Origin of the sequence: Pseudomonas sp. YQ_6, from assembly GCF_043103245.1 — a bacterium.
GTDB lineage: Bacteria > Pseudomonadota > Gammaproteobacteria > Pseudomonadales > Pseudomonadaceae > Aquipseudomonas > Aquipseudomonas alloputida.
On the sequence record NZ_JBICJR010000038.1, the window covers coordinates 173015 to 285583 of the forward strand.

Below are 112569 nucleotides of genomic sequence, written 5' to 3' on the forward strand. Positions count from 1 at the left end.
CCCATGTGGGTAATCTGGATCATGATCTTGGCGCCATGCTTGTGCATGGCGTCGGCAAGGTTCTGGAAGTGCGGGATGATGCGGTCGGTCGACAGGTTGACCGATGCCCACCATTCCTGTGGGCTGTCGATGGCCACCACCGACGAGCCGCCACAGATGGCCAGGCCGATGCCGCCCTTGGCCTTCTCTTCGTAATACTTCACGTAGCGGTCGGTCGTCATGCCGCCGTCAGTGGCGTAGACCTCGGCATGCGCGGTGCTGAGCACACGGTTGCGGATGGTCAGTTTGCCGATCTGGATCGGCTGGAACATTGCTTCGAATGCCATGACGCTATCTCCGGCTTACAACGGCTTTGTAACGAACAGGCCATCTTCGTGGCCTTCTTCCGACCCGCCATAGACCTGCTCGGCCACGGTGCGGATCTTGCTGCCGCGGGCAGCGAGAATCTGGTCCATCGCGCCAGCGAACCAGCCGGTGAACATGTAGTCGACCTTGCGGCCACACTTGCCATAGACGTACACGAACGCAGAGTGCTTGAGCTTGACGCTGCAGGTACCTTTATCCAGGTCGATATCCTGGATCTCGAACAGGCCCCAGCCACGCTGGCTCAGGCGCTTCATGTAGTGCTCGAACACCGCCACGCCTTCCAGGCCATGGCACTCGGCCTCTTTTTCACACCAGTGCCAGGCAGACTTGTAGCCAGCCTTGTAGAGGATCTCGGCATAGGCGTCGGCGCCCAGCACTTCCTCGATGCCCATATGGTTATTGACGAAGAAATGCCGAGGCACATACAGCATCGGCAAGGCGTCGCTGGTCCAGACACCGGTCTCGCTGTCGACTTCGATTGGCAATTGCGGGGCGATTTTGGCCATGGAAACTCAACTCCATAAAATTTTTTGTGGGTGCCCCGGCGTTGCTGGCAGGGGCTATCAGGCTTGGAGAGCGGCTTACTCGCCCCAGACATCCTTGAGGACGTTTACCCAGTTCTCGCCCATGATCTTGCGCACCACGCGCTCGGAATGGCCGCGTTTGAGCAAGGTCTCGGTGAGGTTGGGGAATTCGCCGACAGTGCGAATGCCCAGTGGGTTGATGATCTTGCCGAAGTTGGTCAGGCGGCGGGCGTAGCCCTTGTCATGGGTCAGGTATTCGAAGAAGTCCTGGCCGTGACCCTGGGTGAAGTCGGTACCGATACCGATGGCGTCTTCACCGACGATATTCATGGTGTACTCGATGGCCTCGGCGTAGTCATCGATGGTCGAGTCAATGCCTTTGGCCAGGAACGGCGCGAACATGGTGACGCCAACGAAACCGCCGTGATCGGCGATAAACTTCAGCTCTTCGTCCGACTTGTTGCGCGGGTGCTCCTTCAGGCCCGAAGGCAGGCAGTGCGAGTAGCACACCGGCTTTTTCGATTCGAGGATGACTTCTTCGGAAGTCTTGGAGCCGACGTGGGACAGGTCGCACATGATGCCGACACGGTTCATCTCGGCAACGATCTCGCGACCGAAGCCGGACAGCCCGCCGTCACGCTCGTAGCAGCCGGTGCCCACCAGGTTCTGGGTGTTGTAGCACATCTGCACGATGCCCACGCCCAGCTGCTTGAACACGTCCACATAAGCGATCTGGTCCTCGAACGCATGGGCGTTCTGGAAGCCGAAGAGGATGCCGGTCTTGCCCAGCTCCTTGGCCTTGCGGATGTCGGCGGTGGTGCGCACCGGCATCACCAGGTCGCTGTTGTCGCGGATCAGCTTCTGGCTGGACGCGATGTTATCGACGGTAGCCTTGAACCCTTCCCAGACCGACACCGTGCAGTTGGCCGCCGTGAGGCCGCCTTTGCGCATGTCTTCGAACAGCTCGCGGTTCCATTTGGCGATGATCAGGCCATCGATGACGATGCTGTCGGCGTGTAGTTCGGCTGGGCTCATCAGGCTGTCCCCTTTTATAGAGTTGGGTCGCGCCAAACCTTCTGCCGGCGCTTTGAGGCCAGCATATGCCTGTGCCCCGAGGCGCCCCGGTGCAAAAACGACAGGGGGTTTGCCGAAAGCGTCAATGCGCGACAAGAGCGCGTCTGGCGCGTGTTCCGGGGATGAGAGACAGTCTCGATAACGACATTTGCGGCCGGTACATGAACATTTGGTCAGGGAGCTACCACCTGACCTCTGGCTGAGCGAGAATCCCTGCGATTCGACAGCCTGTTGAGGAGAAAACGGATGAAATCAATGGCATGGCTGGTGCTGCTGGCCATCGTGAGCGGGGCCCAGGCCGGTGAGGAAGAAAGCACACCTTGCGACAATGTGGAGACCGACCAGCAAACCTTCGCCTGTGCAGCATTCAACAAACAGGTCGCCGAGCGTGAGCTGCAGTCGGCCTATGACGACCTGGTTGCGCGCATGCGTGATCAGTTCGGCGACGAGGCAGGCCTGATGTCGCGAATAGAGGCAGCCGAGAAAGTCTGGAGCCAACTGCGCGATGCAGACTGCAAGGTCGAAACCCATGCTGAACAACCCGGCAGCAACGCCTACCAGATCGCCTGGAACAGCTGCATTGCACAGCGCAGCGATGAGCGAGCGGAGTATTTGCGCAGCCTGGGCTCGCAAAACAGTGACGAGCCGGCACCCGAAGATTGATCAGCACGCGCGAGTGAAGGATCAACTCCAGAGGAACAACATGCCGCTGATGCCCCCTGCGTAATTACTCGATAGTGCCCTCAGACCACGTGCTCACCATGTGTGTCTTGGAACTCACAACTATCAAGGAATTACAAAGTGGCTGACATCAAAGTTGAAATGGAAAAAATCCGCAAAGAGGGTCAAGAGCGCGTAGCCGCTACCGGCCAGACCATCTGCATCTTCGCTGACAATGTGCCTGCCAACATTGCAGAAGACATCCTGGCCGGCATGCGCTTGATGACCGAACTGGCCAACAAGAAGTTCGACAAGGAGACCCAGCAGCGCGAGTGGTACAACTTCTACAACGATGGCCTGATCAAGTTTGGCTGGACCATGACGGGCGCAGCACATGCCGAAGATGCCATTGATGAGGACAACCTGACCCTGGCAGAGCTGATTACCAAGTCCGTCACCATCAGCGTCTCCGCGGACCCTCGTCGCGCCGCCTGCGCCCGGCGTGTTCTGCAAATTGTCGTGCAGAAACCGGAAGTCAAGGCGCACCTGGAAAAGCACAGCCATAGCGAAACCGGCAAATCGAGCAACTTCGTGGTCGCCCAGTGCGAAATGACGCCACAAGGCCTGCCTGCGATGCACATGACCAGCTTCCAGGCCAGCTACGACTCGAAAGTCGAGCGTGAAGGCGCCCTGACGCGCAAGGTCGACAAAACCTCTACCCGCGTCTATCGCGCTTCGCAACAAGGCACGTTCAGCGTTCGTCACTTCGACGCTGCACGTGACCTTGTGAATGAGAAGATCAAAGGCGACCTCGGCGCGTTTCTCGCTATCTGATTAGCGAGGCCGGGTACCAGAGCGCGCTGGTACCCGGTTCTGGTCATCTGCATCCATCAAGGAGCAATGCCATATGGGTGATACGAGCCTGGATACCCGAATATTCGAGGAGCGGCTAAGCATCAAGCCTGCGCCCTGGCTGACACTCGATACATGGGAAGATTTGCAGCTATGCCTGCGTTATTCACAAGCAGTGGCCAATGAAAAATACTCGATGGAAACCCAGCCTCAGCAATGGTTCACTGTCGCTCGCGCCACCTTGCAATCATTGAAATTCACCCTGTTCGAACATACTCATAGAACCATCGTGTATGAGCCGAACTTGCTTGCGTTAAGCGATGTTTACAGTGGCTATCTCCCCCCGCCCCGCGAGAAAGGACCTTGGTTCAAGAGCCTCGAAGAGAATGTTCAAGCCGCTCTGCAATCGGCAGGTACGCGTACCTTCACCGTCATGAACGCCTCTTCACATCTAAGTATTGAAATGGACCATGAAGGGGACCATGTCCCGGTTGCGATCCTGTTTTATGCCTACTGCATTACCGACCCGCTCGAGCCCACCAGAAAGTTGAACCTGGTATTTGACCATCTGGGTGCACGCTTCAATGCAGCGGGTTTCGCCCCGCTTCGCGAGGATCTGCAAGCAAGGAATCGTGAAAAGCTAAGGGCCATTCTCGAGCGAGAACTGGATTGAAGCTCACTTTGTACCGCTGGGCCGTCGCTCTTCCCGCGGGCACCGTCCAAACCTCAGCTTGTAGCGCCGCGTGAAATAGGATGGCAGTTCAAACCCGCACGCAAGGCTGACTTCAGTCACCGACATGTCGGTCTGGGCCAACAGCTGGCGCGCCTTGTCCAGCCGTAACCCAAGATAGAAACCGCTCGGTGTTGCATCAAGGTGCATGCGAAACAGACGCTCCAGTTGACGCCGTGTCACCTTGATCGCGGCAGCCAGTTCCAGCGTAGTCAGCGGTGGCTCGATGTGTTTTTCCATTTCTCCAATGGCATGGACCAGCTTCTTGTTGCTGATGCCATAACGCGCACCGATCTGCATGCGCTGGTGGTCCTGGCGCTGACGGATACGACCCAGCACGAACTGCTCGGACACCTTGACCGCCAGTTCGCTGCCGTGAGATTGGGCAATCAGGTGCAGCATCAAATCGATTGAGGCCGTTCCGCCGGCACAGGTGATGCGGCTGCGGTCAATCTCGAACAGCTCCTGGGTAGCTTGAAGGCCTGGGTAGCGCTCCTTGAATGCCTCAAGCGCCTCCCAATGCAATGTCGCCCGGTAGCCCTCGAGCAGCCCTGCCTCGGCCAGCACCATCGCGCCCGTATCGATGCCCCCGAGCATGACAGCTTCGTGGTTGAGCCGGCGCAACGCATGCAGCAGTTTGGGTGCGACATTGGCCAGTGGTTCGAAGCCCGCGACCACCAGCAGGATGTTGGCCGGCTCGCCCTCCCCCAGGGCGGCATCGGCATTGATCGACATGCCATTGCTCGCCAGCACCGCCTCACCGTCCAGGCTAAGCACCTGCCACCGGTACAACTGCCCACCAAAACGATTGGCCACCCGCAGCGGCTCCACCGCCGAAATGAACCCCATGGCAGAAAAGCCGGGCACCAACAGAAAGGCAATCGTCTCCATCATCCTCTCCTCCACAGAAACTGGTCGCCCCGGTGCTAATTCCTGTCGCTAGCGTGCGCTTGGGCAAGGTAGCGCCAGCGTAGCGTATTCACACGGTCCGCAGAGGCCGCCCTCAATAACAATATGCACTGCCGATGGAGAGCCACCATGCACAGCTTGATCCGCCGCAGCCTGTTGCCCCTTGCCCTGAGCAGCATCGTCGCCACCCCGCTTTTCGCCGCCGAGCCCGCCGCCTGCAAAAACGTGCGCCTTGGCGTGGTCAACTGGACCGACGTCATTGCCACCAGCGCCATGGCCCAGGTACTGCTCGACGGCCTGGGGTACCAGACCAAACAGACCAGTGCCTCGCAACAGATCATCTTCGCCGGCATACGCGACAAACGCCTGGACATGTTCCTGGGTTACTGGAACCCGATCATGACCCAGACCATTACCCCGTTCGTCGATGCCAACCAGGTCAAGGTTTTGGACAAGCCAAGCCTGGAGGACGCGCGCGCCACCTTGGCCGTGCCGAAATACCTCTACGACAAGGGCCTGAAGACCTTCGCCGACATCCACAAGTTCGAGAAAGAGCTGGGCGGCAAGATCTATGGCATCGAACCGGGTTCCGGCGCCAATACCCAGATCAAGGCGATGATCACCAAGAACCAGTTCGACCTGGGCAAGTTCCAGCTGGTCGAGTCCAGCGAGGCCGGCATGCTCGCCGCCGTCGACCGCGCAGTGCGGCGCAAGGAGGCCGTGGTGTTCTTTGGTTGGGCGCCGCACCCGATGAACGTGAACATCGACATGGCCTACCTGGGTGACAGCCAGGATGCGCTCGGCCCTGACGAAGGCCGTGCGACGGTGTGGACGGTGACGGCTCCGGACTATGCCGAACGCTGCCCCAATGCCCACCGCCTGCTGGCCAACCTGAAGTTCAGCGCCGAGGACGAGAGCCGCATGATGCAGCCACTGCTTGACCACAAAGACGCGCTGGAATCGGCCCGCCAGTGGCTCAAGGACCACCCCGAGGACAAGGCCCGCTGGCTTGAGGGTGTGACCACCTTCGATGGCAAGCCGGCTGCGGACAACCTCAAGCTTACCGCCAACTGATCCGGCCCTTTCGCGGGTAACCCCCGCGCCTACAGGTAACGCGCTCGCCAGGGCCATCACGGCTCCCTGTAGGAGCGGGCTTGCCCGCGAAGAGGCCAGCATTGACCATACAAGGAACCCGCCATGAACCACGACGTCATCATCACCTGCGCCCTCACCGGCGCCGGCGACACCGCCTCGAAAAGCCACCTGGTCCCGGTCACCCCCAAACAGATCGCCGAATCCGCCGTAGAGGCCGCCAAGGCCGGCGCCACCGTGGTCCACTGCCACGTCCGCGACCCGCAGACCGGCCGTTTCAGCCGAGATGTAAACCTCTACCGCGAAGTCATGGAGCGTATCCGCGAAGCCGACGTGGACATCATCGTCAACCTCACCGCCGGCATGGGCGGCGACCTGGAAATCGGCCCGGGTGAAACGCCGCTGGCGTTCGGCCCGGGCACCGACCTGATCGGCCCGCTGGAGCGCCTGGCCCATGTCGAAGCACTGTTGCCGGAAATCTGCACCCTCGACTGCGGCACCCTCAACTTCGGCGATGGCAACTCGATCTACGTGTCCACCCCGGCCCAACTGCGCGCCGGTGCCAAGCGCATTACCGAACTGGGGGTGAAGGCCGAGCTGGAAATCTTCGACACCGGCCACCTGTGGTTCGCCAAGCAAATGATGAAGGAAGGCCTGCTCGAAGACCCGCTGTTCCAACTGTGCCTGGGCATCCCTTGGGGCGCACCGGCCGACACCACCACCATGAAGGCCATGGTCGACAACCTGCCCGCCAACGTCACCTGGGCAGGCTTCGGCATCGGCCGCATGCAAATGCCGATGGCCGCTCAGGCAGTGCTGCTGGGCGGCAACGTGCGGGTGGGCCTGGAAGACAACCTGTATCTGGACCGTGGGGTGCTGGCCAGCAACGGCCAATTGGTGGAACGCGCGAGCGAGATCATCACCCGCATGGGTGGCCGCGTGCTCAGCCCGGCAGAAGGCCGGGAAAAAATGAACCTCAAGCGCCGCTGATCCTTTCAACGATCGCAAATGCGCCGAAGACCCCGTGGGAGGGGGCGTGAACGCGAAGCAGGCAACGCGATGGATGGCACCGGCCGCGCCGGTGTTCGCGGGCATGCCCGCTCCCACAGGGTTAGCCATTAACCCTGATGACTGTGTTTTACCCTGAGGACTAGCTATGCCCTTTATCACTGAAATCAAAACCTTCGCCGCCCTGGGTAGCGGCGTGATCGGCAGCGGCTGGGTCGCCCGCGCCCTCGCCCACGGCCTGGACGTGGTGGCTTGGGACCCGGCGCCCGGCGCCGAACAGGCACTGCGCAAACGGATCGCCAACGCCTGGCCGGCACTGGAAAAACAAGGCCTGGCCCCTGGCGCATCGCAAGACCGCCTGAAGTTCGTGGCAACCATCGAGGAATGCGTGCACGACGCCGACTTCATCCAGGAAAGCGCGCCAGAGCGCCTGGACCTCAAGCTTGAGTTGCACGCAAAAATCAGCGCCGCAGCCAAGCCTGACGCAATCATCGGTTCCAGTACCTCGGGCCTGCTGCCAAGCGAATTCTACGAGTCGTCCACTCACCCGGAGCGCTGCGTTGTCGGCCACCCGTTCAACCCGGTGTACCTGCTGCCGCTGGTCGAGATTGTCGGCGGCAGCCGCACCTCACCCGAAGCCATTGAAGCCGCCAAAACCATCTACACCGCACTCGGCATGCGCCCACTGCATGTGCGCAAGGAAGTGCCAGGCTTCATCGCCGACCGCCTGCTCGAAGCGCTCTGGCGCGAGGCCCTGCACCTGGTCAACGACGGCGTGGCCACCACCGGCGAAATCGACGACGCGATCCGCTTCGGCGCAGGCTTGCGCTGGTCGTTCATGGGCACGTTCCTTACCTATACTCTGGCCGGTGGCGATGCCGGCATGCGCCATTTCATGTCGCAGTTCGGCCCGGCTCTGAAGCTACCCTGGACGTACCTTCCGGCACCGGAGCTGACCGACAAGCTGATCGACGACGTGGTAGACGGCACTTCCGAGCAACTGGGCGAGCACAGCATCGCCGCACTGGAGCGCTACCGCGACGACACCCTGCTGGCGGTGCTGGAAGCGGTGAAGACCAGCAAGGCCAGCCACGGCATGTCGTTCGGCGATTAAGGAGACCAAGATGCCTGCTCTGATCACCTACCGCACCACGGTCCAAGAGGACTGGGTCGATTACAACGGGCATCTGCGGGATGCCTTCTACCTGCTGATCTTCAGCTACGCGACCGATGCGCTGATGGAGCGCATTGGCCTGGACGCCGACAGCCGAGGGCAAAGCGGTAATTCGCTGTTCACGCTGGAGGCGCATATCAATTATCTGCACGAGGTGAAGCTGGCCACCGAGGTGTGGGTGCAGACGCAGATCATCGGCTTCGATAAAAAGCGACTGCACTTGTATCACAGCTTGCATCGATCAGGTTTTGACGAGGCGTTGGCCGCCAGTGAGCAATTGCTTTTACATGTGGACCTGGCGGGGCCAAAGGCAAAGCCATTTGGAGAATCCAGCACCCATCGACTACAAAGCGTGGTCGATGACCAACGGGATTTACCAACGCCAGCCTTTACAGGCCGTGTGATAAAGATTCCTAGTTGATACCAACGAGAGCAGTCAGACCATGGCTGCTCGCTAGGCCTCGGTTATTGTGGGATATCGAGATTTATCCAGCTTTGGTACCTACCGTTATCACATGTCAATAACTCAGGCCCCGGCTTCAAGCTGGGCTGAGAGCCTAGGCAAAGGTTGCGATTATAACTCTGTATTTTCAAGGTATGATCGGGCTGCGCTGATACCATCCAGAGAAGACCATCTTTGACTGTTGCAGGGCATGACTCAGCCAAAACATAATTATCAGCCCGCGCGACCATACATTTACCGCCCGGAGCCACAATCCTGAACGTACCCGCCTCGCCCCACGGCTCTAACGTCCATTTTTGCTGGGGGCCAGGAGAGCATGCGACGAACTGGATACTTGATCCGGCAAAATCCTGCAGGCAGGGGTGAGTGGAACCTTGATCCAGCCGACCTTTATTTTTAAGCACTCCCGGCATGGGAGGGTAGAAACTCTCTATACTTGCCCTACGCTCGTTGATCGCGCGGGCGACATCATGATGTGCGACAGTTCCCAGAGGTTGTCCTTGATAACTCAGCCGCGGATTGGAGTAAAACGGTACTCTCGGACATGTCGGGCTACAGTTAGCAGACATCTGAGTTCGGAATCTGAGGTTCCCCCCATCCGGAGCGTAGCGATATCCATGGATATAATTATCACTTTGCCCATCCCAGTTATGAGTCATGCCAAAGTTGTGGCCGATCTCGTGGGCTAACGAGGTAATGCAATTAATCGCCGAAAAGCCTTGCGTCTTATTACTCGACGGCTTACCCGCGCCGCAAAACTCACTATTGGCAACGTACATCGAGACTAGATCAGCCCTAAGCTCCACCCTTTTGGCATTGACAGCGGGATTATTATATTGAACCTCATTGAGGAGCGTTCCAAAGTCTTTCCCCACTTCGTCAATAGCAGAATCTATAAACCCCGCAAACTCGTAAGTAATATCCACCTTGCTATTTTTTGCAATTTGATTTACATCCTGCAACCCTAGCATCAAATCAGCACGATAGTTTGGATTTTTCGCGCGAGACTGCACTGTACTTACAAATAGCAGCCTTATTATACTGTAGGCAGACGAGACCTGCTGCGATTCTTCTAGAGCAGGGGATGCCGGAAACCCAACGTCTACGCCCAGTGCATCTTCAGAGGGTAACTTTGACTCATCAACCTTGATCAGCACGTGCGTATCTGAACCGATATAAACCAATCGGTATCGCTGGCCATCCACCAAAAAATTGCCTGCCAACTGATTACCAAGGCGAATGATTGACATATAATACTCAGGATCGAAATCAATTTCTGCTTCCGCCCCTGAGCGGCCTGCCTTCCACTTTGAAGGCTGATAGCCAACCCATCCTTCGTACCCATCAGCCAAGACACTGAAGTTCCGCCGGTTAAACTTCTCAGCCTTTCGATTCGGCAGTGTTATAGCTATATTTTCAGTGTTCCCTCCAATCAATGATGCATCAACATTCACTAGCGTGAATTCTTCATTAGCGGGGTCGGACAACAAAGTTTTTAGATGACCTTTTGCTGTTTTCTGAAGCATCTGGCGGTTTTGAGTAGGCTGCAGTGTAAACAGCTGCGGAACAACACTCGCAACAGTACTCGTTTGCGGGGTAGATGACGAACATGAAGCCATTATCAAGGTCGCGCCCAGGACAATGATCATGCAGATATTCTTTTTCACGTTTTCCGCTCCTGTGGAATCCATCTGCCACAAAAGAGCACAAATTTCTGCAGTCCGTCACCTGACATAAATGCTAGGTGTATGAATGTATAGGGGAGTCTGGCGGAATAAAAATAACCCCGGAAAGCCGTGAGCTACCGGGGCCAAGAGCGAGCAACATCCACTGTGCGTGAGCGAGGGTGACCAAACCCTCTGTACCGTGAATGGCTCCAGTGTGCGTGCTTGCCTGGCAGGGGATTTAGTCGTAAACGACCTGTTCTTAGCCAAAGCAGCCATGGCGACATTCTGTCCTTGCGAGGCTGTCGCGCACGTCACAGAATCGGTCGTAAATCACAGCAGCACTCTCTTAGCGATAAAAGGGACAACAGCCATGATGCATGCGGATTTGATTGATCAGGACGACCTCGCCGGCCACCTGCGCTCGCGCGGTTTCGATATTCCTGCAGGAGCCAGTGCCGAGCAGGCTTGCGAAGCGGTGGTGCGTGGGCTGACCGAGCCCAATGCACGGGCGCTGAAGGGGATGGTGGAGCAGATGTACACCGGTAGTGCGACGATCCTGCCGGCGGTGCGCCAGGCCATCGACAAGCAACTGTTGCCGGCATTGGCGCAGTTCAACAAACGCGCGTAATTCATTTACCCAGGACCGGACCCTTCGCGGGACAAGCCCGCTTCCACAGGATCACCGCTGGCTCAAGCTCAGCGGGTGACCTGCGGGAGCGGGCTTGTCCCGCGAAAAAGTCGACTCGGTGTCAGAGCCTTACACTGGCAAAGGTCGACTCGTTGCGTGCCTGGCTCAGGGCCGCCATCGGCCCGCTGTGCGGCGACAGGGTCATGGCCTGCGGAATCGGCATCATGGCCACCTGCTGCGCGGTGTTGGACCCCACGCGCTCGTCACGCGGCGGAATGCCGAAGTACTCGCGATAGCACTTGGAGAAGTGCGGGGTCGAGACAAAGCCGCACACCGATGCCACTTCGATGATCGACATCGGCGTCTGCTTCAGCAGCTGCCGCGCACGGATCAGGCGCAACTTCAGGTAGTAGCGCGACGGCGAGCAGTGCAGGTACTTCTGGAACAGGCGCTCCAACTGGCGTCGCGAAACCGCCACATACACTGCCAGTTCGTCCAGGTCGATCGGTTCCTCCAGATTGGCCTCCATCAACGCGACGATTTCCTGCAACTTCGGCTGGTTGGTGCCAAGCATGTGCTTGAGCGGCACGCGCTGGTGGTCTTGCTCGTTGCGAATACGCTCGTAGACGAACATCTCGGAAATCGCCGCCGACAGCTCGCGGCCGTGATCACGGCTGATCAGGTGCAGCATCATGTCCAGCGGCGCGGTGCCACCGGAGCTGGTGAAGCGGTTGCGGTCAAGGGTGAACAGGCGGGTGCTCATGTTCACCCGCGGGAAGGCTTCCTGCATCGCGGCCAGGCATTCCCAGTGCACGCTGCAATCGAAGCCGTCGAGCAGGCCGGCGCAGGCCAGTGCCCAACTGCCGGTGCACACGGCACCCAACCTGCGCGACTGACGGGCCTGGGCTTGCAGCCAGGTGACGTGTTCACGGGTGACGGAGCGCTGGATGCCAACACCACCACAGACAATCACGGTGTCGATGGGCGGAGCATTGCTGATTGCGGCATCCGGTGTGATTTGCAGGCCATCGCTGGCCCACACCTGGCCGCCATCGATCGTCAGCGTGTGCCAGCGATACAGCTCACGGCCAGACAGCTGGTTGGCCATGCGCAGCGGCTCGACCGCCGATGCCAGGGAAATCAGGGTGAAATTGTCCAATAGAAGAAACCCGATGGACTGGGGTGTTGTGCGGTTCTGGGTTGGATTCCCGGAGGTGTACGACGTCATCGCGATTTCTCCTCACACAAATGCAGGGTGTGCCTCAGGCGGGCACTTATTTCTTGTTATGACCCCTCGGTCATTTTCCGGGGGTAGGCTTGCCAATCTCAACGCAAACGCCGTGCCTAAAATTGAACGGCTATCCAAAAAAACCTGAAAACGACGCCTTTACTGGGCATTTCAAGTGCTTGCATCGTGTTGGCCAGTCGTCCAGAACAGGCGAGCTAGCGCGTTGCCTGTAACGGTTGAGCAGTTTAGTGACACGCGCCGCGTGGGTTTCCCAGAAGCGACACCTTTAAGTGTCACCGACAACCCTCACACTGATCGCGACATCCGACGATCGGTAGCGTGCCACCGCACCATAAAGAGGCATTGGCGGTTGTGTTGCACCTGCATCAACCTCAAGGGCCTCTTCGCGGGCAAGCCCGCTCCTACAGGGATTTCACCGTTCCTGTAGGAGCGGGCTTGCCCGCGAAGACGCCTTGAAGGTCAGATCAGCAAATCAGCACTCGATAGCGCTGACCGCCAGGCCGCCGCGCGAGGTCTCTTTGTACTTGTCGTGCATATCGGCCCCGGTATCGCGCATGGTGCGGATTACCTGGTCGAGGGAAATGAAGTGCTCACCATCGCCGCGCAACGCCATCTGCACCGCGTTGATGGCCTTCACGGCAGCAATCGCGTTGCGCTCGATGCAGGGCACTTGCACCAACCCGCCCACCGGGTCGCAGGTCAGGCCAAGGTTGTGTTCCAGGGCAATTTCAGCGGCGTTCTCAACCTGTGCCGGGGTGGCGCCGAGTACTTCGGCAAGGCCTGCTGCGGCCATCGCGCAGGCCGAGCCGACTTCCCCCTGGCAACCCACTTCGGCACCAGAGATCGAGGCGTTCTTCTTGCACAGGATGCCCACGGCGGCGGCGGCCAGGAAGTAGTCGACAACGCTGGACTCATCAACCTCATCACTGAAACGCATGTAGTAATGCAGCACTGCCGGGATGATGCCTGCCGCGCCGTTGGTAGGCGCGGTCACCATGCGCCCACCGGCGGCGTTTTCTTCGTTGACTGCCAAGGCGAACAGGTTGACCCACTCCATGGCACTCATGGTCGAGCCGATCACGTTGGGCTTGCCAATTTCCTGCAGGCTGCGGTGCAGCTTGGCGGCGCGCCGGCGCACGTTCAGCCCGCCGGGTAGCGTGCCCTCGTACTTGAGGCCGTTGTTGACGCATTCCTGCATGGCTTCCCAGAGCTTGTACAGGCCAGCGCGGATGTCTTCCTCGCTGCGCCAGACCTTCTCGTTGGCCATCATCAATTGCGACACGCTGAGGTCGTTTTGCTTGCACAGGCGCAGCAGTTCGGCGGCGCTGTTGAAGTCGTACGGCAACACCGTCTGGTCAGCATCCAACACACCGCTGGCGGCTTGGGCTGCATCGACCACAAAGCCGCCGCCCACCGAGTAATAGGTGTCGCGGTGCAACTCGCCCTGCTCGCCTTCGGCAATCAGGGTCATGGCGTTGGGGTGATACGGCAGGTTCTCGTCCAGCAGCAGCATGTCACGGGCCCAGACAAACTCGATGGGCAAGCGGCTATCCAGCTGCAGGGTGTTGGTTTCGCGCAGGTCGGCTATACGCGGCACGATCTGGGTCGGGTCAATGGCGTCAGGCCACTCGCCCATCAGGCCCATGATGGTGGCGTTGTCGGTGCCATGGCCGATACCGGTGGCCGACAGCGAGCCATACAGGCGCACTTCGATCCGTTTTACACGCTCCAGCTCACCGCGTTCTCGCAGGCCCTGAACGAACAGGGCGCCAGCACGCATGGGGCCGACGGTGTGGGAGCTGGAGGGCCCGACACCGATCTTGAACAGGTCGAACACGCTGATGGCCATTGTCGAATCACCTCTTGCTGGGCTTGTCTCTGCGCGCCATGCGCAGGGCGGGGTAGCTGCTAGGCTCAAACAGCGGGCCGCCTTGAATGCCAGCATCATCGGGCTTTTACCGCCCACCTCGCCGTCTGCAACCGACGTACTTTTGTCCAGCAGCGCCGCGCTGTTTTCAACCAGGAACTGCGCTCACCGCGCCGTTTTCCAGCGGCCTGGTGACGCAAAAATGCGTACGAGGGGGTGGAAAAATCCATAAGCGACATCGCCCATACTGGATACGACCCGTTCCGTACTGGATACGACCCCACCAGTAGGCGATTGCCCGGCGCTGGAGGATTATCGAAAGCGACTCGTAAAGCACGGCCACGCATCCTGCCCTCTGCAGGCCTGGTCGACCGGACCCTCAGAAAGCCCGGCGACCCACGCGAACCCGAAGACAATATCTCAGGAGTCCATCCATGAAAGGTTCACCCTCGCTGTTGCTGGTTGCGTTGCTGTCCGCGCCATTGCTGGCCCAAGCAGCCGAACCCGAGCAATGTCAGACTGTACGCTTCTCCGATGTCGGCTGGACCGACATCACAGTCACGACCGCGACCACCAGCGTTGTGCTCGAAGCCCTGGGTTACAAAACCCACACCACCATGATCTCGGTACCGGTGACCTACAAGTCGCTGGCCACCGGCAAGGACCTGGACGTGTTTCTCGGCAACTGGATGCCGACCATGGAGAACGACATCAAGCAGTACCGCGATGCCGGCACGGTAGAAACCGTGCGCGCCAACCTGGAAAACGCCAAGTACACCCTGGCAGTCCCCCAGGCGCTGTACGACAAGGGCCTGAAGGATTTCAGCGACATTCCAAAGTTCAAGAAGGAACTGAACGGCAAGATCTACGGCATCGAACCGGGTAACGACGGTAACCGCACCATCCAGAGCATGATCGACAAGAACGCCTTTGGCTTGAAGGACGCCGGTTTCAAGATCGTGCAGTCCAGCGAGGCGGGCATGCTGTCGCAGGTTGACCGCGCGCAGAAACGCGGCGAGGCATTGGTGTTCCTCGGCTGGGAGCCACACCCGATGAACACCCGCTTCAAGATGCAGTACCTGACCGGCGGGGACGAATTCTTCGGTCCCGACTTCGGTAAGGCGACCGTGCTGACAAACACCCGCAAGGGATATACGCAGGAATGCAGCAACGTTGGCCAATTGCTTAAGAATCTGTCGTTCGAGCTCAAGGATGAAAGCACCATGATGGGCTATGTCCTGGACGACAAGATGAAACCCGAAGCCGCCGCCAAGAAATGGATCAAGGACAACCCAGGCAAGCTGGATGCCTGGCTGGCCGGCGTTACCACCGTGGATGGCAAACCTGGCCTGGAGGCGGTCAAGGCCAAGCTTACGCAATAACGAACTACGCAGTAGCGCTACCTCGGGGCAGGACCGTGCCTGCCCCGGGTTGATTTCAATCTATGCAGGTGGAAGCTCGCTATCATGCTTATCGATCAGAAAATACCCCTGGGCCAGTACATCGCGTCGTTCGTCGAATGGCTGACCCAGAACGGCGCGAATTACTTCGACGCCATCGCGCAAGGCCTGGAGTTCATGATCCACGGCGTTACCAGCGCCCTGACTTTCTTCAACCCGTTCGTGCTTATCGCCCTGTTCGCCGCCCTGGCGCATTTCATCCAGCGCAAGTGGGCACTGACCGCATTTGTCGCCCTGTCGTTCCTGCTGATCCTCAACCTGGGTTACTGGCAGGAAACCATGGAGACCCTGGCGCAGGTCACCTTCGCCACAGTGGTATGTGTGGTGATCGGCGTGCCATTGGGCATCCTCGCCGCGCACAAGCCGATGTTCTATACCGCCATGCGCCCGGTGCTCGACCTGATGCAGACGGTGCCCACCTTCGTCTACCTGATCCCAACCCTGACCCTGTTCGGCCTGGGCGTGGTGCCGGGGCTGATCTCCACCGTAGTGTTCGCCATCGCCGCGCCCATTCGCCTGACCTACCTGGGCATCTGCGACGTGCCGCAAGAGTTGATGGACGCCGGCAAGGCCTTTGGCTGCTCGCGTCGTCAGCTGCTTACCCGTATCGAACTGCCGCACGCGATGCCAAGCATCGCCGCCGGTGTCACTCAATGCATCATGCTGTCGCTGTCGATGGTGGTCATTGCCGCCCTGGTTGGCGCTGATGGCCTGGGCAAACCTGTGGTCAACGCACTGAACACCGCCGATATCTCCCTGGGCTTCGAAGCGGGCCTGGCGATCGTGCTGCTGGCAATCATGCTCGACCGTATCTGCAAGCAACCGGAACTGCCGGTAAGGGGTGAGGCATGAGCATCATTCGTTTCGAAGACGTCGACGTCATCTTCTCCAACAAACCGCGCGAGGCACTGGCGCTACTGGACCAAGGCCAGACCCGCGAGCAGATCCTCAAGCAGACCGGCCTGGTGGTGGGTGTCGAAAAGGCCAACCTCGATATCAACAAAGGCGAGATCTGCGTGCTGATGGGCTTATCCGGCTCGGGCAAGTCGAGCCTGCTGCGCTGCATCAACGGCCTCAACACCGTCAGCCGTGGCAAGTTGTTCGTCGAGCACGAAGGCAAGCACATCGACATTGCCAACTGCTCCGCGGCCGAGCTGAAGATGATGCGCACCAAGCGCATTGCCATGGTGTTCCAGAAGTTTGCCCTGATGCCTTGGCTGACGGTGCGCGAGAACATCAGCTTTGGCCTGGAAATGCAGGGTCGCCCGGAAAAGGAACGGCGCAAGCTGGTCGACGAGAAGCTTGAGCTGGTGGGCCTGACCCAGTGGCGCAACAAGAAGCCAGATGAGCTTTCTGGCGGCATGCAGCAGCGCGTGGGCCTGGCCCGGGCGCTGGCGATGGATGCCGACATATTGCTGATGGACGAACCGTTCTCGGCCCTGGATCCACTGATCCGCCAGGGCTTGCAAGATGAGCTGCTTGGCCTGCAGGCCAAGCTGAGCAAAACCATCGTGTTCGTCAGCCACGACCTGGACGAGGCGCTGAAACTGGGTACCCGCATTGCGATCATGAAAGACGGTCGGATCATCCAGTACAGCAAGCCGGAGGAGATCGTGCTGAACCCGGCTGACGAATACGTGCGCACCTTCGTCGCCCATACCAACCCGCTGAACGTGCTGTGCGGGCGCAGCCTGATGCGCAGCCTGGACAACTGCAAGCGGGTCAATGGCTCGGTGTGCCTGGACCCAGGTATCGATTCGTGGCTGGACCTTGGCGAAGGCGGCGCGCTCAAGCGTGCACGCCAAGGCCAGAACGGGCTGGACATGCAGAAATGGGCACCAGGACAAGATGTGGAACTGCTGGAGCGCAGGCCGACCGTGGTGCACGCCGACATCGGCATGCGTGAGGCACTGCAGATTCGTTATCAAACCGGCAACAAGCTGGTGCTGCAGGATAACGACAGGGTGGTGGGGATACTCGGGGATACCGAGCTTTACCACGCACTGCTCGGCAAGAACCACGGTTGAGGCAATTGGGGCCGCTTCGCGGCCCTTTCGCGGGCACGCCCGCTCCCACAGGTTTGGACTGCCCCCAAGAAGTTGGACACCAATCCAACTCTTGGGGGGCAGTCCAGGTTTGCTGAGATCTCTGTGGGAGCGGGCGTGCCCGCGAAGGGCTGCAAAGCAGCCCCGATCAATGGATCAGCGAACGACGATCCCGCGCGAAGCCATGTAAGCCTTGGCTTCAGGCACTGTGTACTCGCCAAAGTGGAAGATGCTGGCCGCCAACACCGCGCTGGCATGCCCTTCCAGGATGCCGTCTGCCAGGTGCTGCAGGTTACCCACACCCCCCGAGGCAATCACCGGAATCCCCAGCGCATCACTGATAGCGCGGGTAACGCCCAGGTCGAAGCCGTTCTTCATGCCGTCCTGGTCCATGCTGGTCAGCAGGATCTCGCCAGCGCCCAGGCCTTCCATCTTCTTCGCCCACTCGACTGCATCCAGCCCGGTCGGTTTGCGCCCGCCGTGAGTGAAAATCTCCCAGCGCGGCGCTTCACCTGGCCCGGAGACTTTCTTGGCATCGATGGCGACAACGATGCACTGCGAACCGAAACGCTCCGCCGCCTCGCCGACAAACTCTGGGTTGAACACCGCGGCGGTGTTGATCGAGACCTTGTCGGCACCGGCGTTGAGCAGGTTGCGGATGTCCTGCACGGTCCGCACGCCACCACCAACCGTCAGCGGGATGAACACCTGGCTGGCCATGCGCTCGACGGTATGCAGCGTGGTATCGCGCCCATCGACGCTAGCGGTAATGTCGAGAAAGGTGATTTCGTCGGCACCTTGCTCGTCGTAGCGACGGGCGATTTCCACCGGGTCGCCGGCATCACGGATGTTCTCGAACTTGACGCCCTTGACCACCCGGCCGTTGTCCACGTCCAGGCAAGGGATAATGCGCTTGGCCAGTGCCATGGTTCAGTCCTCAGCCTTGGTAATTGTCACAGAAGGCCTGGGCCTCAGCGACATCCAGGGTGCCTTCGTAGATGGCACGGCCGGTGATGGCGCCGATGATGCCCGGGGCCTTGGCGTCCAGCAGGGCCTTGATGTCACCCAGGTTGTGAATGCCACCCGAGGCGATCACCGGGATACGGGTGGCTTCAGCCAGTGCCTTGGTGAAGGGCACGTTGCAGCCCTGCATCATGCCGTCCTTGGCGATGTCGGTGTAGACGATTGCCGAGACGCCATCGGCCTCGAAACGCTTGGCCAGGTCGATGACCTGCACCGAGCTGACTTCAGCCCAACCGTCGGTGGCGACGAAGCCGTCCTTGGCGTCCAGGCCGACGATGACCTTGCCCGGGAAGGCTTTGCACGCTTCAGCGACGAACTCGGGCTGCTTGACGGCCTTGGTGCCGATGATCACGTAGCTGACGCCAGCCTTGACGTAGTGTTCGATGGTTTCCAGCGAACGGATACCGCCGCCGATCTGGATCGGCAGGTTCGGGTAGCGCTTGGCGATGGCGGTAACCACTTCACCATTGACCGGCTGGCCTTCGAAGGCGCCGTTGAGGTCGACCAGGTGCAGGCGGCGGCAGCCACCCTCGACCCACTTGGCGGCCATGCTCACCGGGTCGTCGGAAAATACCGTAGAGTCTTCCATGCGGCCCTGGCGCAGGCGCACGCAAGCACCGTCCTTCAGATCGATAGCGGGGATAATCAGCATCTTGGGAACCTGTCTATTTGTTGGGTTTCAGGGCTTCTCGAGTGCCCACAGGTCGCTTTCGATGCTCTCGAACCGCTCCTTGAGGTGCAGCTGAACATCGGCAATCGCCCTGTTGTAGTAATGGGGTGCAATCTCTTTGCTGAACAGCTCGAGGACCTCGGCCACCTCGAACGACCCCAACTGCAGCTCGAAGCGGTCTTCGAGAAAACGCTTCAAGGTGTCGAGCGCTTCGCGCTCCTGCTCGGGGGCCAGGGTGATGGTCGGGGCCTTGGTCTTCGACCTGCTCATTTACCAGCGCCCGTCCCAGGCGATGAAGTTCTGCAGCAGCTGCAGGCCATGGGTATGGCTCTTCTCCGGGTGGAACTGCACGGCAAAACGCGAACCGTCGGCCAGCGCTGCGGCAAAGTCGACGCCATAGTGACCGCGACCCACCACCTGGCCCGGCTTGCCGGCATTGATGTAGTAGCTGTGCACGAAGTAGAAACGTGCGCGGTCAGGGATGTCGTGCCACAGCGGGTGGTCGATGGTCTGGCTGACTTCGTTCCAGCCCATGTGCGGCACCTTCAGGTGCTCGCCCTCTTCTTGCAGGTCTTTGCCGAAAAAGCGCACCTGGCCAGGGAACAGGCCAATGCAGTCGACGCCGGTGTTTTCCTCACTGTGCTCGAGCAGCGCCTGCATACCGACGCAGATGCCGAGGAACGGGCGGTCCTGGCTGACTTCGCGCACCAGGCTGTCGAAACCCAGGCGGCGGATCTCGGCCATGCAGTCGCGAATCGCGCCCACGCCCGGGAACACCACGCGGTCGGCCTCGCGGATCACTGAGGCATCGCTGGTCACCAGCACTTTACCGGCACCTACGTGCTCAAGCGCCTTGGCCACTGAGTGCAGGTTACCCATGCCATAGTCGATTACGGCTACCGTTTGCATTTACAGGCACCCTTTGGTGGAAGGCATCTGCCCGGCCATACGCTCGTCGAGGGTGATGGCCATGCGCAGGGCGCGGCCGAAAGCCTTGAATACGGTTTCGATCTGGTGGTGGGTGTTGTGGCCACGCAGGTTGTCGATATGCAGGGTTACCAGGGCGTGGTTGACGAAGCCCTGGAAAAACTCCTGGAACAGGTCGACATCGAAGCCGCCAACGCTTGCACGGGTATACGGCACGTGCATCTGCAGGCCTGGGCGGCCAGAGAAGTCGATGACCACGCGTGACAGCGCTTCGTCCAGCGGCACGTAGGCGTGGCCGTAGCGGAAGATACCTTTCTTGTCACCGATGGCTTGGGCGAATGCCATGCCCAGGGTGATGCCGACGTCTTCGACGGTATGGTGATCGTCGATATGCGTGTCACCCTTGCACTCGATATCCAGATCGATCAACCCATGGCGGGCGATCTGGTCCAGCATGTGTTCAAGGAAGGGCACACCGATATCGAATCGGGCCTTGCCACTGCCATCGAGGTTGATCGAGCACTTGACCTGGGTTTCCAGGGTATTGCGCTCGACGGAAGCCTTACGTTCAACCATCACCAGCTCCGCAAAATCATTGGGCGAAAAGGGTTTCATTATAGGCCCAGAACGCGCCAGCTTGAAACGCGGATGACATATGGCAAAGCCAGGTTTTACGCGGGCTGGATGCTGCTACAGGTCTATACAAGCACAGCAGCCCGCTCCTGCAGTGGCGAAAGGGGGGGGCGCAACGCGCCCCCCCCCCTGCTGATCAATGGAACAGCACAGCGGTCTTCTGCAAGGTCACCCAGACACCCCAGGCCAACGGCACAACCACCACCGCCCAAGCCAGCAGCACCAGTGGCAAGCTGCCTGGCGCCGCTTTCCACTCCAGCGACCGCGCCCCGTCGGCGCCCTTGTCATGGCTCAACGCCCGCTCGGCCGCCAGTTCGGCATCACTCATGAAGTGCTTGTCGGCCACCGGGCGCACCAGCATGTTGCAGATAAAGCCCAGCACCAGCAGACCCGCGAGGATGTACAAGGTCATGTCATAAGCCGCCGCCCGCTCCACGCCCGCTGCCAGTTGATACTCGCGCAGGTAGGTGATCAGCACCGGCCCCAGCACCCCCGCTGCCGCCCAGGCGGTCAGCAGGCGGCCATGGATGGCACCCACCATCTGCGTGCCGAACAGGTCGGCCAGGTAGGCCGGCACCGTCGCAAAACCACCGCCATACATCGACAGGATGATGCAGAACGCTGCCACGAAAAGCGCCACGTTGCCCAGGTGCCCCATGTTCGGCACCAGGCTGTACAAGCCCACGCCCAAGGCGAAGAAGGCAAAGTAGGTGTTCTTGCGGCCGATGTAATCGGAGAACGATGCCCAGAAGAACCGGCCGCCAATGTTGAACAGGCTCAGCAGGCCGGTAAAGCCGGCGGCGATCGCGGCAATCTGCGCCAACTGCGCAGTGCTCAGCTGGCTGAAAGTCAGTTCGTTGCCCAGTAATTTACCGGCGAACACTTCCTGCAGCAGCGGTGACGCCATGCCCAAAATGCCGATGCCCGCCGACACGTTCAGGCACAGCACCAGCCAGATCAGCGCGAACTGCGGGGTCTTCCAGGCCACACTGACGTGCACGTGGCGGTCGGTGACCATGGCGTTACTGGCATTCTTCAACGGCGCAGCCCAGCCTTCAGGCTTCCAGCCGGTCGGTGGTACGCGATACGCCAGGGCGCCAGCGGTCATGAACACAAAGTAGATCGCCGCCATGGCGACAAAGCTCTGCCATACGCCAACTTCGTGCTCATTGCCAAAATGCCCCATAAGCGCGGTGGCCAGCGGCGCCCCGACCATGGCCCCGCCGCCGAAGCCCATGATCGCCATACCGGTGGCCATGCCGCGTTTGTCCGGGAACCACTTGATCAAGGTCGACACGGGTGAGATGTAGCCCAGGCCCAGGCCGATACCGCCAATCACGCCGGAACCAAGCCACATCAGCCACAGCTGATGGGTTTTCACACCTATCGCCGAAAGCAGCATGCCACCGCACCAGCACAAGGCCGACACCAGGCCAGCCTTGCGCGGGCCGGCGTGCTCCAGCCAGCCGCCCAACACCGCCGCCGAGCAGCCGAGAAAGACGAAGAACAGGGTGTAGATCCAGCTCAGCATCGAGATTGGCCAGTCGCATTCGGCGCTGAACATCCGGGCCATGAAGCCCATGTCTGCCGCACAGGCGACGGGGGCGGTGATCCCCAGGGCTTGCGACAAAGGCAACCAGAATACCGAGAAGCCGTAGGCCATACCGATGCACAGGTGAATGGCCAGGGCAGCTGGCGGGACCAGCCAGCGGTTGAAGCCCGGGCGGGCGATTATGCGTTCCTTCGACAGGAAGCCTGGCTCACTGGCCAAGGTTCCCGTCGCGACGGTACTGGTCATGAATCTGATCCTTGTTATAGGGAGGGTGCTCGCGAAGCGGCGCAAGGGTAGCAGCATCAAGCAGAATGAAAGCAATCTGCCATCGTCCATTTTTGCCTGACTGAATCGGTCATGTCCCCGGCAAAAGCTCAATATTAAGCTGTCGAAAGCCGTACCCTCTGATACAGGCGTAGGAATTTCCTACATCTCTAGTCGTACAAGCAGGGGTAACCGCTACAGCGTTATACTCTGCCGCCTGAACTCACTAACGGACTAAAAGGACTCGCCCATGAAAGCGTTCGGCAAAATCCTGGGACTGGGGCTTCTCGGGTTACTGCTGATCATCGTGGCGCTGGGCTTCGCCCTGACCCACCTCTTTGATCCCAACGACTACAAAGACGAGATTCGCCAGCTGGCACGCGACAAGGCGCACGTCGAACTGACCCTCAACGGTGACATCGGCTGGAGTCTGTTCCCGTGGCTGGGCCTGGAGCTGCACGAAGCCAGCATCGCTACCTTGAACAAACCCAAGGAACCGTTCGCCGACCTGCAGATGCTTGGCCTTTCAGTCCGTGTGCTGCCGCTGCTACGCCGCGAAGTGCAAATGAGCGACGTACGTGTCGAGGGCCTGAACCTGACCCTGGCGCGTGACGAACAGGGCCATGGCAATTGGGAGGACATCGGCAAGCCGCTGCCCGCGCAGAATGGCGCAAGCACCGATGCATCCGCACAGGCACCTGCCGAGCAGACGCCTGCGACCACCAACAGCAACGACCGCGCCATCAAGCTGGACATCGACAGCCTGACCGTGAACAACGCCCGCGTGCAGTACACCGATGCCAAGACCGGCCACAGCTACAGCGCCGAAAGCATCCAGCTGAGCACCGGCCCGATCCACGAAGGCGCAAACATTGCGCTCAAGGCCAGCGCCTTCATCAGCGCCAGCCAACCGAGCATCAAGGCCCGCACCGAGCTGGCTGGCGAATTGCGTTTCGACCGCAAGCTCAAGCGCTACAACTTCGAAGACATGCGCCTGTCGGGCGAGACCTCGGGTGAGCCTACCGGCGGCAAGACCGTGACCTTCGCCGCACAAGGCCAACTGCTGGTCGACCTGGCCGCCAATGTCGCCTCGTGGAACGGCCTGAAAGTTTCGGCCAACCAACTGCGCGCCCTCGGTGAGCTGAACCTGCGTGATCTGGACAAGGCACCCCAGCTGAGCGGCGGCCTGTCCATCGCCCAGTTCAACCTGCGCACCTTCCTTGAAAGCATCGGCCACCCGCTGCCGGCCACCAATGACCCGGCCGCCTTCGCCAAGCTGGAGCTGGTGACCCGCCTGCAGGGGACGCCCAGCAGCCTGGCCCTCGAAGACCTGGCAGTGAAGCTGGACGACAGCACCTTCAGCGGCCGCGTGGCCGTCGAAGATTTCGCCAAACAAGCCCTGCGCCTGCAGCTTAAGGGCGACACATTCGACGCCGACCGCTACCTGCCGGCCAAAAGCGAAGAAGCCAAGGGCGCCACCGCTGCGCGCCAGGCCGAGGTCAAGCAACAAGAGGCCAGCGCCGTAGCCGGTGCCGGCACCACGCCACTGCCCAACGCCCCAACGCAAGTGGCATGGAGCGACGACAAGCTGCTACCGGTCGACCGCCTGCGCGCCCTCGACCTGCAGGCCGACCTGGCCTTCGGCTCGTTGACCCTGGACAAGCTGCCGATCGAGGGCGCCCAGCTCAAGGCCGTTGGCCAAGGCGGCCTGCTGACCCTGCAAACCCTGCGCGGAGCGCTGTACAACGGCACCTTCGAAGCCAAGGGCTCGGTCGACGTGCGCCCTGCCGTGCCACAGCTGGGTGTGAACACCAATATCCAGCGGGTGCCGGTGGAACACTTCATCAAGGCCGAAGGCAAGGAACAGACGCCGCCGGTCAAGGGCCTGCTGACCCTGACCAGTGATCTGACAGCCACCGGTAACAGCCAGAAAGCACTGGTCGACACCCTGAACGGCAGCGCAAACTTCGCCATCAACGATGGCGTGCTGGTCAATGCCAACCTGGAACAGCAGCTGTGCCAAGCCATCGCCACGCTCAATCGCAAGACGCTGAGCAGCGAACCACGCGGCAAGGACACCCCGTTCCAGGAACTGCGCGGCAGCCTGGTGGTACGCAATGGCGTCGCCAGCAACCCGGACCTCAAGGCGCGCATACCGGGCCTGACTGTCAATGGCCATGGTGACCTCGACCTGCGCGTGCTGGGCATGGACTACAACATCGGCGTAGTCGTCGAAGGCGACCAGCGTGCCATGCCGGACCCGGCCTGCCAGGTCAACGAACGTTATGTGGGTGTTGAAGTCCCCCTGCGCTGCCGTGGTCCGCTGGAACTCGGCGCAAAGGCCTGTCGCCTCGACCAGAACGGCCTGGGCAAGGTTGCCGCCAAGCTGGCCGGTAACCGCCTGAAAGACAAGATCGATGAAAAACTTGACGAAAAACTTGGAGACAAAGTGAGCCCGGAACTGAAAGACGCGCTCAAGGGGCTGTTCAACCGATGAGCCCCGAGCAGTTCTCCAGCGCAGTGCTGGACTGGTATGACGAGCATGGCCGGCACGACCTGCCCTGGCAACAGGGCATCACGCCGTACCGGGTGTGGGTGTCGGAAATCATGTTGCAGCAGACCCAGGTCAGCACCGTGCTCAATTACTTCGACCGCTTCATGCAGGCCCTGCCAACCGTGCAAGCCCTGGCCGAAGCACCGGAGGACGAAGTGCTGCACCTGTGGACGGGCCTGGGCTACTACACCCGCGCACGCAACCTGCAAAAGGCCGCCAAGGTCGTCGTCGAGCAACATGGCGGCGAATTCCCGCGCAGTGTCGAGCAGCTTACCGAGTTGCCCGGCATTGGCCGCTCCACTGCCGGCGCCATCGCCAGCATCAGCATGGGCATCCGCGCGCCGATCCTCGACGGCAACGTCAAGCGCGTGCTGGCACGCTACACCGCCCAGGCGGGCTACCCCGGCGAACCCAAGGTTGCCAACCAGCTATGGGCCACCGCCGAGCGCTTTACCCCGCAACAACGCGCCAACCACTACACCCAGGCGATGATGGACATGGGCGCCACGCTGTGCACGCGCAGCAAGCCCAGTTGCCTGATCTGCCCGTTGCAGCGCGGCTGCGAAGCGCACCTGCACGGCGAAGAAACCCGCTACCCCGAGCCCAAACCGCGCAAGGCGCTGCCGCAACGGCGCACACTGATGCCACTGCTGGCCAACCACGAAGGCGCCATCCTGCTTTACCGCCGCCCTTCCAGCGGCCTGTGGGGTGGTTTGTGGAGCCTCCCGGAGCTGGACGACATCGCCCAGCTCGACGACCTGGCCTACCAGCACGGCCTGCGCCTGGCTGGCCGCCACGCCATGGACGGCCTGACCCATACCTTCAGCCACTTCCAGCTGGCGATCGAGCCCTGGCTCGTGCACGTCGACCCGGTCGGCGAGCACGTGGCCGAGGCCGACTGGCTCTGGTATAACCTCGCCACCCCGCCGCGCCTGGGCCTCGCCGCCCCGGTGAAAAAGCTGCTTGAACGCGCGGCCGACGAACTGATCGCAGGAGACGCCCGATGACCCGCACCGTGATGTGCCGCAAATACCTAGAAGAACTGCCAGGCCTGGAACGCCCGCCCTATCCCGGTGCCAAGGGCCAGTACATCTTCGAACACATCTCGCAGAAAGCCTGGGCCGACTGGCAGAAGCACCAGACCATGCTGATCAACGAGAAGCGCCTGAACATGATGAACGCCGAGGACCGCAAATTCCTCCAGGCTGAGATGGACAAGTTTTTCGCCGGCGAAGAATACGCTCAGGCCGAAGGCTACGTTCCGCCGGCCGAATGACCCCAAAAATCGTAAGCGACGGAATTAATTTAAAATTTTTTCAAAAAGTCGTTGACGAGCGGTCCGGAAATCTATTTAATTCACCTCGTCGCCCAGATAGCTCAGTCGGTAGAGCAGAGGATTGAAAATCCTCGTGTCGGCGGTTCGACTCCGTCTCTGGGCACCACCTTCAAGCTTCTGGTGGTTGCAAAGTTACCCGAAGCGACAACAAGAAACCCGCCTAGTGCGGGTTTTTTGTTGCCTGCGATTTTTAACTTCACGCGGCGTCGAAGAACACGAGACCTCACAACGCAACCTGAAGGCTCGCCATGCAATCGAGAAACCCGCAGCCAGAAGCAGACTGCGGGCCAAACCTTACTCGTCCGACATGGAACGAAGATGCTTGAATGCGTCCTCGGTCATGTGCCCCATGTAGGAGATGCTGTGCAACTGAAGCTGGCCGTGGAGCTTGCCTTTTTCGATAATGGCGGCGATGTCAGCCTTTGTAATCCTTTGCTCGTCGCAACCGGCGAAACCGGTTGGATAGTAAACCCTGCCATCGTCCGTGTAGCCGTACAGGGTGACCAGATAAAAGTGCTTCATGACTCCTCCTTTGTAGCGCAAACGTGCGCATCACTCACAGACGCCGAATTGGCGCAGTGAAAGGCTGCCAGCCAGCATGGCTGGCAGCAGGAGAGAAGCTACGCAGGGCCCACGGTCCGCATAATCTGGATATGTATCCCACAGACATCTCAAGCTGCAGCGCCCAGGCGCGCTGCTTGGGTTTATCGGGCAATTGCGCTTCAATACGCGCACTTTCAGACACACCCAAGGATTTCCCCATGGCCACCCCTACCAAGCAACAGAAACGCGCCAAGCGCGCCGCCAGCAAGGCCAAGCAGAACCGCATGGTTCGCAGCGGCCAAGCGGTCAAGGCCAGTGCCGGCGACAGCGCCAGCGTCGAGCAGGTGTACAACAAGGCCATGGAGTCGGGCAGCTACGACGCGATGTTCAACAAGATGAAGGAAGCCCAGGAAGGCGGCCTGGTGCCAATGATCTCGGTGTTCCTGGTGGATCCGCTGCTCGCCCTGGTGCTCAAGGGGCACAAGGAAGAACACGCCACCGACTACATCGTGCTGGTGTTCAACGCCTACCGCAAATGGCTGGACGGCGCTGACGAAGAGACCACCATGGCCTGGCTGGAGAGTGATGAGTTCCAGGACGCCTATATCGCCGCTTCCGAACTCGTGGCCAAACAGCAGCAACAGCAGAAGCAGTTTGGCTGACAGGGCCATATAACCTGTTGCGGCCCCTGTAGGAGCGGGTTTACCCGCGAATACAATGGCGGCTGCGACGGTGATTAGCCAGGGAAATCGGCCAGCAGCCCCGGCCCTTTCGCGGGCAAACCCGCTCCTACGGGCCTGTGGTGAACCTGCGAGCTTGCCCGCGAAAGGGTCATCACAGGCCACAAAAAAAGGCCGCACCCTTCACAGGGCGCGGCCTTTTCATTTCAGTCAGCGCGGATCAGCTGTCCAGCGCCGCCCGCCCGGCAGCCTCGCGCTTGCGGTGCACCAGCAAGCCAGCCGCCACCACACCAATACTCAGCAACGCAGTCGCAATGATCTCCGCACGGTGATCCTCACGCAGCGCCATGACCACCAGAATGGCAACGATGAAGGCAATGGTCGCCCAGGTCAGGCCCGGGAACAGCCACATCTTGAAGGTGATCTTCTCGCCGCGGGCTTCACGCTGGGCGCGCATGCGCAGCTGCGACACGGCAATCACTAGGTACACCAGCAGCGCGATGGCGCCAGAGCTGGCCAGCAGGAACTCGAACACCTGGGCCGGTGCCACGAAGTTGGCGAACACGCAGAGAAACGCAGCCGCGGTGGACAGCAGTACCGCCACGTGCGGGGTCGCCGCCTTGGTGGTGCGTTGGGCGATGGCCGGGGCGTCGCCACGCTTGCTCAGCGAGAACAACATGCGCGAAGAAGTGTACAGCGCCGAGTTCAGGCAGCTGGTCACGGCTATCAGCACAACAATGTCGACGATCAGCTTGGCATTCGGCACACCAATGCGGCTCAGCACGGTCTGGTAGGAGCCCGTCTCGGCCAAGGCCGGGTCGTTCCACGGCACCAGGGCCACGACCAGGAAGATCGATACCAGGTAGAACAGGCAGATACGCCAGATTACCGAGTTGGTGGCACGGCTGATCTGCTTGCCCGGGTCCTTCGACTCGGCAGCGGCGATGGTGACGATTTCGGTACCCATGAACGAGAACATGGTGGTCAGCATCGCTGCCAGCACCGCGCCCAGGCCGTTGGGCATGAAGCCTTGGGTATCGAACAGGTGGCTGGCACCGCTCACCTGGCTGCTCGGTACAAAGCCGAACAAGGCAGCACAGCCCACGGCGATGAAGCCGATGATCGCCAGCACTTTGAGCAGGGCAAACCAGAACTCGAACTCACCGTAGTTCTTCACACTGCACAGGTTGGTAAGTGTCAGTGCCAAGGTAATGATGAGGGAGAACGCCCACAGGTCAACCGCCGGGAACCAGGCATGCAGAATGGCTGCGGCGGCGTTGGCCTCCAGCGGAATCACCAACACCCAGAACCACCAGTACAGCCAGCCAATGGTGAAACCGGCCCAGCGCCCGATGGCGCGGTCGGCATACGTAGAGAACGAACCGGTGTCAGGCGAGGCGACTGCCATTTCACCCAACATACGCATCACCAGCACGACCAGCGTACCGGCGGCAGCGTAAGCCAGCAGTACGGCAGGGCCGGCAGCTGCGATGGCGTGGCCGGAGCCTACGAACAGGCCGGCACCGATGACGCCAGCGATGGACAGCATGGTCACATGCCGTTGTTTGAGCCCCTGAGCGAGGTCATTGGAATTGTTACCGCTCATTGAAACTACCTTTGTAAGGAGTGGACCACGCCGACTGCGGGTACAGAGCGCGCCAGGGGATGACCTAGGCGTCGCTGCAATCGGCGGTTTCCAACTGGCAATAAGCGCGCCATATGACGAATGCACTCGTCAGAAAATTCTGCAGGCCTTTGATGATGCGGCCTGGAGGGCTTTCGGCCATTGCATGACCGAAAGGACCTCAAATCAGCGGATTACTGAAATACCCACTTACAAATGCACCAAAGGTGCTCCTCGGTAACACCTATGCACCACTGCAATGCCAAAAAGTGCAACCCATGGGTACAACCTTGTGACATCAACATGGCATTCGTGGGTGAACCCGCTTGCACTGGCAAAAGGTCGGGTTTACCCCTCCAATGGGTCAAAACAGCTTCCATGAGCCGGCCAAAGCTGGCACCATCGCGCCTTTTTTCATCAAGGCTCTGGTGCTGGGCGACACCTTCGCGGACATCTGCGCGACGTTACGCTGTAGCGATGCGACAAACTGCCCCACCAGCGCCCACAGTCCCCGGCGACCCTGTTGGCCGTCATAATGCCGCTATGCTAGCTTGGCGCACGCCAGGAAGGCCGCCAACAGCTGGGAACGCACCCGAACACATGAGGACCGCACATGGCTCAGGCCACGCCCGCGCTGGAAATCCGCAATTTGCACAAACGCTACGGCGAGCAGGAAATTCTCAAGGGCATTTCGCTGACCGCTCGCGACGGTGACGTGATCTCCATCCTGGGGTCGTCCGGCTCCGGCAAGTCCACCCTGCTGCGCTGCATCAACCTGCTCGAGAACCCGCACCAGGGCGAAATCCTGGTCGCCGGCGAAGCCCTCAAGCTCAAGGCCGCCAAGAATGGCGACCTGATCGCAGCCGACAACCGCCAGATCAATCGCCTGCGCAGCGAAATCGGCTTTGTCTTCCAGAATTTCAACCTGTGGCCGCACATGTCGATCCTCGACAACATCATCGAGGCGCCACGCCGCGTGCTCGGCCAAAGCAAGGCCGAGGCCATCGAAGCCGCCGAAGCGCTGCTGAACAAGGTGGGCATCTACGACAAACGCCACAGCTACCCCGCCCAGCTTTCCGGTGGCCAGCAACAGCGCGCCGCCATTGCCCGTACCCTGGCCATGAAGCCCAAGGTCATCCTGTTCGATGAGCCCACTTCGGCGCTCGATCCGGAAATGGTCCAGGAAGTGCTTAACGTTATCCGCGCATTGGCCGAAGAAGGCCGTACCATGCTGCTGGTGACGCACGAGATGAGCTTTGCCCGCCATGTGTCCAGTGAAGTCGTCTTCCTGCACCAGGGCCTGGTCGAAGAGCAGGGATCGCCGCAGCAGGTCTTCGAAAACCCGACCTCGGCGCGTTGCAAGCAATTCATGTCCAGCCACCGCTAACGGAGCAATACATGCACACCTACAAGAAGTTTCTCCTGGCAGCTGCTGCCACGCTGGTGATGTCGGCAAACGCCATGGCCGCAGAAAAACTGCGCATGGGCATCGAAGCCGCCTACCCACCGTTCAACAACAAGGATGCCAGCGGTAACGTGGTTGGCTTCGACAAAGACATCGGCGACGCCCTGTGCGCCAAGATGAAAGTCGAGTGCTCGGTCGTTACCTCCGACTGGGACGGCATCATCCCGGCCCTGAACGCCAAGAAGTTCGACTTCCTGGTGTCGTCGCTGTCGATCACCGACGAACGCAAGCAGGCTGTGGACTTCACCGAGCCGTACTACTCCAACAAGCTGCAGTTCATCGCACCGAAAAACGTCGACTTCAAGACCGACAAAGCGTCGCTCAAGGGCAAGGTCATCGGCACCCAGCGCGCCACCTTGGCCGGCACCTACCTTGAAGACAACTACCCGGATGTCGATGTCAAACTCTACGACACCCAGGAAAACGCCTACCTCGACCTGGTCTCCGGTCGTATCGACGGCATCCTGGCCGACAAGTACGTGCAGTACGAGTGGCTGAAAAGCAAAGACGGCTCGAACTTCGAGTTCAAGGGCGAGCCGGTGATGGACAGCGACAAGATCGGCATTGCCGTGCGCAAAGGTGACACCAAGCTGCGCGACGACCTGAACAAAGCCCTGGCAGAAATCAAAGCCGACGGTACGTACAAGAAAATCAACGACAAGTACTTCCCGTTCAGCATCGAATGATCCGCCCTGACCGGCGCGCCCTTGCGGCGCGCCAGTCCCTAAAATGACCTGCCCATGAATATCGACCTGCACGGATTCGGTCCGGCCATGATGGCCGGCACCCTGATGACCGTAAAACTGGCGCTTTGCGCCTTGCTGCTGGGGCTGGTCCTGGGCCTGCTCGGCGCCCTGGCCAAGACCTCCCCGCTCAAGCCCCTGCAATGGCTTGGCGGCTTCTACTCGACCCTGGTTCGCGGCGTGCCCGAACTGCTGTGGGTGCTGCTTATCTATTTCGGCACCGTCGGGCTCATGAACAGCCTCGGCGAAGCCCTGAACATGCCGGGCCTTGAGCTAAGCGCCTTCGCCGCGGGCGTGATCGCCCTGGGCCTGTGCTTTGGCGCCTACGCCACCGAAGTGTTCCGTGGCGCCATCCTCGCAATCCCCAAAGGCCACCGCGAAGCTGGCCTGGCGCTGGGCCTGTCCAAGGGCCGCATCCTCTCGCGGATCATCCTGCCGCAGATGTGGCGCATAGCCCTGCCCGGCCTTGGCAACCTGTTCATGATCCTGATGAAGGACACCGCCCTGGTATCGGTAATCGGCCTTGAAGAAATCATGCGTCATTCGCAGATCGGCGTGACCGTGACCAAAGAGCCGTTCACCTTCTACATGGTCGCGGCCTGCATCTACCTGGGCCTGACCGTGCTTGCCATGACCGGTATGCATTTCATGGAAAAACGCGCCGCTCGCGGCTTTGCGAGGGCTGAATAATGAATTGGGAAGTCATCTTCAAATGGCTGCCACGCCTGGCCGAGGGTGCGGTCCTGACCCTGGAGCTGGTGGCCATTGCCGTGGTTGCCGGGTTGATCCTGGCCATCCCGCTGGGCATCGCCCGTTCCTCGCGCCACTGGTACGTGCGCGCGGTGCCGTTCAGCTACATTTTCTTCTTCCGTGGCACGCCGCTGCTGGTGCAGTTGTTCCTGGTCTATTACGGCCTGGCGCAGTTCGATGCGGTGCGCTCCAGTTCGCTGTGGCCGTACCTGCGCGATCCGTTCTGGTGCACGGTGCTGACCATGACCCTGCACACCGCCGCGTACATTGCCGAGATTCTACGCGGCGCACTGCAGTCGATCCCCAAAGGTGAGATCGAAGCGGCCCGGGCGCTGGGCATGTCGCGTGGCAAGGCGCTGTTCTACATCATGCTGCCACGCGCTGCGCGCATCGGCCTGCCGGCGTACAGCAACGAAGTGATCCTGATGCTCAAGGCCAGTGCCCTGGCCAGTACCGTGACCCTGCTGGAGCTGACCGGCATGGCCCGTACCATCATCGCCCGCACCTACCTGCCGGTGGAAATCTTCTTCGCCGCAGGCGTGTTCTACCTGGTGATCTCGTTCATGCTGGTGCAAGGCTTCAAGCTGCTGGAGCGCTGGTTGCGCGTGGATGCCTGCCAAGGCCGCTGACATCTCCTGGCCTTCTTCGCGGGCACGCCCGCTCCTACAACAGGCCTATGCTGAACCTTCGTAGGAGCGGGTTTACCCGCGAACAGGCCCTCAACCCCAACACACATCCCCATGCCCAGCCCCCTCCACAGCCACCACCTAAGCGCCCGCTTCCAGGCCCTCGACCAGTTCCTGATCGAGCACCAACAGCTGTGGAAACCCCGCCCCTTCACCACCCTGCAACTGCCTTGGGAAACCACCCAGCCAGAACTTGCCGCCCACCTGCGCCAATGTTCCCTGGCAGACGCCGAAGCCGACAGCGCCGCTGACCGCTTGCCTGCCCCATTCCCGCAACTGGCCGAACAAGCCCGACAGCTCGCCACGCTGGGCAGCCTTGCGCAAACCAATCTACCGCCTGCCGCCCACCGCCTGGACGTCGCCGTCCCCGGCCGCAAATGGCAGCAGATCGAAGCCTTCGCCAGCCACCTGGCCTTCCGCGAGCAGCCCCGGCACTGGCTGGACTGGTGTTCTGGCAAAGGCCACCTCGGCCGTCGCCTGCTGCAACCTGGGCAACACCTGACCTGCCTGGAGTACGACGCCGACCTGGTCGCTGCCGGTCAGGCTCTGAGTGCACACCACCACTTGCAAGCACAGCACGTACATCAGGATGTGATGGCCAGCGACAGCGCTCGCCACCTGGCTAACGATAAAAGTGTTGTTGCCCTGCATGCCTGTGGCGATCTGCATGTACGCCTGATGCAACTGGCCAGCCAGCAAGGTTGCCGGCAACTGGCCATAGCCCCCTGCTGCTACAACCGCATCGCCACGCAGCAATACCAGGCGTTATCCACAGCCGCGCAGGCGTCGAGCCTGCAGCTGTCGCTGGACGACCTGGGCCTGCCCTTGAGCGAAACCGTCACTGCCGGCGCCCGCGTGCGGCGCCAGCGCGACACCTCGATGGCCCGGCGCCTGGGCTTCGACCTGCTGCAACGCCAGCAGCGCCAGAGCGATGAGTACCTGCCGACGCCTTCCCTGCCGGTGGCCTGGCTGGAGAAGCCCTTCGAGCAATACTGCCGTGACTTGGCTGAACTGAAGCAATTGCCAGTGAGCGGCGACCCGGACTGGGCAATGCTGGAAGCTGCGGGCTGGCAACGCCTGGCCGAGGTTCGGAACCTGGAGCGCGTACGCAACCTGTTCCGTCGGCCACTGGAGCTGTGGCTGGTACTCGATCGCGCCCTGTTCCTCGAAGAACAAGGCTATGACGTGCGCCTGGGCCTGTTCTGCGATTACCCACTGACCCCGCGCAACCTGCTCATTCTTGCGGAACGCGACGGTTAGCCGCAGGACAGCCTGTGGATAAGTCTGTGAACAAGCTTGTGATTACCTGTTGGATCCAAGCGTTATTTCAAGCGCTTGGCTTATTCCTGCTTGGGGCTACAGCCCAGTAAAAACAGGCGTTTGCGCAAAGACCAGCGGCGTAGCGATCCGGCATGCCTTTCGCTCAGGTCCCAAATGCCACTTGTGCATAAACATTTCTTGTGGTTAGCGCAAGCGGCTTTTGTGGGAGCGGCCTTGCGTCGCGAAAGGGCCGCAAAGCGGCCCCCGCACTCTCACATTTTCAATGCGCCTTGCCCTTGGCGATCTCGATATCGTTCATCAGCGCCTTGGCCATGTCGCACAGGTAATCGGCTGCCCCCAGGAATTTATGGTCGTCCTCCATATCGCCCTCGCGCACCAGGTGCTTGATGTAGCCCATCAGGATCGAGACATGCTCGTAGGCAGCATCGATGGGGACGCCGGGCTCTACGCGTAGCAGATTGAGGGACGGGTTACCGGCTGCGAGGAAGGTTTCCACGCCTGCGGTTGTGATTGGTTTGGGGGTGCTATCTGGTGGAAGGCTTTTCAATTTTTCGAACTCCTATATTCCTCAAGGAGTTGCAGCATTCATTCTTTCTCACCGGAACAAATGGCGGCAACCGTGCACGGGGTGAGAAACCGAGTGAATATAGGAAGCCTCGGCCAGACCGAAGTCTGCCCGCGCACGGTAGCCATTACGCAGCCGCTAAATTCGTGGTCGGGTTCTCACACCCGGTCGCCAGAGCGACCCGCAAACGGTATCTGTGAGCCATTTCCCCAACAACAGCGCTACTTCGACAGCGCGCGTAGGATACGTCCGAAGCATCCAAATGCTGAAGCTTTTAACCCCATGTTTCAGAATTGCCTTACAAAGATAACCCGGCTTACCCGCCCCCGTCGTAGGAGCGGGTTCACCCGCGAAGAGGCCAGACCAGACAACACAAGGCTAATGCTCCACCGCCGCAACGGTGTATCATCCGCCCCCCAAATCATTAAAAAGTGACGTCGCGCGCTGCCCGCCAGCCCCGCGACCTTCTGGCGTTGCGCCAGAACCGACAATGGACCACCGGACCTGAGCATCGTGACCCGAGCCAACCCCCTCGCCCTGTTGACCTTCGCCCTGGCCCTGACCGGCTGCGCCGGCGGCACCTCACCCCACCCCAACAGCAACCTGGGCTGGAACCACCCCGGCATGCAGCTGGGCGGCGACAGAGGCCTGCCCCTGCGCACAGAAGCCCCGTGCCGCAAGCGCGGCTGCGACAACGACAAGCTGTTTTTCAACCCGGGTAAAAGCGAGCCTAGCGTCACCACCATGCCCCGCGGCTGGTAGGAAAATTCTTCTTTTAGGCCGGTGACTTAGGTCTTTTGCGAACATTCGCAAGGAAGTGGTTTACAGGCGCCAAACGATCGCTATAATGACGCCCCATTGCCGGTATAGCTCAGATGGTAGAGCAACTGACTTGTAATCAGTAGGTCCCGGGTTCGATTCCTGGTGCCGGCACCATACGCAGTATCAAAAAAGGCTCACCGAAAGGTGGGCCTTTTTTGTTTTCAGTGTCGTTATGCCCCCTCGCCCTTACCCCTCTCAAACCCTCCGCAACCCCCGCCGCACCTCTTTATCGGCATACATCAACTGATCCGCCGCTTTAAGCGCAGCCTGCAGCGAAGTCGCAGCGGGATCAACACTCGTAATACCAAAACTCGCACCCGCGTAATCGAACCGGCAGTCGTCAAATTCGTAGCTACCAATCAGCAGCGGCACCAGCCGTCTGCGCATCGCTGCGGCAGTTTTGGCCATTTCGTCCGGGTGGACAGAAGCGGTCAAGCCGATCACAACGAACTCGTCGCCGCCCCAGCGCCCAAGTTCATCCGACGCCCGCAATCCAACCTGCAGGCGCCGGCTGCTTTCGATCAGGAACTTGTCCCCCACCTCGTGCCCGTACGTGTCGTTGATCGCCTTGAATTCATCGAGGTCGATAAACGCCACCAGCACCCCCTGCCCCGTTCGCTTCGCCAACGCGAAATGCCGATGCAAGGCAGCCAGGATTGCACGCCGATTCTTCAACCCGGTCAGCGCGTCATAGTTTGCCGCATAGCGTTCTTCCTGGCGGCGCAACAGCATCTGCCCGGCCACACGGCTGGAGAGCAAGATCAAGATCAACCCGAGCGCTGCTACAGAGGCACCGGTCCAGTAATACTGCTGACGCATCGGCTGCAGGTGATCAAGCTTTGCCAGCGTCAGCAGCTGATATTGCGCGTCGTTCAGAGGCTGGCGATGCACCAGATAAGGGTGCCCGTCAATGAGCCATTGATTGGCCTGACCCGCGTCTGCCACAGCGCGGATATCCATGGGCTCGCCCGGCTCTTCGTCGCCATCCAGAGGCCTGCGAATATCGGCCGGGAGCAGTGTCACCACGTTACGCAGCATGAAAAGTTCGCTGGACGCGGTGGTCACACGGCCCTGACGGTTCACTATCAAGGCAATGTGACGCCCTGTCAGGTAGAGGGCTATGTCCGGGGCATCGAACTTGACCGTGACAGAGCCAAGTGGCTTGCCGTCAGCATCGTCGATGCGGCTGGCGACGAAATAGGAGGGGGTTTTGTTCAAGCGGGCGATGCCGAACATCTCACCACTGCCGGTGCGCAATGCGTCGATGAGGTAGGCCCTGCCCGTATAGATCTGGCCAACGATGCTGAATGACTCCGCCCAGTTGCTGGCCGTCACCGTATCGTCTGAGAGATTGTTCATGTAGATACGGCCATAGTGGAGATCGCTGGCCAATCTATCCATGAAATCACCCACGCTTCGCACCAGCGGGTCACGGGTGAACTTCAAAGCGCGCTCCTCACGCGTGAGTGCGGCGAAGCCGGGCGGATCATGGCGATATCGGGCAGCGAGTTGGATCACTTCGCTTTGACGGGCCACCATGTTGGCCACGCTGGCCATTTCGGTGAACAGGCGGTCTACGATTCGCCCCGTAATCTGGGCTTCGTATTCGGCGCCTGCCGCCAGGTTGTCGAGTTCTTCTGCCGTAAGGCGCTGTGTTATCCAGCCGCCCAGGCTTGCCACAAGTGCCAACCAGACGACCACAACGCCCATCGTCACCCGGCGCACGATGGAAGGGATGTCCCTGCGTTGCCGCCGTTGCGGCGGATCGTAACTCACGCCGCGCTTGCCGGTTGAATGGTGCTCCAAAGCAACTCCTTTTGCGATAAAGCAAAGTGCATCATCGACCCTGCGATCCCCCACCACCGCGGGGCTCGCAAGATTGTAAAACACTCACCTCAGTGTATTGACAGAACGACTACACCAATACAGCCACCATGGCTATGGCTGGTCCGGCAACCCTGCACAAATTGAGAGGTTTTTTATGCCTGGTCGCTTCATATGGAGCATTCGGTCACGCAAAGGCTTTGATTTCAAACCACCCCATGCATGAAGAACTCAACCGGTACACTGAAAAACTCAGCAAAGCCCTTTATCTGGGCAACCGTCATCTTCCGCTTGTTGTTCAGAATCTCGGATACCGCGCTCTGGGTCGCTATCGCCGACAGGTCCTTCTGCTTCACGCCCCTGTCCGACAGCAGAAAGGCCAACGCTTCGGCCTGGCTCGCGAACGGCACCAATACAGACTCACTCTCATACTCGTAGACGCGGTCCGCTACCATCTCGGCAAAGCGTGCCGCAGCGTGGCCTTCGCTGTCCGCATGGGAGTAGAGCTCGTCGATCAATGCCATGCGTGCCTCAAGCTCGGCATCGTCCTTGATGGGGTCATGGCAGGCGGCTAAAAGCTGGGCCATGGTTGCCATCTGAGTGTTCAGGCCATCGAGCATGGGTGAAATATTAGCGATGAAGGCATCTAGTCCATTGGCTTCGATTTTATCCCGCTTCATGTTGTCACCTGTCGAATTGAAATATCGCGCGGCCCAGGTTGCTACCTGATATCGCTTCTGCACCATTTGTCGTACTCGGCGTGCGACAGAATGGCCTTGATGTAGAGAGTGCCCGTTCGCGCATTGAGCCACGCGATCAGGCGGCATTCGTTTTTCTTGATATCGAACACGTAGATATCAAGCGGCCCTTTGCGGCTGGCGGGCCTGAGTTTTGAGTGGGGGATGCGATCAACATTCCAGCCAGACACAGTGGCCCACGTCTGCCTCAACTGTTCAAAAGATTCAAACCGCAGCGTCGCCCTGTCGAAGGTCGTCAGCCACAGGCTTAGGGGCGCTTTCCACTGGCCGTGGGCTTCAATCGCCTTGGTTACCGCCGCTTTGGTTATGACCCGCATTGTGTTGTCCCGGCGCACCAACATAGGGTGGAAAATATCTCTGATCCAGATATCTGTCAACCAGATATCTGGATGCGCGATGTACGGTGACCTGGCGATCGCCAATGGATTGATGCCCGTCAAACGAAGGGCTGGGCGAGGGGTTTACCTTCGGATCAGGCAGCCCTGAGGGAGGATGAGCATGGCCAAGAGATTCCCCACAAACCCTCGCCACCCCGAGCGTATCTGCTGGGGTTGCGACCTGTACTGCCCTGCCAAGGCGCTAGCCTGTGGCAATGGCGCAGACCGGACCATGCATCCGGTGGAGCTGTTTGGCGAGGATTGGGATAGCTTCGAGGGCCAGTTGGAGAAGCCGGTTGATCCAGGGCAAGCGGTAGAGCCCAGGTAAGAAAGTGCCGCTTGGCGGCCCAGCGCAGGCCTTGAACCCAGCGCTGGTTCTGTGGGAGCGGGCGATGCGCGTGCAGGCACCGGCTTCGCCGGTGTTCGCGGGTGAACCCGCTCCTACAGGTACAGCGCCAGGCCTTGTGGAAGGGCTTGATCAGAACGCGGTGCTTACCGTCAACGACAGGTTACGCGGGTCGCCATAAATCGCCCCGGCATAGAACCCGTACTGGCTGTAGTAGTGCTTGTCGAACAGGTTGTTGGCGTTGAGGCTGACGCTGGTCTCATCGGTGAGCTGGTACTTGGCCATGGCATTCCAGATGGCATAACCGGACCAATTCACGTCAGTGGCGCCATTGCTCACACCGTTGGTGGGCTGGCCAGCCGGGCTGGAAATGGCGCGGATGTTGGTCTGCGCAGTCACGCCGGCACCCAGGGTCAGGCGGTCGAGCGGGCCGCTCAGGCGGTAGGTGGTGGAGGCCTTGAACAGGTGCGACGGATCGCTGCGGCCGTCGCTGTCCACGCGACGGAAATGCAAGTAGGTGTAGCCGGCGTACACGTTCCAGTTGGGTGTCAGGGCGCCTGCGACTTCCAGGTCGATGCCGTCGGTTTCCTGCCCGGAACCGGCCTTGTATGCGTTGCCACCGGTCGGGGTGGTCAGGTCGCCGTCCAGCACGGCCTTGTTTTCCTGCTTGGTGCGGAAGTACGCCGCCGAGGCGTTCAGGCGGCCATCGAACCACTCACCCTTGATACCTGTCTCGTAGCTTTGCCCACGAATCGGCTCGACCTTGCTGCCGCTGCTGGTTTCAGAGGTTTGCGGCGTGAAGATATCGGTGTAGCTGGCATACACCGAGTAGTTGTCGTTGAGGTCATACACCGCGCCCAGGTAGGGGGTGACGATGCCGTTTTCTTCCTGGCTGCTGCGCTCGCCGGCCACGCTGCGGGTGACCGAGGAATAGTTGCTGGTGCGCACGCCAACGATCACCGACAACGGGTCGGTGATGCTCAGGCGGGTGGCGGCGTACATGCCCTGCAGACGGGTGGTGGTCTTGCTGTGAAGGCCGGTGCGCGAGGCGATGAGGTCGTAGTCGTCATCCACGCCATTGTGCCAGTCGGTCACCGGGAAGCCGTTGTTGGCGCGGAACTGGCAACCCAGTGCAGGCGCGCTGGTCATACCGTCGCCGACCATGGTGCAGGTGTACTGGGGCGACCAGCCAACGGTGCGGCTGTCGTTGTAGCCGACCATCGCCTGGTGGGTGCGGCCGAACAGCTGGAACGGGCCAGACAGGTCGATCTGCGCGGACTGCTGGGTGGTGTCGCTGGAGCTGTGCAAACCGTTCAGCACGGCGCCGCTACCGTCCTGGTCCCAATAGCCACCATAGCTGCCGCGCCCGGCCGAGTTCACCTTGGCAAGGCCCCGGTGGTTCAGGGCTTCGGTGGTGGCCTGGGCGGCTTTCAGGTCCAGGGTCCAGTCGTTGTCGAAGCGGTGCTCGAGCGAACCGAACGCAGTGCGGGTGGTGTACTCGCCAAAGCTCCAGCTGGGCACCACGTTGGTGCTGCGCGGCAAGTCGGTCTTGCTGCCGTCGCGGTACCAGATCGGGATGTTCGCGCCCCAGCCGCCACCCACAACCTTGTTGTACTCATACTGGTAACCGGCGCCCAGGGTGGTGGCGTCATCCAGGTCGAACGCGAAATTGGCCAACGCGGCGCGGGAGCGCTCGGACTGGTTGTCGCGGAACGAGTTGGCATCCTGCTGGGTCATCACGAAGCGCGAGCGCAGGCGGCCATCTTCGGATAGCGGCAGGTTCAAGTCCGCCCCCAGACGACGCTTGTCCCAGCTGCCGTAAGTGGCATAGGCGCTGCCGCCGAAGGTTTTGGTCGGCGCCTTGCGGATCAGGTTGACGGTGGCCGAGGGGTCGCCGGTGCCGCCCAGCAGGCCGTTGGCGCCGCGCACGATGTCGATGCGTTCGTACAGGTCCATGTTCAGCGCATTGCCGCTGCCACTGAAATCGGAGCCGCCCTGGGTCTGCAGGCCATCGACCTTCCAGTTGCTGATCGAGTAACCACGGGCACGGTAGTCGGTGCGCCCACCCACCTCGGACTTGTTGGCCGTTACGCCTGGGGCGGTTTCCAATGCCTGCTCGATGGTATGGATGTCGCGGTCATCCATCTGCTGGCGGGTGATGGTGGTTACCGATTGCGGTGTCTGCCGTGGCGTCAGTGCCAGGCCAGTGGAGCTGCGGGTGCTCTCGACCGTGTAGCCCAACTGGCCGGCATCGTCGGCAGGCAGTAATGCACTGTCTTCGATCTGTGTAGCGTCGAGTTCAAGGGGTTTGCCGTTGGCAGCCACTGCACCACCGCTGATGGCGACGGCGACGCAGAAGGCCAGCGGCTTGAGGCAATTGCCGCTTTGACTGAAGGGGGTGAACACTGTCGTGATGCTTTGGGGATTCATTTGGGAAGGCTTCGTATTTGCAGATGATTTTTTGTTAGGATTCTAGGGATCAGCCCTCCGGGCTCCAGACCCGACATGTACGGGGATGTAATTGAACGTAACGAGCGCCACCGGCCCTCACCTAACAGGTGTTTTTCTGCATGAGCACGACCCTGCTGGTTGTCGATGATGACGACGAGATCCGCGAACTTCTTTGTGATTACCTGACCGATGCCGGCTACAACGTACTGGCGGCAGCCGACGGTCAACAGATGCGCGACCAGCTGGCCCGGCACAAAGTGGAGCTGGTGGTGCTCGACCTGATGCTGCCGGGTGAAGACGGCCTTAGCCTGTGCAGGCAGTTGCAGGCCACACCAGGGTTGGCAGTGATCATGCTTTCAGCCAAGGGCAGCACGCTGGACCGCATCATCGGCCTGGAAGTAGGCGCCGACGACTATCTGGCCAAGCCCTTCGAACCACGCGAACTGATCGCCCGGATCAAAGCCGTACTGCGTCGTCCGCAACGCCTGGGCATCTCTGCCGAAGAACCCGTGGTGGACGCCCAGCTGTTCGCAGGCTTTCGCCTGGAACACGTCAAGCGCCTGCTCACCCGCCCGGATGGCGAGACCCTGACCCTGCCGCGCTCCGACTACCGCGTGCTGCGCGAACTGCTGGAAGCCAACAACCGAGTGGTCTCCCGTGACCAACTGACCCGCAGCGCGTTCGGCCGCGACCACCTGCCCGACGACCGATCGGTGGACATGTGCGTCAGCCGCCTGCGCCAGCAGCTGCGCCGGGCGCCGGCGGGGGCCGCGCAAATCCTGACCATCCGCAACGAAGGCTACCTGCTGAGTATCGCCCCCCTCGCGGCCGGTGCCTGACATGCGCTGGTTTCACCGGCTATGGCCCCGCACCTTGTTTGGTCAACTGCTGCTGATCATGGTCAGTGGCACGCTGGTGATCCAGTTGATGTCGAGCAGCATCTGGTTCGATGTGCGTTTCGCTCAGGCGCTAGAGGTGCCCGTGCGACTGGTTGCTGCACGCAGCGCACCCCTGATTGCCCAGGCCGCCTGCCACGGCGGTACGCTGCAGGCGCCAGCCCACTACCAGCTTTACTGCGTCGAAAGCCCACCTGCGCAAGAGCATGACGAGCGCCGCGGGCACAGGCGGGTGGAGCTGTTGTTGCAGCAGGCCCTGAAGTACGAGCTGGGGCGTGCCCAGGACGTGCGCCTGATGAACGTGCAACTCACCGACGAACTGGGCCAGCCGATCGTCTGGCGCAGCCTGTTCGGCCTGCGCACGGCCCAGGCGCATATCCAGTTTGCGGTGCCGTTACCCGGTGGCCAGTGGCTGACCGTTGCAGGCCAGGAACTACAGGGCTGGAGTGGCGAGTCGGCCTGGGTGCTGATCAGCGATTACCTGCTGCGGGTGTATGCGCTGCGCATCGTCGCGGTGTTGCTGGTATGCCTGGTTGCCGTGCGCCTGTGCCTGCGACCGTTGCGGCGCCTGGCCGATGCCGCACGCGGCCTGGGCAGTAACCTCGAGCAGCCTCCCCTGGCGCTGGATGGCCCGGAGGAAGTGCGCCAGGCGGCGCAGGCGTTCAACGCGATGCAGCAGCGGCTGATTGCCATGGTCAACGACAAGGCCTACTTCCTGGCCGCCGTGTCTCACGACCTGCGCACCCCACTGACCCGCATGCGCCTGCGCCTGGAGCGATTACACGATGACGAACACCGCCAGCGCCTGCGGCAGAACATCACGCAGATGGACGATATGATCGGTCAGGTTCTGGATTACCTGCGTGCCGGAGAGCAGCAGAACTTGCAGCAGGTGGACCTCGACCGATTGGTTGCGCGCCAGTGTGCGGACCTGGCCACTGCCGAAGAACCACTTACGGTGCACGGCAAGGCGGGCAGCTTGCGGGTAGATGCCTTGCTGTTGCAGCGCTGCCTGCAAAACTTGTTGGTCAATGCGTTGCGCTACGCCAAGAACATTTCGGTCACGTTGGAACGGGCCACCACAGGTGTGTTCATCCATATCGACGACTGCGGGCCAGGGATTGCCCCGGGCCTGCTGGCGACCATTACCGACCCCTTCGTGCGCGGTGACGGGTCGCGTAATCAGGCGTCCGGCGGATATGGGTTGGGGTTGAGCATTGCCCAGCGGATCGCCGCCAGCCATGGGGGTGAGCTGATGCTGTCGAACCGTGAGAGCGGTGGGTTGCGGGTCAGCATACTGCTGCCTGGCTAACGCGATTTTCTGTAGGAGCGGCCTTGTGTCGCGATGGGCTGCGCAGCAGCCCCAGATAGTGGTGTCACGGCACAAACCGCCGGGGCTGCTGCGCAGGCCTAGGAATTCGCATTCAGGTAACAGTCTTTTACCGATTACCCAGGTTTTCCCTCCCCTGCGTTTGCCTATCCTATGCCCGGTCATCCTGCCTGCGATGGACCCATGAAACACTCTCTTCCCAGCCGCTACGCCTGCCTCGTACTCTGCCTTGTCTTCACTTTCGCCAGCCTGCCCCTGCTGGCCCAACATGCCTGGCTGTGGCCGGTAACGCTGATCACCGCGCTGCTCAGCCTGGTCGGTCTGAATGACCTGCGCCAAAGCCACCATGCGGTGCGACGCAACTACCCGATCCTGGGCAATATCCGTTACCTGATCGAAACCATCCGCCCGGAAATCCGCCAGTACCTGATCGAAGGTGACGACGACAAGCTGCCGTTCTCCCGCTCGCAACGCTCGCTGGTCTACGCCCGCGCCAAGAACGAAAGCGCCGAGAAAGCGTTCGGCACGCTCAACGACGCCTACAAACCTGGTTTCGAATTCATCAGCCATTCCATGCTACCGGTGGCCACGCCAGACCCTGCGTCGTTCCGCATTGCCATCGGCGGGCCGCAATGCCGAATGCCCTACTCGGCCTCGATCTTCAACATCTCGGCGATGAGTTTCGGCGCCCTCAGCGCCAACGCCATTGCTGCGCTCAACCGCGGCGCGCGCATGGGCCGGTTTGCCCATGACACTGGCGAAGGCAGCATCAGCCCGTACCACCGTGAACACGGCGGCGACCTGATCTGGGAAATCGGCAGCGGCTACTTCGGCTGCCGCACCGAGGACGGTCGTTTCGACCCACAGCGCTTCGCCGAACAAGCCCGCTCGGCACAGGTGAAGATGATCGAGATCAAGCTCAGCCAGGGCGCCAAGCCTGGCCACGGCGGCATTTTACCGGGGCACAAGGTCAGCCCCGAAATTGCCGAGACCCGTGGCGTACGCGCAGGCGAGGACTGCATCTCGCCGGCGGCGCACAGCGCCTTCCGCACACCAGTCGAGCTGCTGCGGTTCGTAGCCGGCCTGCGCGAGCTTTCGGGTGGCAAGCCCGTGGGCTTCAAGTTCTGCCTGGGCCACCCTTGGGAGTTCATGGGCATTGCCAAGGCCATGCTCGCCACCGGCATCACCCCTGACTTCATCGTTGTCGATGGCAAGGAAGGTGGCACCGGCGCGGCACCTCGCGAGTTCAGCGACAACATGGGCGTACCAATGCGCGAAGGCCTGATGTTCGTGCACAACACGTTGGTCGGCCTGAACCTGCGCTCCAGCATCCGCATTGGCGCGGCGGGCAAGATCGTCAGCGCCTTCGACATTGCCAGCGTATTGGCCATCGGCGCTGACTGGGTCAATTCGGCACGCGGCTTCATGTTTGCCATTGGCTGCATTCAGTCGCAGAGCTGCCACACCAACAAGTGCCCGACCGGCGTGGCGACCCAAGACCCTCTGCGCCAGCGCGCCCTGGTGGTGCCAGACAAGGCCGAGCGGGTAGCCAGCTTCCACCGCAACACACTGCATGCACTGGCCGAGATGCTGGCTGCCGCAGGCCTGGAGCACCCTTCGGAGCTCAAGCCCAAGCACCTGGCGCGGCGCATAAGCCCCAGCGAAATCGGGTTGTTTTCGGACTTGCACACATTCCTCAAGCCGGGCGAATTACTCAGTGGCTCGATCGAAAGCGAGTTTTATGCGCGGATGTGGCGGATGGCGCGTAGCGACAGTTTTGCGCCAGAGACGGGGGACACTGCAACACGAACTGTGGCATCAAGACTGCGCCACGAAGAGACTGAACCTGCATGACAAACATGACTGGGGCTGCACTGCAGCCCTTCGCGGGCGTGCCCGCTCCCACAATTGCAGCGCCAGCGCAGGCAACGCTGTACCTGTGGGAGCGGGCAAGCCCGCGAAGGGCCGCAGCGCGGCCCCAGCATTCATGCAAGCAACCGCAGATCAGAAGATGCTGATCGGGTACTCGACGAATACGCGGACTTCGTTGCCGTCGTCGTTGTAACCGTTCTGCTGCACAGCGTTGTTGGTACGCAAGAACGAGCTACGCAGCTTGATCGACAGGTCCTTGGCCGGGCCGTCCTGCACCACGTAACGGATCTGGTTGAAGATCTCGCGCTCTTTACCTTCGCCGAAGCCTTGCGGGTTGGCGACGTTACGGGTGTTGATGTTGTCACCCACCACGTAAGCCAGCTTGTAGGTCAGGCCCGGAATGCCGTAGGCACCGAAGTCCAGGCCGTAGCCCAACTGCCAGGAGCGCTCGTCTTCGGCGTTGAAGTCGGACCAGTACGAGTTGGCCAGGTAGATGGTGGAACCACCGTCACCCACGCCGCCGGCGTTCTGGTAGAAGCCGTAGTTGTAGCCAGTGCTGCCGGTGCTGCGCTGATGAGCGAGGGTGAACGAGTGCGCACCGTACGCGTAGGTGGCAGCAAGGCTCCAGATGGTGTTGGAGTCGCCGTTCAGGCCTGCGGCTTTTACGTACTTGTTGTTGATGTCCGACTTGTAGCCGTTGAAGTCCAGGGTCAGGGACTGGTCGCTGGCGATCGGGAAGACGTAGTTCAAGCCCAGGTAGTGCTTCTTCATCACATCTTCGTTGTCGGCGGTGTACAGCGAAGCGGTGAAGTTGTCGGTGAACTTGTAGCTGCCACCTAAGACGTTGATCGACTTCAGGCCCCCACCATCACGGCGCTCGGCGCTCTTGCGCGCTTCCTGGGTGAAGCGGCCGGCGTTCAGTTCCAGGCCCTGGATCTCTTTGGAGGTGATCAGGGTGCCGGTGAAGCTTTCTGGGAGCAGTCGTGCATCGTCGTACTGCAGCACTGGCAGTGCTGGCATCTGGTCACCGTACTTCAGCACGGTGTTGGAAATGCGGAATTTCACAGCAGCACCACCACGCGCCAGGTTGTGCGGCGAGCTGGCGTTGCCTTCGGCATTGGTGGTTTCGTGCGGTTTGAAGAAGTCTACGCCGCCACCACCGTTGTGGCCTTTGCCGCCATCCAGGCGCACGGCGTACAGGCCGAATGCGTCAACACCGACGCCAACGGTGCCTTGGGTGAAACCGGAGGAGAAGTTGGCGATGAACGCCTGGCCCCATTCGATCTGGTCGTCGGTGCCATGCTTCTTGTCACGGTTGATGTAGGCGTTGCGCAGAAGGACGTTGGCGTGACTGTCCTCGATGAAGCCCTTGCTGTCAGCCTGGTCATTGGCCTGAGCCTGGGTCGCGGCGATCATCGCCAGGGCGACCAGGCTGATCCTGGTTTTCAACATGTTGTTTTCCTTATTTCTTAATCAAAAACGCGCTGCAAAATGACGCCAGGAACCAACGCCCCTTCGTAGGTTCGACGCTATGCGGATCCAGCCGGGTGGGCCGACCGGTAATTTCACGGCGGCCCTTGGCAGCAGCTTGGCCAATACCATGGCCAGCAGGCGTTGGCCGAATCCTAGCCGTGTGCGATTACAAATGTCAAAAAGTCGTGAAATTCAGGTTGATATAACCAAAATTACCGGCCTGTCTGGTGCATTTCCATGCAGGTTTGCGCTATCAGCGGGCAATTTATCTTGTGTAGGAAATTGCCTTTTGATCGAACGGACAATTTCCTGGGAGCAGGCAGAGCGTGGCCGCAGAGGCTGTTACAAACGGACACATATGTAAAGACAAGCCTTTACAAATACCCAAGCAAGAGCAAATAGCAAGCATTACCATTCGCACTTAATTTTCAACTGTCCGGTTTGAATGTGCCCATGCTTGTACCCTGCCGTCTTTCACCCCTGACGCTTGGCCTGTCGCTGCTTTTCAGCGCCAGCCTGGCCAGTGCCGCCACCACCACACTGCCGGAGTCGTCGGTTACCGCCGACAGCGAACGCGAGAAGGACAACCCGCGGGTCAAGGAGGTGAGCACCGCAACCCGCACCTCGACGCCCGTGCGTTATGTGCCGCAGGCCATCGATACGGTGAAAACCGCCAATGTGCTGGATTACGGCAGCAACACGCTGGGCAAGGCGCTGGAGGGTATCCCCAACGTCAGCAGCGGCGCCGACACCCGTTTTGACAGCGTACGCATCCGCGGCTTCGAGGCCAGCAACGACTTCTACCTGGACGGTATCCGCGACGACAGCCAGTACATCCGCGACCTGCACAACATCGAGCGGGTCGAAGTGCTGAAGGGGCCTGCAGCGGTACTGTATGGCCGTGGCAGCCAGGGCGGCATCGTCAACAGGGTCAGCAAGGCACCGGAGCCGGGTCGCCGCTCGACCATCGAAGCGCAGGCCGGCAGCGAAGACCTGCGCAGCCTGTATGCCGACCTCAGCGCCGACCCCAGCGACACGGTCAGCCTGCGCCTGAACATGGGCAACCAGGACAACAACAGCTTCCGCGATGGTATCGACGGCAGCCGCCAACTGTTCGCCCCGTCGATCAGCTGGCAGATCACCCCCGACCTGAACTGGCTGGTGCAGTACGAATACAGCCGCTACAACCGCACACCAGACCGGGGCATCCCGAGTGTCAACGGCCGCCCGGCAGACGTCAGCCGCAGCGCCACCTACGGCGACAATCGCGACTACATTGACGACCGCGCCCAGTCGCTGCGCTCGCGCCTGAACTACCAGCTGAACGAAACCTGGCAGCTGCGCCACACCCTGGGCCTGTTCAAACTCGACAGCGAGTTCGACAACACCTATGTCACGGGCTACAACGCCGGCACCAATACCTTGACCCGCCAACGCTGGCAGCAGGACCTGAACACCCGCAACCTGTTCAACAACCTGGAGGCCGAGGGCGACTTCGACACCCTGGGCCTTGAACACAAGCTGCTGCTGGGCCTGGAGTTCGGCAACCAGCGGCGCGACCCGCTGCTATACAGCGCCGGCAGCCAGAACCTGCCAGGCCTGGGCAAACCCAGCCAGCCGCACAATGGTACGTTGGCGGTATCGAGCAACAACCACACCGTGGTCGACAGCCGCGGGGTTTATCTGCAGGACCAGATTCGCCTGAACGATCAGTGGCAGGTTCTCGCCGGCGTGCGCTTTGACCAGTTCGAAGTGGAAACCACCAACAAGGATGGCGTGCGCGAACCGCAGGACAGCAACAGTACCAGCCCACGCCTGGGCGTGGTCTACACACCATGGCGCGACCATTCGTTCTACGCCTCGTGGAGCAAGACTTTCTCACCGGTGGGTGGCGGCTTGATCGGCATCACCCCGGGGGCGCCGGGCAACACCAATAAAACCGACCCGGAAGAGACCCGGCAGAAGGAAATCGGGGTGAAAAGTGACTGGCTCGACCAGCGCCTGACCACCACCCTGGCCATCTACGAGCTGGAGCTTTACAACCGCCGCACCCGCGACCCGAACGACCCGAACATCATCTTGCTCAGCGGCATGCAGCGTTCGCGCGGCATCGAACTGACGGCCACCGGCAACATCGTCGGCAACTGGTATGTACGCGGCGGCATTGGCCTGCAGGATGCGATCATCGTCAAGGACAATAACGGCCAGGAAGGCAACCGCATCAATGACGTGGCCAAGCGCAATGGCAGCCTGTTCGTGACCTGGAAGCCAGAATTGGGGTGGTACGCCGAAACCGGACTGACACTGGTGGGCGAACGTTATGCGGACAACCAGAACACCACAGTATTGCCAGGGTATGGCCGTTGGGATGCACTGGCGGGGTATCGGACCCATGACTGGGATGTGCGGGCGGCATTGAGCAACATTGCTGACAAGACCTACTACAGCTCGGCGACCAGTGCGGCGCAGATCCAGGTGGGCGATCCACGTAGCCTTGTGGTGACGGGTAGCTACAGTTTCTGATCTTAGTTGCCTGTACCTGCCTCTTCGCGGGCATGCCCGCGAAGAGGCAGGTACAGGTGCAATCGATCAGTGCCACACCGCCATCAGCGCCTGCATCTCTGCTTCGCTGATCAACCCTTGGGGGTATCGCCCGGCAAGCAGACGTCGTGGGTCGGTCGTCCTGACCCTGATGCTTCCATGGTGTTTCAACCGCTTCGCCAAAAGCCTAAGCGATTGGCGATCAACTGCCGATGGGCGCAAAGCCGACTCACTTGCTGCGTTCATGTCCACACGTACTCCCTGGCCCGTGAGCGGCTAATTTACGTAGGTATTGTTACAGATCAGAGGCGCGGCCTGACCGTGCCATCTCGCTATCTGCTTGAAAAACAATACAAAACGTATGCCAGCTCGGCCTCCGGGCGTCGCCCGCGCAAAAAAGAGGCCCGTCACATGACGGGCCTCTCATTCATTACGGGCTCAGCGCTTGACCGGCGCCGGCTGCTGCTGGGTCAGGCAGTGAATGTTGCCGCCACCCAAGAGCAGCTCGCGGCCCGGGATCATCACCACCTCATGGTCGGGGAAGATCCTTGCCAGGATCGCTCTGGCTTCAGCATCTGCCGGGTCGTCGAAGCTTGGGGCAATGATGCCACCGTTGACGATCAGGAAGTTCACGTACGAACCCGCCAGGCGCACCGACGGGTCACGCTCCTGGCTGCCGGCGACCTGGTCGACACCGGCGCACTCTTCGGCAGTGGCGAACAGCGGGCCCGGGATCGGCATCTTGTGCACGATGAATTCGCGGCCCTTGGCGTCGCGGGTGTTCTTCAGCACATCCATGGCCGCGTGGCAGCGCGCATAGTTGGGGTCGTTGGAATCATCGGTCCAGGCCAGTAACACTTCACCCGGGCGCACGTAACAGCAGAAGTTGTCGACGTGACCGTCGGTTTCGTCGTTGTACAGGCCATCGGGCAGCCATACCACGGTGTCGACCGCCAAGTGATCGCGCAGCACCGCTTCGATCTGCTCGCGGCTCAGGTGCGGATTGCGGTTGCGGTTGAGCAGGCATTCCTCAGTGGTGATCACGGTGCCTTCACCGTCTACGTGGATCGAACCACCTTCCAGCACAAAACCTTCGGTCTGGTAGCGCTGGCAGCGCTCCATTTCCAGCACCTTGGCGGCCAGTTCCTCGTCGCGGTTCCAAGGTGCGTACAGGCCGCCATCGAAGCCGCCCCAGGCGTTGAAGCCCCAATCTACACCGCGCACTTCGCCATGGTCGTTGATGACGAAGGTAGGGCCGGTGTCACGCACCCAGGCATCGTCGTTGCTGATTTCAACCACACGAATGTTCGGCTGGTCGAGTTGGCGCCGGGCGTTCTCGTACTGGCCGGCGGAGACCGCGACGGTTACAGGTTCGAAACGGGCAATGGCCTTGGCCAGGGTTACGTGGGCAGCCTGCGCCGGCTTGCCGCCCAGACGCCAGTTGTCCGGGCGCTCCGGCCAGACCATCCATACCTGAGTTTGTGGGGCCCACTCGGCGGGCATGTGGAAACCATCGGCACGGGGCGTGGAGTTGAGGGTTTTCATGGGTGACCTCTGTGATGGCCCTGAGCCGGGTATGCTGGGGCGTTTGTCAATTTATAACCGATATATATCGATATTTGAAGCCTGAAGATCGAAGAATGCCGCGCCATTCGGCGAATTTAAATCGATAACAATCGACACCTGTCAGCGCTGGTCTGGTGAAAGGAACGGCCTGCTGTCTACCATAGCCACACCTTATGCATCCTGTTACAGCTACGCGCGGAAATTTCCGGCAAGGCCGACTAGGGTCAATACTTGAACGACGGGCCAGCGAGCCGCTATGAACATCATCCCTACAGCAATCCCTGAAGTACTGATCATCGAGCCGAAGGTGTTCGCTGACAGCCGTGGTTTTTTCTTCGAGGCATTCAACGCCCGTGAGTTCTCAGAGCAAACCGGCGTGAACGTGGCGTTCGTCCAGGACAACCACTCGCGCTCCATCAAGGGCGTGCTGCGTGGGCTGCACTACCAGGTGGCAAACACCCAGGGCAAGCTGGTGCGCGTGGTGCACGGGGAAATCCGCGATATCGCCGTGGACGTGCGCAAAAGCTCGCCAACATTCGGCAAATGGGTCGCGGTACACCTGTCGGCCGACAACCACCGCCAGCTGTGGATTCCGCCCGGCTTCGCCCACGGTTTTGCGGTGATGAGTGAATCGGCCGAGTTCCTCTACAAGACCACCGACTACTACAACCCGGGCGCCGACCGCTGTATCCGCTGGGACGACCCGCAACTGGACATCGACTGGGGGCTGCAGCAGCCACCGCTGTTGTCGGACAAGGACAAGGTAGGCCTGCTTTTGGCAGAGGCGGAACTGCTGCCTTAAGTAGCGCATAATTGCGTCAGACTTTTCTGGCGCATTTACGTGATGATTGCAAAACCGACGCCCCCACGCCGTCCCCGCTGGCGCAGCCTGGCCCTGCTGGCGCTGAGCCTGGCCCCATTGCTGTGGCCCCTGCATCATTTGGCCGAACGCTATTACCAGGAAGAACTGGCCTCGCAGAACCGCCAGACCCTCGACCTGTATGTGGCCAACCTGCTCGGCACCCTGCACCGTTACGAGACCTTGCCGCAAATTCTCGGCGACTTGCCGGCGCTGCGTGGCGTGCTGGCCGACCCTTTCCGCCTGGAAGCGGTGACCAACGCCAACCGCCTGCTCAAGGATATCGTGCAGCAGACCGGTGCCGAGGTGATGTACCTGATGGACGTCAGCGGCAACACCTTGGCCGCCTCGAACTGGGACAAGCACGACAGTTTTGTCGGCCGAAACTTCGCCTTCCGCCCCTACTTCAACGAAGCCATGGCTGGCCGCCTGGGCCGCTTCTTCGGCCAGGGCACCACCTCGGCCAAGCGGGGCTACTTCTTTGCCGCGGCCGTGCGCGACCGCGAGCGGATCGTCGGCGTGCTGGTAGTCAAAGTCGATCTCGACCACACCGAAACCCTGTGGGGCCGCACGCCCGAGCAGCTGTTGCTGACCGATCACAATGGCGTGGTCATCCTGACTTCGCGTCCCGACTGGCGCTTCCGTGCTACCCGCACGCTGACCGACGCCGAGCGCCAGGCCATCATCGCCATCCAGCCCTATCCGACCCAGGCCCCACAGCCGCTGGTTCTCAACCCGCAGGCCTGGATCACCCAGACCCGCGACATCAAGGAAACTGGTTGGCAAGTCAGCATCCTTGCCCCGCGCACGCTGGTTGATCGCTCGGTGCAGACGGTAATGGCCATCGGTGCCGGTACGCTGCTGGTACTGATGTTGCTGGCAGGCCTGGTGATGCAACGGCGGCGCCATTACATCGACCGCATCGACTTCGAAGCCCGTGGCCGCCAGGAACTGGAAAAGCGCGTGGCCGAACGTACCGCCGACCTTGAAGGCCTGAACACCCGCCTGAAAAATGCCGTGCTGGAGCGCGAAAACGCTCAGCAGGAGGCAGTGCGCGCACAGGACGAACTGGTGCAGGCCGGCAAGCTGTCGGTGCTCGGCACCATGTCGGCCAGTATCAGCCATGAGTTGAACCAGCCCCTGGCCGCCATCCGCAGCTACGCAGAAAACGCCGAGATCCTGCTCGACCACCAACGTACCGAAGACGCCCGCGGCAACCTCAAGCTGATCGGCGAGCTGACCGGGCGCATGGCCTCGATCATTGCCCACCTGCGTGCCTTCGCCCGTCGTGACCGCCATGCCCCGGAGAGCGTGGCCCTGCAGCCGGCCCTGGACGATGCCCTGGCGCTACTGGCCAAGCGCCGCCGGGCGATGGCCGTAGAGCTGATCCGCGACCTGCCGGAAGCCACCTTGTGGGTACAGGCCGGCGAAACCCGCCTGCGCCAAGTGCTAGGCAACCTGCTGGCCAATGCCCTCGACGCCCTGACCGAAAAGGCCAACCCGCGCCGCCTGTGGCTAAGTGCCGAGCAGCGTGATGACTGCGTCTACCTGTACATCCGTGACAACGGCCCCGGTTTCAGCCGCCAGGCCCTGGAGCACGCCAAGGAGCCGTTCTTCACCACCAAGACCCGCACCCAGGGCCTGGGCCTGGGCCTGGCCATCTGTGAAAGCCTGATGCGCGCCCTGGGCGGTGAACTGCTGCTGGCCAACCACCCGGAAGGTGGCGCAATGCTGACCCTCCAGCTGCGTGTGGCCGCATCTGGCGCTACTTTGCCCAATTCGGAGGACCCCTCGGCATGACCACCGAGACACTGATCGACAGCCGAGCCCAGGTCATCCTGGTCGACGATGACCCCCACCTGCGCCAAGCCTTGAGCCAGACCCTGGACCTGGCCGGGCTCAAGGTAGTCGCCCTGGCCGAAGCCCAAGGCCTGGCCGAGCGCATCGAGGCCGACTGGCCCGGCGTGGTGGTCAGCGACATCCGCATGCCGGGCATCGATGGCCTGCAGTTGCTGGAACAACTGCACGGCCGCGACAGCGAACTGCCGGTGCTGCTGATTACCGGCCATGGCGATGTGCCGCTGGCGGTGCAGGCGATGCGCGCCGGGGCTTATGACTTCCTGGAAAAACCCTTTGCCACAGACGCCCTGCTCGACAGCGTGCGCCGCGCCCTGGCTTTGCGCCGGCTGGTGCTGGACAACCGTAGCCTGCGTCTGGCACTGAGCGACCGCCAGCAACTGGCAACCCGCCTGGTCGGCCATTCACCGGCGATGCTGCGCCTGCGCGAACAGATCGGCGCCTTGGCCGGCACCCGCGCCGACGTGTTGATTCTGGGCGAAACCGGCGCTGGCAAAGAGGTGGTGGCCCGCGCGCTGCACGACTTGTCCAGCCGCAGCGAAGGGCCGTTCGTGGCGATCAACGCCGGCGCGCTGGCCGAATCGGTGGTCGAAAGCGAACTGTTCGGCCACGAGCCCGGTGCGTTCACCGGCGCGCAGAAACGCCGTATCGGCAAGTTCGAATTTGCCAACGGCGGTACACTGTTCCTCGACGAAATCGAGAGCATGAGCCTGGATGTACAGGTGAAGTTGCTGCGCATGCTGCAAGAGCGAGTGGTCGAACGCCTGGGCGGCAACCAGTTGATCCCGCTGGACATCCGCATCATAGCCGCCACCAAGGAAGACCTGCGTCAGGCTGCCGACCAAGGGCGTTTCCGCGCGGACTTGTATTACCGCCTGAACGTGGCGCCGCTGCGTATTCCGCCACTGCGTGAACGCGGCGACGACATATTGGTGTTGTTCCAGCATTTCGCCGATGCTGCCAGCCAACGTCATGGCCTGTCGCCGCATGCGCTGCAACCCGCGCAACGCGCCCTGCTGCTGCGTCATGACTGGCCAGGCAACGTCCGCGAGCTACAGAACGCCGCCGAGCGTTTCGCCCTTGGCCTGGAACTGGCACTGGATGGCCAGGCGCCCTCGGCAGCAGCACCGGCAGCGCCCATGCTCGGCGGCAACCTCAGCGAGCAGGTCGAGCAATTCGAACGCTCGCTGATCGCCGCCGAACTGGCCCAGCCACACGGCTCCATGCGAAGCCTGGCCGAAGCACTGGGTATCCCCCGCAAAACCCTGCACGACAAGCTGCGCAAGCATGGCTTGAACTTCGACGGCGGCAGCGGAGGGCATGACGATCAAGAGGACAACCGTTAATGAGCACCGATAGCCAGTACCTGCAGTCTGTACTGCACAGCGACATCCCCCTGACCCGCGAGATGGGCCTGGAAGTGATCGATTGGCAGCAGCACACCCTGCGCCTGCAACTGCCGCTGGCGGCCAACGTCAACCACAAAAGCACCATGTTCGGCGGCAGCCTGTACTGCGCAGCAGTACTGGCGGGCTGGGGCTGGCTGCACCTGCGCCTGCGTGAGCTGGGGATCGATGACGGGCATATCGTCATCCAGGAAGGGCAGATCAGCTACCCGTTGCCAGTGACCGGCACGGCAGTGGCGCGTTGTGCCGCGCCCGACGAAAAGACCTGGGAGCGATTCCTGGCCATGTACCAGCGGCGTGGGCGGGCGCGGTTGACGTTGGAAACCACCGTGAGCAATGCCGGAAGTGACGAGCCTGCAGTGAAATTCAGCGGCCAGTACGTCTTGCACCGCTAGCCCAGCAGCCGCTGAAAGCAACTGCGCTGCACAAAACCCAAAGGCTGGCGCAAAACCTGTGGGAGCGGGCAGGCCCGCGAACACCGGCGAAGCCGGTGCCCCGCACCGCGGTGCCTGCTTCGCGGGCTCGCCCGCTCCCACAGGGTAGGGTGATACTCCGTCAAATCAGGTTCAGGAAGGCCTGGCGCCATGCAGCATTGGCGGGCAATGCCAGGAAATGCGGATTGAGCAGCGACTCACGTGGCGGATACCGGAACGGCAAGCCATCCAGCCCGATCACTTCGCCACCGGCCCCCTCCACCACACCCTGCGCCGCAGCAGTGTCCCACTGCGAAGTCGGCGCCAGGCGCGGATAGCAGTCTGCGCTGCCCTCAGCCAGCAGGCAGAACTTCAATGAACTGCCGATATTGGCCAGCTCCAGATCACCCACCGCAGCCCCAAGGCCGGCCAACAGCGCTTCCTGCTCCGGGCTGGAATGCCGACGGCTGGCCACCACGGTAAAACGCTCGCCCTGCGCGGGTGCGTTGCGTACTTGGATCAGCTGGGGTGCCTCACCGGCATCTGCACGCCAGGCCCCCATCCCGCGCCCACCGAAGTAGCAGCGTCCATTGGTCGGCATCGACACCACGCCAAACACCACGTCGCCGTTCTCGATCAGGGCGATGTTGACCGTGAACTCTTCACTGCCGGCAATGAACTCCTTGGTGCCATCCAGCGGATCGACCAGCCACCAGCGGCTCCAACTTTGCCGCTCGGCCAGCGCAATATTGCAGTCCTCTTCGGACAGCACCGGGATCTGCGGCGCCAGCGCCAGCAGGCCATCGGCAATTACCCGGTGCGCCGCCAGGTCGGCGGCGGTAACCGGCGAATCGTCGGCCTTGTTGGTCACCGCGACATCGGCGCGCCAGAATGGCAGGATCGCCTCGCCTGCCGTCAGCGCCAGCTTGACCACTTCGTGCATCAGTTGCAGGTCGTTCATAGCTCCAACAGCCCCCGCTGAATCAGCAGGTCACGGGCCAGGTACAGCGCCGCCAGGGCGCGGCCCTCGGTGAACTGCGGGTGCATGGCCAAGGCCGACAACTCACGCAGGTTGACCTTGTCGACCCGCATCGGCTCAGGCTCGTCGCCTTCCAGGCGCTCTTCGTACAGGTCGCTGGCCAGCACCACCTGAATCTTCTGGCTCATGTAGCCCGGCGACAGCGACAGTTCCGTCAGGTGCTCCAGCTGGCGTGCGCCAAAACCGGCTTCTTCCTTGAGCTCCCGGTCGGCTGCCGCCAGCACGTCTTCGCCCGGCTCGATCAGACCCTTGGGCAACGACAGCTCGTATTCATCGGTGCCACCGCAGTATTCTTCCACCAGCACGGCGTGCTCGGCATCGAGCATGGCCACGATCATCACCGCGCCGTAGCCGTTACCCCGTCCCACCAGGCGCTCATAGGTGCGCTCGGCGCCATTGCTGAAGCGCAGCTGTACGGCTTCGACGCGGAACAGGCGGCTACTGGCGACAATTTCGCGGCTGAGTACGGTGGGTTTCTGGCGCATGGGGCGGCTCCTTGGCGTGAACGGGTTACTATACCGTGGCTTGCCGACTGATCGAGAGTTTCCCATGCCTGTTCTTCCCTGGTCTGCCATCGATACCGTCCTGCTGGACATGGATGGCACCCTGCTCGACCTGCATTACGACAACCGCTTCTGGCTGGACCACCTGCCCCAGCGCTATGCCGAGCTGCACGGTGTAAGCCGGGCCATGGCGGAAATGGAGCTGCAACCGCTGTTCGAACGCAATGCCGGCACATTGAACTGGTACTGCCTGGACTTCTGGAGCCGCGAGCTACGCCTGCCAATTCGCGAGCTGAAGCGGGAAATTGCCGACCTGATTGCCCTGCGCCCGGATGCCGATACCTTCCTGGCGGCGATTCGCCAGGCCGGCAAGCGTGTCGTGATGATCACCAATGCCCACCGTGACTCGCTGTCGCTGAAGCTGGAACGGGTGGAGCTGGCACCGTACTTTGAGCGGCTGATCAGCTCGCACGACTATGGCTACCCGAAGGAGAGCCCGCAGTTCTGGGATGCCCTGCAGGCGGATATCGGCTTCGAACCGGAACGCAGCCTGTTCATTGATGACACGCTGGCAATTCTGCGCAGTGCACGGCGGTTTGGTGTGGGGCACTTGCTGGCGGTGCGCCAGCCGGATAGCAAAGCAGGGCCGCGGGATACTGAAGAGTTTGCGGCGGTCGAGGATTACCGGGAGTTACTGGTAGGCCTATGAGGCCCTCTTCGCGGGTGAACCCGCTCCTACAGTTACTGCGCCAGCCGTGAGAGGGCGCTCAACCTGTGGGAGCGGGCGCGCCCGCGAAGAGGCCGGTACAGGTTTCAGAGATCATTCAGGAATACGCAGCACCTGCCCCGGATAAATCTTGTCCGGGTGCGACAGCATCGGCTTGTTGGCCTCGAAAATCTTGTTGTACTGGTTGGCGTTGCCATAAACCACGACTGAAATGGCCGATAGCGTGTCGCCCTTTTTCACCGTAACGAACCGGGCCGCCTTGACCACTGGCCCTGTCACAGTGATCTGGTCATCCACGCAGGCCACACCATTGATGTTGCCGGCTGCAAGAATGATCTTCTCCTTCTCTTCCTGGCTGGCCACTTCACCCTTGAGGATGATCTTGTCTCCTTCTACAGTGGCGGTGATGTTGGGGTTGCCCAGGCCAACAGCTTCCACGTGTTTCTTAAGCTGCTCGTCGGCATTGGCGTTGCCAGGGGTCAGCAGGTCGATCAACTTCTCGCCGGCTTCCTTCACGAAACTGAACAGGCTCATTGCGCTCTCCTTGTTGACGAAACCTTGGACACAGGAGTCTAGGTCAGCTTTACCACTTCCGCCCTGCGCGACCAATCGACGCGGTCTATCAAGGCATAGACCCTAGCGATTAGACGCCGCCGGCCCACGCGCCTAGGCTTGTGCTATCAGAAAGCCGCCGGTATTCAGCGCCCCGATGAACAGCAAGCCTCCGGTCTGCGCGGCCTCATCGCCCTTGTCCATGCCCGCCGCCAGCAACACCTACGATTACGTCCAGCTCAGCGACGCCAAACGCGACAGCACCCCGCTGGCCGAGGAAGTGGCCCTGGCCATTGTCTATAACGGCCTCAACCAGGCGGTGATGCTGGTCAGCCCTACCGATCTGGAAGACTTCGCCGTCGGTTTCAGCGTCGGCAGCGGCATTGTCGAAGGCACCGCAGAAATCTACGACCTCAAGCTCTCCGGCAGCGGCTCGGCAATGTACGCCGACCTGGAAATCTCCAGCCGGGCGTTCTGGAACCTGAAAAACCAGCGCCGCCAACTGGCCGGCACCAGTGGTTGCGGCCTGTGTGGGGTCGAGGCCCTGGAGCAGGCACTACCGGATCTGGCCGTGTTGCCGGGTGCGCCCCTACCCCCGGCCCAGTGGCTGGTCGGCCTGCGCGAGCGCATCGACGCCTTCCAGCCACTGGGCCAGCATTGCGGTGCCGTGCATGCAGCACTGTTCATGGACCGCCAAGGCCAATTGCTGCTCGGCCGCGAAGACATCGGCCGGCACAACGCCCTCGACAAACTGATCGGCGCCCTGCTGCGGCAACGCATCGACACCCAGGGTGGCCTGGCCATCGTCACCAGCCGCTGCAGCCTGGAGCTGATCCAGAAAGTACTGCGTGCCGGCATCCAGACCCTGGTCAGCCTGTCGGCGCCCACCGGCCTTGCCCTGCAATGGGCGCGCAAGCACAACCTCAACCTTATCCACTTGCCCAAGCACAGCGCACCGCGGGTCTACAGCCCAGCGGCGGAGTCGTAACAGTCGTGACCTCGTACCAACAATTTCCGGACAACACCCCAGCCTCCCCCCCTCGCTACAAGCCCTACCACGGCCCCGCCGGCGGTTGGGGCGCACTGCGTAGCGTGGCCAAGGCATGGGCCGGCAGCGATAACGCGCTGAAGAACATTCGCGCCCTGCTCAAGACCAACCAGAACGGCGGTTTCGACTGCCCCGGCTGCGCCTGGGGGGATTCGCCGGAAAGCGGCATGGTCAAGTTCTGCGAGAACGGCGCCAAGGCGGTGAACTGGGAAGCCACCAAGCGCCGTGTCGATGCTGCCTTCTTCGCCCGTTACAGCGTCACCTCGCTGCTGCAGCAAAGCGACTACTGGCTGGAGTACCAAGGGCGTCTGACCGAACCGATGGTCTACGACGCACCCAGCGACCGTTACCTGCCGATCAGCTGGGATGCCGCCTTCGCCCTGATCGCTCGCGAACTGAACAAGCTGGCCAACCCTGACCAGGCCGAATTCTATACCTCGGGACGTGCCAGCAACGAAGCGGCGTACCTGTACCAACTGTTCGTGCGCGCCTACGGCACCAACAACTTCCCTGACTGCTCGAACATGTGCCATGAAGCCAGCGGTGTGGCATTGGGGCAAAGCGTCGGGGTCGGCAAAGGTACAGTCACTTTCGACGACTTCGAGCACGCCGACGCCATTTTTGTCTGGGGCCAGAACCCCGGCACCAATCACCCGCGCATGCTCGACCCACTGCGTGATGCGGTAAAGCGTGGCGCCCAGGTGGTGTGCATCAACCCGCTCAAGGAGCGTGGTCTGGAACGCTTCCAGCACCCCCAGAACCCACTGGAAATGCTGACCAACAGTGACCGTCCGACCAACACCGCCTTCTTCCGCCCGGCCCTGGGTGGCGACATGGCGATGCTGCGCGGCATGGCCAAGTTCGTCCTGCAATGGGAACGCGAAGCCCAGGCCAACGGCGAACCGGCCGTGTTCGACCACGCCTTCATCGCCGAACATGGCCATGGCGTCGATGAATACCTGGCCGTGGTGGACGCCACTCCGTGGTCGCACATCCAGGCACAGTCCGGCTTGTCCCTGGCCGATATTGAACTGGCCGCGCGCATGTACTGCCGGGGCAAGCGGGTGATCATGTGCTGGGCGATGGGCATCACCCAACACCGTCATTCGGTGCCGACCATTCAGGAAATCGTCAACCTGCAGATGCTGCGTGGCAACATCGGCGTGCCCGGTGCCGGCCTGTGCCCGGTGCGTGGCCACAGCAACGTGCAGGGTGACCGCACCATGGGCATCAACGAGCGCCCGCCAGAGGCGCTGCTGGATGCCATCGAAAAGCGCTTTGGCTTCCCTGTGCCACGGCGCAATGGCCATAACACCGTCGAAGCCATTCATGCGATGCTCGATGGCCGGGCCAAGGTTTTCATCGGCTTGGGCGGCAACTTCGCCCAAGCCACACCCGACACCGAGCGTACCGCCCAGGCGCTGCGCAACTGCGAACTGACCGTGCACATCAGCACCAAGCTCAACCGTAGCCACTTGGTCCATGGCAAGCAGGCACTGATCCTGCCATGCCTGGGCCGCACCGACATCGACCTGCAGGCCGAAGGGCCGCAGGCAGTCACGGTGGAAGACTCGTTCAGCATGGTCCACGCCTCCAACGGCCAGCTCAAGCCGCTGTCGACGCAAATGCGCTCGGAGCCTGCGGTGATCGCTGGCATCGCCGCCGCCACGCTGGGCAAGCAACCGGTGGACTGGCACTGGCTGGTGGCCGACTACGACCGTATCCGCGACCTGATCGGCGACACCATTGCCGGTTTCAGCGGCTTCAACCAGCGCCTGCGTCACCCGGGTGGCTTCTATCTGGGCAACAGCGCGGCCAGCCGCGAATGGGCGACCAGCACCGGCCGCGCCAACTTCAAAGCCAACCTGCTGCCCGACACGCTGCTTGACGAACGCGTACGCGCCAGCGGCCAGTTGCCAGACTTGATCATGCAATCGATGCGCTCGCACGATCAGTACAACACCACTATCTACGGCCTGGACGACCGCTACCGCGGTGTGCGCGGCCAGCGCGAGGTGCTGTTCGCCAACGAAGCCGACATCATCCGCCTGGGCTTCCAGCCGGGGCAGAAGGTCGACATCGTTTCGCTGTGGGGGGATGAACATGTGCGCCGGGTGCAAGGCTTTACCCTGCTGGCCTTCGACATACCTGCCGGGCAGGCGGCGGCGTATTACCCGGAGGTGAACCCGCTGGTGCCGCTGGAGAGCATTGGCGTTGGTAGCCATACGCCGACATCGAAGTTCATTGCCATCAAGCTGGAGCGTGCGAGCGAGGACAGGCGTATCCTGTAAAAACGAAAAAAGCCCTGTTCCGTGGCGGCTCAGGGCTTTGTCATAAAGGTCTCAGACAGCCTAAAAACGATAAAGTTTCATAGTAAATACAGCAAGTTAGAGAATTGTGTACAACTCGTGTTACTCGTCGGATTTCCGTTGCCAGCCACGCCTCTTAGCCTCAAATTCGCCTCGTCATCCCTATGAGGCTCTCTTGATGAAGAAGTACTCCTCGATTCTGTTGTTGTCTTTCAGCTTGCTCAGCGGCGTTGCCATGGCAGGCGGCACCACCGAAGCCGGCATTGGCGGCGCATTGGGTGGGGTACTGGGCTCAGTCGTGGGCAACTCCATCGGTGGCAGCACCGGCGGCGCCATTGGTGCCGGTCTGGGCGGTGCGGCAGGTGGCGCCTTGGGCGCAGACAAACGCCAGCGTGGTGAGGCCGCAATCGGCGGCGCGCTGGGCGCTGCAGGTGGTAACGTGGTCGGTCGCTCCGTGGGCGGCACCACGGGTAGCTACATTGGCGCGGCAGCCGGCGGTGGTGCCGGTGGTGCGCTGGGTAACTACCTGGGCAAAGAGGCCGACAAAGACGATTACCGCGATGGCCGCCGCTATCGTCGCGGCTACGACGACGACCGTCGTCACTGGGACCGTGGTCACCACTATGGTCACCGCAAGCACAAGCGCCACTGGCGCGACTAACGCCTGAGGGCCCTGCCCCCGGCAACAAAAGCCCCGCCCCTGCCAGCGGGGCTTTTTTATGCCTGCCGCTCCAGCACGAGGCCGGACAGGATAACCTGCAGCGCCTCTGGCAACGCCACAGGCCGGCCACTTTCGCGCTCGATGAACACCTGCACTACCGTGCCTGCTGCGCACGCCTCCGGTTCGCCCGGGCGATACAGCGCCAGCCGGTACTCTACCGTGCTGCCCGCCAGACGCGTCACTCCCAACCCCACTTCCAACAAATCCGGGAAGCCCGGTAGCGCGTAGAAATCCGCAGCCGAACTGACCACGAAGGCGGCCAGCTCACCGTGCCGCAGGTCCAGTTCGGCCTGTTCGACGAGAAACGCCTGTATCGCGGTTTCAAAAAAACTGTGCACCGTTGCACCGGCGATGTGTCCGTTCAGGTCGTTGTCCTGGGGGCGGGTGAGGATCGGGTGGAAGTGGGAGAAGGCAATTCGCTGAAGGGCTTCGGTCATCTGGCTGGCTCTTGTCTTCGCAATGGATGCTGACAGTGAAACAGAAAAACCAGACTTTCGCTGCCTATGCGGGCCCCTTCGCGGGCAAGCCCGCTCCTACAACGGCCTGCGCCCACCACCGATCAATGTGTAGGAGCGGGTTTACCCGCGAATACGATGGCGGCTGCGACGGTGAATCGCGGGTGGAAATTGGCCAGCAGGCCCGGCCCTTTCGCGGGCAAGCCCGCACCCACAAAAAAGCCGCCCCTGGGGGCGGCTTTCTCGTTGCGGCTGAGCTCGGCTTACAGCTGCGGGCCAGCGGCCTTGATGGCGTCGGAAACTTCGAACTTCTTGAAGTTTTCGATGAACAGCTTGGCCAGACCTTTGGCAGCCTCGTCGTAGGCCGCTTTGTCAGCCCAGTTGGTGCGCGGGTTGAGCAGTTCGGTTTCAACGCCCGGAACGGCCTTCGGCACGTCCAGGTTGATGATGTCCAGGTGCTCGGTTTCGGCACCGACCAGTGCGCCGCTCTGGATTGCAGCGATCACGGCACGGGTGGTGGGGATGCTGAAGCGCTTGCCAACGCCGTAGCCACCACCAGTCCAGCCGGTGTTGACCAGGTAGACCTTGGAGTTGAAACCGTTGATACGCTTGATCAGCAGCTCAGCGTACTCGCCAGCCGGACGCGGGAAGAACGGTGCGCCGAAGCAGGTGGAGAAGGTCGACTTGATGCCGCCGCCCGAACCCATTTCAGTGGAACCGACCAGCGCGGTGTAGCCGGACAGGAAGTGGTAGGCCGCCTGCTCGTTGTTCAGGATCGAAACCGGAGGCAGAACACCTGTCAGGTCGCAGGTGAGGAAGATCACTGCATTAGGCTCGCCACCCAGGTTCGCTTCCGAACGCTTGGCAACGTGCTCCAGCGGGTAGGCCGCACGGCTGTTCTGGGTCAGGCTGACATCGGTGTAGTCGGCGTGCTTGTTGGCGTCGAGAACGACGTTTTCCAGTACCGCGCCGTGCTTGATCGCTTTCCAGATGACCGGCTCGTTCTTCTCGGACAGGTCGATGCACTTGGCGTAGCAGCCGCCTTCCATGTTGAAGACAACACCTTCACCCCAACCGTGCTCGTCATCACCGATCAGGTAACGGCTTTCGTCAGCCGACAGGGTGGTCTTGCCAGTGCCGGACAGGCCGAAGAACAAGGTTACATCGCCTTCTTCACCGATGTTGGCCGCGCAGTGCATAGGCAGTACGTCGGCAGCCGGCAGCAGGAAGTTCTGAACCGAGAACATGGCTTTCTTCATTTCGCCGGCGTAGCGCATGCCAGCGATCAGCACTTTCTTCTGGGCGAAGTTGATGATCACGCAACCGTCGGAGTTGGTGCCATCACGCTCAGGTTCGCACACGAAGTTGGCAACGTTGAGGACCTGCCACTCGCCACGGCCAGCCGGGTTGTACTGCTCCGGGTTAATGAACAGGCAACGACCGAACAGGTTCTGCCAGGCGGTCTGGGTGGTCATCTTCACCGGCAGGTAGTGCTCGGCGGCCGCCCCTACGTGAACGTAGGAAACAAAGTGATCCTGAGCGTTGTTGAACGCCTCGACGCGGTCCCACAGGGCATCGAACTTGTCGGCCGGGAACTTGCGGTTGATCGGGCCCCAGGCAATGGCGTCCTGGGTGGAAGGTTCTTCGACGATGAAACGGTCAGCCGGCGAACGGCCGGTACGGTGACCAGTCTCCACGACCAGTGCGCCAGTATCGGCTAGTACGCCTTCACCGCGTTGCAGCGCTTCTTTTACCAGCTCATCGACGCTCAGGTCGGTGTACACGGTGTTGTTGGCTTGCGTCATGAGATACCCCATCCGGCCCGAGGCCGAGTGCTCCAAACGTTTTGTAGTTGTCTTGAAAAAACTACTACAGCGAAAAAAGTGGCCGGATTATGCCAGAAACGCCCAAAAAAAGTAGGCCCCTCCTGTCAGAACTGCGCTTTTGCGCAATTCGACAGGAGATTATCCTGTGATTTAACGTTTCAGTGACGAGTTTCTGAGGCCACGTCAGTACCGCCACCCGCAAACAATTGCGCCACATCGCTGGCATCGAAGAAGTAGCGCTCGTTGCAGAACTGGCAATCGATCTCTACCGTCCCGCCACATTCGTCCACCAGCGCCTTGGCGTCGTGCTCGCCCAGACTGACCAGCGCATTGCCGGAGCGTTCCCGCGAACAGCTGCAATTGAAGCGCAGTGGCTGGATATCGAACAGGCGCACGGCGTCTTCGTGATACAGGCGGTGCAGCAGGGTTTCGTTGCCCTCTGTCCACTCTTCAGGCTTGAGCGTCTTGGCCAGGGCGACCACATGCTGCCAGCTGTCTTCGCGCTCTTCATCATCCGGCTGGCGATCACGCGGAAGTTGCTGCAGCAATAGCCCACGGGCCTTGCCGCCTGCGGCATTGAGCCAGAAACGGGTATTGAGCTGCTGCGACTGGACGAAGTAGTTGGTGAAACATTCAGACAGGTTGGCGCCATCGAGGTCGACGGTCCCCTGGTAGCGCTGGCCCTTGACCGGGTCGATGGTCAGGGTCAGGTGGCCGTCGGGCATGAGCTGCGACAGGGTGGCACCAGCCGGAATCTGGTCCGCTTCGTAGCGGGCCATGCCACGAATCTCGCGCTCACTGGAGCATTCCACCATCAGCAGCGGAATCGGCCCGGCCGAACGCGCCTGCAGAATCAGCAGGCCATCGAACTTCATCGCACCCACCAGCAAGGCGGTGGCGGCCATCAACTCGCCGAGCAGCACCTTGACCGGCTGGGGGTACTCATGACGCGCCAACACCGCGGCGTAGCTGTCATCGAGAGACACCCACTCGCCGCGCACATCGCGCTCGTCGAAGATGAAACGTTGGGTGAAATCGGTATCAGGCAAATCGCTCATAGGTTTCGGCTATCTAAAAAATGATGACAAAATGGTTACAAGGGTTGTCGAAAACCGGCGAGAACCCGTGACAGAGCGCTCACAAGGCGCTCCGATTCCTGTTTGCAATAGAGGTATTTTATGGACAATCGACCACTGTTCCAAGCAAGGTGGTCCTGGGGGCCATTGGCAGCCTGTACGCTGCTTCCCATCGCTCTACTGTGTTTCTGGTTATGGCCTATTGGCCAGATCCTGTGCCTGACTTTCGACGAGTGGCTGTTCCGCAGCCTGAACGCGCCGCTGGCCGATAGCACCACCTGGCGCTACATCTGGACCATCGGCAGCCTACGCCCGTTCGACATCGTCGTCGGCCTGATCCTGCTGGCGGTGCTCATTCGTGGTGACTGGGTGTTCAAGGCTGCTCAGGTTCGCCAGGCATTTTTCGGTTTTCTGGTCACGCTACTCCTCTTAGTGGTGATTCGTGCGCTGTTTTCCAAGTGGGTGGATGCAGCCGGGTGGCAACACAAGAGTCCATCGATGATCTTCGACGACGTCGTGCACCTGAGTGACTATTACCCGAACCTGGAGGCTGCCTGGGAACTCAAGGACCGCTCCAGCAAGAGTTTCCCGGGTGATCACGCCTCGGTGCTGCTGATCTGGGCGCTGTTCATGAGCGTGTTCAGCCGCGGTCTTGCGCAATACCTGGTGGTCTGGGGGCTCGCAGCGCTGTTCATGCTGCCGCGCCTGGTGGCCGGTGCCCACTGGGGGCAGGACGACTACATCGGCGGCTTGCTGATGGCCGTACTGGCACTGGGCTGGAGCTACTACACGCCGCTGGCGGCCAAAGGCAGCGAGGCGTTGATGCGCTGGACAGCGCCGTTGTTCAAGCTACTGTCCACGTTACCGTTGGTCGGAAGAATGGCGGTGTTGCGCTAGATTTTTGGGGCTGCGCAGCAGCCCCATTCAATCGTAACTTCCATGCAACTGGTGAATCTGCCGCCGCTGCTTCTTGGTCGGCCGGCCATCGGTGGTCACGCCCATGGCCCCGGCCTTACGCATCTCAGCCGCCTGTTCACGGCGACGCACACTTTCTTCAGTTTCCTCGTACAACGCCTGCGCCTCTGGGGCACCACGACGCACCACCGACAGCGCCTTCACCACCACCGTGCGCTCATCGAAGCCCGTACGCAGCACGAACTCGTCGCCCACCCGCGGCTCCTTGCCCGGCTTGCAACGCTCGCCCCGGCAATGCACCTTGCCACTCTCGATCGCCGCCTTGGCCAGCGCTCGCGTCTTGTAAAAGCGCGCCGCCCACAGCCATTTGTCCAGGCGAACCTTGTCGTCGTCTTCGGCTTTTTGTGCCATCCCGTTACCTCGGATTCTGTCTTTCATCGAACTGTACTACCTTCACATACGGATGCAAAAAGTCCCCGCCGTGCTTAAAGTTCACCACCTCATTCGCAGGGTGCGCTTCGTGAAGACATTTGACCATTTGACTGTGATCGGCCTGCGCGAGTGGGTCGCCCTGCCTGACCTCGGCGTGGCCGGGCTGCGCGCCAAGATCGACACCGGTGCCAGCACGTCGAGCCTGCATGCCACCGAAGTGGAACCCTTCGAGCGCGACGGCCAGCCCTGGGTTCGCTTCACTGCGCACCTGGGCTCGGTGGTGCAGTTGCGCCACCGCCGCTGCGAGGCACCGTTGGTGACGATGAAAACCATCAAGAGCTCCAACGGCCACGCCCAGACCCGCTACGTCATCCGCACGTCACTGGCGCTGGGTGATGGTGTGTGGGAGGTGGAGTTCACACTGGCCTGCCGCAAGAACATGCGCTACCGCCTGTTGCTTGGCTCCAAGGCCCTGATACACGGCCAGCTGGTAGTGAACCCAGGCCTGAAATACGTACAAGACAAACCGGCCTTCCCGGCCACCCTTTCCCCTGTCACAGGTGCTGCATGAAGATCGCTGTGCTGTCGCGCAATCCGCGTCTGTATTCCACCCGCCGCCTGGTCGAAGCCGGTACCCAGCGTGGCCACGAAATGGTGGTGATCGATACCCTGCGGGCCTACATGAACATTGCCAGCCACAAGCCGCAGATCCACTACCGCGGAAAGCCGCTGGAAGGCTTCGATGCCGTGATCCCGCGCATAGGTGCTTCGGTTACGTTCTATGGCTGCGCGGTGCTGCGCCAATTCGAAATGATGGGCGTATACCCGCTCAACGAGTCGGTAGCCATTGCCCGCTCGCGCGACAAGCTGCGCTCGTTGCAACTGTTGTCGCGCCGCGGTATAGGCCTGCCGATCACTGGTTTCGCCCACTCGCCGGACGACATCCCCGATCTGATCCAGATGGTCAACGGTGCCCCGCTGGTGATCAAGGTACTGGAAGGCACCCAGGGCATTGGCGTGGTGCTGTGCGAAACCCCCCAGGCGGCCGAGTCAGTGATCGAAGCATTCATGGGCCTCAAGCAGAACATCATGGTGCAGGAGTACATCAAGGAGGCCGGTGGCGCAGATATCCGGTGCTTCGTGGTAGGCGACAAAGTAATTGCCTCGATGAAGCGTCAGGCCAAACCGGGCGAGTTCCGCTCCAACCTGCACCGGGGTGGCGTCGCCAGCCTGATAAAAATCACCCCTGAAGAGCGCATCACCGCCATTCGGGCGGCCAAGGTGATGGGGTTGAGCGTGGCGGGTGTGGATATCCTGCGCTCCAACCACGGGCCGTTGGTGATGGAGGTAAACTCGTCGCCAGGGCTGGAGGGCATCGAAGTCACCACCGGCAAGAACGTCGCCGGGATGATCATCGAGCACCTGGAGAAGAATGGCGGGCCCAATCAGACCCGGACCAAGGGCAAAGGCTGATTCAAGCCTGTACCCGCCGCTTCGCGGCTAAGCCGCTGCCACAGGTACTGCGCAATCCCTGTAGGTGCGGCTTTAGCCGTGAAGAGGCCAGTGAGCCTCACACAGCATTACGCGGCAGCAGCAGCCCCAGCGGCAACCTGACCCGCGCCTCGATCCCGCCGCCAGACCGGTTACGCAACTCCACGTTCCCGCCATGTTGCGCAGCAATCCGCTTGACGATCGCCAGCCCCAGCCCGGTGCCCTTGCCGCCCCGTGCCCGGTCACCGCGAATGAACGGGTTGAAGATGGTTTCCAGCTCCGACTCGTCAATACCGGTGCCCCGGTCCAGCACACTGAGCACCACATACGGCGCACTCTCGTCACCTGACACATAGGCAGCCACCTCGACCCCCTTGCCAGCATGGTGCAGGGCGTTGCCGATCAGGTTGCCCAGCATGCGCTTGAGCGAAACCCGGCGCAGCGGGAACGGTGGAATCGGCTCCAGGCACAGGCGCACACGCTCTACCGGCTGGTTGTACGGAGCCACCACCTCACGCACCAGGTCAGCAAGGTCGACCTCTTCCACCGGCTCGTCACGGCCATCGCGGATGAAGGCCAGGAACTGATCGAGAATCGCGTCCATGTCCTCGATATCGCGAACCATGTCATCGCTCAGCTCGTTGTCGCTGTTCAGCAAAGACAGCGACAGACGCAGACGCGTCAGTGGCGTGCGCAAGTCGTGGGAAACCCCGGCCAGCATCAACTCACGCTCGCGCCCGGCCTGCTCGACATCCTCGGCCATCTGGTTGAACGCCTTGTACACCTCGGTCATCTCGCTGGGGGTATCGCTGATTGGCAAGCGCACACTGCGCCCCTGGCCAAGCTGGCGGGCAGCGAACACCAAGCGTTTGAGCGGCTGGTTGAGTTGACGTACAAAAATCCACGCCGATGCTGTGGACAACAAGCCAATGGCCAGGAACCAGCCCAGCACGTTCCAGATCTTCTGCCCGCGCAATGGATGCGGGTACAGCGGCACTTTCAGCCAACCCGGACCCAGGCTTGGCGCATTGACCCACAACGCGGGCGGTGCATGAATGCGCAGCCGCACTTCGGTGTCGTCACCCAGTTCGGCCTGCATCTGCCGTTGGTAGATTTCACTGTAGGGCCAATGCTGCTCGCCTTCGGGCACACCCGAGCCGGTCACCCGGATAAGACCTGCCGCCTCGGCGATCTTGTCGCGGTTTTCTTCGTCGGCGGCCCAATAGGCGCGCAAGGTCAGCGCTACACCATGGCTGTACTGACGGTCGACCAGCACGTCCTCGTTCATCAGCAGGTAGACCAGGGTCAGCGCCTTGGAGAACAGAACGACGATCAACACCAGCCACAGGGTGCGGGCGAAGAAACTTTGCGGAAACCAGAGCGGTGTTTTCATCGACGTCCAGGCATCATTTTCCGGCGTTTCCGTCCGGTACGAACACGTAGCCCACGCCCCAGACGGTCTGGATGTAACGCGGCTTGGACGGGTCCGGCTCGATCATGCGACGCAGGCGTGAGATCTGCACATCGATGGAGCGCTCCAGCGCATCCCATTCGCGGCCGCGCGCCAGGTTCATCAGCTTGTCGCGGGTCAACGGCTCGCGGGCGTGCATCACCAGGGCCTTGAGCACGGCGAACTCGCCGGTGGTGAGCATGTGCACTTCGTCGCCACGCTTGAGCTCGCGGGTGGCCAGCGACAGCTCATAGTCGCCGAAGGTGACCGACTCGTCCTCGCTGCCCGGCGCTCCCGGCACGCTCGGCGCCTGGCGACGCAGCACCGCCTTGACCCGGGCCATCAGTTCGTCCGGGTTGAAAGGCTTGCCCAGGTAGTCGTCGGCGCCCAGCTCCAGGCCCTTGATGCGGCTGAGCTCGTCGCCCTTGGCGGTCAGCATGATGATCGGGATCTGGTTGTTCTGCTGGCGCAGGCGCTTGCAGGCGGACAGGCCATCCTCGCCAGGCAGCATCAGGTCGAGCACCACCAGGTTGAACACCTCGCGTTGCAGCAGGCGATCCATCTGCTCGGTGTTGGGCACCGCACGGGCACGGTAGCCTTTGCTGGTGAAGAAACGTTCCAGCAGGCTGCTAAGCCCCGGATCGTCGTCGACGATGAGAATCTTGTCACCTTCAGCGGTGTTTGGCGTGCCGGTCATGAATAACTCCTCTGATATCGCCGCGCATTATGGCGTAGCCATTGCTGCACGTTGCGTGAGCATTGTTAGCAGATTTTTCCCCCGGCGCCAGTTCCGGCTGGCCGGGCGCCATCACCGCAAGCCGTTTGCGATGGGTATAATGCGCGGCTTTCATCCAGCGCCGCCGGGCAAAAAGCCCACAGGCGACCCCCGTATTCACAAATGTCAGGTGGTTTACATGGACAGCATCAACAGCCGTATCGCCGAGGAACTGGGCGTACGCCCGCAGCAGGTCGAGGCGGCCGTGAGCCTGTTGGACGAAGGCTCGACCGTGCCCTTCATCGCTCGCTACCGCAAGGAAGTGACCGGTAGCCTTGACGACACTCAGTTGCGCCACCTGGAAGAGCGCCTGCGCTACCTGCGCGAACTCGACGAGCGCCGCGCCAGCATCCTTTCCAGCATCGAGGAACAGGGCAAGCTGACCCCTGAACTGGCCCGCGAGATCAAGCTGGCCGACACCAAGACCCGCCTCGAAGACCTGTACCTGCCGTACAAGCAGAAGCGCCGCACCAAGGGCCAGATCGCCCTGGAAGCCGGCCTTGGCGAACTGGCCGATGGCCTGTTCAACGACCCGACCCTGGCCCCGGAAAGCGAAGCCGCACGCTTCGTCAACGCCGAAAAGGGCGTGGCCGACGTCAAGGCCGCGCTGGAAGGCGCCAAGTACATCCTGATGGAACGCTTTGCCGAAGACGCCGCCCTGCTCGACAAGCTGCGCAGCTACCTCAAGCAGGAAGCCGTGCTCAGCGCCCGCGTCGTGGCCGGCAAGGAAGAAGAAGGCGCCAAGTTCCGCGACTATTTCGCTCATGACGAGCTGCTGCGTACTGCGCCATCGCACCGTGCCCTGGCGATCTTCCGCGGGCGCAACGAAGGCGTGTTGAGCGTCTCGCTGAAGGTCGGCGAAGAACTGCCCGGCACCCTGCATCCGTGCGAGCTGATGATCGGCAACCACGTCGGCATCGAGAACCGCAGCCGGCCGGCCGACAAGTGGCTGGGTGAAGTGGTGCGCTGGACCTGGAAGGTCAAGCTGTACACCCACCTGGAGACCGACCTGTTCGGCGAGCTGCGTGACAATGCCGAAGGCGAGGCGATCAACGTGTTCGCCCACAACCTGCACGATCTGCTGCTGGCCGCCCCGGCCGGCCCGCGCGCCACCCTGGGCTTCGACCCGGGCCTGCGCACCGGCTGCAAGATCGCCGTGGTCGACGCAACCGGCAAACTGCTGGACCACACCACGGTCTACCCGCACGCGCCGAAGAACGACTGGGACCGCACCATTTCCATCATGGCCGCACTGTGCGCCAAACACTCGGTGGAGCTGATCGCCATCGGCAACGGTACCGCCAGCCGCGAAAGCGACAAGCTGGTGGCCGAGCTGGTCAAGAAATATCCAGCCCTGAAAATCACCAAGATCATGGTCTCCGAAGCCGGTGCTTCGGTGTACTCGGCATCGGAACTGGCCGCCCGCGAGTTCCCAGACCTGGACGTGTCGATCCGCGGCGCCGTGTCGATCGCCCGCCGCCTGCAGGATCCGCTGGCCGAACTGGTGAAGATCGATCCGAAATCCATCGGTGTCGGCCAGTACCAGCACGACGTGTCCCAGCTGAAACTGGCGCGTGGCCTGGACGCGGTGGTCGAGGATTGTGTGAACGCCGTGGGCGTGGACGTGAACACCGCTTCGGTGGCGCTGCTGACGCGCATCTCCGGCCTCAATGCCACCCTGGCACAGAACATCGTCGCCCACCGCGATGCCAATGGTCCGTTTGCCACCCGGGCAGCACTGAAAAAGGTCAGCCGCCTGGGTGAGAAAACTTTCGAGCAGGCCGCCGGCTTCCTGCGCGTGATGAACGGCGACAACCCGCTGGACGCCTCTGCGGTGCACCCTGAGGCTTACCCGCTGGTGCAGCGCATTGCTGCCGATACCGACCGCGACATCCGCTCGCTGATTGGTGACAGCAGCTTCCTCAAGCGCCTGGACCCGAAAAAGTTCACCGACGAAACCTTCGGCCTGCCAACCGTCACCGACATCCTGCAAGAGCTGGACAAGCCCGGCCGCGACCCGCGTCCGGAGTTCAAGACCGCCACCTTCCAGGACGGCGTCGAAGACCTCAAGGACCTGGAACCGGGCATGATCCTCGAAGGCGTGGTGACCAACGTTACCAACTTCGGCGCCTTCGTCGACATCGGCGTGCACCAGGACGGCCTGGTGCATATCTCGGCGCTGTCGGAGAAGTTCGTCAAAGACCCGCGTGAAGCGGTCAAGGCCGGCGATGTGGTCAAGGTCAAGGTCATGGAAGTGGACATCCCGCGCAAACGCGTCGGCCTGTCCATGCGCATGAGCGACACCCCGGGCGAGAAGGTCGAAGGCAACCGCGGTGGTAATCGTGGCAATGGCGGCAATCGCCAGCCGCAGGCACCGCGCCAGCGTGAAACCGCCACGGCTGCGCCGGCCAACAATGCCATGGCCTCGCTGTTCGCCAACGCCAAGCAACTGAAGAAGAAGTAATGGACGTACCTCGCGAATACGTCGAAAGCGCCTTCAGCCAGCTGCTGGGCTGCCGCCTGCAACACCTGGACAGCGGTGTTGCCGAGGTAGCCCTGGCGCTCGAGCCACAGTTGCGCAACCGTGGCCAGAAGCTGCACGGCGGGGCGATATTCAGCCTGGTGGACATCGCCATGGGCCTGGCTTGCTCGGCCAGCCATGGCTTTGACCAGCAAAGCGTCACCATCGAGTGCAAGATCAACTACATGCGTGCCGTCAGCGACGGCGAAGTGCTGTGCACCGCCCGCGTGCTGCACGCTGGGCGGCGCACCCTGGTGGTCGACGCCGACGTAGTTCAGGGCGACAAGCTGGTGGCCAAAGCGCAAGGAACCTTCGCGGTTCTCTAGCTCACCAAGCAGTATCTGCGGTATTTTCAGCAGTGCGCTGGCACTGCTGGAACCGCGTAAACCAGGCGACAACGCCAGTTCCTTTCTTCCTACCCTTGTAGACCGTTATCTCTACCCCCATATTGGGGCGACTGACGCGTGAAGGAATACATCTTGAGCGAACTCCTCAACCGCCGCCTGAGCCTGCTCGGCGCCAATCTCCCCCTGCTCAAGCAGTGCCTGCACGGTATTGAGCGCGAATGCCTGCGCGTGACCGATGAAGGTCGCCTGGCCCAGACCCCGCATCCGGAAGCACTGGGATCGGCGCTGACCAACGAGCAGATCACCACCGATTATTCCGAGTCGCTGCTGGAGTTCATCACCCCGGCGCTGGCCGACCCGGCCAAGGTGCTCGAAAGCCTCGAAGAGACCCACCGTTTCGTCTACAGCAAGCTGGGCGACGAATACCTGTGGAGCCCGTCGATGCCTTGCACGCTGCCGGCCGAGGAGGATATCCCGATCGCCGAATACGGCAGCTCGAACATCGGCAAGCTCAAACACATCTACCGTAAGGGCCTGGCCCTGCGTTACGGCCGCACCATGCAGTGCATCGCCGGTATTCATTACAACTTCTCGCTGCCCGAAGCGCTTTGGCCATTGCTGCGCGAAGCCGAAGGCAGTACTGAAAATGACCGCGACTACCAGTCGTCGGCCTACATCGCGCTGATTCGTAACTTCCGCCGCTACAGCTGGCTGCTGATGTACCTGTTCGGCGCCTCGCCGGCCCTGGACAAAGGCTTCCTGCGTGGCCGCCCGCACCAGCTCGAAGAGCTGGATGCCGAAACCCTGTTCCTGCCTTATGCCACCAGCCTGCGCATGAGCGACCTGGGTTATCAGAGCAACGCCCAGGCCGGTCTTACGCCCTGCTACAACAACCTGGCCAGCTACACCGACAGCCTGCGCAAGGCCGTTGGCACGCCCTACCCGCCTTACGTTGAAATCGGCACGCATGTGGATGGCGAGTGGGTTCAGCTGAACACCAACATTCTGCAGATCGAAAACGAGTACTACTCGAACATCCGCCCCAAGCGCGTCACATACACCGGCGAGCGGCCGATCCAGGCCCTGACCTCGCGGGGCGTGCAGTATGTGGAAGTGCGTTGCCTGGACATCAACCCGTTCCTGCCGGTCGGTATCGACCTGACCGAGGCGCGCTTCCTCGACGCATTCCTGCTGTTCTGCGCCTTGGAAGACAGCCCGCAACTGGACAACGGCGAGTGCGGCCAGTGCACCAGCAACTTCCTGACCGTGGTCAAGGAAGGTCGTCGTCCGGGCCTGGAGTTGCACCGCAATGGCCAGCCGATCAGCCTGAAAGACTGGGCCAGCGAGCTGATCGAGCGTATCCGCCAATTGGCCAATCTGCTCGACCAGGCGCAAGGCACTGATGAGCACGCCAAGGCCCTGGATGCGCAGCAGGCCAAGGTCGACGACACCTCGCTGACCCCGTCGGCCCAGGTGCTGGCACGCATGACCGAGCATGACGAGAGCTTCGTCCAGTTCTCGCTGCGCCAGAGCCGTGTGCACGCCGAGACCTTCCGCGAGCAACCGCTGAGCAACGAAAAGCAGCAAGCATTCGAGACGCTGGCCCGCGAGTCGCTCGCCAGGCAGTCCGAGCTGGAGCAAGACGAAGTCGGTGACTTCGACCTGTTCGTCGGCGCCTACCAGGCCAGCATCCTGGCAATCAGCAGTTGATGAACCGCACCACCACCCCGCGCAAGCCGCGCGCCAGCAGCCAGGCCAGGATCGAGGCGATCCTGGCGGCTGCGCGTGAGCTGTTGGCCGAACAAGGGGTGGCAGCACTTTCTATCTACAGCGTGGCCGAGCGGGCGCAGATTCCGCCTTCGTCGGTGTACCACTTCTTCGCCAGCGTGCCGGCCTTGCTGGAGGCACTTACTGCAGATGTGCACCGGGCGTTTCGCGAAGCCCTGAGCGCTCCTATCGACAGCAGCGCGTTCAGCACCTGGCACGAACTGTCACGGCTGATCGAACAACGCATGCTTGATATCTATCACGAGGATGCGGCGGCGCGGCAGTTGATCCTGGCGCAGCATGGCCTGAGCGAGGTAGTGCAGGCCGACCGGCAGCACGACATGGAACTGGGCGACTTGATGCACAAGTTGTTCGACCAGCATTTTCACCTGCCGGTGATGCCACCGGATGTGGATGTGTTTGCCCTGGCCATGGAGTTGAGCGACCGGGTATATGCACGGTCGGTGCAGTTGCACGAGGCGATCACCCCGCGCATGGCCGAGGAAGGCAAGCGGGTGTTCGAAGCGTATCTGGGGTTGTATCTGCCGCCGTTTCTGGCCAAGCGTTCCAGCTGAGAAATCTGGGGCCGCTTGGCGGCCCTTCGCGGGCAAGCCCGCTCCCACAGAGCCCGCGCGCACCCTGGAGCTTGCGAAGTATCTGTGGGAGCGCGCGTGCCCGCGAAGGGCTGCAAAGCAGCCCCAATATCAAGCCGCCGCATCACAGCTTGGCGATAGACACTTCAGTCGACTTCACAAAGGCAATCACTTCACTGCCCACCTGCAACTCCAGCTCCCGCACGGAACGGGTGGTAATCACCGAAGTGACGATACCCGAAGCCGTCTGCACGTCGATTTCCGACAGTACCGGGCCTTCGAGGATTTCTTTCACAGTACCTTTGAACTGGTTACGAACGTTGATGGCTTTGATAGTCATGGTTTGTTTCCTTTTGGCTTCTGGGATTCAATGCGCCCAACGCAGCTGCGTGGGCAGAGGGGCTACAGGATCCGGCTCGGGCGCAGTGCCCGGGGTGGACAGAACACGGTTGAGCACTTCGCTTTCCAGCGCGGCCAGACGGTGCGAACCCCGCGCCCGGGGCCGTGCCAGGTCAACAGTGAGGTCGAGCCCGACCTCGCCGTCCTCGATCAGAATCACCCGATCCGCCACGGCAACCGCCTCGCTGACGTCGTGGGTGACCAGCAGCACAGTGAAGCCGTGCTGACGCCACAGGCGTTCGATCAGTTGCTGCATCTCGATACGGGTCAATGCATCCAGCGCCCCCAGTGGCTCGTCCAGCAGCAGCAGGCGGGGCTGGTGAATCAAGGCTCGGGCCAAAGCCACGCGCTGTTTCTGGCCTCCCGAGAGCGCTGCCGGCCATTCGTTGGCGCGGTCTGCCAGGCCAACCGCATCCAAGGCCTCCAGCGCACGCGGGCGCCAGTCGCCAGACAGCCCAAGGCCAACGTTGTCGATCACCTTCTTCCACGGCAGCAGCCGCGCGTCCTGGAACATCAGGCGGGTTTCTTCACGGGCCTCCTCCAGCGGCGCAGCACCGGCCAGCAGCTGCCCGGCGGAGGGTTGGTCCAGCCCGGCCAGCAGCCGCAGCAAAGTGCTCTTGCCGCAGCCGCTGCGGCCGACGATGGCCACGAACTGGCCGGCCGGAATGTGCAGGTCGATACCCTTCAAAACTTCGCGCTGGCCAAAGGTCTTGCGCAGGCCCTTGGAGGCCAGCGGGGTGCCACGCAGCAGGCGTGGCGGCTGTTCCTTGAGCACGGTCATGCGCCCTCCTTCCTGGCAACTTGATAGGCCGGGTGCCAACGCAGCCACACACGCTCCAGGCCTCGGGCCGCAAGGTCGGCAAGCTTGCCGAGCACGGCATACAGCACGATGGCCAGCACTACCACGTCGGTCTGAAGAAATTCGCGAGCATTCATTGCCAGGTAACCGATGCCGGCGTTGGCCGAAATGGTTTCGGCAACAATCAGCGTCAGCCACATGAAACCCAAGGCGAAACGCACACCCACCAGGATCGAAGGCAGCGCCCCCGGCAGGATCACCTGGCGGAACAGGCCGAAACCGGACAAGCCGTAACTGCGCGCCATTTCCACCAACGCTGGGTCAACGTTACGGATGCCGTGGTAGGTGTTCAGGTAGATCGGGAACAACGTACCCAGCGCGACCAGAAAGATCTTTGCCGATTCGTCGATACCGAACCACAGAATCACCAGTGGAATCAGCGCGAGGTGGGGCACGTTGCGGATCATCTGTACCGAGCTGTCGAGCAGGCGTTCACCCCAATTCGACAAGCCGGTGATGAAGCCCAGTACCAGGCCGATGCTGCCGCCGATGACAAAGCCCAGGCCTGCACGCCAGCCGCTGATGGCCAGGTGGGTCCAGATTTCGCCGCTGCGCACCAGCTCGACGCCCGCGCTTACCACTGCGCTAGGTGCCGGCAGGATACGCGTCGACAGCCAGCCAGCGCTGACGGCCAGTTGCCATATGGCCAACAGCAGCACCGGCAGCGCCCACGGCGCCAAGCGCTGGGTCAGGTTGGAAGAAGTTGCACGACTCATGGCCAGGCCCTCAGCTCTGCGACACAGATTTGGGCAGGATGTCGTTAGCCACCATCTCGCCGAACGGGCTTACATAACCACCCGTTTTCGGCTGCTCTGGGCGCTGCACATCAAGGTGCGGGAACAGCAGCTCCGCCACGCGGTAAGACTCTTCCAGGTGTGGATAACCCGAGAAGATGAAGGTATCGATGCCCAAGTCGGCATATTCCTTGACCCGTGCTGCCACGGTAGGGCCGTCGCCCACCAGCGCGGTACCCGCGCCGCCCCGTACCAGGCCAACACCTGCCCACAGGTTGGGGCTGACTTCCAGGTTGTCGCGATTGCCGCCGTGCAGGGCGGCCATGCGTTGCTGGCCCACCGAGTCGAAACGCGCCAGCGACGCCTGGGCGCGGGAGATGGTGTCATCGTCCAGGTGAGAGATCAGGCGCTCGGCGGCGGCCCAAGCCGCTTCGTTGGTTTCCCGCACGATCACGTGCAGGCGGATACCGAAGCGCACTTCGCGCCCTTGAGCGGCCGCTTTTTTGCGCACCTGTGCGATCTTCTCGGCAACGGCTGCCGGTGGCTCGCCCCAGGTCAGGTACAGCTCGACCTGTTCGGCCGCCAGGTCCTGAGCGGCCTCGGAGGAGCCGCCGAAATACAGCGGTGGGCGTGGTTGCTGAATCGGCGGGTAGAGCAGCTTGGCGCCCTTTACCTGGATGTGCTTACCGTCGTAATCGACATTTTCGCCTTCCAGCACCTTGCGCCAGATACGGGTGAACTCGACCGAAGCTTCGTAGCGCTCTTGGTGGTTCAGGTGCAGGCCGTCACCCGCCAGCTCGTCCGGATCACCACCGGTCACCAGGTTGAATAGCGCACGGCCATTGGACAAGCGATCGAGGGTGGCCGCCTGGCGTGCTGCCACGGTCGGCGAAATGATGCCCGGGCGCAGAGCTACAAGGAACTTCAGGCGCTGGGTCACGGGGATCAGCGACGCGGCCACCAGCCAGGAGTCCTCGCAGGAGCGCCCGGTCGGGATCAGCACCCCACCAAAACCAAGGCGGTCGGCGGCCTGCGCGATCTGCTGCAGGTAACCGTGGTCGACCGCACGTGCGCCTTCGGAAGTGCCGAGGTACTTGCCGTCACCGTGGGTGGGGAGGAACCAGAAAATGTTAAGGCTCATTGGAGTCGTCTCCTCAAGGGTGGCTCTAGCCGGAGCAGCGCCCCGGCTCAGGCTGTCAATCAAGGCGCGCTAGCGACCTTGGTCGGGGGTGTCCAGATCACGTCCTTGATGCTCAGCGGCTTGGGTATCAGCTTGAGCGCCTGGAAGGTGTCGGCGATCTTCTGTTGCGCGGCCACCACGTCCGGGGTCAGCGGCGCAGCGCCGTAGCCTTGGCGTTTGACCGAGGTCAGGGTGATGTCGGCAGGCAGGCCGAGCAGCGGGGCAACCTGGTCGGTCACTTCCTGCGGGTTGGCCTGGGACCATTCACCCACGGCGCGCACCTCCTCGATCACGGTGTTGATCACCGCTGGGTGCTGTGTCGCATAGTTGCGGGTGGCGAGGTAGAACTGGTGGTTGTCGACCAGGCCCTTGCCGTCACGCAGGGTGCGCGCTTGCAGCTGCTGCTCGGCGGCGGCCTGGTAGGGGTCCCAGATCACCCAGGCATCCACGCTGCCGCGCTCGAAGGCGGCGCGGGCGTCGGCCGGCGGCAGGTAGACAGGCTGGATGTCGCTGTACTTGAGGCCGGCGTCTTCCAGGGCGCGGACCAGCAGGTAGTGCACGTTGGAGCCTTTGTTGAGGACGACCTTTTTACCCTTGAGGTCCTTCACCGACTGGATGGGCGAGCCCTTGGGCACCAGGATAGCTTCGCTGTGTGGCGCTGGCGGCTCGTAGGCCACGTAGAGCAGGTCGGCGCCAGCGGCCTGAGCGAACACAGGCGGGGTCTCGCCGGTGACACCAAAATCGATGGAACCGACGTTCAGCCCTTCAAGCAGCTGCGGGCCGCCGGGGAACTCGGTCCATTGCACCTGTACACCCTGCTCGGCCAGGCGCTTCTCCAGCGTGCCCTTGGCCTTGAGCAGCACCAAGGTGCCGTATTTCTGGTAACCGATACGCAGGCTCTCGGCCTGGGCTTGGGTAATGGCGCCGAAGGACACAGCCGCCGCAAACAGGGCGACCAGACCACGACGCAAGAAGACTGTGCGCATGGCGCTCTCCTGTGCGAATGGGGTTCGGGTTGCACCTGCTTGCCTCGTTAACGGGCGAGTAAGGTGGTGAAGCGGGTAATGCCGTTCAGATGCTCCAGCGAGCGCTGATCAGACGTTCGTTCAATACGCCGGGGGCCACGGGGCGTGGCCGACGGGCCAGGGCGACGTGGAAGGTTTCCAGCGAGTCGTGCAGGCGTTCTTCCAGCGCCTGTACCAACTGCGCGGGCTTTGTACCTTCTGCGTAAGCCACCTGGCTGTCGTCGGCAAAGATCCCTTGCAGGGTCTCTTGTGCCTTGAGTGCCGACAGCACCGGCTTCAATGCGTAGTCCACCGCCAGCATGTGGGCGATGCTGCCGCCAGTGGCGATGGGCAACACGATCTTGTGGGCCAGGGCGCGCTCGGGCAGCAGGTCAAGCAAGGTTTTCAGGGCGCCGGAAAACGAAGCCTTGTACACCGGGGTGGAGACGATCAGGCCATCGGCCTGGGCCACCAGCTGTTGAAAGTGTTGTACATGCGGGCTGTCGAAACGGGCATGCAGCAGGTCTTCGGCGGGAAAGTCACGCACCTGGAACGTCACCACTTCAACGCCGCGATCCTGCAGCCACTGGCGCGAACGCTCGAGCAGCACGCCGGAGCGTGAACGGAGACTTGGGCTACCACCGATTGAGACGACCAGCATTGCTGCGCTTCCTTGTGTTCTGTTGGAGGTGACATTAACAGCTGTTATATATATCTATAAATCATATTTTTTCATTTGTTTATTCCATTATCGTCTTTATCCACAAGGGCCTCTTCGCGGGCGCGCCCGCTCGCACAGGTTTTTTACAGGCATAAAAAAGGGCCGTCGAAACGGCCCGAAAATCCCTGCTTGGCTAAGAGCAATGCAACGAGGAATCCATTAACGATTGGGCTGAGGGGTCAGGCGCAGATAGGGTTTGACCGCCCGGTAACCTTTGGGGAAGCGCTGCTTGATCTCCTCCTCATCCTTGAGCGAAGGCACGATCACCACTTCATCGCCGTCCTGCCAATTACCCGGTGTGGCGACCTTGTGGTTGTCGGTCAGTTGCAGCGAGTCGATCACCCGCAGAATTTCGTTGAAGTTGCGCCCGGTACTGGCCGGGTAGGTGATGGTCAGGCGCACCTTTTTGTTCGGGTCGATGATGAACAGCGAGCGCACGGTCAGGGTGTCGCTGGCGTTCGGGTGGATCAGGTCGTAAAGGTCGGACACCTTGCGGTCAGCGTCAGCAATGATCGGGAAGTTGACCACGGTATTCTGTGTTTCGTTGATGTCATCGATCCACTTGTGATGCGAGTCGACCGGGTCCACCGACAGGGCGATGGCCTTGACCCCGCGCTTGGCAAATTCGTCCTTCAGCTTGGCGGTCAGGCCCAACTCGGTGGTGCACACCGGGGTGAAGTCGGCCGGGTGGGAGAACAACACCCCCCAGCTGTTGCCCAGCCACTCGTGGAAGCGGATCTTGCCTTCGCTGGAATCCTGTTCGAAATCGGGGGCGATATCGCCGAGTTTGAGGCTCATGGGCTGCGGCTCCTGGGCTGGGTTCTGTAGCGTATGGGTTCAATGTGCCTGCATTCAGTTAAAAACAAAAAGAATAAATAATGATTTATTTATAACCATAATGCATACGAATTGGCAGGCACAAAAAAGCCTCGCACTAGGCGAGGCTTTCTTTGTGGCTACGACTTACAGGAAGCTGTAAGTGTAGTTCACGATGAAGCGAGCCTGATCCTGGTCGGAACTGCTCTCGCCGGCACCACGGTACACGCCTTGGCGCAGACTGAAGCCCAAGCCTTTTAGGGCACCTTCCTGGAGGGTGTAGTCGATGCGCGCATCGCGTTCCCATTCATTGTAGGTGCCGCTGCCCGACTTGTTGCGGATATCGTCACCACGCAGGTAAGCAACCGATGCCTTCAGGCCTGGCACACCCAGCGCCGCGAAGTCATAGGAGTACTGACCGAAGGTGGTGTTTTCACCAGCACGGGCGAACTGGTTGATCATGCTGTCGGTGAACAGGTAGAAGCTGGAGCCGCCGGCACCTTCCGAGGTGCCGCTGTCGTTGCTCAGGCTGCCCTGGTTCAACCATACGAAGCCACCGTCGTCACCCACTTGCTGGTGACCGAGCATCAGCGCGTGGCCACCCAAGGTATAGGTGAACATGGCGGACCAGGTCTTGTTGTCGATCTCGCCGGTGTTTTTGGCGTAGCCACCGTTGTTGTTGAAGTTGTAAGCGCTGTCGTTGCCATTCTTGCCGTCGCTGCTGCTGTCGAAGTAGCGCAGGTCGGTCTTGAACGACTGGTCGTCAGCGATCTTGAACACGTGGGTCGCGCCCAGGAAGTGCTGCTTGTAGAAGTCTTCCAGGTTCGAGTAGTAGTACTGCAGGGTCAGGTCTGGAGTGAGCTTGTAGTCCAGGCCACCGTAGCGAAACTTGTTGCTTTCGGCATTGGAGCCGGCGACAGACAGACCGGTACGGTTGCTCGAAGCACGGCCCATGGCGTGGGTCAGCTGACCCGCGTTAATGGTCAGGTTGTCGATTTCCTTCGACTGGATGGTGCCACCTTCGAAGGTTTGTGGCAGCAGACGACCATCGTTGGAAACCAGGATCGGCAGGTTCGGTGCGAGCGCGCTACCAAAATGCGCTTCGGTCTTGGAGAAGCGCGCCTTGGCATTGGCACCGAAACGAGCCCACTGGGCTGCAGAACCTTTGCCGTCATCCGGGAAGAAGCCGGACTTGTGGTAACCCTCGCCGCCATCCAGGTGAATACCCCACAGCGCTTGGGCATCAACACCAAAGCCTACGGTGCCTTGGGTAAAGCCCGAGATGTAGTCGAGCTTGAAGCCCTGGCCCGACTCACGCTGGTCCGGGCGCTCCGCACCCGGTTTTGCGTGATCTTCACGGTTGTCGTTGTTGAAGTACATGGTGCGCGAGCTGAGCGACAGCTTGCTGTCCTCAACGAAACCGGCAGCGCCTGCTTGTTGGGCGAGAACCCCCAGTGCCACGGCCAGAGCCAGGCTGGACTTGTACATGTTTTGCTCCTCTACGTTCTAATTTTTGTGTATCTCTGGCGGAGGGGTCTGATGCCCCGCTCACCGGGATGGGCGATTTAGTCCCAAAGCGTGACCGTGAAGTCAATCGTTTCTAAACATTTCGCGACTTTGGTCTAAGACGCCACCTGCGCTACAGGATAATGACAATCCTATAAATCCAAAATGACTGTTTTATGAATTTGTAAGACTTTTAAGGAATATATTAGGAACCTTTACTGCCATTCGTTGTAGCAGAGAATTTTCTAATAACTTTTGGTTATTTGCAAACGTTTGCTCATAACCTAATGCCAAATCGTTCTATAGGGTCTTGCAGGCACCTCTGGCTTCGTCACGGGGTCATGGCTTTAAAGCGTTTGGCTCCTAAGCTAATGCAAAAAAGTTATTTATTTTAATTTTCTTAGATCATTTAGCCTTCTCGTCATCCAACCCGACTTGCCTGACGAGAGGTTCAACCATGATCCCGCACGCTCCGCTGCGCCTGTTCGCCGCCCTGACCCTCGCCAGCACCAGCTGGTTGGCCCAGGCAGCCGACCTGACAGTGGCCTACCAGACCACCGTCGACCCGGCCAAAGTGGCGCAGGTCGATGGCGACTACGAAAAAGCCAGCAAGGCCAGCATCGACTGGCGCAAGTTCGATAACGGCGCAGACGTTATCACTGCGGTGGCCAGCGGCGACGTGCAGATCGGCTACCTGGGCTCCAGCCCGCTGGCCGCTGCCGCCACCCGCAAGCTGCCGGTCGAGACCTTCCTTATCGCCACCCAGATTGGCGCGGGTGAAGCGTTGGTGGCCCGTGACAGCATCAAGTCGCCGCAAGACCTGATCGGCAAGAAGGTCGCCGTCCCGTTCGTGTCCACCGGCCATTACAGCCTGCTTGCCGCACTGAAAAGCTGGAATATCGACCCTTCCAAGGTACAGATTCTCAACCTGGCGCCGCCGGCCATCATTGCCGCCTGGAAGCGCGGCGACATCGATGCGACCTACGTGTGGGACCCGGCCTTGGGCGTGGCCAAGGAAAACGGCAAGGTCCTGATCACCTCCGGCGAACTGGCGCAGAAAGGCGCGCCTACCTTCGATGCCTGGATCGTGCGCAAGGACTTCGCCGAGAAACACCCTGATGTGGTCAAGGCCTTTGCCAAAGTCACCCTCGATGCCTACGCCGACTACCGCAAGGACCCGAAAGCCTGGCTGGCCGACAAGGGCAACGTAGACAAGCTGGTGAAGTTGTCCGGTGCCAAGGCCAGCGACATCCCGGTGCTGCTGGAGGGCAACGTCTACCCGCTGGCCGCTGACCAGGCCAACGCCCTGGGCGCGCCGACCACCCAAGCGCTGACGGACACCGCCAACTTCCTCAAGCAGCAAGGCAAAGTCGAAGCAGTGCTGCCGGACTACTCGCCGTACGTCAGCGCCAAGTTCCTTCCAAACTGATCCGGAGCCCGTCATGGCCTTGCTCGAGCTGGAGCGCATCAGCGCACAGTACCCAGGCGCCAGCACCCCGGTGCTGGCCGACATCAACCTGAGCCTGGGGCCACGCCAACTGCTGGTGGCCCTGGGGCCTTCCGGCAGCGGCAAGACCTCACTGCTCAACCTGATCGCCGGCTTCGTCGCCCCCAGTGGCGGTCACATCACCCTCGATGGTGTGCCGGTGCAGGGCCCCGGTGCAGAACGCGGCGTGGTGTTCCAGGACGATGCCCTGCTGCCATGGCAGAACGTGCTGGGCAATGTCGCCTTCGGCCTCGAACTGGCCGGCGTACCCCGCGCCCAGCGTGAGGCCAAGGCCCGCGAAATGCTCACCCTGGTCGACCTCAATGGCTTCGGCGAACGGCGCATCTGGCAGTTGTCCGGTGGCCAGAAGCAGCGCGTGGGCCTTGCCCGGGCGCTGGCGGCCGACCCTCGGATACTGCTGATGGATGAACCGTTCGGTGCCCTCGATGCCTTTACCCGTGAGCAAATGCAAGAGCTGCTATTGCAAGTCTGGCAACGCACCGCCAAGCCGGTGTTCCTGATTACCCACGACATCGAAGAAGCGGTGTTCCTCGCCAGCGAACTGGTACTGCTGGCGCCCAACCCGGGACGCGTAGTGGAACGCCTGCAGCTGAACTTCGGCCAGCGCTATGCCGCTGGCGAATCGGCCAGGGCCATCAAGTCCGATCCAGCCTTCATCGAAACCCGCGAGCATGTGCTGGCGCGGGTGTTTTCCCAACGCCAAAGCCTGCAGGAGCGCGCATGAGCAGCCTGGACCTGCCGGTCGCCGGCAAACACGACGCCCAAACCCGGCCAGCCGCCACGCTACGCCGCCCACTGTCCACCCGCTGGATCAGCACCCTGACCCTGGCCAGCCTGCTACTGGTCTGGTGGCTGGTGACAGCTGCCGGTTGGGTAGAGCCCCTGTTCCTGCCCTCGCCTGGCGACATCCGGTCCAAGGCATGGACCTTGCTCACCCAAGGCTACATGGATGCCAGCCTGTGGCAGCACCTGGGCGCAAGCCTGGGCCGCATCGGCCTGGCGCTGGTGGCTGCGACCCTGACCGCAATACCAGTCGGCATCGCCATCGGCTACAACCGCGTGGCCCGCGGCATTCTCGACCCGCTGATCGAGTTCTACCGGCCCATCCCGCCGCTGGCCTACCTGCCGCTGATCGTCATCTGGTGCGGTATCGGCGAGCTGTCGAAAGTGCTGCTGATCTACCTGGCAATCTTCGCCCCCATCGCCATTGCCACAGCCACCGGTGTGCGCACAGTAGACCCGGCCAAGCTGCGGGCGGCGCAGTCGCTGGGCGCAACCAAGGCCCAACTGATCCGCCACGTCATTTTGCCCAGCGCATTGCCAGACATCCTTACCGGCATCCGCATTGGCCTGGGGGTCGGCTGGTCGACCCTGGTGGCCGCCGAGTTGATCGCCGCCACCAGCGGCCTGGGCTTCATGGTGCAGTCGGCGGCGCAGTTTCTGGTCACCGACGTAGTGGTGCTGGGCATCCTGCTGATCGCCCTGATCGCCTTCGCTCTGGAAATGAGCCTGCGTGCCCTGCAACGCAAGCTGGTGCCCTGGCATGGGCAGATTCACTGAATTCCATTGTCCACGCCAGCACACTGGCGCCCGATTGAAGAGACCGACATGAGCCTGACCATTACCCCCCTAAGCCCAGCGCTTGGCGCCCAGATCAGCGGCGTGGACCTCAGCCGCGATATCAGTGCAGAAGAGCGCGATGCCATCGAACAGGCACTGCTCCAGCACCAGGTGCTGTTCCTCCGTGACCAGCCGATCAACCCCGAACAGCAGGCGCGCTTTGCCGCACGCTTCGGCGACCTGCACATCCACCCGATTTACCCCAACGTGCCGGACACCCCACAGGTGCTGGTGCTCGACACGGCGGTTACCGATGTGCGCGACAACGCCGTGTGGCACACCGACGTGACCTTTTTGCCGACCCCGGCACTGGGCGCGGTACTCAGCGCCAAGCAATTGCCTGCTTACGGTGGCGATACCCTTTGGGCCAGCGGCATTGCGGCCTTCGAGGCCTTGTCGGCACCGCTGCGTGAAATGCTGGACGGGCTGACCGCTACCCACGACTTCACCAAGTCGTTCCCGCTGGAGCGCTTTGGCACCACGCCGCAAGACCTGGCGCGCTGGGAGGCCACCCGGCGCAACAACCCGCCACTGTCGCACCCGGTGGTGCGCACACATCCGGTGAGCGGGCGCAAGGCGTTGTTCGTCAATGAAGGGTTCACTACACGCATCAATGAACTGAGCGAACTGGAAAGCGACGCGCTGCTGAGGCTGCTGTTCGCCCATGCGACGCGACCGGAGTTCAGCATTCGCTGGCGTTGGCAGGAGCATGACGTGGCGTTCTGGGACAACCGCGTGACCCAGCATTTTGCGGTGGATGACTACCGGCCGAACCGGCGGGTGATGCACCGGGCGACCATCCTTGGGGATGCACCCTTCTAGCGGTTGCCTGTCTGGCCTCTTCGCGGGCTTGCCCGCTCCCACAGGTACAACACAGGTTTCGAAACCGGTGCCGTGCCTGTGGGAGCGGGCAAGCCCGCGAAGAGGCCATGACAGGAGACCTTGGTCAGCGAACCAGGTGCAGGTACTGCATGTGCCGCTCGTACTGGTCGAGGATGTCGTTGATGATCTGCTCCTTGCTGTAGCCCACCAGGTCGTAGTTCTGGCTGCCTTCGCTCAGGTGCACCTCCGCCCGGTAATAGCGGCGGTTCTTCAACTCCTGCGTACCCAGCCCCCCCAAGGCGAACGATGGCGTGAAATAGCCACGCATCTGCACCTGGTAAATGAACGGCTGTTCCTCGCCATGGCCGATCTTCAGGCTGACGTTGTCATGGCTAGGGTCGTCCTGGGTAATCAGTACCAGGCCTTTCTGCTCGAACACTTCACGCACATCGGCAATCGCCGGGCGCACCACATCATCCATGAAGCGGTACACCTCATCACGCGACGGGAAGTGCACTGCCTGGCTCAGGCGCTGGCGCCAGCCGCCACGGCCGCGACGTGACTGGGCGAACGGGGCCAGCGAGTGCATCTGCGCGATCTGCCGCTGCGACTCCAGGTAGAACGCCTTGTGCAGCCCCCACATCATGCACAGCAGAATGAGCGAGAACGGCAGCGACGTCAGCACCACTGCCGATTTCAACGAATCGATGCTGCCAGCGAACAACAGCGCACTGGTGATCAGCGCAGTCATCGCCCCCCAAAAGATACGCAGCCAGTTCGGCCCATCTTCATCAGCGTCACCGCCCTTGGCCGACAAGGTCGACAGCACCACGGTGCCCGAGTCGGCCGAGGTGACGAAGAACACGAAGCTGATGAACACCGTGGTGGCGATCACTGCCTTGCTCCAGGGGTAGGTTTCCAGCAGCAGGTACAGGCTCATCGACGGGTTGTCCAGCGCCGACTGGCCGAGTGCGGTCATGCCGTGGTTGATCACCTGGTCCAGGGCGCTGTTGCCGAATATCGACATCCACGCCAGGGTAAAGCCCAGCGGAATCAGCAGCACGCCAAAGACGAACTCGCGGATGGTACGGCCACGGGAGATGCGGGCGATGAACAGGCCCACGAACGGCGCCCAGGCAATCCACCAGGCCCAGTAGAACACGGTCCAGCCGCCCAGCCAGCCACGGTTTTCACCATAGGCATACACGTCGAAGCTCTTGCGCGGCAACGCACCCAGGTAGTCGCCCAGGTTCTGGATCAGTGTGTTGAACAGGTGCTGGGTAGGCCCGGCGAACAGCACGAACAGCAGCAGCGCACAGGCCAGGAACAGGTTGATATCGCTCATCACCCGCACCCCCTTCTCCACCCCGGCCACGGCTACGGCCACAGCCGCGCCCATCATCAGGGTGATGAGGATCACTTGCACCCACTGGCTGTGGCTGATACCGAACAGGTAGTCCAGGCCGGCGTTCAGATGCAGCACCCCAAAGCCCATGTCGGCGCCCAGCCCGAACACCGTGGCGATGATGCCGAAGCCATCCACCGCATAGCCGATCGGGCCGTTGATGCGCTTGCCAATCAGCGGGTACAGCGCCGAACGCAGGGCCAGCGGCAGGTTGTGCCGGTAGGCGAAATAGGCCAATGCCATGCCGACGAAGGCGAACACCCCCCAGCCATGCAGGCCCCAGTGCAGGAACAGGATCTGCATCGCCTGGCGCCCGGCCTCGACCGTGCCGGCTTCGCCTTGCGGCGGTTGCAGCATGTGGGTCAGCGGTTCGGAGACACAGAAGAAGAACAGCGTGATGCTGATGCCGGCGGCGAACAGCATGCCGGCCCACGACAGGTAGCTGAACTCGGGTTCGTCGTGGTCGGCACCGAGTTTGATCTTGCCGTAGCCAGACAAGGCGGTGACCACCACGAAGACCAGGTACAGCGTCATCGCCAGCATGTAGTACCAGCCGACCGTGTTGGCCGCCCAGTTCTGCGCCGCCAGCAACCAGTCACCTGCGGCTTGCGGGTTGGAGATGACTACCAGGCCAAAGATGAGGATGAAACTCGCCGCAAAGTAGAACACCGGGGGGTTCATGCGGATTTTGCCGTTGGCAGCGGAAGGGTTCGGTGCACTCATAGGGCGTGCACCTCGTCGAATGACGTGAGGTTCGGAATGAACGGGTTCAGCAAAGGAATCCTCCTGTTGAACACCGGCAGCGGACCAGCGTTTTTCATTGAACAAGCGTTCAAGTTAAACATGGATCGGATTTCAATGCGAATTGGGGCGCCAATTGGTGTCGTCCTGTTCCGGCCTCTTCGCGGGTAAACCCGCACCTACATCTGGTACGTCCGTCGTAGGCGCGGGCTTGCCCGCGAAGAGGCCGGCACAGGCAATTGCACTGCTGGATCAGTTCTTGTCCTGGCAATCCAGCTGCAGGTTGGCCTGAGTAATATTGCTTTCAGCCGGCACACTGCGAGTCAGCCACACATTACCGCCAATGGTCGAACCCTTACCGATGGTAATACGCCCAAGCACCGTGGCCCCGGCATAGATCACCACATCGTCCTCGACGATCGGGTGCCGTGGCAGGCCTTTATGCAGCGTACCCGACTCATCGCTGGGGAAACGCTTGGCGCCCAGGGTCACCGCCTGGTAGATGCGCACGCGCTCGCCGATGATCGCGGTTTCACCAATGACCACACCCGTACCATGATCGATGAAGAAGCTCGGGCCGATCTGCGCCCCCGGGTGAATGTCGATACCGGTGGCCGAATGCGCCAGCTCCGAACTGATCCGCGCCAGCAGCGGCAGCCCTGCCTTGTACAGGTGATGCGCCAGCCGGTGGTGGATGATCGCCAGGATGCCCGGGTAGCACAGCAGCACTTCATCGACGCTGCGCGCTGCCGGGTCGCCGTGGTAGGCGGCCAGCACATCAGTGTCGAGCAGAACGCGCAGTTCCGGTAGCGCAGCTGCAAAGCCCTGGATCAGGCTCAGCGCACGGGCGTCGACGCCAGCCAGCTCAGCCTTGCTTTGCCGTGCCGCGTAGCGAAGTTCAAGACGAGCCTGGGCCAGCAAGGCGGTCAGCGCGGCATCCAGGGTATGGCCGACGTAGAAGTCTTCACTTTCTTCGCGCAGGTCGACTGGCCCCAGGCGCATGGGGAACAGCGCCCCGCACAGTTGCTCCAGAATCTGTCGCATCGCTTCGCGCGACGGCAGCTCGCGCCCGCCCTGCTCGCCAATACTGCGGCCATTACGGGTGCGCCATTGCTCACGGGCCCCGCGCAGGCCAGTGACAATGCTCTGCAACTGCCAATGCGCGGATGAAGGTTGTTCGCTCACGGTTTTCTCCTGCCGTATAGGCCATCTGATTTTGTTGCCAGGCCCGCGAAAGGGCCGAACCTGCCTGCATGCAATCCACTTTACGGCAAATCCGAGGCTTGGAAAAAACAACGCTTTATTCCATCCTGCGCTAAGTCAGGCATAAGCCGCGATGACGGAGTGGGTATCGTCGCCTACCCTCAAAGCAGCCGGCACCTGGCAAAAATCAAAAAAGGGAATATTAAAGTGATTTTTTAGTATTTCCCGGCCTAATCAGCCAACCCTATAGTCGCCACCTCACTACCTAGACAACAAGCGCGGGGCTCTGCCATGTCGAAATTCGCCAAACCGCTACTCAACGCCAGCCTGGCCCTCCTGCTGGGTGCCGGCCTGCTCAGCCAGGCTTTCGCCGGCGAGCAATTGAAGACCATCCAGGAAAAAGGCGTCATCAACGTCGGCCTCGAGGGCACCTACCCGCCATTCAGCTTCCAGGACGAAAACGGCAAACTGACCGGCTTCGAAGTGGAGCTGTCCGAGCTGCTGGCCAAGGAGCTGGGGGTCAAGGCCAAGATCCAGCCGACCAAGTGGGACGGCATCCTCGCCGCGCTGGAATCCAAACGCCTGGATGTAGTGGTCAATCAGGTGACCATTTCCGAGGAGCGCAAGAAAAAGTACGACTTCTCCGAGCCCTACACTGTCTCCGGCATCCAGGCACTGATCCTGAAGAAGAAAGCCGAGCAGTTGAACATCAAGGGCGCACAGGACCTGGCCGGCAAAAAGGTCGGCGTAGGCCTTGGCACCAACTACGAACAGTGGGTGAAGAAGGACGTGCCGCAAGCCGATGTGCGCACCTATGAAGACGACCCAAGCAAGTTTGCTGACCTGCGCAACGGCCGTATCGACGCCATCCTGATCGACCGCCTGGCGGCGCTGGAATACGCGCAAAAAGCCAAGGACACCCAACTTGCCGGCGATGCCTTCTCGCGCCTGGAAAGCGGCGTGGCCATGCGCAAAGGTGAGCCGGAACTGTTGGCAGCCATCAACAAGGCCATCGACAAGCTAAAAGCTGACGGCACGCTGGCCAAGCTGTCCGAGAAGTACTTCGGTGCCGATGTCACCAAATGATCGCTGAAAGCCTGCAACTCGTTGTCGACTCTGCGCCCTTCCTGCTGAAGGGCGCGGGTTATACGGTGCTGCTCAGTGTCGGCGGCATGTTCTTCGGTCTGGTGCTGGGCTTTGCCCTGGCGCTGATGCGGCTGTCGAAGATTCTGCCGCTGAACTGGCTGGCGCGGGTCTACGTGTCGTTCTTCCGCGGCACGCCGCTGCTGGTGCAGCTGTTCGTCATCTATTTCGGCATGCCGCAAATCGGCATCGAGCTGGACCCGATCCCCGCTTCGCTGATCGGCCTGTCGCTGAACATGGCGGCCTATATCTGCGAGATCCTGCGCGCAGCCATTTCCTCGATCGACCGGGGCCAGTGGGAAGCAGCCGCCAGCATCGGCATGACCCGCGTGCAAGCCATGCGCCGGGCGATCCTGCCACAGGCCTTGCGCACCGCGTTGCCACCGCTGGGCAACAGCTTCATCTCGCTGGTAAAGGACACCGCCCTGGCGGCGACCATCCAGGTGCCCGAGCTGTTCCGCCAAGCCCAACTGATTACCGCGCGCACGTTCGAAGTGTTCACCATGTACGTGGCGGTCGCGGTCATCTACTGGGTGCTGTGCAGCATCCTTGCGCACTTCCAGAACCGCATGGAAGCGCGGGTCAACCAGCATGACCAGGAGCATTGAGCATGATTGAAGTCAAAGGCCTGACCAAGCGGTTCAAGGGCCAGACCGTGCTCAACGGTATCGACCTGACCGTGCAGCCCGGTGAAGTGGTGGCCATCATCGGCCCCAGTGGCTCGGGCAAAACCACCTTCCTGCGCTGCCTTAACCTGCTGGAAACCCCCGATGCAGGGCAGATCCAGATCGGCGCCATCAGCATCGATGCCAACCGCCCTTTGGGCGGGCAGCAGGGTGCGATTCGCCGTTTGCGCCAGCAAGCCGGGTTCGTGTTCCAGAACTTCAACCTGTTCCCCCACCGCACCGCCCTGGAGAACGTGATCGAGGGGCCGGTGATCGTCAAGAAAACGCCTCGCGAGCAGGCCATCGAGCTTGGCCGGCGCCTGCTGGCCAAAGTCGGCCTGGCGGGCAAGGAAGACGCCTACCCACGGCGCCTGTCCGGCGGCCAGCAACAACGCGTGGCCATCGCCCGTGCCCTGGCCATGGAACCAGAGGTAATCCTGTTCGACGAACCGACCTCGGCGCTGGACCCGGAGCTGGTCGGTGAAGTACTGGCGACCATCCGCGGCCTGGCCGAGGAAAAGCGCACCATGATCATCGTCACCCACGAGATGAGCTTTGCCCGGGACGTGGCGAACCGGGTGATCTTCTTCGACAAGGGCGTGATCGTGGAGCAGGGCGAGGCCAAGGCCCTGTTTGCAGCGCCGAAGGAAGAGCGTACGCGGCAGTTCTTGCGCAAGTTCCTCGGGACTGCGGCCTCCGAGTAAACCTGTTCCGGCCCATTCGCGGGTAAACCCGCTCCTACAGTGCACAGATCTTGAGGCATGTGTAGGAGCGGGTTTACCCGCGAAGAGGCCGGCACGCCCGTAACAAATCGCCCCTTCTATAATTATTCCAAAAAGTTAGTTCATAAAATTTTTATAAATCATTAGGGTATATATACCGGACCACCGGACCAGCACACGTCTGTCGCGATCAGCTGTAGCGACATAACTATTTTGTGAGGTCAGGAATGGTCAGGATCACAATCACCCCAGTGCGGAACGCCAGGGCATTGAGTGCAGCCAAGGAGCGGCACTGATGCCCAGCCAAGCCAACACCCAATTCCATAGCGATTTGGACAGCTCGCCCCCGCTGCTGCCGGCCAAGGTACTGCGCAACGACGCCGAAGCCCTGCAAGCGGCCCGCGAGCTGGCCAAGGTCGCCCGTGAGCAAGCTGCACGGCGCGACCAGCAACGCAAACTGCCCTGGGCCGAAATCGAACTGTTTACCCGAAGCGGTCTGGGCAGCATCAGCGTACCCAAGGCCTACGGTGGTCCCGACGTATCGTTCGCAACCGTCGCCGAAGTGTTCCGCCTGATCAGCGCCGCCGACCCCGCCCTGGGGCAGATCCCGCAGAACCAGTTCGGCATGCTGCAACTGCTGCGCCTGACGGCCAGCGAGGCGCAGCAAGCGCTGATCTTCCGAAGCGTGCTCGACGGCTGGCGCATCGGCAATGCCGGGCCTGAACGTGGCACCAGGGATACCCTCACCCTCAAGGCCCGAATTACGCGCGCCGGCGACAGCTACCGCATAAGTGGCGAGAAGTTCTACTCCACCGGTGCCTTGTTCGCCCATTGGGTGGCGGTAAAAGCCCTCGACGACGAAGGCCGCCAGCGCCTGGCATTCGTGCGCCGGGGAAGCCCGGGGTTGCGCATTGTCGATGACTGGTCCGGGTTCGGCCAGCGCACCACCGCCAGCGGTACCGTGCTGCTGGACCAGGTGCCGGTTGACGCGGAACTGGTGATCGACAACTGGCGCCAGCGCGATATCCCCAACATTCAGGGTGCAGCTTCGCAGCTGATCCAGGCGGCGATCGACGCCGGCATCGCCGAAGCGGCCATCGATGATGCGATCACGTTCGTGCGCGAAAAGTCCCGCCCGTGGATCGAAGCCAATGTCGAGCGGGCTAGCGACGACCCTTATGTGATCGCTGACATCGGCCGCCTGAAGCTTGAACTCCACGCGGCAGAAGCGCTGCTGCGCAAGGCTGCTCGGGTGCTCGACGAGGTCAATGCCGCTCCGATCGATGCCGACGCCGCAGCACGGGCCTCGATCGCAGTGGCGGAGGCCAAGGTGCTGACCACCGAGATTGCCCTGCAGGCCAGCGAAAAGCTGTTCGAGCTGGCCGGCAGCCGCGCCACCCTTGCCGAGTTCAACCTCGACCGCCACTGGCGAAATGCCCGGGTGCACACTCTGCACGACCCGGTGCGCTGGAAGTACCACGCGGTGGGCGCTTACCACCTCAACGGCACCTTGCCTGCACGGCATTCCTGGATCTGATTTGCTGCCTTTGGGGCTGCTGCGCAGCCCTTCGCGGGCTTGCCCGCTGCCACAGGATTGCCACCGCCTGAACTGGCATCACCTCACCTGTGGGAGCGGGCAAGCCCGCGAAGGGCCACGAAGCGGCCCCCCGGAGAACTCCATGACAATCGCTATCATCACCAGCGACGCCCAAGCCCTGGCCGTCGCCGAAGACATCGCCCAGCAACTGCGCCGCGACAGCGCCCTGCGCGACCGCGAGCGCCGCCTGCCGCTGGCCGAACTCGAGCTGTTCACCCGCTCCGGCCTGTGGGCCATCAGTGTGCCCAAAGCCTTCGGCGGTGCCGGCGTGTCCAACGTCACCCTGGCCAAGGTCATCGCCCGTATCGCGCAGGCCGACGGTTCGCTCGGGCAGATTCCGCAGAATCATTTCTACGGTCTGGAAGTGCTGCGGGTAAACGGCAGCCCCGAACAGCAACAGCGCCTGTACGCCGAGGTACTGGCCGGCCGCCGTTTCGGCAATGCCCTGGCCGAGCTGGGCACCAAGACCGCCCACGAGCGCACCACCCGCCTGAGCCGTGACGGCGACGGTTTCCGCATCAACGGGCGCAAGTTCTATTCCACAGGCGCCATCTATGCCCAGCGCATTCCAACCTCGGTCGTGGATGAACAAGGTATACAACAGTTGGCCTTCGTCCCGGCCGACAGCCAGGGGCTGCAGGTGATCGACGACTGGAGCGGCTTCGGCCAGCGCACCACCGGCAGCGGTTCGGTGGTGTTCGATAACGTGTACGTCAGCGCAGTGGACGTGGTGCCGTTCCAGAGCGCCTTCGAGCGCCCCACCCCGGTCGGCCCGCTGGCGCAGATCCTCCATGCCGCCATCGACACCGGCATTGCCCGCGCCGCCTATGAAGACGCCCTGCACTTCGTCCGCACCCGCAGCCGTCCGTGGGTCGACTCCGGCCTGGACAAGGCCACGGATGACCCGCTGACGCTGAAAAGCTTCGGCCATCTGGCGGTCCGCTTGCATGCGGCCGAAGCCCTGCTGGAGCGCGCAGGCGAATACCTCGACCGCGCCCGCGACGACAGCACTGCCGACAATGTGGCCGCCGCCTCCATTGCCGTGGCCGAAGCACGCGCCATCAGCACCGAAATTTCCCTCACCGCCGGTACCACCCTGTTCGAACTGGGCGGCAGCCAGGCAACATTGGCCGAACACAACCTCGACCGCCACTGGCGCAACGCTCGCGTGCACACCCTGCACGATCCGGTGCGCTGGAAGTACCACGCCATCGGCAACTACTACCTCAACGATGCCAACCCGCCACGCCGGGGGACCATCTGATGGCCAAGCAGATTCTGCTCAATGCCTTCAACATGAACTGCATCGGGCACATCAACCACGGTTTGTGGACCCACCCACGGGACACTTCGACCCAGTACAAGACCCTGGACTACTGGACCAACCTGGCACGCCTGCTGGAGCGCGGCCTGTTCGACGGGCTTTTCATTGCCGACATCGTCGGTACCTACGACATCTACGGCCAGTCACTGGACGTCACCCTCAAGGAGTCGATCCAGCTGCCAGTCAACGACCCGCTGCTGCTGGTCTCCGCCATGGCTGCGGTCACTCGTCACCTGGGTTTCGGCCTTACCGCCAACCTCACCTACGAGGCGCCGTACCTGTTCGCCCGGCGCCTTTCCACACTCGACCACCTGAGCAATGGCCGGGTGGGCTGGAACATCGTCACCGGCTACCTCGACAGCGCCGCCCGGGCCATGGGCCTGGCGCAGCAACCCGAGCATGATCGCCGCTACGACCAGGCCGATGAATACCTGCAGGTGTTGTACAAGCTGCTGGAAGGCAGCTGGGCCGATGACGCAGTAGTCGCCGACCGCGAGCATCGCGTCTATGCCTCGCCCGACAAGGTGCGCAAGGTTCAGCATCAGGGCGAGTTCTACAAGGTCGAAGGCTACCACCTGTGCGAGCCCTCACCGCAGCGCACCCCGGTGCTGTTCCAGGCCGGCAGCTCGCAGCGTGGCCTGGCCTTCGCCGGCAACCATGCCGAATGCGTGTTCATCAGTGGCCAGGACAAGGCAGCCACCCGTGCCCAGGTCGACAAGGTTCGCGCGGCCACCCAGGCCGCCGGCCGCGACCCGCAGGCGGTCAAGGTGTTCATGGGCATCACGGTGATCGTTGCGGCCACCGAGCAACTGGCCCAGGCCAAACACGCCGAGTACCTGCGCCACGCCAGCGCCGAAGCGGGGGTCGCGCACTTCGCCGCGTCCACTGGCATCGACTTCGCCGCCTATGAACTGGACCAACCCATTGCCTTCAGCCAGGGCAACGCCATCCAGTCAGCCACGCGCCAGTTGCAAGACAACGCCTGGACCCGCCGGCGCCTGTTGCAACAGCACGCCCTGGGCGGCCGCTACGTAACCCTGGTCGGCGCGCCTGAGCAGGTGGCCGAACAGTTGATCGCGTGGATCGATGAAACCGGCTTGGACGGTTTCAACCTGACCCGCACCGTCACCCCGGAGAGCTTCGAGGACTTCATCGAGCTGGTCATCCCGCAACTTCAGCAGCGTGGCCGTTACAAGACTGCCTACACCGAAGGCACCCTGCGCGAAAAACTGTTCCAGGCCGACCGCCCGCACTTACCCGCCGACCATCCTGGCTCGGCTTACCGCTTTACCCCTGCCCCGACTGGAGCCCTGCACCATGCTTGAGAAACTGTTCCGGCCCGTCGCGGCCATTGCCATCACCCTCGGCCTGTGCGCCGGTGCCCTTGCTGCCGAGCCGTTGAAGATCGGTACCACCTCGGCCTTTGCCATTCCGCTGGAAGCCGCGGTGGAAGAAGCCCACAAGCGAGGCCTGGAAGTGAAGCTGATCGAGTTCAGCGACTGGATTGCGCCCAATGTCAGCCTCAACAGCGGCGACATCGACGCGAACTACTTCCAGCACATCCCGTTCCTGGAAAACGCCAAGGCTGCTGCAGGCTTCAACCTCGTGCCTTACGCTCCGGGCATCATCAACAACGTTGGCCTGTACTCAAAAAAGTACAAAAGCTTTGCCGAGCTGCCTGAAGGCGCCAGCGTGGCCATCGCCAACGACCCGATCAACAGCGGCCGCGGCCTGCTGCTGCTGGCCAAGGCAGGGTTGATCACCCTGAAGCCCGGCGTGGGCTACAAGGCCACCGAGGATGACATCGTCGCCAACCCTAAAAAGCTCAAGATCCTTCAGGTCGAGGCGGTGCAACTGGTACGTGCCTACGACGACGCCGACCTGGTGCAGGGTTACCCGGCCTACATCCGCCTGGCCAATACCTTCGATGCCACCTCGGCGTTGCTGTTCGACGGGCTGGAAAACAAGGAGTACGTGATCCAGTTCGTCATCCGCCCGCAAAGCAAGGACGATCCACGCCTGGCCAAGTTCGTCGACATCTACCAGCATTCGCCAGCGGTGCGCGCTGCGTTGAACAAAGCTCACGGCAAGCTCTACCAAGCCGGCTGGGAAGGCTGAAATGAGCCAGGCCAACGCGCTCAGGGCGCCCACACCCCAAGCACTGCCGCCATTGGCCAGAGAACAGGCCCTGCGCCCCGAGGTCAATGAAGCCCATGTACGCTTCATCGGCCTGGGCAAGACCTACCCGGGCCAGGCGCAACCGGCGTTGCAAGGCATCGACTTGAACATCCGCCATGGCGAGATCTTCGGCATCATCGGCCGCAGCGGCGCCGGTAAGTCATCACTGCTGCGCACCATCAACCGCCTGGAGCAACCCAGCCAGGGCCGCGTATTGATCGACCAGGTGGATATCGCGCTTTTCGATGAGGACCACCTTGTGGCCCTGCGCCGGCGCATCGGCATGATCTTCCAGCACTTCAACCTGATGTCGGCCAAGACCGTGTGGCAGAACGTCGAATTGCCTTTGAAAGTCGCCGGCGTGCCCAAGGCCGAGCGCCAGCGCAAAGTGCGCGAATTGCTGGAACTGGTCGGCCTGCAGGAAAAACATCACGTGTACCCGGCGCAACTGTCCGGCGGGCAGAAACAGCGCGTGGGCATTGCCAGGGCACTGGTGCACAGCCCCGAGATCCTGCTGTGCGACGAGGCCACCTCGGCGCTGGACCCGGAAACCACCGCCTCGATCCTGGAGCTGCTGCGCGATATCAACCAGCGCCTGGGCCTGACCATCGTGCTGATCACCCACGAAATGGCAGTGATTCGCGACATCTGCCACCGGGTAGTGGTGCTGGAACGCGGCGCAGTGGTCGAGCAGGGCGAGGTCTGGCGGGTGTTTGGCTCACCCCGTCACGAGGTTACCCGCACCCTGCTCGCCCATTTGCAGGCCAAGCTACCCGCCGCACTGCAAGCCAGCCTCCAGGCCCGCCCGGCGAGCGGCAACAGCGCCGTAGTGCTGAAACTGACGGTGCTCGGCGAGCCAGAGCTGTCTGCCCTGTTCAACGACCTGGGCGGGCGTGTGCGTCTGCTGCAGGGCGGCGTGGAAACCATCGGCGAACATGCCTTGGGGCAACTCATCCTCTCGGTGCAACACTCGCCGCACGACACCCATCAATTGCTGGAACGTGCCCGCCGTTGGGCCGAGGACGTGGAGGTATTGGGCCATGTGGATTGATCGCCTGCTGGAAGGCTTGCTGGATACGCTGCTGATGGTTGGGGTTTCGTCACTGATCGCCCTGCTGGTGGGTGTACCCATGGCGGTGCTGCTGGTCACCAGCGACAAGGGTGGGATCTTCGAGGCGCGGCTGCTGAACCGGGTGCTGGGCGCCTTCGTCAACCTGTTCCGCTCGATTCCGTTTCTGATCCTGATGGTTGCGCTGATTCCTTTCACCCGCCTGGTGGTGGGTACCACTTATGGTGTGTGGGCGGCCGTGGTGCCGCTGACCATTGCCGCCACACCGTTCTTTGCGCGGATTGCCGAGGTCAGCCTGCGTGAAGTCGACCATGGTCTGGTGGAAGCCGCACAGGCCATGGGCTGCCGGCGCAGGCACATCATCTGGCATGTACTGTTGCCCGAGGCGCTGCCGGGGATCGTCGGGGGCTTCACCATTACCTTGGTGACCTTGATCAACTCGTCGGCGATGGCCGGGGCGATTGGTGCCGGCGGGCTTGGGGATATCGCCTATCGGTATGGCTACCAGCGTTTCGACAGCCAGATCATGCTGACCGTGATCGCCATGCTGGTAGCGTTAGTGGCGTTGATCCAACTGGGCGGGGACCGCCTGGCGAAGGGTTTGAACAAGCGCTGAAATCCAGGGCTGCGTTGCAGCCCGCTCTCAATCCCAGCGAAGATCCTCAGCCGGCACTGGCCGCCCGAACCAGTACCCTTGACCCAACTGGCACTCCTCCTGCAACAGGAAGCTGGCCTGCTCCGCCTGCTCGATGCCCTCGGCATGCACCTGCATACCCATGCTACGGGCCAAGGCGATGATCACCCGCACGATGGCGATGTCGTCTTCATCCACTGGCAACCCAGCCACAAATCCTTGGTCGATTTTCAGCTTCTGCACCGGCAAACGCTTGAGCCGCAGCAGTGACGAATACCCGGTGCCAAAGTCGTCGATGGCCAGGGTCACCCCCAGTTCGCGCAAGCGGTGCAGTTGCTCCAGCGCCACCTCAGGGTCTTCCATCACCGCGCTTTCGGTCACTTCCAGCTCCAGCAAGGCCGGGGCGAGGCCGGTGTCGTGCAGCACTTCGGCTACCTGCCGATACAGCTCATGCTGGCCAAACAGGCGACTGGAGATGTTCACCCCCACAAATGTCAGCTGCCGGCCTTGAGCCTGCCACTGCACCATTTGCCGACAGGCCTGTTGCAGCACCCAGGTATCGATCTCGGCAATCAGGCCGGTGCGTTCGGCAATCGGGATGAACTCGCCCGGCGGTACCAGGCCGCGCCTGGGGTGCTGCCAGCGCACCAGCGTCTCGACCCCGACCTGTCGGCCTGACGCCAGGTCGTGTACCGGCTGGAAGTACACCCGCAGTTCATCCTGCTCCAGGGCCCGACGCAATTCAGCGGCGGTCTCGACCCGATGCTGTGCATGGGCGGTCAGCTCTTCGGTGTACAGCGCATAGCAGGCCCGCCCGTTGCTTTTGGCCTTGTACAACGCCGAGTCGGCATTGCGCAGCAATTGCTCGGCACCCAAGGCATCGCTGGGGTAAAGGCTGATTCCGACGCTGGCGCTGATGAACAGACGGTTGCCCTCGAACTGAAACGGCTCACGCATACGCTCGATGATGCACTGCGCCAGCTTGCCCGCCTGGCCGACCTGCTGGCAGTTCTCGACCAGCACGCCGAATTCGTCGCCGCCCAGACGCGCAAGGGTCACACCGTTACCCAACACCTCCCCCAGACGCTCGCCCACCAGCTTCAGCAACTGGTCGCCAATGGTATGGCCCAGGCCGTCGTTTATGCTCTGGAAGTGATCCAGGTCCAGCAGCAACAAGGCGCAACCGCGCTTGTTGGCCTGCGCCGCCGCCAATGCCTGCTCCACCCGGTCGGTAAACAGCAGGCGGTTGGGCAGGCCAGTCAGCGGGTCGTGGTGGGCCAGATAGGCAAGTTCCTGTTCCGAATGCTTGATGGCGCTGATGTCACTGAACACCGCCACGTAATGGCTGAGCTCACCTTCGTCGTCGCGAATGGCGCAAATAGTCTGCCACTGCGGGTAGATCTCGCCGCTTTTGCGCCGATTCCAGATTTCACCGCTCCACTCGCCCTTCTCGGCCAGGGTGGCGAAAACCTCCTGGTAGAAGGCCAGGCCATGGTGGCCGGACTTGAACTTGCTCGGGCGCTGGCCGATGACCTCATCCTGCTGGTAGCCGGTGATGCGCATGAAGGCACGATTGACGTGCACGATCAGGCCTTGGCGGTCGGTCACCAGCACACCTTCGAGGGTACTGTCGAACACCGCGGCAGCCATGCGCAGCCGTTCACGGTCTTCACAACGCAAACGCGCGCCATGGCCGATGAAATTGAGCAGGCGCACGCGCGACACATAGATCAGCAAGGCACTGAGCAGCACCCAGACCACCACGTTGATCTGCCGCCCCACGGTCAGTGCCAAGGGATCGTCAGTCATGCTGTGCAGCATCACCTCCGCCAGCGCAAGCCAGAGGATCGAGAGCACCACATATAGCGCAGCCATGCGCAAGGCGTCGCGAACGGAAACAGACATGTCGGGTGGGAAAGGCCATCAAAAAGGAGTGGGCATTATAAAGGCTGAAACATGTCGTGACCTCCTATCTCAACGGTTGACTGGTTTTATTTCCCCGCCAAGGGATAATCAGCCCTTCCCCCTGCATTTCGAGGGTATTTGCACCTATGTGGTATAACGGCCTGCTCGACCTGTCGGCCTGGCAACTGGTCGGCATCACTCTGTTGATGACCCACGTGACCATTGTCAGCGTCACGGTCTACCTGCATCGCTACTCCGCGCACCGGGCCCTGGAGCTCAACGGCGCGCTCAAGCACTTCTTCCGCTTCTGGCTGTGGCTGACCACGGCGCAGAACACCCGTGAGTGGACCGCCGTCCACCGCAAGCACCACGCCAAGTGCGAAACCCCCGACGACCCGCACAGCCCGGTGTACAAGGGCCTGGGCACAGTGCTGCGCAAAGGTGCCGAGCTGTACCGTGAAGAGGCGCGCAACCCCGAAACCTTGCGCATCTATGGCAAGAACTGCCCGGATGACTGGATCGAGCGCAACCTGTACTCGCGTTACAAACTGGGCGGTATCGCACTGATGGCGGTGATCGACCTGCTGCTGTTCGGCACCATGGGCATCACCATCTGGGCGGTGCAGATGATGTGGATTCCGTTCTGGGCCGCCGGGGTGGTCAACGGCCTGGGCCATGCCCTGGGCTATCGCAACTTCGAATGCCGCGACGCCGCCACCAACCTGGTGCCCTGGGGCATCGTCATCGGCGGTGAAGAACTGCACAACAACCACCACACCTACCCCAACTCGGCCAAGCTCTCGGTCAAACGCTGGGAGTTCGACATGGGCTGGGCGTGGATCCGCCTGTTCTGCCTGCTGCGTCTGGCCAAGGTGCAGCGCGTGGCGCCCATCGCCCACCGGGTGGCCGGCAAGGCCAGCCTGGACATGGACACCGCCATGGCCATCCTCAACAACCGCTTCCAGATCATGGCCCAGTACCGCAAGCTGGTGATCGGCCCGCTGGTGAAACAGGAACTGGCCCGTGTCGATGCCTCGGTGCGCCACCGCTTCCGCCGTGCCAAGCGGCTGCTGTCTCGCGAAACCAGCCTCCTGGAAGACCGCCACCACGTGCGCATCGAGTCCATGCTCGCGCATAGCCAGGCACTGAAAACCATCTACGAAAAGCGCCTGGCCCTGCAGCAGATCTGGGCGCGCACCAGTGCCAACGGCCACGACATGCTGGCAGCCATGAAAGACTGGGTACATGAGGCCGAAACCAGCGGCATCCAGGCGCTGCGCGACTTCGCGGCACAACTCAAGACTTACTCGCTGCGCCCGACCGGCGCCTGACCGCCGTTGATCGGCACGCCCCCCAGCGGGGCGTGCCATTCGGAACTTCGCCCTCACCTCTCCACTCGAATCCGGAATATCGCCTGCGTGGCGGGCCGGATGCTGGCCGCACGCTTTCACGTTGAGACCTGCTCCGTGCACATGGCCAAGAACATTCCCACGATTTTCCCCGGCACCCCTCCTCCCGAAGCCGCCCAGACTTTACTGGCGTTACTCCACGCCCAAGGTGAGGTTGCCCGCCTGAGTGAGCGTGATCAGCTGTTCAGCTCGTTGCTCGACAGCGTCAACGCAGTGCTCTGGGCCTTCGACTGGGAAACCCGTCAGGTGCTGTACGTGAGCCCAGCCTACGAGCGCATCTTCGGCCGCCCGGTCAGCCTGGTGCTGGCTGACTACAACGAATGGCGTGACAGCATCTACCCCGACGACCTCGAGTTCGCCGAACGTAGCCTGGCCCAGGTACTGCTCAAGGGCGCGGTGGAAGACCGCGAGTACCGCATCCTCAATGCCGATGGGCAACTGCGCTGGCTGAGCGACAAGTGCTACATCAACCAGCAGCACGATGGCGACCGGGTAATCATTGTCGGTATCGCCGAAGACATCACCGAGAAGAAGCAGCTTGAAGGCGAACTGCAGCGCCTGGCCACCACCGACGTGCTGACCCAGAGCAGTAACCGCAGGCACTTTTTCGAATGTGCTCAGCAAGCCTTCGACAGTGCACGCGCGGACGGTACACCGCTGGCTTTCCTGCTGTTGGATATCGACGACTTCAAACGCATCAATGACAGCTATGGCCACCAGGAAGGCGACCAGGTGCTGCAACACATCGCCGACAGCGGCAAGGCCGTGCTACGCCGGGGCGACCTGTTCGGACGCATTGGCGGCGAAGAATTTGCGGCGGTGTTTCCGGGCTGCAACGCCCAGGTCGCGGAGCAGATTGCCGAGCGCTTGCAACAGCAGATTCAGCACTTGAGCTTCAGCCATGGCCAGCAGACGTACGGGGTGACGGTGAGCCAGGGGTTGACCGGGCTGACCGATGAGGATGTGGCGCTGGACAGCCTGTATGCGCGGGCCGATGCGGCAATGTACCAGGCCAAGCGGCAGGGCAAGAACCAGATAGTCCGCGGCTGATCAGGCGGCACGGGGCAGGACTCCGGCGTTGGCCGGTATTCGCGGGGCCGGCGCCCTACAAGCGGGCAAGCCCACGACGGCCCCAGAATCTCAGCTGGAAACCTCGGCCCCTGCCACCGGCGGATCTTCCTGCGGCTTTACTTCCGGGTTCTCCACCTTGCGCAACCGCCTCAGCTCCGGCAGGCCAAGCTTGAGCAGGCGCGCCGTCTTGCCGCTGGCCACCTTCTCCAGCCCCTGCTCAGCCGGCAGCCGCGACAACTGCCCAGCCAGGTTCATGGCCAGGATCTCCCGCGAGTAAACGCCACCACCCAACTGGTATATCGCAGCGATCAACTCGCGCAGTGCCAGCGGCAAACGCCAGCGAGTACGCAGCGCCGAGCCGAACGCCGCACCAAACTCTTCCAGCGATTGCTGCACATTGCGCTCGTCCAGATCTCCCCCGGCCAAGCGCCACTCTTGCAGGCAGCGCAACACCGCCAGGTCGCCCAGGCAATGCAGCAAGCCAGCGCAATAACAACGTCCCTCGTCCAGCTCGAGCATACGCGCCAAGGTGCGGCCATATTCGGCAGTGTGCAGTGACAGGTCCCAGTAACGGGTCGCGTGCTCCGCCAACAGTGGGTCACTGAGGCGTGCGCTGCGCTTGAGGGTCATGCCCAGGATCAGGTTCATGCTTTGGGTACTGCCAAGCTTGTTCAGGGCCTGCAGCAACGTCTGCACCGGGGCATCACGGTGCAATGCCGCACTATTGGCGGCAGCGATCAGCACCGCCGTGACTTGCGGGTCGTTACGCACTTCCTCTTCGAGCACCCTGAGGTTCAGGCCCTGGGGGTTCAGCGCTCGATTGATCGCTACCTGCACATCGGCCAACAGCGGCCCGCCATCGGCGGTAGCGCGGCGCTGCTCAAGATAGGCTGGCAGGCTGGCTCCCGCCTGCAACGCCGGTATCGGGCAGGCAATCTCCTCGCCAACGGCCAGCAGCAACTCTTGCAGGCGCTTGCGCAGGTTATCCAGGTTCAGCGGCTTGCTCAGGTAAGCCGTGGGGTGCAGGGGCAGCGCTTCGCGCACACTGGCGCTGTCATTGCGGTTACTCATGAGAATGAACGGCACCCCTGGCCCTTTGGCGCGCACCTTGCGCAGCAGGTCGAGGCCGTCGACACCGGCCAGCTCGCGGGCAGCGATGATCAGGTCAGGCTTGCTGGACAAGGCACTGAGTGCCTGCGAGCCATCCGCGCATACCTGCAGGCGGGCGTCACAGCGCACGCTGAGCAGCATCTCGCTGAGCATGTCCCGTACCCAAGGATCGCCTTCGACAATCAGTACGCTTGGTGGGGTGGGGGCTGCAGCGCTCATCGCCAACTACTCCTGAATAGCCTGACACACAGTCCGTCGCAGCTTCCAAAGCCAGTCCTCCGATAACCATAGCGCCACATGGCTTATCTGGGCATAAAAAAACCCGCCTAGGCGGGTTTTTTCTGAAGCGCGTCACATCAGGCGATTTCAGCGAAGCACTCTTCGATGATGGCCAGGCCCTTGTCCAGCAGCGCGTCTTCGGCGGTCAGCGGAACCAGGATACGCAGGACGTTGCCGTAGGTGCCGCAAGACAGCAGGATCAGACCCTTTTCACGAGCCTTGGCGACAACCTGGCCAACAGCAGCAGCGTTCGGGGTGTGAGTGCCCTTCTCGAAGACTTCGACGGCAATCATCGAGCCCAGACCACGGACGTCGCCGATGATCGGGTACTTCTTCTGGATTTCGCGCAGGCCAGCGGTCAGGCGCTCACCCACAGCCTTGCTGCGGTCCAGCAGTTTTTCTTCCTCGAACACTTCGATCACGGCCAGGGCCGCGGCGCAAGCGATCGGCGAACCCGCGTAGGTACCGCCCAGGCCGCCAGGAGCGATGGCGTCCATGTATTCGGCCTTGCCGCACACACCGGCCAGCGGGAAGCCGCCAGCGATGGATTTGGCGAAGGTGGTCAGGTCAGGCGCAACGCCCATCTGTTCCATGGCGAAGAAGGTGCCGGTACGGCCAGCGCCAGTTTGTACTTCGTCGGCGATCAGCAGGATGCCGTGCTGGTCGCACAGGGCGCGCAGGCGTTTCATCAGCTCTTTCGGCGCTGGCAGGAAGCCGCCTTCGCCTTGCACTGGCTCGAGGATGATTGCGGCGATGTCGCGCGGCTCGGCGTCGTTCTTGAAGATGCGCTCGACCGAGGCGATGGCGTCGTCAACGCTGATACCGTGCAGTTCGCTCGGGAACAGGGCGCGGAAGATGCCGCCTGGCATCAGGCCCATGCCAGCGGAGTACGGCACGACCTTGCCGGTCAGGCCCAGGGTCATCATGGTACGGCCGTGATAACCGCCGGTGAAGGCGATGACGCCAGCGCGGCCAGTGGCAGCACGGGCGATCTTGACGGCGTTTTCAACGGCTTCGGAGCCGGTGGTGACCAGCAGGGTCTTCTTGTCGAAGTCGCCTGGGACCAGCTTGTTGATCTTTTCGCACAGCTCTACGTAGGGTTCGTAAGCCAGCACCTGGAAGCAGGTGTGGCTGACCTTGGTCAGCTGCTCTTGCACGGCTGCAACCACTTTCGGGTGCAGGTGGCCGGTGTTCAGTACTGCGATGCCGCCAGCGAAGTCGATCAGTTCGCGGCCTTCAACGTCGATCACGGTCGAGTTCTTCGCGGTGTCGACGAAGATCGGGTGGATCTGGCCGACGCCACGTGGGACGGCAGCTACACGACGTTGCATCAAGGATTCGTTGGTTTTGCTCATAATGCCCTCATTGCGCCGACAGGAATGGCGCTTTTATTCGGGGGCGGCTGGGAGTGCTCGCGAACAGTATTCGTTGATCGACTGTCGTGAACGCCCTGGCCACCAGGTACTGCAATGTAAAAAAGGCCAGCGAGACGTCGCTCTCGCGCCCCGCTGGCAGAGGTAAAGCCTTTACCGTGCTATCAGACGCTGATGCACAGGTATTTGATTTCGAGGTAGTCCTCGATACCGTACTTGGAACCTTCGCGGCCCAGGCCCGAAGCCTTGATACCACCGAACGGCGCCACTTCGTTGGAGATCAGGCCGGTGTTGATACCCACCATGCCGTACTCCAGGGCTTCGGCGACACGGAACACACGGCTCATGTCACGGGCGTAGAAGTACGAGGCCAGGCCGAACTCGGTGTCGTTGGACATGGCGATGACTTCGGCTTCGTCTTTGAAGCGGAAGAGCGGCGCCAGTGGGCCGAACGTCTCTTCCTTGGCGACAGCAGCGGTCTTCGGTACGTCAACCAGGATGGTCGGCTCGAAGAAGTTGCCTTCGATCAGCTTGCCACCGGACAGCACTTTGGCGCCTTTGCTGACGGCGTCCTCGATGTGTTCCTGGACCTTGGCGACAGCCTTGCCATCGATCAGCGGGCCAGTGGTGGTGCCTTCTTCCAGGCCGTTACCGATCTTCAGCTTGGCAACTGCAGCGGCCAGCTTCTGGGCGAACGCGTCGTAGACGCCGTCCTGCACGTAGATACGGTTGGCGCAGACGCAGGTCTGGCCGTTGTTACGGTACTTGGAGATGATCGCGCCCTCGACCGCCTTGTCCAGGTCGGCGTCGTCGAACACGATGAACGGGGCGTTGCCACCCAGCTCCAGGGAAACCTTCTTGATGTCCTTGGCGCATTCTTCCATCAGCTGGCGACCGATTTCGGTCGAGCCGGTGAAGGACAGCTTGCGTACCAGGGAGTTGCCGGTCAGTTCGCCGCCAACTTCGCCGGCGCTGCCGGTAACCACACTCAGCACGCCAGCCGGGATGCCGGCACGGTGGGCCAGCTCGACCAGCGCCAGAGCGGAGTATGGGGTTTGCGAAGCCGGCTTGAGGACCATGGTGCAGCCAGCGGCCAGGGCCGGGCCGGCTTTACGGGTGATCATGGCGGCCGGGAAGTTCCACGGGGTGATGGCCGCGGTAACGCCGATTGGCTGCTTGATGACAATCAGGCGCTTGTCTGGCTGGTGGCCCGGGATGGTGTCACCGTAGATGCGCTTGGCTTCTTCGGCGAACCACTCGATGAACGAGGCAGCGTAGGCGATTTCGCCCTTGGCTTCGGCCAGCGGCTTGCCCTGTTCGGTGGTCATCAGGCGAGCCAGGTCGTCCTGGTTCTCGATCATCAGTTCGAACCAGCGACGCAGCTTGGCCGAGCGCTCTTTCGCAGTCAGGGCACGCCATGCCGGCAGGGCCTTGTCGGCGGCTTCGATGGCGCGGCGGGTTTCCGCAGTGCCCATCTTCGGCACGGTACCGATGACTTCGCCGGTGGCCGGGTTGGTCACCTTGATGGTCTGGCCGTTGTCCGCATCCAGCCACTCACCATTGATATAGGCTTGCTGGCGGAACAACTGAGCGTCTTTGAGCTGCATGTCGGCTTCCCGAATTGTTGATTGTTGAAAAGCGCCCAAGGCAGGGCATCGAGCGTTTGAAATCTCAAACGAATGCTAAGCGGCTGCTGGGGTGTTGGACAATAGGCTGTTCGAAAAAAAGAACGAATGGTTGAACAGCCCATCTGAAATCGCCCGCAGAATGGCCGCTGAAGGGTAGACGATGCTGCGGCCGGACGCGGGGCGAAGCCAAAATTCGTTTCATTGCTTGTCATGGCCAATTTACTCCGCCCTGATGCTGGGCTGAAACGATGATGCTGTCGTTATCGGCGCCGTAATCGATGGCATTGACGTGCGCCCAGTTCCGGCCGGTACCTCCCGACCAACCGTTGTTCATTTCCGATCTGTATTGTCGTGTATCCGTCCCACAGGGATCTGCACAGCCAACACGGTAAAAACAGCTACAGATCAAGGCGATGGACGTCAACGACACAGATGGGTATCATGCGTGCGCGTTGCACTCGTAGCTCAGCTGGATAGAGTACTGCCCTCCGAAGGCAGGGGTCGTGGGTTCGAATCCCGCCGAGTGCGCCATATCAAGAAAGCCCTGGGCCTGAGCCCGGGGCTTTTTCGTTTGTGCGCCATGTCACCTTTCTGGTACTCCCGTGCCACGGGTCATTGATGTTAGCGTGGGCGTCTTCCCGTTCTCCGAACGGGTAACCCATAACAATGATTGGCGAAGGAATGCGCACAACCATGCAGTTGAAAAAACTCACCGCCACCACCCTGTTGCTGGCCAGCATCGGCCTGTTCACCCAGCCTGCCCAGGCCAACCTCACCCAGCAGCAGTCCGCAGCTATCGTCAAAGCCTTCGACGGCAGTGACCCAAGCGACTTCAAGCAATTCCTCGGCAAGCTCAAAGGCAGCGACCTGGGCAAGGCCGACAACCTCGAGGCAACCGTCGACGCCTACCTGGCCAACAAGCCACTGGCCGCCGGGCAACAAGACGAGATCAACCGCCTGCTCGGCCTGTATACCCGCATCAAGTATGGCAAGGCCGCTACAGAAACCCTGCGTGAACTGGTAGCCATCCCCACCTTCAACGTCGAGGGTATGCCGCAGTACGAAAACCCTGAATTCCTCAAGATCGCCGACAGGATCAAGGCCTTGGCCGACAGCTTCGGCCTGGCCTTCCGCAACATCGACAACCGGGTGTACGAGATCTCGCTGGGCAGCGGGAAGGAAGTGATCGGCATCCATGCCCACGCTGACGTCGTGCCGGTCAACCCGGACAACTGGAAGCTGGCGGATGGTACGCGCCTGGACCCGTTCAAGGTCACCCTGGTGGGTGACCGCATGTACGGCCGCGGCACCGAGGACGACAAGAACGGCATCGTGGTGGCGATGTACGCGCTGAAAGTGGCCAAGGATGAAAACCTGCCGCTCGCCCGGCAGTTCAAACTGCTGATCGACACCACCGAAGAAACCAGCGGTGATGCCATCCCCTACTACTTCGAGCGCAACCCTACGCCCGAATACAACCTGGCCCTCGACGGCGGCTACCCGGTAGTGATTGCCGAGAAAGGCTACGGCACGGTCATGGCCAGCTTCAATAAGCGCCCAGCCAGCGGCAAAGGTGCCGAGATCGTCAACCTGACCGGTGGCCTGGCTACCAACCAGATCCCGACAACTTCGGTAGCGACCCTGATTTCTGACAACCCGGCACAGCTGACCAAGCACCTGCAGCAAGCCGGCGCCAAATACGTGAAGCAGCATGGAAGCGACTTCAGCATCGACGCCAAGGCCGACGGCAAGCAGGTGTTGCTCACCGTTACCGGTGTTTCCGCACACTCTTCGGAGCCGGAATCCGGCATCAACCCGGTGGCGCGTATGCTCGACTTCATCAATGGCCTCGGCCAGCAGGTGCCGCTCAAGCACAACCACTTTACCGACGCTGCCCGCTACGCCGCCGACAACTGGGGCCTGGACTACCTGGGCAACAAGCTCGGCGTTGCCTTCAAGGACCCGTTCATGGGCCCGCTGACCACCTCGCTGACCTTTGTCGGGGTGGATGACAAAGGCTTGAAACTGGCGGTAAACCTGCGCATTCCCAAGGGGAAGCCGATCGCCACGATCAAGGACGAACTGGCCGACAAACTGGGCAAATGGACCCGGCAAAGCAACACCTCGGTGGCGTTCGATTACAGCCTGGACGAGCCGATGTACCGCAACCCCGAAGGCGAATGGGTCAAGGCCCTGCTCGCTGTGGCCACGGAGAACCTGGGCATGAAGCATGAGTTTGGTACCTCGGCCGGCGCGACCTCGGTGCACGATCTTCCCAACGGTGTGCAATTTGGCCTGGCCATGCCGGACGTGAAGTACACCGGGCACAACGACAACGAGTTCAAGACCGTGGAACAGTTCATGCTGGACCTGCAGGTAGTGAGCGAGATGGTGGCGCGGATCGGGCAGATGCCAAAACTCTGATTGGCTGCACCGGCCTCTTCGCGGGTAAAGCCGAGAAGAGGCCGGCACAAGCAACCACCCATGACGTTTTTCAATCGCCTCCATGCCGTTTCCTGCATTGCCGTGCAGAGCGCCGTACCGGATGCTTTAGTTAAACCGAGACAGCGTTTTTTCACCCGCAGAGGCCCGTATGAAGAACGTCGAACAAATCCTCAAGACCAAGTCCCAGCACCAGACCGTGTACACCATCGGCCCGGATGACTCGGTGCTCGACGCCCTGAAACTGCTGGCGGAGAAAAACGTCGGTGCACTGCCCGTGGTCGAGGGTGGCCAGGTGGTGGGTATCGTCAGTGAACGGGACTATGCGCGAAAACTGGTCCTCAAGGGCCGCTCTTCCGCCGCCACGCCGGTACGCGAAATCATGAGCGCACCGGTGGTCACCGTGGAGCCCAAGCAAAAGCTCGATTTCTGCATGAACCTGATGACCGACCGGCACCTGCGTCACCTGCCGGTGGTCGACAACGGCAGATTGCTCGGCCTGCTGTCGATCGGCGACCTGGTCAAGGAAACCATTGACGAACAGGCGAGCCTGATCAAGCAAATGGAGCAGTACATCCGCGGCGAATGAAGCGCCTCAATGGTAGGCGCGCTCCAGTTCGTCCAGCTGATGGTCGAAGCTACGCAAGCGCGCCGACCAGGTGTACACCAGCACTTCCAGGTCACGGTTGAGCACTGCCGTATTGCCGTGGCCGCTGTGCGTGGGCTCGCCGAGGTCCAGCTGGTAGCGTTCGCGGGCCATCGCCTGGGCCACGCTGGACAGATCGCGAGCGTTGGCCAGCCAGTGGTGATGACGGTCATGGATTTCGCGGTCGAGCACCCGGCACTGGCGCTTCAGCGCATCCAGGCTCTGCTCCAGCGGAGTGCCCCTGAGCTCGCCCATGACCTCTTCGAAGGTACGCCCCGAATGCCAGTAGCTGCCCCAGAAATAACGGTCGAAGACCGTCTCGACGCGGCGTAGCGCAACCTTGGTGTTCCAGATGGTCAGCAGCGTTCGCCCCTGCACCACTTCGCGCTTGTTCAGGCGCAGCTGCTGCCAGGCGATCCATGTCAGCGCCACCAGTGCAACCGCTACAGTGACTG

106 protein-coding genes and 3 tRNA genes (2 of these 109 only partly in view) are annotated in these 112569 nt (G+C 61.6%); 61 read left to right on the plus strand and 48 right to left on the minus strand.

Translation table 11 applies throughout. From position 1 onward, the window contains the following. The 3 genes from dgcA to ACF8FG_RS12575 all read right to left on the minus strand — a co-directional run. Nucleotides 1-326, minus strand: partial view of a dimethylglycine demethylation protein DgcA gene (dgcA, locus tag ACF8FG_RS12565; RefSeq protein WP_003255697.1) — the beginning only. It extends 1735 nt beyond the left edge of the window; 326 of the gene's 2061 nt are visible here — the first part of the coding sequence; the start codon lies at nt 324-326; its stop codon lies beyond the left edge, outside the window. 15 nt (nt 327-341) lie between these two features. Beyond that, complete coding sequence (locus ACF8FG_RS12570; protein WP_003255698.1) at nt 342-872, minus strand: DUF5943 domain-containing protein; 531 nt, start codon at nt 870-872, stop codon at nt 342-344. 75 nt (nt 873-947) lie between these two features. Then, nucleotides 948-1925 carry a dipeptidase gene (locus ACF8FG_RS12575; protein WP_003255700.1) on the minus strand — a complete coding sequence of 326 codons (978 nt, stop codon included), beginning with the start codon at nt 1923-1925 and terminating at the stop codon, nt 948-950. A gap of 285 nt (nt 1926-2210) precedes the next feature. Between ACF8FG_RS12575 and ACF8FG_RS12580 the strand changes: the two genes are divergently transcribed. The 3 genes from ACF8FG_RS12580 (at nt 2211) to ACF8FG_RS12590 (ending at nt 4149) form a co-directional block, all read left to right on the plus strand. Continuing rightward, entirely contained in the window at nt 2211-2627 is a 417-nt protein-coding gene (locus ACF8FG_RS12580; protein WP_019436922.1) for a lysozyme inhibitor LprI family protein, read from the plus strand. A gap of 138 nt (nt 2628-2765) precedes the next feature. Then, nucleotides 2766-3458 carry a hypothetical protein gene (locus ACF8FG_RS12585; RefSeq protein WP_020193117.1) on the plus strand — a complete coding sequence of 231 codons (693 nt, stop codon included), beginning with the start codon at nt 2766-2768 and terminating at the stop codon, nt 3456-3458. Nucleotides 3459-3531: 73 nt separating this feature from the next. Then, complete coding sequence (locus ACF8FG_RS12590; RefSeq protein ID WP_076402447.1) at nt 3532-4149, plus strand: hypothetical protein; 618 nt, start codon at nt 3532-3534, stop codon at nt 4147-4149. Nucleotides 4150-4152: 3 nt separating this feature from the next. Here ACF8FG_RS12590 and ACF8FG_RS12595 read toward each other — a convergent pair whose 3' ends face one another. After that, nucleotides 4153-5100 carry a GlxA family transcriptional regulator gene (locus ACF8FG_RS12595; RefSeq protein ID WP_019436921.1) on the minus strand — a complete coding sequence of 316 codons (948 nt, stop codon included), beginning with the start codon at nt 5098-5100 and terminating at the stop codon, nt 4153-4155. 144 nt (nt 5101-5244) lie between these two features. Between ACF8FG_RS12595 and choX the strand changes: the two genes are divergently transcribed. The 4 genes from choX (at nt 5245) to ACF8FG_RS12615 (ending at nt 8810) form a co-directional block, all read left to right on the plus strand. Next, nucleotides 5245-6189 carry a choline ABC transporter substrate-binding protein gene (choX, locus tag ACF8FG_RS12600; protein WP_014589378.1) on the plus strand — a complete coding sequence of 315 codons (945 nt, stop codon included), beginning with the start codon at nt 5245-5247 and terminating at the stop codon, nt 6187-6189. 123 nt (nt 6190-6312) lie between these two features. Then, nucleotides 6313-7197 carry a 3-keto-5-aminohexanoate cleavage protein gene (locus ACF8FG_RS12605; RefSeq protein ID WP_003255710.1) on the plus strand — a complete coding sequence of 295 codons (885 nt, stop codon included), beginning with the start codon at nt 6313-6315 and terminating at the stop codon, nt 7195-7197. A gap of 166 nt (nt 7198-7363) precedes the next feature. Further along, nucleotides 7364-8329, plus strand: coding sequence for an L-carnitine dehydrogenase (locus ACF8FG_RS12610; protein WP_014589377.1), 966 nt, complete (start codon nt 7364-7366; stop codon nt 8327-8329). A 10-nt stretch (nt 8330-8339) separates the two neighbouring features. Further along, the gene (locus tag ACF8FG_RS12615; protein WP_014589376.1) at nt 8340-8810 is read left to right on the plus strand and encodes a thioesterase family protein; all 471 of its coding nucleotides are present in this window, start codon (nt 8340-8342) and stop codon (nt 8808-8810) included. A 44-nt stretch (nt 8811-8854) separates the two neighbouring features. Here the strand turns inward: ACF8FG_RS12615 and ACF8FG_RS12620 are convergent, their stop codons facing one another. Then, nucleotides 8855-10519: a reprolysin-like metallopeptidase gene (locus tag ACF8FG_RS12620; protein ID WP_223279146.1), complete on the minus strand. Its 1665-nt coding sequence runs from the start codon at nt 10517-10519 to the stop codon at nt 8855-8857. 370 nt (nt 10520-10889) lie between these two features. On the opposite strand from ACF8FG_RS12620, the gene ACF8FG_RS12625 reads away from it, so the two are divergent. Then, complete coding sequence (locus tag ACF8FG_RS12625; RefSeq protein WP_014589374.1) at nt 10890-11147, plus strand: hypothetical protein; 258 nt, start codon at nt 10890-10892, stop codon at nt 11145-11147. 121 nt (nt 11148-11268) lie between these two features. On the opposite strand, the gene ACF8FG_RS12630 is transcribed toward ACF8FG_RS12625, so the two are convergent. Both ACF8FG_RS12630 and ACF8FG_RS12635 read right to left on the minus strand, forming a co-directional pair. Then, nucleotides 11269-12375: a GlxA family transcriptional regulator gene (locus ACF8FG_RS12630; RefSeq protein ID WP_011953240.1), complete on the minus strand. Its 1107-nt coding sequence runs from the start codon at nt 12373-12375 to the stop codon at nt 11269-11271. Nucleotides 12376-12868: 493 nt separating this feature from the next. Beyond that, on the minus strand, nt 12869-14245 hold the full coding sequence (locus ACF8FG_RS12635; RefSeq protein WP_014589372.1) for an L-serine ammonia-lyase: 1377 nt from the start codon (nt 14243-14245) through the stop codon (nt 12869-12871). Nucleotides 14246-14697: 452 nt separating this feature from the next. On the opposite strand from ACF8FG_RS12635, the gene ACF8FG_RS12640 reads away from it, so the two are divergent. The 3 genes from ACF8FG_RS12640 to choV all read left to right on the plus strand — a co-directional run bounded on the left by ACF8FG_RS12640 (nt 14698) and on the right by choV (nt 17750). Next, a complete protein-coding gene (locus ACF8FG_RS12640; RefSeq protein WP_014589371.1) occupies nt 14698-15645 on the plus strand; it encodes a choline ABC transporter substrate-binding protein in 948 nt (315 codons plus the stop codon). A gap of 81 nt (nt 15646-15726) precedes the next feature. Further along, nucleotides 15727-16575, plus strand: coding sequence for a choline ABC transporter permease subunit (choW, locus tag ACF8FG_RS12645; protein ID WP_172830946.1), 849 nt, complete (start codon nt 15727-15729; stop codon nt 16573-16575). Next, the gene (gene choV, locus ACF8FG_RS12650; protein WP_010951660.1) at nt 16572-17750 is read left to right on the plus strand and encodes a choline ABC transporter ATP-binding protein; all 1179 of its coding nucleotides are present in this window, start codon (nt 16572-16574) and stop codon (nt 17748-17750) included. Before choW ends, choV begins: the two co-directional genes overlap by 4 nt. A 174-nt stretch (nt 17751-17924) precedes the next feature. Here choV and hisF read toward each other — a convergent pair whose 3' ends face one another. The 6 genes from hisF to ACF8FG_RS12680 all read right to left on the minus strand — a co-directional run bounded on the left by hisF (nt 17925) and on the right by ACF8FG_RS12680 (nt 22819). Continuing rightward, nucleotides 17925-18695: an imidazole glycerol phosphate synthase subunit HisF gene (gene hisF, locus ACF8FG_RS12655; RefSeq protein WP_014589370.1), complete on the minus strand. Its 771-nt coding sequence runs from the start codon at nt 18693-18695 to the stop codon at nt 17925-17927. 10 nt (nt 18696-18705) lie between these two features. Further along, on the minus strand, nt 18706-19443 hold the full coding sequence (gene hisA, locus ACF8FG_RS12660) for a 1-(5-phosphoribosyl)-5-[(5-phosphoribosylamino)methylideneamino]imidazole-4-carboxamide isomerase (RefSeq protein ID WP_003255731.1): 738 nt from the start codon (nt 19441-19443) through the stop codon (nt 18706-18708). A gap of 27 nt (nt 19444-19470) precedes the next feature. Then, nucleotides 19471-19731, minus strand: coding sequence for a DUF2164 domain-containing protein (locus ACF8FG_RS12665; RefSeq protein ID WP_003255734.1), 261 nt, complete (start codon nt 19729-19731; stop codon nt 19471-19473). Beyond that, nucleotides 19732-20370 (minus strand): imidazole glycerol phosphate synthase subunit HisH, encoded by a 639-nt coding sequence (gene hisH / locus ACF8FG_RS12670; RefSeq protein ID WP_014589369.1) that lies wholly within the window; start codon nt 20368-20370, stop codon nt 19732-19734. It abuts the gene before it with no gap. Beyond that, nucleotides 20371-20964: an imidazoleglycerol-phosphate dehydratase HisB gene (gene hisB, locus ACF8FG_RS12675; RefSeq protein ID WP_003255736.1), complete on the minus strand. Its 594-nt coding sequence runs from the start codon at nt 20962-20964 to the stop codon at nt 20371-20373. Nucleotides 20965-21157: 193 nt separating this feature from the next. Further along, nucleotides 21158-22819 (minus strand): OFA family MFS transporter, encoded by a 1662-nt coding sequence (locus ACF8FG_RS12680; RefSeq protein WP_014589368.1) that lies wholly within the window; start codon nt 22817-22819, stop codon nt 21158-21160. Nucleotides 22820-23087: 268 nt separating this feature from the next. On the opposite strand from ACF8FG_RS12680, the gene ACF8FG_RS12685 reads away from it, so the two are divergent. The 4 genes from ACF8FG_RS12685 to ACF8FG_RS12700 all read left to right on the plus strand — a co-directional run bounded on the left by ACF8FG_RS12685 (nt 23088) and on the right by ACF8FG_RS12700 (nt 26833). Next, entirely contained in the window at nt 23088-25334 is a 2247-nt protein-coding gene (locus ACF8FG_RS12685; RefSeq protein ID WP_318082055.1) for an AsmA family protein, read from the plus strand. Then, nucleotides 25331-26398, plus strand: coding sequence for an A/G-specific adenine glycosylase (mutY, locus tag ACF8FG_RS12690; protein ID WP_010951654.1), 1068 nt, complete (start codon nt 25331-25333; stop codon nt 26396-26398). Before ACF8FG_RS12685 ends, mutY begins: the two co-directional genes overlap by 4 nt. After that, complete coding sequence (locus ACF8FG_RS12695; protein ID WP_014589365.1) at nt 26395-26667, plus strand: oxidative damage protection protein; 273 nt, start codon at nt 26395-26397, stop codon at nt 26665-26667. The genes mutY and ACF8FG_RS12695 overlap by 4 nt, the downstream gene beginning before the upstream one ends. A gap of 90 nt (nt 26668-26757) precedes the next feature. Further along, nucleotides 26758-26833 (plus strand) — tRNA-Phe (locus tag ACF8FG_RS12700). Nucleotides 26834-27021: 188 nt separating this feature from the next. Here ACF8FG_RS12700 and ACF8FG_RS12705 read toward each other — a convergent pair. Next, complete coding sequence (locus tag ACF8FG_RS12705) at nt 27022-27249, minus strand: hypothetical protein (RefSeq protein ID WP_134698211.1); 228 nt, start codon at nt 27247-27249, stop codon at nt 27022-27024. Between the two features lie 239 nt (nt 27250-27488). On the opposite strand from ACF8FG_RS12705, the gene ACF8FG_RS12710 reads away from it, so the two are divergent. Then, nucleotides 27489-27932, plus strand: coding sequence for a hypothetical protein (locus ACF8FG_RS12710; RefSeq protein ID WP_014589364.1), 444 nt, complete (start codon nt 27489-27491; stop codon nt 27930-27932). A gap of 238 nt (nt 27933-28170) precedes the next feature. Here the strand turns inward: ACF8FG_RS12710 and gabP are convergent, their stop codons facing one another. Continuing rightward, nucleotides 28171-29556, minus strand: a complete 1386-nt coding sequence (gene gabP, locus ACF8FG_RS12715; RefSeq protein ID WP_003255745.1) for a GABA permease — start codon at nt 29554-29556, stop codon at nt 28171-28173. 631 nt (nt 29557-30187) lie between these two features. Between gabP and ACF8FG_RS12720 the strand changes: the two genes are divergently transcribed. The 5 genes from ACF8FG_RS12720 (at nt 30188) to ACF8FG_RS12740 (ending at nt 34478) form a co-directional block, all read left to right on the plus strand. Beyond that, a complete protein-coding gene (locus tag ACF8FG_RS12720) occupies nt 30188-30961 on the plus strand; it encodes an ABC transporter ATP-binding protein (RefSeq protein WP_003255746.1) in 774 nt (257 codons plus the stop codon). A gap of 11 nt (nt 30962-30972) precedes the next feature. Continuing rightward, complete coding sequence (locus ACF8FG_RS12725; protein WP_019439074.1) at nt 30973-31725, plus strand: ABC transporter substrate-binding protein; 753 nt, start codon at nt 30973-30975, stop codon at nt 31723-31725. Nucleotides 31726-31779: 54 nt separating this feature from the next. Continuing rightward, nucleotides 31780-32472: an ABC transporter permease gene (locus ACF8FG_RS12730; protein ID WP_003255749.1), complete on the plus strand. Its 693-nt coding sequence runs from the start codon at nt 31780-31782 to the stop codon at nt 32470-32472. Continuing rightward, nucleotides 32472-33161 carry an ABC transporter permease gene (locus ACF8FG_RS12735; RefSeq protein WP_014589362.1) on the plus strand — a complete coding sequence of 230 codons (690 nt, stop codon included), beginning with the start codon at nt 32472-32474 and terminating at the stop codon, nt 33159-33161. The genes ACF8FG_RS12730 and ACF8FG_RS12735 overlap by 1 nt, the downstream gene beginning before the upstream one ends. A 111-nt stretch (nt 33162-33272) precedes the next feature. Further along, nucleotides 33273-34478, plus strand: coding sequence for an adenovirus L4-33K/L4-22K family protein (locus ACF8FG_RS12740; protein WP_318078827.1), 1206 nt, complete (start codon nt 33273-33275; stop codon nt 34476-34478). Between the two features lie 280 nt (nt 34479-34758). Here the strand turns inward: ACF8FG_RS12740 and ACF8FG_RS12745 are convergent, their stop codons facing one another. Continuing rightward, nucleotides 34759-35046, minus strand: coding sequence for a DUF3077 domain-containing protein (locus ACF8FG_RS12745; protein ID WP_318078828.1), 288 nt, complete (start codon nt 35044-35046; stop codon nt 34759-34761). Nucleotides 35047-35577: 531 nt separating this feature from the next. Here ACF8FG_RS12745 and ACF8FG_RS12750 point away from each other — a divergent pair. Then, nucleotides 35578-35826, plus strand: coding sequence for a hypothetical protein (locus tag ACF8FG_RS12750; protein ID WP_318078829.1), 249 nt, complete (start codon nt 35578-35580; stop codon nt 35824-35826). 98 nt (nt 35827-35924) lie between these two features. Then, nucleotides 35925-36000: transfer RNA gene (locus ACF8FG_RS12755), tRNA-Thr, on the plus strand. An 81-nt stretch (nt 36001-36081) separates the two neighbouring features. Here the strand turns inward: ACF8FG_RS12755 and ACF8FG_RS12760 are convergent. The 3 genes from ACF8FG_RS12760 to ACF8FG_RS12770 form a co-directional block, all read right to left on the minus strand. Next, nucleotides 36082-37692 (minus strand): diguanylate cyclase, encoded by a 1611-nt coding sequence (locus tag ACF8FG_RS12760; RefSeq protein ID WP_318078830.1) that lies wholly within the window; start codon nt 37690-37692, stop codon nt 36082-36084. A 224-nt stretch (nt 37693-37916) separates the two neighbouring features. Continuing rightward, nucleotides 37917-38390, minus strand: coding sequence for a type II toxin-antitoxin system HigA family antitoxin (locus tag ACF8FG_RS12765; protein ID WP_004575922.1), 474 nt, complete (start codon nt 38388-38390; stop codon nt 37917-37919). A gap of 41 nt (nt 38391-38431) precedes the next feature. Further along, complete coding sequence (locus ACF8FG_RS12770) at nt 38432-38908, minus strand: type II toxin-antitoxin system HigB family toxin (RefSeq protein ID WP_318078831.1); 477 nt, start codon at nt 38906-38908, stop codon at nt 38432-38434. Nucleotides 38909-38966: 58 nt separating this feature from the next. Between ACF8FG_RS12770 and ACF8FG_RS12775 the strand changes: the two genes are divergently transcribed. Next, nucleotides 38967-39173, plus strand: coding sequence for a DUF3079 domain-containing protein (locus ACF8FG_RS12775; protein WP_014860378.1), 207 nt, complete (start codon nt 38967-38969; stop codon nt 39171-39173). A gap of 150 nt (nt 39174-39323) precedes the next feature. On the opposite strand, the gene ACF8FG_RS12780 is transcribed toward ACF8FG_RS12775, so the two are convergent. Continuing rightward, nucleotides 39324-41621, minus strand: coding sequence for a TonB-dependent siderophore receptor (locus ACF8FG_RS12780; protein WP_119714226.1), 2298 nt, complete (start codon nt 41619-41621; stop codon nt 39324-39326). A 140-nt stretch (nt 41622-41761) separates the two neighbouring features. Here ACF8FG_RS12780 and ACF8FG_RS12785 point away from each other — a divergent pair, with 140 nt between their 5' ends. The 3 genes from ACF8FG_RS12785 (at nt 41762) to ACF8FG_RS12795 (ending at nt 45722) form a co-directional block, all read left to right on the plus strand. Further along, the gene (locus tag ACF8FG_RS12785) at nt 41762-42481 is read left to right on the plus strand and encodes a response regulator (RefSeq protein ID WP_119714227.1); all 720 of its coding nucleotides are present in this window, start codon (nt 41762-41764) and stop codon (nt 42479-42481) included. Between the two features lies 1 nt (nt 42482). Then, nucleotides 42483-43850 (plus strand): ATP-binding protein, encoded by a 1368-nt coding sequence (locus tag ACF8FG_RS12790; protein ID WP_318078832.1) that lies wholly within the window; start codon nt 42483-42485, stop codon nt 43848-43850. Nucleotides 43851-44051: 201 nt separating this feature from the next. Continuing rightward, nucleotides 44052-45722, plus strand: a complete 1671-nt coding sequence (locus ACF8FG_RS12795) for an FMN-binding glutamate synthase family protein (protein ID WP_076402428.1) — start codon at nt 44052-44054, stop codon at nt 45720-45722. A 150-nt stretch (nt 45723-45872) separates the two neighbouring features. On the opposite strand, the gene ACF8FG_RS12800 is transcribed toward ACF8FG_RS12795, so the two are convergent. Then, complete coding sequence (locus tag ACF8FG_RS12800) at nt 45873-47192, minus strand: OprD family porin (RefSeq protein WP_003255784.1); 1320 nt, start codon at nt 47190-47192, stop codon at nt 45873-45875. 474 nt (nt 47193-47666) lie between these two features. Between ACF8FG_RS12800 and ACF8FG_RS12805 the strand changes: the two genes are divergently transcribed. Beyond that, nucleotides 47667-49736, plus strand: coding sequence for a TonB-dependent siderophore receptor (locus ACF8FG_RS12805; protein WP_318078834.1), 2070 nt, complete (start codon nt 47667-47669; stop codon nt 49734-49736). Nucleotides 49737-49802: 66 nt separating this feature from the next. Here the strand turns inward: ACF8FG_RS12805 and ACF8FG_RS12810 are convergent, their stop codons facing one another. Together ACF8FG_RS12810 and aguA are read right to left on the minus strand one after the other, a co-directional pair. After that, complete coding sequence (locus ACF8FG_RS12810; protein WP_011953221.1) at nt 49803-50000, minus strand: hypothetical protein; 198 nt, start codon at nt 49998-50000, stop codon at nt 49803-49805. Between the two features lie 192 nt (nt 50001-50192). Next, nucleotides 50193-51299 carry an agmatine deiminase gene (gene aguA / locus ACF8FG_RS12815; RefSeq protein WP_010951636.1) on the minus strand — a complete coding sequence of 369 codons (1107 nt, stop codon included), beginning with the start codon at nt 51297-51299 and terminating at the stop codon, nt 50193-50195. 277 nt (nt 51300-51576) lie between these two features. On the opposite strand from aguA, the gene rfbC reads away from it, so the two are divergent. From rfbC to ACF8FG_RS12835, 4 genes are read left to right on the plus strand one after another with little or no spacing between them, the layout of a single operon-like run. After that, on the plus strand, nt 51577-52122 hold the full coding sequence (rfbC, locus tag ACF8FG_RS12820; RefSeq protein WP_318078835.1) for a dTDP-4-dehydrorhamnose 3,5-epimerase: 546 nt from the start codon (nt 51577-51579) through the stop codon (nt 52120-52122). A gap of 42 nt (nt 52123-52164) precedes the next feature. Then, nucleotides 52165-53979 carry an ATP-binding protein gene (locus tag ACF8FG_RS12825; protein ID WP_318078837.1) on the plus strand — a complete coding sequence of 605 codons (1815 nt, stop codon included), beginning with the start codon at nt 52165-52167 and terminating at the stop codon, nt 53977-53979. Beyond that, nucleotides 53976-55382 (plus strand): sigma-54 dependent transcriptional regulator, encoded by a 1407-nt coding sequence (locus tag ACF8FG_RS12830; protein ID WP_267273483.1) that lies wholly within the window; start codon nt 53976-53978, stop codon nt 55380-55382. The genes ACF8FG_RS12825 and ACF8FG_RS12830 overlap by 4 nt, the downstream gene beginning before the upstream one ends. After that, nucleotides 55382-55837, plus strand: coding sequence for a YiiD C-terminal domain-containing protein (locus ACF8FG_RS12835; protein ID WP_318078836.1), 456 nt, complete (start codon nt 55382-55384; stop codon nt 55835-55837). The genes ACF8FG_RS12830 and ACF8FG_RS12835 overlap by 1 nt, the downstream gene beginning before the upstream one ends. Nucleotides 55838-55997: 160 nt before the next feature. Here ACF8FG_RS12835 and cysQ read toward each other — a convergent pair whose 3' ends face one another. Together cysQ and nudE are read right to left on the minus strand one after the other, a co-directional pair. Then, nucleotides 55998-56816, minus strand: a complete 819-nt coding sequence (cysQ, locus tag ACF8FG_RS12840) for a 3'(2'),5'-bisphosphate nucleotidase CysQ (RefSeq protein WP_267273485.1) — start codon at nt 56814-56816, stop codon at nt 55998-56000. Further along, nucleotides 56813-57379: an ADP compounds hydrolase NudE gene (nudE, locus tag ACF8FG_RS12845; protein ID WP_003255794.1), complete on the minus strand. Its 567-nt coding sequence runs from the start codon at nt 57377-57379 to the stop codon at nt 56813-56815. Before nudE ends, cysQ begins: the two co-directional genes overlap by 4 nt. Before the next feature lie 64 nt (nt 57380-57443). Here nudE and yrfG point away from each other — a divergent pair, with 64 nt between their 5' ends. After that, the gene (gene yrfG / locus ACF8FG_RS12850) at nt 57444-58106 is read left to right on the plus strand and encodes a GMP/IMP nucleotidase (protein ID WP_003255795.1); all 663 of its coding nucleotides are present in this window, start codon (nt 57444-57446) and stop codon (nt 58104-58106) included. Between the two features lie 111 nt (nt 58107-58217). Here yrfG and lysM read toward each other — a convergent pair whose 3' ends face one another. Further along, the gene (gene lysM, locus ACF8FG_RS12855) at nt 58218-58658 is read right to left on the minus strand and encodes a peptidoglycan-binding protein LysM (protein WP_014589344.1); all 441 of its coding nucleotides are present in this window, start codon (nt 58656-58658) and stop codon (nt 58218-58220) included. A gap of 175 nt (nt 58659-58833) precedes the next feature. On the opposite strand from lysM, the gene fdhD reads away from it, so the two are divergent. The 3 genes from fdhD (at nt 58834) to ACF8FG_RS12870 (ending at nt 62694) form a co-directional block, all read left to right on the plus strand. After that, a complete protein-coding gene (gene fdhD / locus ACF8FG_RS12860) occupies nt 58834-59664 on the plus strand; it encodes a formate dehydrogenase accessory sulfurtransferase FdhD (protein ID WP_019438880.1) in 831 nt (276 codons plus the stop codon). 5 nt (nt 59665-59669) lie between these two features. Continuing rightward, nucleotides 59670-62015, plus strand: a complete 2346-nt coding sequence (locus tag ACF8FG_RS12865) for an FdhF/YdeP family oxidoreductase (protein ID WP_019438881.1) — start codon at nt 59670-59672, stop codon at nt 62013-62015. Between the two features lie 196 nt (nt 62016-62211). Continuing rightward, a complete protein-coding gene (locus tag ACF8FG_RS12870; RefSeq protein WP_010951626.1) occupies nt 62212-62694 on the plus strand; it encodes a glycine zipper domain-containing protein in 483 nt (160 codons plus the stop codon). 56 nt (nt 62695-62750) lie between these two features. Here ACF8FG_RS12870 and ACF8FG_RS12875 read toward each other — a convergent pair whose 3' ends face one another. The 3 genes from ACF8FG_RS12875 to hslO form a co-directional block, all read right to left on the minus strand. Then, on the minus strand, nt 62751-63191 hold the full coding sequence (locus ACF8FG_RS12875; protein WP_076402425.1) for a thioesterase family protein: 441 nt from the start codon (nt 63189-63191) through the stop codon (nt 62751-62753). A 281-nt stretch (nt 63192-63472) separates the two neighbouring features. Continuing rightward, entirely contained in the window at nt 63473-65014 is a 1542-nt protein-coding gene (locus tag ACF8FG_RS12880) for a phosphoenolpyruvate carboxykinase (RefSeq protein WP_019438882.1), read from the minus strand. A gap of 179 nt (nt 65015-65193) precedes the next feature. Further along, entirely contained in the window at nt 65194-66093 is a 900-nt protein-coding gene (hslO, locus tag ACF8FG_RS12885) for an Hsp33 family molecular chaperone HslO (protein ID WP_014589339.1), read from the minus strand. 120 nt (nt 66094-66213) lie between these two features. Here hslO and ACF8FG_RS12890 point away from each other — a divergent pair, with 120 nt between their 5' ends. Continuing rightward, nucleotides 66214-67008: a phosphatase PAP2 family protein gene (locus ACF8FG_RS12890; protein ID WP_019438884.1), complete on the plus strand. Its 795-nt coding sequence runs from the start codon at nt 66214-66216 to the stop codon at nt 67006-67008. A 27-nt stretch (nt 67009-67035) separates the two neighbouring features. Here ACF8FG_RS12890 and ACF8FG_RS12895 read toward each other — a convergent pair whose 3' ends face one another. Further along, on the minus strand, nt 67036-67437 hold the full coding sequence (locus tag ACF8FG_RS12895; protein WP_003255812.1) for an RNA-binding S4 domain-containing protein: 402 nt from the start codon (nt 67435-67437) through the stop codon (nt 67036-67038). 109 nt (nt 67438-67546) lie between these two features. On the opposite strand from ACF8FG_RS12895, the gene ACF8FG_RS12900 reads away from it, so the two are divergent. After that, nucleotides 67547-68029, plus strand: coding sequence for an ATP-dependent zinc protease (locus ACF8FG_RS12900; protein ID WP_004576370.1), 483 nt, complete (start codon nt 67547-67549; stop codon nt 68027-68029). Further along, on the plus strand, nt 68026-68931 hold the full coding sequence (gene rimK, locus ACF8FG_RS12905) for a 30S ribosomal protein S6--L-glutamate ligase (protein ID WP_003255817.1): 906 nt from the start codon (nt 68026-68028) through the stop codon (nt 68929-68931). The genes ACF8FG_RS12900 and rimK overlap by 4 nt, the downstream gene beginning before the upstream one ends. A gap of 97 nt (nt 68932-69028) precedes the next feature. Here the strand turns inward: rimK and ACF8FG_RS12910 are convergent, their stop codons facing one another. Together ACF8FG_RS12910 and ompR are read right to left on the minus strand one after the other, a co-directional pair. After that, the gene (locus tag ACF8FG_RS12910; RefSeq protein WP_014589336.1) at nt 69029-70342 is read right to left on the minus strand and encodes an ATP-binding protein; all 1314 of its coding nucleotides are present in this window, start codon (nt 70340-70342) and stop codon (nt 69029-69031) included. A 13-nt stretch (nt 70343-70355) separates the two neighbouring features. After that, entirely contained in the window at nt 70356-71096 is a 741-nt protein-coding gene (gene ompR / locus ACF8FG_RS12915) for a two-component system response regulator OmpR (RefSeq protein ID WP_012270052.1), read from the minus strand. Between the two features lie 217 nt (nt 71097-71313). On the opposite strand from ompR, the gene ACF8FG_RS12920 reads away from it, so the two are divergent. From ACF8FG_RS12920 to ACF8FG_RS12935, 4 genes are all read left to right on the plus strand, one after another. Continuing rightward, the gene (locus ACF8FG_RS12920) at nt 71314-73638 is read left to right on the plus strand and encodes a Tex family protein (RefSeq protein ID WP_014589335.1); all 2325 of its coding nucleotides are present in this window, start codon (nt 71314-71316) and stop codon (nt 73636-73638) included. After that, nucleotides 73638-74021, plus strand: coding sequence for a PaaI family thioesterase (locus ACF8FG_RS12925; protein ID WP_010951620.1), 384 nt, complete (start codon nt 73638-73640; stop codon nt 74019-74021). The genes ACF8FG_RS12920 and ACF8FG_RS12925 overlap by 1 nt, the downstream gene beginning before the upstream one ends. Nucleotides 74022-74174: 153 nt before the next feature. Next, complete coding sequence (gene gshA, locus ACF8FG_RS12930; protein WP_392518834.1) at nt 74175-75752, plus strand: glutamate--cysteine ligase; 1578 nt, start codon at nt 74175-74177, stop codon at nt 75750-75752. Beyond that, nucleotides 75752-76384 carry a TetR/AcrR family transcriptional regulator gene (locus ACF8FG_RS12935; RefSeq protein ID WP_010951618.1) on the plus strand — a complete coding sequence of 211 codons (633 nt, stop codon included), beginning with the start codon at nt 75752-75754 and terminating at the stop codon, nt 76382-76384. The genes gshA and ACF8FG_RS12935 overlap by 1 nt, the downstream gene beginning before the upstream one ends. A 142-nt stretch (nt 76385-76526) precedes the next feature. On the opposite strand, the gene ACF8FG_RS12940 is transcribed toward ACF8FG_RS12935, so the two are convergent. The 8 genes from ACF8FG_RS12940 to ACF8FG_RS12975 form a co-directional block, all read right to left on the minus strand. After that, on the minus strand, nt 76527-76742 hold the full coding sequence (locus tag ACF8FG_RS12940; protein WP_003255829.1) for a molybdopterin-binding protein: 216 nt from the start codon (nt 76740-76742) through the stop codon (nt 76527-76529). Nucleotides 76743-76769: 27 nt separating this feature from the next. Beyond that, nucleotides 76770-77582: an aliphatic sulfonates ABC transporter ATP-binding protein gene (ssuB, locus tag ACF8FG_RS12945; RefSeq protein WP_014589333.1), complete on the minus strand. Its 813-nt coding sequence runs from the start codon at nt 77580-77582 to the stop codon at nt 76770-76772. Then, on the minus strand, nt 77579-78376 hold the full coding sequence (ssuC, locus tag ACF8FG_RS12950) for an aliphatic sulfonate ABC transporter permease SsuC (protein WP_003255831.1): 798 nt from the start codon (nt 78374-78376) through the stop codon (nt 77579-77581). The genes ssuB and ssuC overlap by 4 nt, the downstream gene beginning before the upstream one ends. A gap of 10 nt (nt 78377-78386) precedes the next feature. Then, nucleotides 78387-79535, minus strand: coding sequence for an FMNH2-dependent alkanesulfonate monooxygenase (gene ssuD, locus ACF8FG_RS12955; protein WP_014589332.1), 1149 nt, complete (start codon nt 79533-79535; stop codon nt 78387-78389). Between the two features lie 59 nt (nt 79536-79594). Next, nucleotides 79595-80560 carry a sulfonate ABC transporter substrate-binding protein gene (locus tag ACF8FG_RS12960; protein WP_019438889.1) on the minus strand — a complete coding sequence of 322 codons (966 nt, stop codon included), beginning with the start codon at nt 80558-80560 and terminating at the stop codon, nt 79595-79597. An 85-nt stretch (nt 80561-80645) separates the two neighbouring features. Then, nucleotides 80646-81239, minus strand: a complete 594-nt coding sequence (ssuE, locus tag ACF8FG_RS12965) for an NADPH-dependent FMN reductase (protein WP_003255835.1) — start codon at nt 81237-81239, stop codon at nt 80646-80648. Between the two features lie 219 nt (nt 81240-81458). Beyond that, nucleotides 81459-82097 (minus strand): peroxiredoxin, encoded by a 639-nt coding sequence (locus ACF8FG_RS12970; protein ID WP_003255836.1) that lies wholly within the window; start codon nt 82095-82097, stop codon nt 81459-81461. A gap of 165 nt (nt 82098-82262) precedes the next feature. Continuing rightward, on the minus strand, nt 82263-83603 hold the full coding sequence (locus ACF8FG_RS12975) for an OprD family porin (RefSeq protein WP_014589330.1): 1341 nt from the start codon (nt 83601-83603) through the stop codon (nt 82263-82265). A 475-nt stretch (nt 83604-84078) separates the two neighbouring features. On the opposite strand from ACF8FG_RS12975, the gene tauA reads away from it, so the two are divergent. From tauA to tauD, 4 genes are read left to right on the plus strand one after another with little or no spacing between them, the layout of a single operon-like run. Then, complete coding sequence (gene tauA, locus ACF8FG_RS12980; protein WP_003255840.1) at nt 84079-85050, plus strand: taurine ABC transporter substrate-binding protein; 972 nt, start codon at nt 84079-84081, stop codon at nt 85048-85050. 13 nt (nt 85051-85063) lie between these two features. Beyond that, on the plus strand, nt 85064-85852 hold the full coding sequence (tauB, locus tag ACF8FG_RS12985; protein ID WP_019438891.1) for a taurine ABC transporter ATP-binding subunit: 789 nt from the start codon (nt 85064-85066) through the stop codon (nt 85850-85852). Beyond that, nucleotides 85849-86688, plus strand: coding sequence for a taurine ABC transporter permease TauC (gene tauC / locus ACF8FG_RS12990; RefSeq protein WP_019438892.1), 840 nt, complete (start codon nt 85849-85851; stop codon nt 86686-86688). Before tauB ends, tauC begins: the two co-directional genes overlap by 4 nt. A 48-nt stretch (nt 86689-86736) precedes the next feature. Continuing rightward, nucleotides 86737-87570 (plus strand): taurine dioxygenase, encoded by an 834-nt coding sequence (gene tauD / locus ACF8FG_RS12995; protein WP_014589327.1) that lies wholly within the window; start codon nt 86737-86739, stop codon nt 87568-87570. 124 nt (nt 87571-87694) lie between these two features. Here tauD and betT read toward each other — a convergent pair whose 3' ends face one another. Both betT and epsC read right to left on the minus strand, forming a co-directional pair. After that, on the minus strand, nt 87695-89698 hold the full coding sequence (betT, locus tag ACF8FG_RS13000) for a choline transporter BetT (RefSeq protein ID WP_003255844.1): 2004 nt from the start codon (nt 89696-89698) through the stop codon (nt 87695-87697). A 270-nt stretch (nt 89699-89968) separates the two neighbouring features. After that, nucleotides 89969-90901 (minus strand): serine O-acetyltransferase EpsC, encoded by a 933-nt coding sequence (gene epsC / locus ACF8FG_RS13005; protein WP_003255846.1) that lies wholly within the window; start codon nt 90899-90901, stop codon nt 89969-89971. Between the two features lie 309 nt (nt 90902-91210). On the opposite strand from epsC, the gene tcyJ reads away from it, so the two are divergent. The 9 genes from tcyJ (at nt 91211) to ACF8FG_RS13050 (ending at nt 100233) form a co-directional block, all read left to right on the plus strand. After that, a complete protein-coding gene (gene tcyJ, locus ACF8FG_RS13010) occupies nt 91211-92005 on the plus strand; it encodes a cystine ABC transporter substrate-binding protein (protein WP_014589324.1) in 795 nt (264 codons plus the stop codon). Further along, on the plus strand, nt 92002-92670 hold the full coding sequence (gene tcyL, locus ACF8FG_RS13015; protein ID WP_003255849.1) for a cystine ABC transporter permease: 669 nt from the start codon (nt 92002-92004) through the stop codon (nt 92668-92670). The genes tcyJ and tcyL overlap by 4 nt, the downstream gene beginning before the upstream one ends. A gap of 2 nt (nt 92671-92672) precedes the next feature. Then, nucleotides 92673-93431 (plus strand): L-cystine ABC transporter ATP-binding protein TcyN, encoded by a 759-nt coding sequence (tcyN, locus tag ACF8FG_RS13020; RefSeq protein ID WP_003255850.1) that lies wholly within the window; start codon nt 92673-92675, stop codon nt 93429-93431. 313 nt (nt 93432-93744) lie between these two features. After that, the gene (locus ACF8FG_RS13025) at nt 93745-94986 is read left to right on the plus strand and encodes an SfnB family sulfur acquisition oxidoreductase (RefSeq protein WP_014589323.1); all 1242 of its coding nucleotides are present in this window, start codon (nt 93745-93747) and stop codon (nt 94984-94986) included. A 142-nt stretch (nt 94987-95128) separates the two neighbouring features. Further along, the gene (locus ACF8FG_RS13030) at nt 95129-96310 is read left to right on the plus strand and encodes an SfnB family sulfur acquisition oxidoreductase (protein WP_318078864.1); all 1182 of its coding nucleotides are present in this window, start codon (nt 95129-95131) and stop codon (nt 96308-96310) included. After that, on the plus strand, nt 96310-97695 hold the full coding sequence (locus ACF8FG_RS13035) for an LLM class flavin-dependent oxidoreductase (RefSeq protein WP_014589321.1): 1386 nt from the start codon (nt 96310-96312) through the stop codon (nt 97693-97695). Before ACF8FG_RS13030 ends, ACF8FG_RS13035 begins: the two co-directional genes overlap by 1 nt. After that, nucleotides 97688-98488 (plus strand): MetQ/NlpA family ABC transporter substrate-binding protein, encoded by an 801-nt coding sequence (locus tag ACF8FG_RS13040; RefSeq protein ID WP_014589320.1) that lies wholly within the window; start codon nt 97688-97690, stop codon nt 98486-98488. Before ACF8FG_RS13035 ends, ACF8FG_RS13040 begins: the two co-directional genes overlap by 8 nt. A 1-nt stretch (nt 98489) precedes the next feature. Beyond that, nucleotides 98490-99599 (plus strand): methionine ABC transporter ATP-binding protein, encoded by a 1110-nt coding sequence (locus ACF8FG_RS13045; protein ID WP_119714232.1) that lies wholly within the window; start codon nt 98490-98492, stop codon nt 99597-99599. Beyond that, the gene (locus ACF8FG_RS13050; RefSeq protein WP_014589318.1) at nt 99589-100233 is read left to right on the plus strand and encodes a methionine ABC transporter permease; all 645 of its coding nucleotides are present in this window, start codon (nt 99589-99591) and stop codon (nt 100231-100233) included. The genes ACF8FG_RS13045 and ACF8FG_RS13050 overlap by 11 nt, the downstream gene beginning before the upstream one ends. A gap of 27 nt (nt 100234-100260) precedes the next feature. Here the strand turns inward: ACF8FG_RS13050 and dibA are convergent, their stop codons facing one another. After that, on the minus strand, nt 100261-102156 hold the full coding sequence (gene dibA, locus ACF8FG_RS13055; protein WP_014589317.1) for a phosphodiesterase DibA: 1896 nt from the start codon (nt 102154-102156) through the stop codon (nt 100261-100263). A 146-nt stretch (nt 102157-102302) separates the two neighbouring features. Between dibA and desA the strand changes: the two genes are divergently transcribed. Beyond that, a complete protein-coding gene (desA, locus tag ACF8FG_RS13060; RefSeq protein WP_135199255.1) occupies nt 102303-103487 on the plus strand; it encodes a delta-9 fatty acid desaturase DesA in 1185 nt (394 codons plus the stop codon). 99 nt (nt 103488-103586) lie between these two features. After that, nucleotides 103587-104615, plus strand: coding sequence for a GGDEF domain-containing protein (locus ACF8FG_RS13065; RefSeq protein ID WP_392518839.1), 1029 nt, complete (start codon nt 103587-103589; stop codon nt 104613-104615). Nucleotides 104616-104705: 90 nt separating this feature from the next. Here the strand turns inward: ACF8FG_RS13065 and ACF8FG_RS13070 are convergent, their stop codons facing one another. From ACF8FG_RS13070 to ACF8FG_RS13085, 4 genes are all read right to left on the minus strand, one after another. Continuing rightward, complete coding sequence (locus tag ACF8FG_RS13070) at nt 104706-105965, minus strand: response regulator (RefSeq protein ID WP_014589314.1); 1260 nt, start codon at nt 105963-105965, stop codon at nt 104706-104708. A gap of 137 nt (nt 105966-106102) precedes the next feature. After that, the gene (gene gabT / locus ACF8FG_RS13075) at nt 106103-107380 is read right to left on the minus strand and encodes a 4-aminobutyrate--2-oxoglutarate transaminase (RefSeq protein WP_003255866.1); all 1278 of its coding nucleotides are present in this window, start codon (nt 107378-107380) and stop codon (nt 106103-106105) included. A gap of 182 nt (nt 107381-107562) precedes the next feature. Further along, nucleotides 107563-109005, minus strand: a complete 1443-nt coding sequence (gabD, locus tag ACF8FG_RS13080; RefSeq protein WP_003255867.1) for an NADP-dependent succinate-semialdehyde dehydrogenase — start codon at nt 109003-109005, stop codon at nt 107563-107565. 229 nt (nt 109006-109234) lie between these two features. Beyond that, nucleotides 109235-109360 carry an aryl-sulfate sulfotransferase gene (locus ACF8FG_RS13085; protein ID WP_014589313.1) on the minus strand — a complete coding sequence of 42 codons (126 nt, stop codon included), beginning with the start codon at nt 109358-109360 and terminating at the stop codon, nt 109235-109237. 120 nt (nt 109361-109480) lie between these two features. Between ACF8FG_RS13085 and ACF8FG_RS13090 the strand changes: the two genes are divergently transcribed. From ACF8FG_RS13090 to ACF8FG_RS13100, 3 genes are all read left to right on the plus strand, one after another. Continuing rightward, nucleotides 109481-109557, plus strand: a tRNA-Arg gene (locus ACF8FG_RS13090). Between the two features lie 162 nt (nt 109558-109719). Continuing rightward, nucleotides 109720-111450 (plus strand): dipeptidase, encoded by a 1731-nt coding sequence (locus ACF8FG_RS13095; RefSeq protein WP_019439231.1) that lies wholly within the window; start codon nt 109720-109722, stop codon nt 111448-111450. Nucleotides 111451-111619: 169 nt separating this feature from the next. Further along, nucleotides 111620-112057: a CBS domain-containing protein gene (locus ACF8FG_RS13100; RefSeq protein WP_014589311.1), complete on the plus strand. Its 438-nt coding sequence runs from the start codon at nt 111620-111622 to the stop codon at nt 112055-112057. Nucleotides 112058-112063: 6 nt separating this feature from the next. On the opposite strand, the gene ACF8FG_RS13105 is transcribed toward ACF8FG_RS13100, so the two are convergent. Further along, nucleotides 112064-112569 carry the 3' portion of a hypothetical protein gene (locus ACF8FG_RS13105; RefSeq protein ID WP_003255871.1) on the minus strand. The gene runs 133 nt beyond the window's last position, so the window shows 506 of its 639 coding nt (coding positions 134-639); its start codon lies off the right edge, out of view; its stop codon occupies nt 112064-112066.

Coding starts and splice junctions, on each gene's coding strand:
- ACF8FG_RS12570 (WP_003255698.1), bottom strand. CDS start 872: ATGGCCAAAATCGCCCCGCAATTGCCAATCGAAGTCGACAGCGAGACC.
- ACF8FG_RS12575 (WP_003255700.1), bottom strand. CDS start 1,925: ATGAGCCCAGCCGAACTACACGCCGACAGCATCGTCATCGATGGCCTG.
- ACF8FG_RS12580 (WP_019436922.1), top strand. CDS start 2,211: ATGAAATCAATGGCATGGCTGGTGCTGCTGGCCATCGTGAGCGGGGCC.
- ACF8FG_RS12590 (WP_076402447.1), top strand. CDS start 3,532: ATGGGTGATACGAGCCTGGATACCCGAATATTCGAGGAGCGGCTAAGC.
- ACF8FG_RS12595 (WP_019436921.1), bottom strand. CDS start 5,100: ATGATGGAGACGATTGCCTTTCTGTTGGTGCCCGGCTTTTCTGCCATG.
- choX (WP_014589378.1), top strand. CDS start 5,245: ATGCACAGCTTGATCCGCCGCAGCCTGTTGCCCCTTGCCCTGAGCAGC.
- ACF8FG_RS12605 (WP_003255710.1), top strand. CDS start 6,313: ATGAACCACGACGTCATCATCACCTGCGCCCTCACCGGCGCCGGCGAC.
- ACF8FG_RS12610 (WP_014589377.1), top strand. CDS start 7,364: ATGCCCTTTATCACTGAAATCAAAACCTTCGCCGCCCTGGGTAGCGGC.
- ACF8FG_RS12615 (WP_014589376.1), top strand. CDS start 8,340: ATGCCTGCTCTGATCACCTACCGCACCACGGTCCAAGAGGACTGGGTC.
- ACF8FG_RS12625 (WP_014589374.1), top strand. CDS start 10,890: ATGATGCATGCGGATTTGATTGATCAGGACGACCTCGCCGGCCACCTG.
- ACF8FG_RS12630 (WP_011953240.1), bottom strand. CDS start 12,375: ATGACGTCGTACACCTCCGGGAATCCAACCCAGAACCGCACAACACCC.
- ACF8FG_RS12635 (WP_014589372.1), bottom strand. CDS start 14,245: ATGGCCATCAGCGTGTTCGACCTGTTCAAGATCGGTGTCGGGCCCTCC.
- ACF8FG_RS12640 (WP_014589371.1), top strand. CDS start 14,698: ATGAAAGGTTCACCCTCGCTGTTGCTGGTTGCGTTGCTGTCCGCGCCA.
- choV (WP_010951660.1), top strand. CDS start 16,572: ATGAGCATCATTCGTTTCGAAGACGTCGACGTCATCTTCTCCAACAAA.
- hisF (WP_014589370.1), bottom strand. CDS start 18,695: ATGGCACTGGCCAAGCGCATTATCCCTTGCCTGGACGTGGACAACGGC.
- hisA (WP_003255731.1), bottom strand. CDS start 19,443: ATGCTGATTATCCCCGCTATCGATCTGAAGGACGGTGCTTGCGTGCGC.
- ACF8FG_RS12665 (WP_003255734.1), bottom strand. CDS start 19,731: ATGAGCAGGTCGAAGACCAAGGCCCCGACCATCACCCTGGCCCCCGAG.
- hisH (WP_014589369.1), bottom strand. CDS start 20,370: ATGCAAACGGTAGCCGTAATCGACTATGGCATGGGTAACCTGCACTCA.
- hisB (WP_003255736.1), bottom strand. CDS start 20,964: ATGGTTGAACGTAAGGCTTCCGTCGAGCGCAATACCCTGGAAACCCAG.
- ACF8FG_RS12680 (WP_014589368.1), bottom strand. CDS start 22,819: ATGACCAGTACCGTCGCGACGGGAACCTTGGCCAGTGAGCCAGGCTTC.
- ACF8FG_RS12685 (WP_318082055.1), top strand. CDS start 23,088: ATGAAAGCGTTCGGCAAAATCCTGGGACTGGGGCTTCTCGGGTTACTG.
- mutY (WP_010951654.1), top strand. CDS start 25,331: ATGAGCCCCGAGCAGTTCTCCAGCGCAGTGCTGGACTGGTATGACGAG.
- ACF8FG_RS12695 (WP_014589365.1), top strand. CDS start 26,395: ATGACCCGCACCGTGATGTGCCGCAAATACCTAGAAGAACTGCCAGGC.
- ACF8FG_RS12705 (WP_134698211.1), bottom strand. CDS start 27,249: ATGAAGCACTTTTATCTGGTCACCCTGTACGGCTACACGGACGATGGC.
- ACF8FG_RS12710 (WP_014589364.1), top strand. CDS start 27,489: ATGGCCACCCCTACCAAGCAACAGAAACGCGCCAAGCGCGCCGCCAGC.
- gabP (WP_003255745.1), bottom strand. CDS start 29,556: ATGAGCGGTAACAATTCCAATGACCTCGCTCAGGGGCTCAAACAACGG.
- ACF8FG_RS12720 (WP_003255746.1), top strand. CDS start 30,188: ATGGCTCAGGCCACGCCCGCGCTGGAAATCCGCAATTTGCACAAACGC.
- ACF8FG_RS12725 (WP_019439074.1), top strand. CDS start 30,973: ATGCACACCTACAAGAAGTTTCTCCTGGCAGCTGCTGCCACGCTGGTG.
- ACF8FG_RS12730 (WP_003255749.1), top strand. CDS start 31,780: ATGAATATCGACCTGCACGGATTCGGTCCGGCCATGATGGCCGGCACC.
- ACF8FG_RS12735 (WP_014589362.1), top strand. CDS start 32,472: ATGAATTGGGAAGTCATCTTCAAATGGCTGCCACGCCTGGCCGAGGGT.
- ACF8FG_RS12740 (WP_318078827.1), top strand. CDS start 33,273: ATGCCCAGCCCCCTCCACAGCCACCACCTAAGCGCCCGCTTCCAGGCC.
- ACF8FG_RS12765 (WP_004575922.1), bottom strand. CDS start 38,390: ATGAAGCGGGATAAAATCGAAGCCAATGGACTAGATGCCTTCATCGCT.
- ACF8FG_RS12775 (WP_014860378.1), top strand. CDS start 38,967: ATGGCCAAGAGATTCCCCACAAACCCTCGCCACCCCGAGCGTATCTGC.
- ACF8FG_RS12780 (WP_119714226.1), bottom strand. CDS start 41,621: ATGAATCCCCAAAGCATCACGACAGTGTTCACCCCCTTCAGTCAAAGC.
- ACF8FG_RS12785 (WP_119714227.1), top strand. CDS start 41,762: ATGAGCACGACCCTGCTGGTTGTCGATGATGACGACGAGATCCGCGAA.
- ACF8FG_RS12790 (WP_318078832.1), top strand. CDS start 42,483: ATGCGCTGGTTTCACCGGCTATGGCCCCGCACCTTGTTTGGTCAACTG.
- ACF8FG_RS12795 (WP_076402428.1), top strand. CDS start 44,052: ATGAAACACTCTCTTCCCAGCCGCTACGCCTGCCTCGTACTCTGCCTT.
- ACF8FG_RS12800 (WP_003255784.1), bottom strand. CDS start 47,192: ATGTTGAAAACCAGGATCAGCCTGGTCGCCCTGGCGATGATCGCCGCG.
- ACF8FG_RS12805 (WP_318078834.1), top strand. CDS start 47,667: ATGCTTGTACCCTGCCGTCTTTCACCCCTGACGCTTGGCCTGTCGCTG.
- ACF8FG_RS12810 (WP_011953221.1), bottom strand. CDS start 50,000: ATGAACGCAGCAAGTGAGTCGGCTTTGCGCCCATCGGCAGTTGATCGC.
- aguA (WP_010951636.1), bottom strand. CDS start 51,299: ATGAAAACCCTCAACTCCACGCCCCGTGCCGATGGTTTCCACATGCCC.
- rfbC (WP_318078835.1), top strand. CDS start 51,577: ATGAACATCATCCCTACAGCAATCCCTGAAGTACTGATCATCGAGCCG.
- ACF8FG_RS12825 (WP_318078837.1), top strand. CDS start 52,165: ATGATTGCAAAACCGACGCCCCCACGCCGTCCCCGCTGGCGCAGCCTG.
- ACF8FG_RS12830 (WP_267273483.1), top strand. CDS start 53,976: ATGACCACCGAGACACTGATCGACAGCCGAGCCCAGGTCATCCTGGTC.
- ACF8FG_RS12835 (WP_318078836.1), top strand. CDS start 55,382: ATGAGCACCGATAGCCAGTACCTGCAGTCTGTACTGCACAGCGACATC.
- cysQ (WP_267273485.1), bottom strand. CDS start 56,816: ATGAACGACCTGCAACTGATGCACGAAGTGGTCAAGCTGGCGCTGACG.
- nudE (WP_003255794.1), bottom strand. CDS start 57,379: ATGCGCCAGAAACCCACCGTACTCAGCCGCGAAATTGTCGCCAGTAGC.
- yrfG (WP_003255795.1), top strand. CDS start 57,444: ATGCCTGTTCTTCCCTGGTCTGCCATCGATACCGTCCTGCTGGACATG.
- lysM (WP_014589344.1), bottom strand. CDS start 58,658: ATGAGCCTGTTCAGTTTCGTGAAGGAAGCCGGCGAGAAGTTGATCGAC.
- fdhD (WP_019438880.1), top strand. CDS start 58,834: ATGAACAGCAAGCCTCCGGTCTGCGCGGCCTCATCGCCCTTGTCCATG.
- ACF8FG_RS12870 (WP_010951626.1), top strand. CDS start 62,212: ATGAAGAAGTACTCCTCGATTCTGTTGTTGTCTTTCAGCTTGCTCAGC.
- ACF8FG_RS12875 (WP_076402425.1), bottom strand. CDS start 63,191: ATGACCGAAGCCCTTCAGCGAATTGCCTTCTCCCACTTCCACCCGATC.
- ACF8FG_RS12880 (WP_019438882.1), bottom strand. CDS start 65,014: ATGACGCAAGCCAACAACACCGTGTACACCGACCTGAGCGTCGATGAG.
- hslO (WP_014589339.1), bottom strand. CDS start 66,093: ATGAGCGATTTGCCTGATACCGATTTCACCCAACGTTTCATCTTCGAC.
- ACF8FG_RS12890 (WP_019438884.1), top strand. CDS start 66,214: ATGGACAATCGACCACTGTTCCAAGCAAGGTGGTCCTGGGGGCCATTG.
- ACF8FG_RS12895 (WP_003255812.1), bottom strand. CDS start 67,437: ATGGCACAAAAAGCCGAAGACGACGACAAGGTTCGCCTGGACAAATGG.
- rimK (WP_003255817.1), top strand. CDS start 68,026: ATGAAGATCGCTGTGCTGTCGCGCAATCCGCGTCTGTATTCCACCCGC.
- ACF8FG_RS12910 (WP_014589336.1), bottom strand. CDS start 70,342: ATGAAAACACCGCTCTGGTTTCCGCAAAGTTTCTTCGCCCGCACCCTG.
- ompR (WP_012270052.1), bottom strand. CDS start 71,096: ATGACCGGCACGCCAAACACCGCTGAAGGTGACAAGATTCTCATCGTC.
- ACF8FG_RS12920 (WP_014589335.1), top strand. CDS start 71,314: ATGGACAGCATCAACAGCCGTATCGCCGAGGAACTGGGCGTACGCCCG.
- ACF8FG_RS12925 (WP_010951620.1), top strand. CDS start 73,638: ATGGACGTACCTCGCGAATACGTCGAAAGCGCCTTCAGCCAGCTGCTG.
- ACF8FG_RS12935 (WP_010951618.1), top strand. CDS start 75,752: ATGAACCGCACCACCACCCCGCGCAAGCCGCGCGCCAGCAGCCAGGCC.
- ACF8FG_RS12940 (WP_003255829.1), bottom strand. CDS start 76,742: ATGACTATCAAAGCCATCAACGTTCGTAACCAGTTCAAAGGTACTGTG.
- ssuB (WP_014589333.1), bottom strand. CDS start 77,582: ATGACCGTGCTCAAGGAACAGCCGCCACGCCTGCTGCGTGGCACCCCG.
- ssuC (WP_003255831.1), bottom strand. CDS start 78,376: ATGAGTCGTGCAACTTCTTCCAACCTGACCCAGCGCTTGGCGCCGTGG.
- ssuD (WP_014589332.1), bottom strand. CDS start 79,535: ATGAGCCTTAACATTTTCTGGTTCCTCCCCACCCACGGTGACGGCAAG.
- ACF8FG_RS12960 (WP_019438889.1), bottom strand. CDS start 80,560: ATGCGCACAGTCTTCTTGCGTCGTGGTCTGGTCGCCCTGTTTGCGGCG.
- ssuE (WP_003255835.1), bottom strand. CDS start 81,239: ATGCTGGTCGTCTCAATCGGTGGTAGCCCAAGTCTCCGTTCACGCTCC.
- ACF8FG_RS12970 (WP_003255836.1), bottom strand. CDS start 82,097: ATGAGCCTCAAACTCGGCGATATCGCCCCCGATTTCGAACAGGATTCC.
- ACF8FG_RS12975 (WP_014589330.1), bottom strand. CDS start 83,603: ATGTACAAGTCCAGCCTGGCTCTGGCCGTGGCACTGGGGGTTCTCGCC.
- tauA (WP_003255840.1), top strand. CDS start 84,079: ATGATCCCGCACGCTCCGCTGCGCCTGTTCGCCGCCCTGACCCTCGCC.
- tauB (WP_019438891.1), top strand. CDS start 85,064: ATGGCCTTGCTCGAGCTGGAGCGCATCAGCGCACAGTACCCAGGCGCC.
- tauC (WP_019438892.1), top strand. CDS start 85,849: ATGAGCAGCCTGGACCTGCCGGTCGCCGGCAAACACGACGCCCAAACC.
- tauD (WP_014589327.1), top strand. CDS start 86,737: ATGAGCCTGACCATTACCCCCCTAAGCCCAGCGCTTGGCGCCCAGATC.
- betT (WP_003255844.1), bottom strand. CDS start 89,698: ATGAGTGCACCGAACCCTTCCGCTGCCAACGGCAAAATCCGCATGAAC.
- tcyJ (WP_014589324.1), top strand. CDS start 91,211: ATGTCGAAATTCGCCAAACCGCTACTCAACGCCAGCCTGGCCCTCCTG.
- tcyL (WP_003255849.1), top strand. CDS start 92,002: ATGATCGCTGAAAGCCTGCAACTCGTTGTCGACTCTGCGCCCTTCCTG.
- tcyN (WP_003255850.1), top strand. CDS start 92,673: ATGATTGAAGTCAAAGGCCTGACCAAGCGGTTCAAGGGCCAGACCGTG.
- ACF8FG_RS13025 (WP_014589323.1), top strand. CDS start 93,745: ATGCCCAGCCAAGCCAACACCCAATTCCATAGCGATTTGGACAGCTCG.
- ACF8FG_RS13030 (WP_318078864.1), top strand. CDS start 95,129: ATGACAATCGCTATCATCACCAGCGACGCCCAAGCCCTGGCCGTCGCC.
- ACF8FG_RS13035 (WP_014589321.1), top strand. CDS start 96,310: ATGGCCAAGCAGATTCTGCTCAATGCCTTCAACATGAACTGCATCGGG.
- ACF8FG_RS13040 (WP_014589320.1), top strand. CDS start 97,688: ATGCTTGAGAAACTGTTCCGGCCCGTCGCGGCCATTGCCATCACCCTC.
- ACF8FG_RS13045 (WP_119714232.1), top strand. CDS start 98,490: ATGAGCCAGGCCAACGCGCTCAGGGCGCCCACACCCCAAGCACTGCCG.
- ACF8FG_RS13050 (WP_014589318.1), top strand. CDS start 99,589: ATGTGGATTGATCGCCTGCTGGAAGGCTTGCTGGATACGCTGCTGATG.
- dibA (WP_014589317.1), bottom strand. CDS start 102,156: ATGTCTGTTTCCGTTCGCGACGCCTTGCGCATGGCTGCGCTATATGTG.
- desA (WP_135199255.1), top strand. CDS start 102,303: ATGTGGTATAACGGCCTGCTCGACCTGTCGGCCTGGCAACTGGTCGGC.
- ACF8FG_RS13065 (WP_392518839.1), top strand. CDS start 103,587: ATGCTGGCCGCACGCTTTCACGTTGAGACCTGCTCCGTGCACATGGCC.
- ACF8FG_RS13070 (WP_014589314.1), bottom strand. CDS start 105,965: ATGAGCGCTGCAGCCCCCACCCCACCAAGCGTACTGATTGTCGAAGGC.
- gabT (WP_003255866.1), bottom strand. CDS start 107,380: ATGAGCAAAACCAACGAATCCTTGATGCAACGTCGTGTAGCTGCCGTC.
- gabD (WP_003255867.1), bottom strand. CDS start 109,005: ATGCAGCTCAAAGACGCTCAGTTGTTCCGCCAGCAAGCCTATATCAAT.
- ACF8FG_RS13085 (WP_014589313.1), bottom strand. CDS start 109,360: ATGAACAACGGTTGGTCGGGAGGTACCGGCCGGAACTGGGCGCACGTC.
- ACF8FG_RS13095 (WP_019439231.1), top strand. CDS start 109,720: ATGCAGTTGAAAAAACTCACCGCCACCACCCTGTTGCTGGCCAGCATC.
- ACF8FG_RS13100 (WP_014589311.1), top strand. CDS start 111,620: ATGAAGAACGTCGAACAAATCCTCAAGACCAAGTCCCAGCACCAGACC.